This is a genomic window from Actinophytocola oryzae (genome assembly GCF_004364325.1).
GTDB classification, from domain to species: domain Bacteria; phylum Actinomycetota; class Actinomycetes; order Mycobacteriales; family Pseudonocardiaceae; genus Actinophytocola; species Actinophytocola oryzae.
Window position 1 is genome coordinate 1 of sequence record NZ_SOCP01000001.1, and the last position, 114136, is coordinate 114136.

Below are 114136 nucleotides of genomic sequence, written 5' to 3' on the forward strand. Positions count from 1 at the left end.
CCCTGGGCTCGTTCCTCGCGCAGGGACTTCCGTGCTCGTCAGTCCAGACGCCGGCGGCCCGCTCACGGTGTTGGTTTGGCTCGCTCCGCTCGCGGTGAGCGGGCCTTCATCCGGCGTCTTCCCTCCTGCGCGCGAAGGTCCCTGGGCTCGTTCCTCGCGCAGGGACCTTCGTGCTCGTCAGTCCAGACGCCGGCGGCCCGCTCACGTGTTGCGTGGTTGCACTGTCTCTTCGCTTTTGCAGTGGGGGCTTTACCGGAGCTGTTGCTTCTCCCGTTGGGTTGGGTTGGTCGTTCGGTCGGTGCCTTCGCTGTTTGGTCGGGTCTGGCGCTGGCCGTGCGGTGAGAGTGGGCTGCCGCTGTGTTGGTTTGGCTCGCTCCGCTCGCTGGTGAGCGGGCCTTTACCCGCTCACGCATGTCCCCCCATACTGACCTCGCCGATTGTGAGTGTCGGCGAGGCGCCGACGATCATGCCGATGCGGTTGACCTGCGCTTCGAGGTCTCGCAGGCGCGGCTTCGTGAGGCGTGTGAACGGCTCCACGGTGACTGCGACACGCCTGCCTGTGCGTTTCTGGTGCCACACACCACCCACCAGGCCGTCTGTGAGCAGGACCTGGAAGTTGCCTCTTGCGCGGGTGGCTGCCGTGCCCGGGTTGAGGCGGTGGCGGTCGTTGCCGACGGCGTAGGCGTAGGTGTCGAAGTACGGGAGTAGGCGCACGCCGCTCGGGGGTTCCGCCGGCAGCGCTGTGTCGCCGCGTTCGACCCACAGCTCCTCGCCGTCCACCGTGACCGGTTCCAGGTCGGTTGACTCGAACAGGTCGCGTGCCCACGTGTCGCTCGTGTTCAGCCAGTTCGCGAAGCGTGCCGGTGTGGAGGGGCCGAACGCGTGCAGGTAGCGGGACAGCAGCCACGGCAGTGGGTCCACCTGCTCGGCGGTGACGGTCGGCGGGCTCGTGTACGTGGCGTTCCTGCCTCGGTTCGGGCCGAAGCACAGGAGGCCACGGGTGCCTGCCGTGGGCAGTGCCTGCCGCCAGCGGGGCCACTTGCCGCCGAACGCCTCCATCACCCGGTCACCTGCCCACGGGCCGGTGGCCGCGACCACCGCGTCGGACAGTTCGTCGACCGTCAGTTCTGCGCCGCGGACCGCCGCTGCGATGGCGGCCAGTACCTGGTCGAACTGTGCGCAGGTCATCTGTACGGACCTGGGGTGGGACGGGCCAACCGTCGGCACCGCGGCCAGCGCGGCGAACCAGTTCGGCAGCTCCGCCGCCGGCAGCAGGTGCACGGTGCCACGTGGGCCGAACGCCTTCACCAGCTCGCCGGTGCGGACGGCCGTCCGAACCGTCTCGCGTGTCGCGTTCTCGAGCCGCAGCGCGATCGAGATCTCGGCGGCCGACATGACCTGCCCGTGCGTGCCGGCGACCGAGGACACCACGTCGGCGGGACCGCCGGTCAGCGGGGTCGCGAGGCCGTGGCGGTCGAGCCGTCGTGCGCACACCTGCGCCCAGGTCATCGTCGTCATGGCCACGACGGTAGCGACCAACTAGGTCAGTTCCTGTCCCACATGGCCCTATCCTCGTGGCATGAGTGCCGGTCGCCTCCTCGCCCTGTTGTCCCTGCTCCAGACGCCTCGGGAGTGGCCAGGCAGCGTGCTGGCTCGGCGGCTCGAGGTCAGTCCGCGGACCATCCGGCGCGATGTCGAGCGGCTGCGTGAACTCGGGTACCCCGTCGAGGCGGCCATGGGTGCCGAGGGCGGGTACCGCCTCGTCGCCGGGGCCGCGATGCCGCCGCTCCTGCTCGACGACGAGGAGGCCGTGGCCATCGCGGTCGGGTTGCGTGCCGCCGCCGGGCAGGCCGTCGAGGGTATCGAGGAGGCGGCTGTCCGGGCGCTCACCAAGATCGAGCGCGTGTTGCCGTCGCGGCTTCGGTATCGGGTCGGTGCCCTGGGCAACGCCACCGTCTCGCTCGTCCAGGGTCCGCAGGCCACCGTTGATCCGGGTCAGCTGACCGGCATCGCCGCCGCTGTCACCAACCGGGAGGGGCTGCGTTTCGCTTATCGGGACGCCGACGGCGGTGCGAGCAGGCGGCACGTCGAGCCCTACCGGCTCGTGTCGGCAGGGCGCCGCTGGTACCTCGTCGCCTTCGACCTGGAGCGGGACGACTGGCGGGTGTTCCGGGTCGACCGTATTGCCAACGGGCAGCCGACCGGTGCTCGTCAGCGGCCGCGTGAGCTGCCCGGCGGGGATCCCGTCGCGTTCGTGACCAGCAGGCTCTACTCCCTCGCTCCCACCTACGAGGCGGTGGTCGTCGTCGCGTTGCCCGCCGCCGAGGTGCCGGCGCACCTGGGGACCGTCGAGCCGGTCGACGAGCGTCGCAGTCGGGTGCGGGCCGCGGCGGACACACTCGAATGGCTGGCGTTCCGGTTCGTGACCGCGGGATGTGAGTTCACGGTCGAACAGCCCCCCGAACTCGTCGACTACCTGCGGGAACTCGGTGGCCGGGCGGACCGCGCGACACGAGTCTGAGCCGCACTGTCGATCCGGTGTGTGCTCGATCGACGCACCGGTAGCGGTTAGGTTGCAGCCGGGCAGCCACAGGCCGCGAGCCGCCGAGCGGAGCGAGGCCATCGAACACAGGAGACGGCACATGCGTTTCATGGTCATTCGGAAGGCGGACGAGGAGACGGAGGCCGGTGTCCTGCCGAGCACCGAGCTGCTCGACGCCATGGGCCGGTACAACGAGGAGCTGGTCAAGGCCGGGGTGATGCTCAGCGGCTCCGGCCTGATGGCGTCCGACCGCGGCGCTCGGCTGCACTTCGACGGCGCAGGCTCCACGACCGTGACCGACGGGCCGTTCGCCGAGGCGAAGGAGCTGGTGGCCGGCTACAGCATCGTGCGGGCCGACTCGCTGGCCGAGGTCATCGAGTGGGTGTTGAAGTGGCCCGTCGAGGACGGCCACGGCAACGCCGAGATCGAGATCCGGCAGGTGGTCGAGGCCGAGGACTTCGGCGACTCGGTCACCGACGAGAACCGCGCGTTCACCGTCGATCTCTTGGCTGACAAGTAGGGAGCACGCACATGCGTTTCATGGTCATGATCATGTCGGACGAGCGGACCGAGGACGGCGTGCTGCCGACCGAGGAGGAGCTCACCGCCATGGGCCGGTACAACGAGGAGCTCGTCAAGGCGGGGGTGCTCCTCGCGGCCGAGGGCCTGCACCCGTCCTCGCGCGGCGCCAGGATCAAGTTCACCGACGGCAGGCCCACCGTCCTGGACGGGCCGTTCGCCGAGGCCAAGGAGCTGATCGCGGGTTTCTGGCTCATCGACGTCAAGTCGAAGGCGGAGGCGGTCGAGTGGATGAAGCGGATCCCCTGCACCGACGGTGTCGAGGTCGACGTCCAGATCCGCCAGGTGTTCGAGGCCGACGACTTCGGCGAGGCGTACACCCCCGAGCTGCGCGAGCGCGACCAGGGGCTCCGGCTCGCCGCCAAGCAGGACTGAGCACCGAACGGCGACGTCAGCTGCTTTGATAGGCGCATGCCGACTGTCGAGACCCATCGCGCGATAGACGCCGTGTGGCGGATCGAGTCGGCCCGGCTCATCGCCGGGCTAACGCGGATGGTGCACGACGTCGGTCTCGCCGAGGAGCTCGCGCAGGACGCGTTGGTCGCGGCGCTGGAGCAGTGGCCTGAGTCGGGCGTCCCGGACAGCCCGGGTGCCTGGCTCATGGCCATCGCCAAGCGGCGGGCGATCGACATGTTCCGCAGGCGCGAGACCCTGGACCGCAAGGTCACCGAGATCGGCCGCGACATGGAGACCAGGGAGCTGCCGACCGCGGAGCCCGACTTCGACGCGATCCACTCCTCCATCTCCGACGACCTGCTGCGCCTGGTCTTCATCTCCTGCCACCCGGTCCTGTCCACCGAGGCCAGGGTGGCGCTCACGCTGCGCCTGCTCGGCGGGCTGACCACCGAGGAGATCGCCCGCGCGTTCCTCACGCCCGAGCCGACGATCGCGCAGCGGATCGTGCGGGCCAAGAAGACGCTGGCGCAGAAGAAGATCCCGTTCGAGGTGCCGGGGCAGGCCGAGCTGGGCGAGCGGCTCGACTCCGTGCTCGAGGTCCTCTACCTGGTGTTCAACGAGGGCTACTCGGCCACCGGCGGCGAGAACTGGATGCGGCCCGCGCTGTGCGAGGACGCCATGCGGCTCGGCAGGATGGTCGCCGAGCTGGTGCCCAAGGAGCCCGAGGCACACGGCCTGATCGCGCTCATGGAGATCCAGGCGTCCCGGTCACGGGCCAGGACCGCGCAGGACGGCACACCCGTGCTGCTGCTCGACCAGGACCGGGCGCGCTGGGACCAGCTGCTCGTCCGGCGCGGGCTCGCGGCACTCGAACGGGCCGCCGCACTCGACGTGCCGATGGGCCCGTACGTGCTGCAGGCGGAGATCGCGGCCTGCCACGCGCGGGCCCGCGTGGCCGAGGACACCGACTGGCCGAGGATCGCCGCCCTCTACGCGCGGCTGGTCCAGCTCGTGCCGTCGCCGGTCGTCGAGCTGAACCGGGCCGTCGCGCTGTCGATGGCGTTCGGGCCGGAGGCGGGGCTCGCGATCGTCGACGAGCTGACCGAGGTCCCGGCCATGAAGGGCTACCACCTGCTGCCGAGCGTCCGGGGTGACCTGCTCGCCAGGCTCGGCAGGCACGACGAGGCCCGCGCGGAGTTCGAACGGGCCGCGTCGCTGACCCGCAACGAGCGCGAGCGTGAGCTGCTCATGAAGCGGGCCGCGGAATGACCGACGGCACTCCCGGGATGAAGGACGTCGCCGCGGTCGCCGGCGTGTCCATCGGCACGGTGTCCAACGTGCTGAACCGGCCGCACCTGGTCAGCGAGGCGACACGGCTGCGGGTGCAGGCGGCGATCGTCGAGCTGGGGTTCGTGCGCAACGAGACCGCGCGGCAGCTGCGGGCGGGCAGCAGCAGGACCATCGCCTACGTCGTGCTCGACGCGGCCAACCCGTTCTTCAACGACGTGGCTCGGGGCGTCGAGGAGATCGCGCGTGGCGAGGGCATGGTCGTCTACCTGTGCAACTCGAACCAGGACGGCGTGCGGGAGCGGGAGTACCTGGAGCGGCTGCGTGAGCAGCGGGTGCAGGGTGTGCTGATCACGCCCATCGACCCGAACGGCGAGCGGCTCGCGGACCTGGGCATGCCGGTCGTGCTCGTCGACTGCCACGCCCGCGACGACAGGACCTGCTCGGTCGCCGTCGACGACGTGCTCGGCGGCCAGCTCGCGCTCGAGCACCTGCTGGAGACCGGGCACGAGCGGATCGCGTTCGTGGGCGGGCCGATGAACGTGCAGCAGGTGCGTGACCGCAACCAGGGGGCCAGGGACGCGCTGGCCAAGTGGGACGGCACCGCCGAGCTGGTGGTGCTGGACACGGAGGCGTTGGTCGTCGCGGAGGGGCGGCGGGCGGGGGAGCGGCTCGTGGCGCTGCCGCCCGAGCAGCGGCCGACTGCCGCGTTCTGCGCCAACGACTTGCTCGCGCTGGGGCTCCTGCAGGCCATGACGCGGTTCGGGCTCTCGGTGCCGGGTGACCTGGCGGTGGTCGGGTACGACGACATCGAGTTCGCCGAGGCCGCCGCCGTGCCGTTGACGTCCGTGCGTCAGCCGAGGGAGCTGCTCGGCCGGACAGCCGCGCGGCTGCTGCTGGAGGAGGCGTCCGACGAGGTCCACACCCACCAGCAGGTCCGGTTCCGCCCGGAGCTGGTGGTACGCGCCTCGACGAGGATCCAGCGATAGGTCGGCTTGACACCCCCTGCGGCGCCCACCATGCTGAGCGCGGGGAATTGAAACGTTCCAGCAGCAGGTAGAGGGCGGTCGATGGCTGAGCAGGTCGAAGCGTTGCTGCGACGGAGCAACCGGCTCGGGTCGGACCCGCGCAACACGAACTACGCAGGGGGCAACACCTCCGCCAAGGCGACCGCCACCGATCCGGTGACCGGGGCGGACACGGACCTCCTGTACGTCAAGGGATCCGGCGGCGACCTCGGCACGCTGACCGAGGCGGGCCTCGCCGTGCTGCGGCTCGACCGGCTCCGCGCGCTGACCGGGGTCTACCCCGGCGTCGAGCGCGAGGACGAGATGGTCGCCGCGTTCGACTACTGCCTGCACGGCAGGGGCGGCGCCGCGCCGTCCATCGACACCGCCATGCACGGGCTCGTCGAGGCGCCGCACGTCGACCACCTGCACCCCGACGCCGGCATCGCGTTCGCCACCGCCGCCGACGGGCCGGAGCTGACCCGCGGCTGCTTCGGCGACCGCGTCCTGTGGGTGCCGTGGCGGCGGCCGGGCTTCCAGCTGGGACTGGACATCGCGGCCGTCGCACGGGACAACCCGCAGGCGATCGGCCTGGTCCTCGGCGGCCACGGCATCACCGCGTGGGGTGCGACCAGCGACGAGTGCGAGGCCAACTCGCTCGAGATCATCACGACCGCACAGCGGTACCTCGACGAGCACGGCCGCGAGGACCCGTTCGGCGCGGTCGTCGTCGACACTCTCTCGCCTGCCGACCGGACACTGCTCGCCGCCCGCATCGCCCCCGCGATCCGCGGCCTGGTGTCCACCGACCACGCCCAGGTCGGCCACTTCACCGACTCCGCGGGCGTGCTCGACTTCCTTGCCCGCGAACGGCTTCACGAGCTGGCCGCCAAGGGAACGTCGTGTCCCGACCACTTCCTGCGCACCAAGGTCCGCCCGCTCGTCCTCGACGTGCCGCCGACCACGCCGCTCGACCAGCTGCTCGGCCGCCTCAAGGAGCTGCACGACGCCTACCGGGCCGACTACCGCGCCTACTACGAGCGCTACGCCGACGCCGACAGCCCGCCGATGCGTGGCGCCGACCCGGCGATCGTGCTCGTGCCCGGCGTCGGCATGTTCAGCTTCGGCGCCGACAAGCAGACCGCGCGCGTGGCGGGCGAGTTCTACGTCAACGCCATCAACGTGATGAAGGGCGCCGAGTCGGTGTCCACCTACGAGCCCATCGAGGAACGCGAGAAGTTCCGCATCGAGTACTGGGCGCTGGAGGAGGCGAAGCTCCGGCGGCGGCCACGGCCGAAGCCGCTCGCCACCCGGGTCGCGTTCGTGACCGGCGGCGGGTCGGGCATCGGCAGGGCGACCGCGTTGCGGCTGCACGCCGAGGGTGCGTGCGTGGTGGTCGCCGACCGCGACGCCGACGCCGCCAAGCAGGTCGCCGCCGAGCTGGGGGAGACCGGGCTCGCGGTGACCGTCGACGTCACCGACGAGAACGCGATCTCGGCGGCCTTCCGTGCGGCCGTGCTCGCGTTCGGTGGGGTGGACCTGGTGGTGAACAACGCGGGCCTCTCGGTGTCCAAGCCGTTGCTGGAGACGACCGAGCAGGACTGGGACCGCCAGCACGACGTGATGGCCAAGGGCTCGTTCCTGGTGTCTCGGGAGGCCGCGCGGATCATGGTCGAGCAGGGCATCGGCGGTGACCTCGTGTACATCGCGAGCAAGAACTCGGTGTTCGCCGGGCCCAACAACGTGGCGTACGGGGCGGCGAAGGCCGACCAGGCACACCAGGTCCGGCTGCTGGCCGCCGAGCTTGGCGAGTACGGCATCCGCGTCAACGGCGTCAACCCGGACGGTGTCGTGCGCGGGTCCGGGATCTTCGCCGGTGGCTGGGGTGCGCAGCGGGCGGCCGTGTACGGGGTGCCGGAGGAGGAGCTGGGTGCGTTCTACGCGCAGCGAACGCTGCTGAAGCGTGAGGTGCTGCCCGACCACGTCGCCGCCGCCGTGTTCGCCCTGTGCGCCGGTGACCTGTCGCTCACGACCGGGTCGCACGTGCCGGTGGACGCCGGGGTGGCGGCCGCCTTCCTGCGGTGACGGGGATGCGTGACGTCCGAGTGGCCGCGGTCGACCTCGGCGCGTCGAGTGGCCGGGTGATGGTCGGCGAGGTCGGCCCGTACACGGTGGCACTGCGGGAATGTCACCGCTTCGAGAACCGTCCCGCGCGGGTCCACGGGACGCTGCACTGGGACATTCTCCCGCTGTACCAGGAGATGCTGGCCGGGGTGAGGACCGCGGGGCCGGTCGACGGGATCGGCGTCGACTCGTGGGCCGTGGACTACGGGCTGCTCGACGCGGACGGCGCGTTGCTCGGCAACCCCGTGCACTACCGGGACGAACGGACGAACGGCGCCAGGGACAACCTCGAACGCCTTGGCGCGCAGGAGCTGTACGCCACGACCGGGCTGCAGTTCCTGCCGTTCAACACCATTCATCAGCTGTCGGCCGAGACCCGGCTGGACTCGGCGCAGCGGCTGCTGATGATCCCGGACCTGCTCGCGTACTGGCTGACGGGCGAGCAGGGCGCGGAGATCACGAACGCCTCGACGACCCAGCTGCTGGACGTCCGGTCCCGTACGTGGGCGACCGGCCTGATGGCGAGGATCGGCGTCGATCCGTCGCTGTTCCCCGAGTTGCGGGAGCCGGGGACGGTGATCGGTGACTTCGGCGCCACGCCGGTGATCGCGGTCGGGTCGCACGACACGGCGTCCGCGGTCGTCGGGGTGCCTGCCGCGAACGAGCGGTTCGCCTACATCTCGTGCGGCACGTGGTCGCTGGTCGGCGTCGAGCTGGACACCCCGGTGCTCACGGAGGCCAGCAGGGAAGCCAACTTCACGAACGAGCTGGGTGTCGACGGGACGGTTCGGTACCTGCGCAACGTGATGGGGCTGTGGCTGCTGCAGGAGTGCGTGCGGGAGTGGGGGGCCGACACGACGGAGTTGTTGCGTGCGGCGGCGAAGCTCTCGAAGGGCGCGGTCATCGACCCGGACGACCCGGTCTTCCTGCCGCCTGGTGGCATGCCTGCGCGGATCGTCGAGGCGTGTAGGCGTGCGGACCAGCCGGTGCCCGAGGACCGGGCCGCGATCGTGCGGTGCATTGTGGACAGTCTGGCCGACGCGCACCGCCGGGCCGTCGAGGAGGCGCAGGAGCTGTCCGGACGGGCGGTCGACGTGGTGCACGTGGTCGGCGGTGGGGCGCGGAACTCGTTGCTGTGCCAGCTGACCGCGGACGCGTGCCACCTGCCGGTGCTGGCGGGACCCGTCGAGGCCACGGCGTTGGGCAACGTGCTGGTGCAGGCCCGTGTGCTGGGTGCGGTGAGCGGCGACCTCGCCCAGCTGCGGTCGCTCATCAGGGGCAGCCAACAGGTGACCCGCTACGAGCCCGCCCGCTCCGCGTTATGAAGGACGCCTTCGGTGCGTCCAGCGTTACGAAGGCGTCCTTCAGTGCAGTGGGCCGGCGGCCGGGGCTACGCGGCGTCCAGCTCCGCGAGCTCCTCGGCCGACAGCGTCAGGTGCACGGCCGCGGCCGAGTCGCGGATCGTCTCCGGGCGGGACGAGCCGGGGATCGGGATCACGACCGGTGCCTTGGCGAGCAGCCAGGCCAGGCACACCTGCTGCGGGCTCACGCCGTGTGCCTCGCCGACCTTCGCGAACGGGGCGAAACGCGAACCCAGGTCACCGGCCTTGCTGATGCCGCCGAACGGGCTCCACGGCAGGAACGCGATGCCCAGGTCCGCGCACAGCGAAAGCTCCGGCTCACTGGACCGGAACGCGGGCGAGAACTGGTTCTGCACCGACACGAGCCGCCCGCCAAGGATCTCGTTCGACAGGCGGATCTGCTCCGGGTCGGCGTTCGAGATGCCCGCGTAACGGATCTTGCCCGCGTCCAGCAGGTCGCGGATCGCGCCGACCGAGTCCGCGTAGTCGACCCGCGGGTCGGGGCGGTGGAACTGGTACAGGCCGATCACGTCCACGCCGAGGCGCTTCAGGGACGCGTCGCACGCCTGCCTGAGGTACTCCGGCGAGCCGTTCAGGCCCCAGCCCTGGTTCGCGTCGCGGGTGTGGCCGCCCTTGGTGGCGACCAGGACCTCGGAGGTGTCGCCGCCGTAGGTCGCGAGCGCCTTAGCGACGAGCGACTCCCCGTGACCGAAGTCACCGCCGTCGCGGGCGTACGCGTCGGCGGTGTCGATGAACGTCACGCCCGCCTCGAGGGCCGCGTGGACGGTGTCGATCGACTGCTGCTCCGGCGGCCTGCTCGCGAGTGACATCGGCATCTCGCCGAGGCCGATCGCGCTGACCTGTGTGTCGCCGATGCGACGAGACTGCATGGTGGATTCCTCCATCTGGGTTGTGTACCTCCACCATCACCCGACACGATTAAGCTGTCAAACAGAAGTATTCGATCAGTTCAATCGTTCTGGGTGATGAGTCGTGGAGCTGCGCCAGCTTTCCTACTTCGTCGCGGTCGCTGAGGAGTGTCACTTCACGCGGGCCGCCAAACGTATGCACGTGGCCCAGTCCGGACTCTCGGCATCCGTGCGGTCGCTGGAGCGGGAGCTTGGCGCGGAGCTGTTCGTGCGCAACACCCGGCAGGTGCGGCTCACGCCGGCGGGCACGGCGTTGCTGGTCGAGGCGCGGCGGACCCTCGCCGCGTCGTCGGCCTGTGTGGACGCCGTCGCCGCGGTGCAGGGGCTCCTGCGTGGCAGCCTCACGATCGGGACGCTGCAGTGCCTCCACGTGGTGCACCTGCCGAGCGTCCTGTCGAGCTTCGTGTCCACCTACCCGGGGCTGGACATCGAGCTGCGCACGGGCGGGTCCGGCGAGCTGACCGGCCTGGTCGCGCAGGGCAAGCTCGACGTCGCGTTCGTGGCGCGGCCCGCCCTGCTGCCCGACGACGTGGCGATGACGCCACTGGCCGGTGAACCGATGGTGCTGGCGTGCGCGCCGAGCCACCCGCTGGCGTCGTCGGCGCGGGTGTCCGTGGCATCGCTGGCCGGGAAGCGGTTCGTCGACTTCGCGCCCGACTGGGGGCCGCGTGACCTGGTCGACTCGGTCGTCGGCGAGCGGCACGTGGCCCTGGAGGTCACCGACGTGCACTCGCTGCTGGACATGGTCGCGTGCGGGCTGGGGATCGCGCTGGTGCCGCAGTCGTTCTCGGTGAAGACCGACAGGGTGCAGTTCGTCGGGCTCGTCGACCGGGTGCCGACGTGGGAGACCGTGACGGTGACCGCGGCACCGGCCAGCGCGGCGGCGAGGGCACTGGTCGGCGCCGTACGCCACGCGGCCGGCCTGCACTGAAGGACGCCTTCGTTACGCCCAGCGTCAGGAAGGCGTCCTTCAGTGCAGGCGGGGCGGGCGCTAGTCGAGCGTGCTCATCGTCGCTACCCGGCGAGCCAGCTCCACCCGTGAACGCACGCCCAGTGCGGTGAAGATGTTGCGCAGGTGGTGGTCGACCGTGCGGTGGCTGATCACCAGGCGGCGCGCGATCTCCTTGTTGGTCTCGCCCACCGCGACCAGGCGGGAGATCTCCGCCTGCTGCGGGGTGAGCCCCGTCAGCGGGCGGCCCGGTGCGTCGACGGTCTCGCCGGTGGCACGCAGCCCCGCGCGGGCCTTGTCCGCGCAGCGGTCCGCGCCCGCGGTCTCGAACACCCGCAGCGCGTCACGGAACAACGCCCGTGCGTCCCGGGCCCTGCGGTGGCGCCGCAGACGGTTGGCGTAGGCCATCTGGGTCCTCGCCAGCTCCATCGCCGCCCCCGCCCGGTGGTGCAGGGTGATCGCCGCGTCGAAGTTGGCGACCGCGTCCGCGATGTCCTCGGCCAGCAGGCCGTGGCAGCGGTGCGACAGCGCGAGCCACGCGTCGCCGCCGCCCGCGTGCACCCAACGGTCGAACACGGCCAGCGCGCGGCGGGCCCGTTCCGGCTGCTCGACCAGCACCGCTGCCTCGACGAGCTGTGGCGTCGCGAGCACCCGGATGGCCGGCTGCGCGCCGCTCACCCCGGCGGCCATGGTCTCCAGCCGCCCGAGCGCGTCGACCGGGCGGTCGTCGGCCAGGTCGAGGCACGCCTGCGCCCACGACACGATCGCGCACGGCCGCCCGAGCGCTCGTTCGGCGATGCCGGGTGCGGCGGTGTCCATCATGGACAGCGCGGTGTCCCGGTCGCCCCGCAACGCCGCCGACAGCGCCAGCAGCGACAGGTGCTCGATCCAGGTGTTGCGTTGCGCGGTCGCCGCCGACGCGGCCAGGCCCTCGGACGCCGCGACCTCGGCGGACCGGTGCCGGTCCAGCACGATGCCCGCGAGCGCGAGCTGCACGAGTGCCCACGGCAGCAACGACTCCCGCCCGGACAGTCGTGCCCTGCTGACCGCGGCGGACGCGCACTCGTAGGCATGCTCGACCCTGCCGAGCGCGAACGCGGCCTCCGCGGCCCACACGGCCGACGCCACGTCGTCCGCCGCGAGCCCGTGGCGCACGGAGTGGAGCAGCGGCTCCACCGCGTCGTCGTGGCGGCCCGCGTAGGTCGCGGCGAGCCCGGCGAAGTGCGGGTGGTTCGTGGCGCGTGCCATGGCGAGGTAGCCGTGCAGGTCGCCGCACAGCCTGCGGGCCTCGCCGGACAGGAGCAGCGCCGTCCTGGCCGCCTCCGGGTCGGTGAGGTGGGCGGCGGCGGTGGCCAGTTCGTGGGTGGCCACGGACGGGTCGCCGTCACGCAGCTCCATCTCGCCGTGCAGCAGCGCACGCCTGCCCGCGTCCGCCTCACCCGCCCTCGACAGCAGGACCCGCGCCCAGCCCGGTCGCCCGGCACGCCACGCGTGCTCCGCGGCAACCAGCAGCCGGTCGGCACGTAACGCCACGTCGGTGGTCAGCGCCGCCGCACGCTCCAACAGTGTCGCCGCGGTGATCGCGGGGGCGGTCGAGGCCGCGGCGGCCAGCTCGTCACCCAGCATGGCGCTCGGCGTCGCGGTCGCCATGGCCTCGTGCCAGGTCCGCTGCGTGCCGGTCAGCTCCCTGGCCAGCGCCGCGTGCGCCGCACGCCGTTCGCTCGCGCCCGCCATCGCGTACAGGGTGGTGCGGACGACCTTGCTCGGCGGCCGCAGCAGGCCGGCGGCCAGCAGCTCGTCGACGTCGCCGAGCCTGCGCAGCACCCCGGCGTCCACTCCCGACTCGGCAGCGGCACACACCAGGGCGTGGCGGGCGGCAGGGGACAGGGCCGCGAGCCTGGCCCGGTAGTCGGCGCGCCGGGGGCCCTCCGGCAGCTCGTCCGGCAGGGGTGCCCGGCCCGACAGCTGGTCCAGTGTCAGGGACTCCGCGAGCGCCACCAGGTCGAGCGGGTTGCCGCCCGCCAGGTCGGCCAGCGCGGCACGCAGCCCTGGCGGCACGTCGCGGCCCATGCGGTCACGCAGCAGCTGCTCGCACGCGGTGTCCGGCAGCGGCGGCAGCCACAGGCGTTCCACCCCGGCCACGGCGTCCAGGTGCGACAGTTCCGGCCGGGCCGCGAGCACGAGCAGCACCCGCTGCCCGGTCAGCCGCCGCGCGGCGAAACCCAGCACCTCCAGCGACTGCTGGTCGAGCCACTGCGCGTCGTCGACCCAGCACAGCACCGGCGTGCGGGTCGCGAGGCGGCACAGCAGCTCGTACACGCCGCAGCGCAGCGGCAGCCCGTCCGCGGAGCCGCTGACCGCGTCCCGCAGGGCCTCCGGCAGCTCGTCGAAGCGCGCGGCGACCGGCGAGAGCAGCCGGTGCAGCCCGCCGAACGGCAGGTCCCGTTCGGCGGGTACACCACGCACGCCCAGCGTGGTCATGGCACCGGCACCCGCGACGAGCGAGGCCAGTACAGCCGACTTGCCCATCCCGGCTTCGCCGAGCACGACGACTCCCGCGCCCCTGCCGTCCCCTGCCGCGTCGAGCAGCTCCCGCAGCCTGCCCAGTTCGGCGTCCCTCCCGCGCAGCACGACGCCAAGCGGTCCGGCGGTCACGACAACCGGCCCCGCAGCTCGCGCTTGAGCACCTTGCCCGCCGCCGACACGGGGATCTGGTCGACCAGCAGCACGTCCCGCAGCCGCTTGTAGGCCACGACCTGCTCGTTCACCGCCGCCATCAGCTTCTCCGGGGACACCGCCCCGTTCGCGGGCACCACGAACGCGACCGGCAGCTCGCCGACCGACGCGTCCGGCTTGCCGACGACCGCCGCGGCCAGCACACCCTCCTGCGCGGCGAGCAGCTCCTCCAGCTCACGTGGGTAGACGTTGTACCCCTTGTACAGCAGCATGTCCTTCATGCGGTCCACGATGGACAGGTAACCGTCCTCGTCGAAGATGCCGACGTCGCCGGTGTGCAGCCAGCCGTCGATGAGCACCTCGGCCGTCGCGTCGGGACGGTTGTGGTAGCCGGTCATCACCTGTGGACCCCGGATGCACACCTCGCCGCGCTCGCCGGGAGCGGTGGCGCCGTCGATGCGGACCTCGGTGTCGAACGTCGGCACACCGACCGTGCCCACCTTGCGGACACCCGAGGCGAACGCCGGGCCCGCCGTCGCGCCCATGGTGACCTCGGTGAGCCCGTAGCCCTCGCTGATCAGCGCGTCCGGCGCGAGCGCGTGCAGGCGCCTGGTCATCTCCAGGGGCATCGGCGCGGCGCCGGAGCCGATCGAGCGCACCGACGACAGGTCGGCCGTGTGGATGGCGGGGGAGTTCAGCAGCGCCGCGAACAACGCGGGCGCCCCACCCATCATCGTGACCCGCAGGCGTTTCGCGTCGGCCAGGTAGGCGGCCGGGTCGAGGCGGTCGTGCAGCGTGCAGCTGTACCCGGCCATGAGCAGGGCGTTCATGCCTGCGATCGTGCCCATGGCGTGGAACCACGGGGTCAGGTTGATCGACACCGCGGTGCCGAGCCGGGTCGGCCACTCCTCGTCGCTGCCGACCTGGTCGAGCACGAGCCCGCCCTGGCCGTCCACGGCCGGGACCGAGCCGCTGCCCCAGCACACGTACTGCAGCGTGTTGACCACGACGTTGCGGTGCGGCAGCCGCACGCCCTTCGACTCACCGGTCGTGCCGCCGGTGTAGGCGAGGTGCGCGAGGTCGGCGTACACGTCGATGTCGACCTCGGGCGGGGTCGTCGACCGGCCGGAGCAGATGCCCGGCACGTCCGGTGGCGTCACGACCAGCTTCGCGTCGGCGTCGGCGATCTGCCTGGCCGCCGCCGCTTCCGGCAGCAGCGGGTTGACCGGCACGAACACCGCGCCCGCGAGCAGCGTCCCGTAGTAGGCGACGGGGTACTCGAGGCAGTTCGGCATCCGCAGCGCCACCCGGTCGCCGTGGCCGATGCCCCGGTCGAGCAGGCCGTTGGCGAACTGCGCGGCGCGGTGGCCCAACTCGGCGTAGGTCACCTGCTCGCCGCCCCGCACGAACGCGACCCGGTCGCCGTAGCGCCGGGCGGACCCGAGGAGGATCGCCCCTGCGGGCACCTCCGGGTACACCAGGGATTCGGGCAGGCCAGGGGGTCGGCTTCCGTCGTGCCACACGGGTATCGGGCCTCCTCAACGCCGGCGGTGAGTGCGTCCCGATGAAACACCAAGCCAAAGTGTTTCACAACCCCGCGGTGCGCTCCGATGCCGGAACGTGGCCCTCGACGAGTGCGGCGAGCAGTGTCGACGCCGCGTCGAGGTCCGGGGCGCGGGACGCGAGCACATCCGAGTACAAGAATGCCTCGCCGAGCCGGACGATGGCGTAGCAGAGGCTCTCCAGGCTCACCGCGGGCACGAACCCGCCCGCCTCGACGTCGCGGCCGAGCAGGTTGACGTGCGCGGCCATGACCCTCGGCTGCACCCGGCCGCGCGGGTCGGTCAGCACCCGGATCGCGACGGTCGGCTCCTCGGCGAGCAGGCGGCGGAACCCCTGGTTGCCCGCGATGTCGGACCGGTACTGGCGCATGACCGCGAGGCAGCGCAGCTCACCGGTCGCCGACCGCACCGCGTCACCGTTCTCCTTCTCGAACACCCGGATCGCGTGGTCCATCGTGCCGTTGCCCAGGTACCACAGCGCGTCGCCCATCAGGTCCTCGCGGTTGCCCGCCCGGCGGAACAGCGTGCTGCGCGAGATGCCCAGCTCCGCTGCGAACGTCCGGGTGTCCAGGCGGACTCCCCGATCGATCCAGTGCGCGGCGGCCCGCACGATCTCGTTGGCGTTGAGGCTCACGAGCCGCACTGTACGACCGTCCAGCCCCCCGTGACCCGGACATCGGCGGGGGACTGGCGATTACACCGATGCGGCGGCACCGGGGGGCTTGCGACGCTCAGGTACCCCGACTGGCTCGACGATGAGCCGATTGGAGCCCTGCTGATCATGCGAAAGTTCAGATACCTGGCCGGAATGGCGGTCGCCGCAGCGGCCGTCCTGGTCACCCCGACGGTCGCGCACGGCGATGTCAGCGCCTACGTGCACGGCCCCGACCCGACCGAGAGCTCGATCGAGGCCTCCCGCGGCACGTACGCGACGGCCCAGACGACCGTGTCGCGCACCGCCGCGGTCGGTTTCGGCGGCGGCACGATCTACTACCCGACCACCACCGCAGAGGGCACGTTCGGTGCGGTGGCCATCTCACCGGGCTTCACCGCGACCCAGTCCAGCATCTCCTGGTTCGGCCCGAGGCTGGCCTCGTTCGGGTTCGTGGTCTTCACCATCGACACCAACTCGACCCTCGACCAGCCCTCCAGCCGGGGCGACCAGCTGCTGGCCGCACTGGACTACCTGACGGACCGGTCGTCGGTGCGCACCCGCGTCGACGCCTCCCGCCTCGCGGTGGCCGGGCACTCGATGGGTGGCGGCGGCACGCTCGCGGCCGCGGCCGAGGACGGGACCCTGAAGGCAGGGGTGCCGCTCGCGCCGTACAACACCGACAAGACGTGGTCCGAGGTGCGCACGCCGATGCTGATCATGGGCGGCCAGTCCGACACGGTCGCGCCCGTCTCGTCGCACTCGATCCCGTTCTACAACTCGCTGGGCAGCACCGAGAAGGGCTACCTGGAGCTGCGCGGGGCGAGTCACTTCTTCCCCAACTCCGCGAACACGACGGTGGCCAAGTACATGATCTCGTGGCTCAAGCGATGGGTTGACGACGACACCCGCTACGACCAGTTCCTGTGTCCGGTGCCGAACGACTCGACCATCAGCCAGTACCGGGGAACCTGTCCACACTCATGACACAACTGCTCAGCATCGAGAACGTCACGGTGCGTTTCGACGGCCTGGTCGCGTTGCGAGACGTCGGCCTGGCCGTCGAGGCCGGTACCGTGCTCGGCGTCATCGGTCCCAACGGCGCCGGCAAGACCACGCTGTTCAACGTCGTCTCCGGGTTCATCCGCCCGGAGACGGGCGTGATCCGGTGGGACGGCGTGGAGCTGCGTGACCACCAACCACACTCGTTGGCCGGCCTCGGCATCGCCCGCACGCTGCAGGGGCTCGGCCTGTTCCCCGGCCTGACCGTGCTCGAGAACGTCCTCGTCGGCGCAGGCCGCCTGGCACGTTCCGGGCCGCTGTCGACGCTGCTCGGCCTGCGCAGGGCCGCACGCGACGAGGCGGCGTTACGCGAGCGCGCCATGGCCACCCTGACCGAGCTGGGCATCGCCGACGTACACGCGGCGGTGCCCAGCTCGTTGCCATACGGGATCAGGAAACGCGTCGCACTCGCCCGCGCGCTCGTCGGCGAGCCACGGCTCCTGCTGCTGGACGAACCCGCCAGCGGTCTCGCCGCGGAGGAGATCGAGGAGCTGGGCGACCGGATCCGCACGCTCGCCGCGCGGGCCGCGGTCGTCGTCGTGGAGCACAACATGGACCTGGTCATGCGGATCTGCGACCGCATCGTGGTGCTGGACTTCGGCGAGGTCATCGCCACCGGCGCACCGGAGGAGATCAGGTCCGATCCCAAGGTCGTCGAGGCCTACCTCGGCGTCCCGGCATAGGCGGCACCAGTGCTCGAACTGTCCACAGTGGTCACCGCGTACGGCGCGGTGAAGGCCATCGACGGCGTCGGCATCACGGTGTCGGCAGGCACGCTGACGGCCGTGCTCGGTGCGAACGGCGCGGGCAAGACCACGCTGCTGCGCACGATCAGCGGCCTCGTCGCCCCGAAGTCCGGCACGATCCGCTTCGACGGCACCGACATCGCCGGTGTGGCGCCCGACCGCATCGCGCGGATGGGCCTGTCGCACGTGCCGGAGCACGGCGGCGTGATCACCGAGCTGACCGTGCGGGAGAACCTGCGGCTCGGCGCATTGTGGCGGCGCGACAAGGCCGACCGGGCCACCGCGCTCGACGAGGTGCTCGCCCTGTTCCCGCCGCTGGAGTCCAGGATCTCGGCGCAGGCCAGCACCCTGTCCGGCGGGGAACGCCAGATGCTCGCGATCGGGCGGGCACTGATGAGCAGACCCAGGATGCTGCTGCTCGACGAGCCGTCGCTCGGTCTCGCGCCGATGGTGACCGCGCAGATCATGCGGGTGCTGCGGGGACTGCGTGAGGACACCGGGCTGACCGTGCTGCTCGTCGAACAGAACGCCCGCAGCGCGCTGTCGGTCGCCGAGCACGCGTACGTGCTGGCGCTCGGCCGCGTGGTCGTGGACGCCCCGGCCCAGTCCATCACCGCGGAAGCCCTGCACGACGTCTACCTGGGGGCGAAATGAGCGCAGCTTGCGAGGGGACGGCATGAACCAGTTCTTCACCCTGACCATCGGGGGACTCGCCAGTGGTGCCGTCTATGCGGCACTCGGGCTCTCGCTGGTCATCATCTTCCGTGCCACCCGGGTGGTGAACTTCGCCCAGCCCGCCCTCGCGTTGCTGTCGACCTACTTCGCGTTCACGATCAACCAGGCCACCGGGACCTACTGGCTCGGCTTCCTCGTCGCCATCGTCGGCGGCGCGGCTCTCGGCGCGGCGAGTGACCGGCTGCTGATCCGGCACGCCCGCGCCCACGGCGAACTGGGCTCGGTGATCGTGACGCTCGGCCTGCTTCTCGTGGCACAGGCCGTCTCCGGGATGATCTGGACGAGCGAGCCACGGTCGTTCGGCTACGCGTTCGACTTCCGGGGACTGTTCTCCGCCGCCAACATCTTCGCGGTCGTGGCCGTTCTCGTCACCGCGGCCGGGGTCCTCCTGCTGTTCAAGCTGACCTCCCTCGGCCTGCGGATGCGGGCCGCCGCGTTCGCGCCGGAGGCCGCGAGCCTGGTCGGGGTGCGCGTCGGCCTGATGGTCACGGCGGGTGCGATGCTCGCCGCCGCCGTGGGCGCACTGGCCGGGCTCCTCGCCGTGCCACCACTTCTGTACCCGACCGTGCTCGACGGGATCTTCGTCTACGCGCTCACCGCCGCGGTGGTCGGCGGGCTGGACAACCCGATCGGCACCGTGGTCGCCGGCTTCACCGTCGGCATCGGACTGTCCTACGTGTCCGGCTACCTCGGGCCCGAGCTGGTGACGCTGGCCTCACTCGCGATCCTCGTCGTCGTGCTCTCCCTGCGGCCCAACGGGTTGTTCGGCCGCGGCCTCGCGAGGAGGGTCTGACGTTGAGCCTGCTCACCAGACACGTACTACTGGCGCTGCTCGCGCTGGCCGCTGTCGTCACGCTGTCGATCATCGTCGACCCGTTCAGCAACGTCCGGATCGCGACCGTCGGCTACTACGTCGTCGCCGTCGCCGGCCTGACGCTGCTGACCGGCACCAATGGCCAGATCTCATTGGGGCACGGCGCGTTCATGTTCATCGGCGCGTACACCGTCGCGCTGCTCGTGATCCACGTGCCCACGTTCCCCTTCTGGCTCGACCTGCTGCTCGCCGCGGTCGCCGCCGGGCTCGCCGGGGCACTCACGGGCGCCGCCGCCGCCCGGCTGCACGGCCCCTACCTGGCCGGCGCCACCCTCGCGCTGGCGGTCGGGCTTCCCGCGGTCACGCAACGGTTCCCGGACGCGCTCGGCGGCAGCAACGGCATCGCGTTCACCGTGCACAGCCTGCCCGCGGGCCTCGTCGGCACGGTCCCGGAGACCCGCTGGCAGGCTTGGGTCGTCTGGGCGACCGCGCTGCTCGTGCTGGTGCTGCTGGCCAACGTGACACGCGGCCGGTTCGGCAGGAACCTGCGTGCGGTCCGCGACGACGAGGTCTCCGCCGCGCTCGCGGGCATCCACATCGGACGGACGAAGATCTTCGCGTTCCTGCTGAGCGCCACCTGTGGCGGGCTGGCGGGCGGGTTGCAGGCGTTCCTGCTCGGCACCGCCGCGCCCGGCTCGTTCACGCTCGCGCTGTCGCTGTCCCTGCTGGCGGCCATGGTGCTCGGCGGGGTCGGCAGCCTGTGGGGCGCCTTCTGGGGCGCGCTCGCGCTGGTCTACGTGCCGGCGTGGGCCAACGACCTCACCCACGGGCTTGACCTCGGCACCGACGTGGCGCAGCACCTGCCGCTCGCGGTGTTCGGCGCCGTGCTCATCACCGTGGTCCTCGTGTTCCCCCGCGGCATCCACGGGACGGTCGCGCGGCTTGTTTCCGCGGTGAGAAAGAAGGAATCGCATGAGTAGAACCCGTAAGTGCGTGGCGGCGGCGGTCGCCGCCACGTTGCTGCTCACCTCGTGCTCCGGCGCGGGGGAGTCGACCGGCGCCGAGACAGACGCCAAGGCCGACGCAGCACCCGGTGTCACCGACGACACGGTCGTCATCGGCACGCACCAACCGCTGACCGGGCCCGCCGCACCCGGCTACAGCCGCATCTCCGTCGCCGCCAAGGCGATGTACGACTACATCAACGACAAGGGCGGCATCAACGGCCGCAAGATCGACTACCGCGTCGAGGACGACGGCTACAACCCGACCCGCACGGTCGAGGTCGTCAAGCAGCTGGTGCTGCAGGACGAGGTCTTCGCCATCGTCGGCGGCCTGGGCACCCCGACGCACTCGAAGGTGGTCCAGTACCTCAACCAGGAGGGCGTGCCGGACCTGCTCGTCGCCTCGGGCGCTCTGCAGTGGGACGACACGAAGGCCAGCCCGATGACCTTCGGCTTCCAGGTCGACTACGAGCGCGAGGGCAAGATCCAGGGCAAGTACATCAAGGACAACTTCGGCGGCAAGAAGGTCGGCCTGCTGTTCCAGAACGACGACGTTGGTCGCGACGCCCAGGCCGGTCTCGACCAGTTCATCAAGGCCGACGTCGTGTCCCGCCAGGGCTACGACTCGGCGAACACCGACGTGCTGCCGCAGCTGTCCGCGCTCAAGGACGCGGGCTCCGAGGTCGTCGTCTGCTCGTGCGTGCCCGCGTTCACCGCGCTCATGATCCTCACCGCCGCGCGGCTCGGCTTCCGGCCGCAGTTCGTGGTCTCGTCCATCGGCGCCGACCCGGTCACGCTCACCGGGCTCCTGCAGGACTTCGCCAAGCGCGGCGGCGCCGAGGTCTCGGCCGCGGCACTGCTCAACGGCGTGATCGGCACCGGCTACCTGCCGGACGTGGCGAGCGACGACCCGTGGACGGTGTTCTTCAAGGAGGTGCACGACAAGTACATCCCGGACGAGCCGTTCACCAACACCGTCGAGTTCGGACTCGCGCAGGCCTACACCTTCGCCCAGGCGCTCAAGCTGGCCGGTCGTGATCTGACCCGCGGCAAGATCATCGACGCCATGGAGTCCGGCAAGATCAAGGGCCCCGGCGTGACGCCGTTCGCGTTCTCGACGAAGTCGCACGCGGGCTACACGGGTGCGTTCGTGTTCCAGATCAACCCGGACACGACCACCAGGGAGCTTCAGCCGCCCATGGTCACCGACCGGGGCGACGGGCCGATCAAGGCCGCGCCGACCGACCGCAGCACCCCGGAGGATGTGGCGCTGGTCGGCTGAGCCCTACTCGGGCACGCCGAGTCCGCCGACGATGTCCAGCTCCTGACTGGTGAACTCACCGGTCAGGAGCGGCATCGTCCGCGTGATCGAGGCCCGGACCTCCGGCAGCCGGAGCGAGGCGTCGTGTGCCTCCTTGCTGACCCAGACCTCGTTCACCCAGACGAGGTCCTCGTCGGTGTCGGAGGTGCCGACGACGTACAGGTCGCAGCCGACCACACGCAGCGCGTCCGCGCCGCCGACGAGCGTGGCCACCACCTCGTCGCGGTGGCCGGGCTTCACGCGCATGGTTCCCGAGTATCCGTATCGCACGGGACGTGATGGTGCCACGGTGTGGGCCCGGCCCCATTGGACGAACACGACAGGGAACCTTGTGATTAGGTCGGGGACATGGTGAAGGCAGCGGTGCTGACGAAGCAGGGTGGGCCACTCGAGGTGCGGGAGATCTCGCTCGGCGAGCCGGGGCCCGGTCAGGTGAAGGTCCGGGTCCACGCCGCCGGGGTGTGCCACTCGGACCTCTCCCTCGCCAACGGCACCCTGACCCAGGAGGTGCCCGCCGTGCTCGGGCACGAGGGCGCCGGAGTGGTCCTCGCCGTCGGCGAGGGTGTCTCGCGGGTGGCCGTCGGCGACCACGTGGTGCTCAACTGGGCGCCCGCGTGCCGGGAGTGCTGGTTCTGCGAGCACGGCGAGCCGTGGCTGTGCGTGCACGCCGAGGACGTCGCCCGCGCCCCGTACGCCACTCTCGAGGACGGCACGCCCGTGTACCCGGGCCTGGGCACCGGCGCGTTCGCCGAGGAGACGGTCGTGCCCGCGGCCGGGGTCGTGAAGGTGCCCGACTCGGTGCCGATGGAACAGGCCGCCGTGCTGGGTTGCGCCGTGCAGACCGGCGCGGGGGCGGTGCTCAACACGGCCAGGGTGCGGGCGGGCGAGTCCGTGGTCGTGTTCGGGCTCGGCGGGGTCGGGCTCTCGGCGCTGCAGGCCGCGCGGGCGGTCGGCGCGGGACCGGTCATCGGGGTGGACGTCAACGCCGCCAAGGAGGACCTCGCCCGCCGGCACGGGGCGACGGACTTCGTCGTGTCGGACGAGACCACCGCGAAGGCCGTCCGCAAGCTCACCGGCGGGCGCGGCGCCGACCACGCCTTCGACTGCGTCGGCCTGCCCGTGACGATCCGCGGCGCGTGGTCGGCGAGCCGCCGGGGCGGCTCGGTGACGGTCGTGGGTGTAGGCGGGCGGGCCGACAAGGTCGAGTTCTCGGCGCTGGAGCTGTACTGGTTCGGCCGCACCCTGCACGGCTGCGTGTTCGGGTCGGGTGACCCGGACGTCGAGATCCCGCGCCTGCTCGACCTGGTGGCCGACGGCAGGCTGGACCTCGCCGCCCTCACCTCGGCCACGACCGACCTGGCCGGCGTCAACGACGCGTTCGCGGACCTCGGCGCCGGCGCCAGGACGGTCGTGTTGCTCTAGCCCGGGTTGCCGGGTCGCTCCCGCAAGCTCCGCTCCTACCAGCTGACCGGGAGGCTGTGCAGGCCGTAGACGGTCGCGTCGTCCTTGAACGACAGCTCCGACATGGGCGCGTCCACCCGCAGCGTCGGCACGCGCCGGAACATCGTGTCGAACACGACCTGCAGCTCCACCCGGGCCAGGTTCTGGCCGAGGCACTGGTGGGCGCCGTAGCCGAAGGCGATGTGGTTGCGGGCGCCCCTGGTGACGTCGATCCGCTCCGGGTCGGAGAACACGGCCGGGTCGTGGTTCGCGGCGTTGCCCAGCGTCAGCACACCCTCGCCCGCCTTGACCTCGACGCCGCCGACGACCGTGTCCGCGACCGCGACGCGGGAGGTCACGAACTCCGCGATCGTGAACTCCCGCAGCAGCTCCTCGACCGCGCCGGGGGTCTTCGACGGGTCGGCCCGCAGCGCCTCGACCTGGTCGGGATGCTGGAGCAGCGCGACCGTGCCGAGCGAGATCATGTTGGCCGTGGTCTCGTGGCCCGCGATCAGCAGCAGCACCGACAGGCTCACGAGCGCGTCGTGGTCGTCGGCCCGGTCGGGGCCGTACCTGGCGATCTGCCGCCCGATCAGGTCGTCGGTGGGGTCGGCCTCCTTGGCGGTGACGAGCTTGTCGAGGTAGTCCCGCAGCGCGTCGGCCGCCGCCCTGACCTCGTCGGTCGTCGACTTCTGCGACAGCAGGGTCTTCGAGGCGGACTGGAAGAAGTCGTGGTCGGCGTAGGGCACGCCGAGCAGCTCGCAGATGACCAGTGACGGCACGGGGAGCGCGAACTCGGCCACCAGGTCGGCCGTGCGGGACTCCTTGGCCAGCATGGCGTCGAGGTGCTCGTCGACGATCTGCTGGATGCGCGGGCCGAGCGCGGCGAGCCGCTTGACGGTGAACTCGCCGAGCACCGCGCGGCGGGCCGGGCCGTGCTCCGGCGGGTCCAACATGATCAGCGTCGGCTTGAACCGCTCGTCACGCCGGATGCGGCGGCCGGTGGGGTTCGGGAAGTTCGGGGCGGCCCGGTTCGAGGAGAACGCGGGGTCGGTGAGCACCGCGCGCACGTCGGCGTGCCGGGACGCGGCCCACACCTCCTGGCCGCCACGCAACGTCACCTTTTTCAGCGGGCCGGGCTCGGTCGTCGAACCATCCCCGTGGAACGGGCACGCCCGCGGCGGGAAGGACTCGGTCTTCTGCATGATCACCCCTAGATCCGGAAGAAAGCCGTCCGTTTGTATCGACAGTAGTCAGTTCGGCGCTCTCCGTCCACCATCGGGTGAAATGGGATAATCCAGGGATGACCACTCCGGAGACGCCGCTGCGGGCCGACGCGCGCCGCAACCGCGACCAGATTCTGGTTGCGGCGCGGGAGATTTTCGCCGAGCGGGGCGCGGACGTGGCGATGGAGGAGATCGCGCGGCGGGCCTCTGTCGGCGTCGGCACCCTCTACCGACGGTTTGCCGACCGCGAGACGCTCATCCGAGCGGTGTTCCGCGAGACGTTCCAGGTCGTGGCGGACGAGGTGCACGCGGCACTCACCGAGGAGCCGACCGGCTGGGCGGCGCTGACGCGCGTCATGCGGCAGTCGGCGTGGCTGCACGTGAGCGTGCAGTCGAAGTCCCCGACGGTGACCGCGGTGGTGCGGGCGGACCCCGACACGTCCCGCCTACGCGACCACCTGCTGGACATGCTCGGCGAGGTGGTGCGTCGCGCACAGGACGAGGGCACGCTGCGGCGCGACGTGGCGGTCGGCGACCTCGCGCTGCTGTTCATGTCCGTGGTCAACCAGGCGCCCAGCCTGACCTCGGAGGCGGCGCGGCTCGCCCCCGGCCGCGTCCTGGCGATCATGATGGACGGCCTGCGGGCGCCCGCCGCAGGCGAGCTGCCCGGCCGCCCACTGACCCGCGTCGACCTGAACTTCGGGGACAGGTGCCCCGACTAGTCGTCTTCCAGGGAGAGCGCCTGGCTCGGGCAGAGGTCGACGGCCTCGTGCACGTTCTCCAGCACATCGCCCTCGGCGCGGTCGGTCAGCAGCACGACGGTGCCGTCCTCCTCGCTCTGGTCGAACACGCGCGGCTCGGTGAGCGCACACTGGCCGGCACCGACACAGCGTCCGACATCCGTGACGATCCGCATCGCTGGCAAACCTCCTGTTACTCGGGAACGGTGTCGACCGTACGCGGTGTGACTGGAGTCTCGCGCCACAGGTGTCACGAACTTCCCCGATGTCCAGTCCTGTTCGCGAGGAAGGGAGATCGAGTCATGACTACTCGCATCGTGGTGCTGGGGGCGGGCTACTCGGGGCAGCTCGCGGCACGGTTGGCGGCCAGGCAGCGGGACACCGAGGTCACCCTCGTGAACGAGCGGGACCGGTTCGTCGAGCGGGTCCGCCTGCACCAGCTGGTGTCCGGGCAGGACCTGCGTGACCGGCCGCTCGCCGACCTGGTGAAGGGCACCGGGATCAGGCTGGTGATCGACAGGGTCACCGCCGTCGACGCGGCCGAGGGGTCGGTCGCACTGGCAGGCGGGGAGACGCTGCCCTACGACACGCTCGTGTACGCGCTGGGCAGCCGGATGGACCTCGCCTCGGTGCCGGGGGCCGCGGAACACGCGTTCACCGTCGCCACCGTCGAGGAGGCCGCGCGGCTGCGTGCCCGGCTCGCCTCCGGCGAGGTGGTCACGGTCGTCGGCGGAGGACTGACCGGCATTGAGACCGTCACGGAGCTGGCCGAGCGGCAGCCGGACCTGAAGATGCGGCTGCTCACGGCGGACGGGCTCGGCGACCGGCTCTCCGCCAAGGGCCGCAGGCACCTGCGCCGCACGTTCGACCGGCTCGGCATCCACGTGCGCGAGCACGCGCGGGTCGCCGAGGTGCGGTCCGACGGGGTGGTGCTCTCCGACGGCGAGCACGTCGCCTCGGACGTCGTGGTGTGGACGACCGGGTTCGTCGTGCCGACGCTGGCGAAGGACGCCGGTCTCGCCGTCGACGACCACGGCAGGCTCGCCGTGGACGCCACGACGCGGTCGGTGTCGCACCGGAACGTGTACGGCATCGGCGACGCCGCGGCCATGCGCATGCCGGGTGGGCAGGAGCTGCGGATGGCTTGTGCGACAGGGCTTCCCGTCGCACAGCAGTCCGTCCGCGCGATCATGGCCCACCGCGACGGCCGTCCCGCGAAGGACTTCGGCTTCCGGTACGTGAACCAGTGCATCAGCCTGGGTCGCCGCGACGGCCTGATCCAGTTCGTGAACCGGTTCGACGAGCCGGTGGAGAGGGTGCTCACCGGGCGCCTGGCCGCCCTGTACAAGGAGGCGATCGTGCTCGGCGCGTTCCAGACCCAGCGCCACCCCTCGATCCCGACGTCGTTCTAGCGGTTGGGCCATGATGGGGGCGTGGAGTCGACCCGTGTGGACCGCTGGCTGTGGGCGGTCAGGCTGACGAAGACCCGTAACGACGCCGCCGCGGCCTGCCGGGGCGGGCATGTGCGGGTCAACGACCGCCCCGCCAAGCCGGCGACGACCGTGGTCGCGGGCGACGAGGTCCGCGTCCGCGTCGCCGGGAACACCCGCCTGGTCGAGGTGGTGCGGGTGATCCAGAAGCGGGTCGGCGCCCCCGACGCGGCCACGTGCTACCTCGACCGCACACCCAAGCCGCCGCCGGAGGCGCTGGTGCCGGTGGCCCGCCGGGACCGGGGCGCCGGTCGCCCGACCAAGCGCGACCGGCGGGTGCTGGACAGGTTCCGGCAGAGCTGAGGGCTCAGCCGAGCTGCTGGTCGACGTAGCACCAGCGCCACGTCTCGTTCGGCTCGAAGCTGCGCATGACCGGGTGGCGGGTCTCGCGGAAGTGCTTGGTCGCGTGGTTGCCGGGGGAGGAGTCGCAGCACGCCACCATGCCGCACTTGAGGCACATGCGCAGGTGCACCCACGACAGCCCCTCGGCGACGCACGCGTCGCACTTGTCCGGTGAGCTGGGCTCGATCTCCTTCCACGGGTGGCCGAGGTGCTTGCACGAGCCCGCCGTCGCCATCGGCGTGCGCAGCTCGCGGTCCAGGTCGGCGACCTCCTCGTCGTCGCGGTCGAGCATGGACTCCTCGATGTCCAGGCGTGCCAGCAGACGGCGAAGGACGATGTCGTCGGCGGTGCCGCCGTCGCGGGCACGCAGGAACTCCTCGCGCTCGGCCTGGAGCAGCTCCAGGCGCAGGCGCCGGTAGGTGTCGCTCGGGGTCTCCGGCAGCGCGCTGTTGCGCCCGAGCTGCTCCCATGCCGAGTCGGAGCGGTCGCGGAGCCGGTCACGCAGGCGCCGGATGACCTCCTCGGGGTCCTCGGGGGTGCGGACCTTCTCCAGCCGGTCGAGCGCGACGAGGGTCATGTCGTTGAGGACGGCCGCCTCCTGCAGCGCGTCCTCGGCCGGGTCGGGCGGCGGCAGCTTCAGCCGCCTGATGAGCCTGGGCAGCGTCATGCCCTGGAGGACCAGCGTGCCCGCCACGACGACGAACGCCGCCAGCAGCAGGACCGCCCGGTGCGGTGTGTCGGCGGGGAGGATGAACGCGGCGGCGAGGGTGACCACGCCACGCATGCCCGCCCAGGCGATCACCGCGGAGTAGCTCCACGGCCAGACGTGGGCCTTCTTTCCCGGCCGCAACCGCCGCACGATCCGTTTGCCGAGGCCGATCCCGGCGAGCCAGGCGATGCGGGTGGCCATCGTCGCGCCGAGCACGGCCGCGCAGATGCCGACGACCAGCGCCGGTGAGACACCGCTGTCGGCGACCTCCTCGAGGATCCAGCGCAGCTGTAGCCCGATCAGGAGGAAGACCATGTTCTCCAGCAGGAACTGGATGGTCTGCCAGTTGTGCTGGCTGGCGATGCGCGCCGAGCCCGACGAGATGGCGGGCGACTTGTGCCCGAGGATGATCCCGGAGATGACCACGGCCAGCACGCCCGAGCCGTGCGCGGCCTCGGCGAGCAGGTAGGCGACGAACGGCACGGCGAAGGAGAGCGCGGTGTCGGTGACGAGGTCGTCCAGCCGGGAGCGCAGCATGGCCGCCCCGAGGCCGACGATCGCCCCGGCCAGGGCGCCGCCGAGCAGCGCGACGACGAAGTCCAGCCCGACCTGCCAGAGCGTGACGGACCCGGCGATGGCCGCGATGGCGGTCCGCAGGGCGACGAGGGCCGCGGCGTCGTTGAAGAGGCTTTCCCCTTCGAGCAACCGCACGAGCTTGCGCGGCATCCCCACCCGCCGGGCCACGGCACTGGCCGCGACGGCGTCGGGCGGCGCGACGACGGCCCCGAGCGCGATGCCCGCGGCCAGCGGCAGCCCCGGCACGACGGCCCAGGTGACGAGCCCGACACCGAAGGTGGTGAACACGACGAGCGCGACCGACAGCGAGGCGATCGGTCCACGCAGCTTCCGGAAGTCGACGAGCGAGGTCTGGACGGCCGCCGAGTAGAGAAGCGGCGGCAGTAGACCGACGAGCACCACCTCGGGCTCGAGGTGGTAGTCCGGCACCCCGGGCACGAACGAGGCGACGACGCCCGCACTGATCAGACAGAGCGGCTCGGACCAGTCCAACCGCCGCGCCACAGCGGTGACGACCAGGACGGCCACCACCAACCCAACGAACTCAGCCGCGATATGCACCCGGTAATCATCACCCGGCCCCCACCAGCCGTGCGAGGTGCCCGACCGAGCACCCACGACCGCACCGAAGGACGCCTTCGTAACGTCCAGTGCACTGATGGGCGCCTTCGTTACGGCTGGTGCACTGATGGGCGCCTTCGTTACGGCTGGTGCACTGATGGGCGCCTTCGTTACGTCCGGTGCACTGAAGGGCGCCTTCGTAACGCCTCGTGCACCGAAGGCGTCCATCAGTACTTGCGCGCGCGGACTCGAACCAATCCACCCGGGGGCACGCGCCGAAGCAGTGGTGATTCGGCAACAAACAATCGGTTCCGATGGTCTGGGTTGAACTGGGGCCGGTACGCTCTCGCGCGGGTCGGGGAGAACTGGGGATTCGTCGTGTGGCAACGGATTGTCGCTGTGGTTCGCGGGCGTCGCCGGGTGCGGGACTCCGCCAGTTTCGGGGCCGCGTCCCTCGGGGTGCTGCTCCTCGTGGGTGCGGCCCTCGGAACGGGGGTGGCCAGGACCGCCGTCGACGTGTCCGACGGGCTGACCTGGTTACCGGACAGCCCGCGTGGCGAGGTCGTCCAGGTCAACCCCGCCAGCGGGCGGCCGGAGGTACGCCTGCGGGTCAGCGGCGGCGACGCCCTGCTCGACGTCACCCAGAAGGACGGCCTGCTGGTCATCCTCGACCGGCGCGACGGGCAGATCACCGTGCTCGACCTCGCCACGCTGCTGGCGAGCGGGCGACGGTCCGCGCCACCGGGTCCTGCCACCAAGGTGCTCGTCTCCGAAGGGCGCGTCTACGTCGTCGACCGCGTCGCGGGCACCATCGCCAACGCCGACCCGGTGACCCTCGTCGACGTCGGGAAGCCGTGGCGTGCCGGGAAACCGCTCGCCGACGTCGTGGCCGACGAGGCGGGCCTGGTCTGGGCCGCCGACTACGACGGACGCCTGCACACCCTGGAGTGGGTGGCCGACGGGTTCCGCGAGCGGTCCGGCGAGCAGGTCAGGGGGGCGGGCCCGGCCACGGTCCTCGTCCCGCACGCCAGGGGCGTCACGATCTTCGGGCTCGACGGCGGTGTCGTGCGGCAGGTCGGCACCGGCCAGGACGTCAGCGGGTCGACGCCGAGGCTGCCGGGTGAGGTCCTCGCCGCGCAGAGCAGCCCGGTCGGCCTGGCCCCCGCCGCCGTGCCCGGCCAGGGCACCGTCGTGTTCGTGTCCGGCGACCGGGTCGTGCGGGTGGACACGTCGAGGCTCGGCTGCCCCGTGCCGTCGCGGCCCGTCGTCTTCCGCGACAAGGTGTACGTGCCGTGCCGCGGCGACGGCAAGGTGATCGTGCTCGACCGGGCGGGCAAGCGCGGCGGCGCGGACCTCGACACCCCCGGCGACGGCGACCCCGAGATCGTCCTCGACGACGGCAAGCTCTTCATCAGCGACCCGGGCGCCGAACGCGGCGTGATCGTGGACTCCGACGGCTCGACCCGCTCGGTCACCATCCGCAGCCCGTCGCTGCCCGTGGTCGACCCCGACCGGCCGCCGAGCACCGAGGTGCCCTCGCCGCCCCGACCGAGCCCCCGGCCCGAGCTGCCGCAGGACCGGGACCAGGGCAGGCCGCCGGAGTCGCCGAGCGCGGGCGTGCCGACCGGCGGGTCGACCGCGCCGGGCGGCGGCCAGGTCCCCGGCGCGCCACCCGGGGTGACCGTCACCCTCGCGAACCGTTCCGCCACCGAGCTGGCCGTCACCGTCAGCTGGGGTGCCGCGCTGGACAACGGCGAGAAGGTCACCGGCTACACGGTCGACGCGAGCGGGGCCTTCACCGGCGGCACCCGGTCCGCCCAGACCACCGAGACCAGCGCGCAGCTGAGCTTCCCCTGCGGCGGCAGCACGTTCTGCTCGAACGGCCGCCTCGACGTGTCGGTCAAGGCGTGGAACCGGGTCGGCGAGAGCACACCGGGCACCCGCTCGTGGAGCGTGCCGTCGGCGTCCGACCCCTCGACGAACACCCCGCCGCCGCAGACGCAGACGCAGCCACCCACCAACGACCCGCCACCGACGAACGACCCGCCGCCGACGACCACGACGACGACGGACCCGCCCTACACCCCGCCGCCACCGCCGCCCGTGACGGTGCCGACCGCGGGCGCGGCCGTGATCACCACCATCACGGCACCCTACGGGCCGACCGACTACACGCGCCGGGTCGCCATGAGCCCGCCGAGCGACTGGGCCGGCCACGACGGCGCGTGCCAGCTCGTCAACACCACGCAGGGCTACACGGTGACCATCTCCTGCGGCGCGACAAGCGCGGACATCGCCGTCGAGACGGGTCCGAACCGGATCGTGGTGCGGGCGGTCGCCCGTGACGGGAGCCGGTCGGTCGACTCGGCCGTCAAGAACGCGCCGGGGCCGAGGGAACCGCAGTGCGGCAAGTACGCGTGCTTCGGCAGTGGCCACATCGTGGAGCTGTCGCCGACCGGGAAGTCGGTCGACTTCGGACAGGCGGGTGCCGGGATCGGGTTCCTCGTCATCGCCGTGGTGGTGCAGGTCGTCGGCAGGCGCCGGCCCGAAGAGGAGGAGAGCGAGCGATGACCACCGTCGCGGGGCCGGGGATCGGCGAGCGGGACATCGCCGCCTTCCGCCTGCTGCACACACAGGTCGGGGACGCGATCGAGGTCGCGGTGCGGGGCAAGCGGTCCGTCGTCGACCTCGTGCTGGTCGCGATGTTCGCGGGCGGGCACGTGCTGCTGGAGGACGTGCCGGGCACCGGGAAGACGACGCTCGCACGCGCGGTGGCCGGCGCGCTCGGCGGGCTGTCGCGGCGCGTGCAGTTCACGCCCGACCTGCTGCCCTCGGACGTCACCGGCACCTCGGTGTACGACCCGCGCAGCGGGCAGGTGAACTTCCGCCCCGGCCCAGTGTTCGCGAACGTCGTGCTGGCCGACGAGATCAACCGCGCGGCGGCGAAGACCCAGTCCGCACTGCTGGAGGTCATGGAGGAGCGGACGGTCACCGTCGACGGCGTCGCCCACGCGGTGCCCGACCCGTTCCTCGTCGTGGCCACGCAGAACCCGATCGACCTCGACGGCACCTACCGGCTGCCGGAGGCGCAGCTCGACCGGTTCATGGTGCGCACGTCCATCGGCTACCCGGAGGCGGACTTCGAGCTGGACGTGCTGCGGCCCGGCTCGACCGCGGGACGGGTCGGGCAGGTGCCGACGGTGACCAGCCCGCCGGTCGTCGCGCAGTACGGGCGGTTGCTGTCCACGCTGCACGTGGCGGAGCCGATCCTGCGTTACGTCAGCGAGCTGGGTACCGCGACGCGTGAGGAGCCGAGGCTGCGGCTGGGTGCCAGCACGCGCGGGCTGCGTGCGCTGGTGCGGTGTGTGCAGGTGTACGCGGCGGCGCAGGGGCGGCACTACGTCGTGCCCGGTGACGTGCAGAAGCTCGTGGAGCCGGTCCTCGCGCACCGGCTGGTGCTCACGAGGGAGGCGTTGCTGGCGGGGGTGACGACCGGCGAGGTGGTGGCCGAGGTCGCCGAGCGTGTGCCGGTGCCCCGGCCACAGGACCAGTGACCGGCAGGGTGCGCCTCACCGCGCGGGGGGTGAGTGCGCTCGTGCTGGGGGCGCTGCTGGCCGGGCTGGGCGGGTGGTGGCGGTATCCCGGCGTGGCCGCGTTCGGCGCGGCACTGGTGCTCCTCGTGGTGGCGGCGGTGGTCTCGGTGGTGGTGCCCGCGCCGGTGCGGGCGGAGCGGACCGTGCGGCCGAGGACCGTGCACCGGTTGGGCACGTGCACCGGCACCCTGTCGCTGACCAGCACGAGCAGACGGCTGCCGGTGCGGCTCGACGCGGTGGACCTCATCGGGGGCACACCGATCGGCATCGAGGTGCCCGCGCTGGCGCCGGGTGAGGAGTCGTCGGTCGACTACCCCGTCCCGACCACGCGTCGCGGTGTCCTGGCGATCGGCCCGCTGGAGCTGCGGCGACCGGGGCTGGCGGGTCTGGCCGGGGCGCGGATGTCACTGGGCGAGGTGACCGACGTGCGGGTGGTGCCACGCGTGCTGCCGGTGCGGGGGCTGCCGGCCGGGGTGCGGCGTGGGCACGTCGGTGCGGACGAACGGGTCGAACGCGGCGGCACGGACCTGGTGGGGCTGAGGGAGTACGTGGCGGGCGACGACCTGCGGCGGCTGCACTGGGCGACGAGCGCGCGGACCGGGGTGCTGATGGTGCGGGAGGACGCGGACCCGGCGCGGCCGCATCTGGCTGTGCTGCTGGACGACCGGGCTGCAGTCCATCCGGACGCGGACGGGTTCGAGGACGCGGTGGAGACGGCCGCGTCCCTGCTGACGGCGGCGGTCGCGGGTGGGCACCCGGTGCGGTTGATGTCGGCGTCCGGTGGGGTGGAACTGGAGGTGCCCGCCGGGGCGCTGTCGGACGACACCGCGCTGGCCGCACTGGCCGACATCCAGCCGGTGTCCGGGGTGGACGGTCTGCTGCCCGTGCCGGTCCGGGACCTCGACGTGGTGGCGGTGATCTCCGGTGTCGGCGCGGACCAGGCGTCGCTGCTGCTGGAGGCCGGTCGCGCGTCGGTCGGGGTGGTGCTGGTCGTCGACCCGGCGGCCGCCGCGCCGTCGGCACACGCGGTCGGTGGTGCGCTGGTGCTGACCGGTTCGCGGGTCGAGGACCTGGTCGCCCTGTGGGACACGGTGGTGGCCCGATGAACGGAACCGGCCGGACGTCGAGCACCGTGATGTCGTTGCGCGGGAGGGCGCTGTGGGCCGTCGCCGTGCTGGGGGTCGGGTGTTGGCAGCTTTCGCTCGGCTGGGCGTCGGCGGTGGCCGGCGCGGTGTTCGTGGGGGTCGTGGTTCTGGTGTTCGGGCTGGTTCTCGGGGCTCGGGTGGTGCGGGTGCCGGGTGGGTTCGTGGTGCTCGGGGTGCTGACCGCGGCTCTTGTCGGTGCCTACTACGCGGCGCCTGCGTCCGGGCCACTGCAGGCTGTCGTCGACTCCGTGCCTCGGCTCCTGACCGCGCCTCGGCCCGCACCCGTCACGGCCGCGTTTCTCGTGCCCGGGGTGCTGCTGGTCGCCGTGGTCGCGCTGGTCAGTGCGCTTTCCCTGCGTGCCAGGGCTTTGGTGGTGCCTGCGGTCGGCGGAGCCGTGCTGTACGTGGCGGGCGCGTTGCTGACGGCCGGGCGCGCCGATCCGCGTGGGTTGGGCGCACTCGGGCTGCTGGCGGTGACCGGTATCGGCTGGGTGCTCGTCGACCGGGGGCGGCGACGTGGATCCGTTGTGCCACAGTCGGTCCTGGTCGTGGGACTGGCCGGTGTCGCGTTGGCCGCCGTGCTCCTGCCCGCCGGCAGGCCTTTCGAGCCGAGGGATCTGGTCACGCCGCCGGTGAACGACCTGCCGGCGTCCAGTCCGCTCCCCGCGCTGTCGTCGTGGGCGGCGGCCGGCGACACCGAGCTGTTTCGCGTGCGTGGCGGGGAAATCCCGATGCGGCTCGTCGCCCTGGCCGACTACACCGGCGCGACGTGGCAGGCGACCACTGTCTACAGTCCTGTTGGTACGGTCGCGGCGCCGGATCTGCCCGCCGGTGCCCGGCACGTCGAGACACGCGTCGACGTGACCATCGGCGACCTGACCGGGCCCTGGCTGCCCGCTCCCGGCCGGCCGACCGCGACGTCCGCCGAGGACGCGGTCGTCGACGCCAGCTCCGGATCCGTCGTGCTGCCCTCGGGGGCACGGCAGGGGTTCGAGTACACGGTGGAGTCCAGTGTGGACGCTCCGGACGACGCTGACCTGATCGCGGCGAGCGTGCCGGGCGGTGGTGCCGCGCGGCGCTACCTCGGCCTGCCGGACCTGCCGTTCGCCCTGGCCGAGTACGCCCGCCGCACGGTGGCCGACGCGCGGACCCCGTTCGAGAAGGCGGTCGCCATCGAGGAGGTCGTGCGGGCGGACCGTCGCCCGAACGCGGAGGCGCCGGTCGGCTCGTCGTACGCGCGGCTCTCGACGTTCCTGTTCGGTGCGCCGGGGACGGCGGGTGCCGGCGAGGGCACCGCGGAGCAGTTCGCGTCGGCGTACGCAGTGCTCGCGCGGGCGGTCGGGTTGCCGACCCGGGTGGTCGTCGGCTTCCGGCCGGTGCCGCCCGGTCCGGACGGGGTCGCGGTCGTGCGGGCCGCGGACGCCACCGCGTGGCCGGAGGTGTACTTCTCCGGCTGGGGCTGGGTTCCGTTCGACCCGGTGTCCGGCACGGACGACGGGCCCGCTTCGGCGTCCCGTCGCGAGGTGATCAACCGCCTGGCCACCGCCACCCCCACGCCGTCGACCCCCGCGGTGAGCGGACCGGCGATGCCGTCGAAGGCACAGGTGCCGGACGCGGCGCCGACGACCGTGGTGGCGACGAGGAAGCCGTGGTACCTCGTGATCATCGCGGTGCCGGTGCTGGTGCTCGTAGTACTGGGCGGGCTGCGGGCCGGCAGGCGGTCGAGGCTGCGGCGGGCGGGTGCGACCGGCGCGTGGGCCTACGTGCTCGACTCGCTGCTGCTCGCCGGCCGCACGCCGCCACGGGCGAGCCCGGCCCCGGAGATCGCGAACGGCCTGGCGACCCCCGAGGCCCGCAGGCTGGCGGTGCTGGCCGACCGGGCGGCGTTCGCCCCGAACCCGGCGCCGGCCGAGGTGGGTCGTGCGGCCTGGCCGCTCGCGCTGCGCGTGCGTGCCACGCTCCGGCGAAGGGTGCCCTGGTACCGCAGGCTCTTCTGGGCGATCGACCCCCGCCCGCTCTGGCGTCGCTGACCGCCCGCACTGAAGGACGCCTTCGTAACGCTGCGCGCAAGGAAGGCGTCCTTCGTAACGTTGGGCGCGAGGTACGGGGGCGAGGGCTAGCGGTTTGTGCAGGCTGTGGCCGAGGCGCCGTGTTGGGTGCTCGGGTCGTCCGGACCCAGGCCGATGATCTGGAAGCAGTACCGGTCGGCGTCCGGGTCCAGGTTCTCGACCGTGTAGGTGGTCGTGCCTGCGGCCATGTTCACCAGCGCCTCGCGGTTCTCGGCGCTCGTCACGTCCACGACCACGAACTGGGCCGTGCCGTTCGTCGGGTCCGACCACGTCAGGACTATGTGGTCGCCCTGGTCGTCCAGGGGGTTGAGCGTCGGCGAGAACGCGGGGTCGCCGCCCGTCACCGGCGGCGGAGTCGTCGGCTCGGTGGTCGTGGTGGCCGGTGCCCTGGTCGTCGGTGACGCGGTCGGGTGGCCGGCCTCCCGGTCGCTGCCGTCGACGTACCACACCGCGGCCGCCGCGCCGCCGGCCAGGACCGCCGCCAGGCCCACGAGCAGCAGGCGGCCGCGTTTCCTCGCGGGCTTCGGCCGGGTGATGACCGTCGTCGGGTGCGGGTCGACGTACAGCTCCGGGTGCCACGGAGTCTGCGGCACCGCGACGGGCGGTTCGCCCGGGTACCGGTCCGGGTCGTAGTTCGTCGGTACGGGGCCGAAGTCCGGGAGGGCCGGGCGGTCCGACATCCGCACCGTCAGACCGGCGAGGTGGCTGTTCGGGCCGGCCACCGTGTTGTCGCGGTCCGGTGTGGACGGTTCGGGCTCCTCCGGTGGCGGCGGAGGGGTCGGCCGGGGCCCGAAGTCCGCGATCGGCATCGACGGTGACCAGGCCGCGTCGCCGACCCGCACCGACGCCAGCGCCGCACGCAGCGCACCAGCGTTCGGGAACCGGTCCTCGCGGCGCTTGCGCAGGCACCGCGCGATGATCGCGGCCAGCTCGGGCGGCACGTCGGAACGCCGCAGCTGTCTCGGTTCCGTCGCACGGACCCGCTCCAGGTACGACAGCACGGTGTCCTCGTCCGGGTTGTCCGACGAGAACGGCGGCGCCCCGTCCAGCAGCGTGAACAACGTCGAACCCAGGGACCACTGGTCGTCGGCCGGGGAGGGGTCGCTGCCGTCGATCGTCTGCGGTGCCGCGTGCCGGAAGCTCACCATCTGCAACGACGTCGTGTGCCCGGCGTCCGCCATCCGCGCGATGCCGAAGTCGGCCAGCACGTACGAGGTCGGCAGCACGAGGATGTTCTGCGGCTTCACGTCCCGGTGCAGGAACCCCTGCACGTGGGCGAAGGCGAGCGCGTCCGCCACCGCCGTGCCCGCCGCGACCACGTCCGCCACCGGCATCGGCCCGCGTTCACGCAGCCGGTCGTGCAGCGAGCCGTTGTCGTAGTACTCCATGACGATGCACGGCAGGCCGTCCGAGGTCGTGCCCGTGTCGATCACGGTCACGATGTGCGGGTGCTGGCGGCCGAGCCGCACGGTGATCTCCAGCTCGCGGCGGAACCTGGCCAGCCGTGCCGGATCGCTCACGTTGATGACCTTCACGGCCACGAACCGGTCGAGCCCGTCCTGCCGCGCCCGGTAGACGACGCCCTCGCCGCCCTCCGCGATCCGCTGGAAGTCGCTGTACCCCGCCAACCCCGTCACACCGGGTGGTTCGTGGCCGTGGGGTGGGACGGCTTGCTCGCCGGGTTTCGGCGCCCACGCACGAAACTCGGCGTCCGGGTCGGTCACCCGCCCAGTCTAGGGATGCCCGGCAGCGGAACAACCCACTGCCATCCCGACTGCTCGCATGCGTATACTCGCCGAAGAGTAATCGTCGACGAGGAGGCGCGGGGTGGCGGTGCGGAAGGTGGCCAACCTGCTGGCTCTCGCCGTGCTCGCCACGGTGGTCCAGCGGCCCATGCACCCCTACGAGATCGCGTCCATGCTGCGTGCCCGCGGCAAGGACGACGACATGGAGATCAAGTGGGGCTCGCTGTACACGGTCGTCCGCAACCTGGCGAAGCACGGCTTCGTCGAGGTGGTCGACCACGAGCGCGACGGCGCCCGGCCCGAGCGCACGATCTACCGCATCACCGCGGCCGGGCTCGACGAGCTGCGCGACTGGACGCGTGAGCTGGTGGCCACGCTCCAGCCAGAGCACCCGCGCTTCAAGGCAGGACTGTCGGTGCTGTCGATCCTGCGGCCCGACGAGGCGGTCGAGGCCCTGCGGTCCCGGCTCGCGGGACTCGAGGCGGCCGTGGCGCGACAGCGGACGGCCCTGGCCCGGTATGCCGACGTCCCGCGCCTGTTCCTCGTCGAGGACGAGTACGAGCTGGCCGTCCGCGAGGCCGAGGTGACCTGGGTTCGCGGCCTGCTCGCGGAGCTGACCGACGAGACGTTTCCCGACCTGGTGTCGTGGCGGAGATGGCACGAGACCGGGACGCCCCCGGCGGAGTTCGCCGAGCTCGCCGAACGGGGGAGCACCGAGTGAGAAGCACCCCGGCGGCGGTGTTGCAGCACCGCCACCGGGGCTACCAGTTCGCGAACCGGGCCGGGAGCCCGATCCCCGAGGTGTGGCAACCACGAGGGTAGCTCCCGGCTCCGGTCGCGGCCGACCAGAGGGAGAGACATGTCCAGAGTGAGGAACGCGCTGGTGATCGGCGGCGGTGTCGCCGGTCCCGTGACCGCGATGGCACTGCACAAGGCGGGCATCGAGGCGACGGTGTACGAGGCGTACCCGAGCACGGCCGACGGCGTCGGCGGCTCGCTCGCGCTGGCGCCGAACGGCCAGGCCGCACTCGAGGTGGTCGGCGCGCTGGACGCCGTCCGCGCGACCGGCCTGCCGATCCCGAAGCAGGTCATGTCGTTCGGCGGCCGCGAGGTCGAGCTGCCGCGGCTCTCCGGCCTGCCGCCGCTGCTCCTCGTGCAGCGGGCCGACCTGTACCGGGCGCTGTACGACGTGGCGGTGGAAACCGGGGTCCGGTTCGAGCACGGCAGGCGCCTGACCGCGATCGACGGCACCACGGTCCGCTTCGCCGACGGCACGACCGCGACGGCCGACGTGGTCATCGGCGCGGACGGCGTCCACTCGACGGTCCGAGGGCTCATCGACCCGGCGGCCCCAGGGCCCCGCTACACCGGCATGCTGGGCCTGGAGTCGATCGTCGACCACCCCGTGCCGACCGGGACCGGCACGATGTACTTCTCGTTCGGCAAACGCGCCTACTACCTGTTCTGGCGGCGGCCGGACGGCACGACACACTTCGGCGCCAACCTGCCGCAGGAGCGTCCGATGACGCTGAGGGAGGCGCGGACCGTGCGGGCGACCGACTGGCTCGCCCGACTGGCGGCGGCGTACGGCGACGACGAACCCGGTGGTCCGCTGGTGCGCCACATCGACCCCGCGAAGCTGACCGTGACCGGCGCGCTGCACATCATGCCGCCGGTGCCGCGCTGGCACCGCGGTCACGTGGTGCTGGTCGGCGACGCGGTGCACGCGCCGTCGAACACGTCGGGCCAGGGCGCGTCGCTCGCCATCGAGAGCGCGGTCGAGCTGGCCCGCTGCCTGCGGGACCTGCCGGACGCCGCATCGGCGTTCGCCGCGTACGAGCGCATGCGCAGGCCGAGGGTGGAAGGCATCGCCGCCCGCGCGGCGAAGGTGAACCACATGAAGGCACCCGGCCCGGTCATGAAGGCGGTCATGCCGGTGATGATGCGGCTGCTGCTGAAGACCGCCATGCGGCCGGAGAAGGCGTTCGGGCACGAGCAGCGCTACCGCGTCGACTGGTCGGCCCCGGTCGGTGGAGCGGTGTCCGCGACGCCGTGACAGCATGCCGTTCGTGGCTCCCGACCTCTCCGCCGACCTGTGCGCACGCCTGCGCGACGCGTTCCTGACCGCCGGCTACACCTCCGACGGCGTCATCGAGCTGCTCGGCGGGCGGGCTCACGCCGCGCTCGGCAGGGGCGAACCGGAGCCTGCCAGGCGTGCCACGCGGGACGCGGGCACCCTCGGCACGCTGGTCCGGCTGTTCCTGCTGGGGGATACCGAACCCCTGCCCGCCGTCGAGGCCGCGCTCGGCGACCTCGACGAGGCCGTGGCGGCGACGGTCGTCACCCCGGACGGCCGCGCCGGGCTCGACATCCGGCCCTACGGCGACGACTGGTGGGTGGTGGCCGACCTCGACTCCGACCTGCGGGGCGGTGCCGTGCCGGCCGACCACGTGCTGGGCGTCGGCCACGCGTCGATCAACCTCGCCCGCGCGACCTCCCGCCGTCCGGTCGGCACCCTGCTCGACCTGGGCACCGGCTGCGGTGTCCAGGCACTGCACGCGGGCGCCCACGCCGGGTCGATCACCGCGACGGACGTGTCCACCAGGGCACTCGCGCTGGCGCGGGCGACGTTCCTGATCAACGAGCTGGACGTGGAGCTGGTCGCGGGCGAGTGGTTCGAGCCGGTCGAGGGGCGGCGGTTCGACCAGGTCGTGTGCAACCCGCCGTTCGTGGTCGGCCCGGCACGCGTGGACTACACCTACCGCGACTCGGGCCTCGACGGCGACGGCGCGAGCGCGATGATCGTGCGGCGGCTGCCGTCCTACCTCACGGAGGGCGGTGTCGGGCAGCTGCTCGCGTCGTGGGTGCACCGCGGGGGCGAGGACTGGGCGGACCGCGTGGGTTCCTGGCTGCCGTCCGGTGTGGACGCGTGGTTCGTGCAGCGGGACATCGCCGACCCGCCCCTGTACGTGGGCACCTGGCTGCGTGACGCGGGCATCGACCCGCGCTCGCCGGAGGGCAGGGCCAAGTCGGCCGAGTGGCTGGACTGGTTCGCCGCGAACGACATCGAGGGCGTCGGCTTCGGGTACGTGACGCTGCGCCGCACCGACGCGGACGCGCGGGTCGTGTGCGAGGACCTGCGGCACGCCTTCGACGACCCGCTCGGCCCGGAGGCGGCGCGGTGGCTGGACAACGTGGCGTGGCTGCGGGCCAACGAGAAGTCGCTGCCGAGGACCACGTTCACGGTGCCGGAGTCGGTCGTGCTCGAGGAGGTGTCGGAGCCGGGCGAGGACGGCTGGGCCACGGTCGTGCGTCGCCTGCACCGCATGGACGGCCCCGGCTGGCAGCACGAGGTCGACGAGCCGACGGCGAGGCTCCTGGCCGGCTGCCGGGGCGGGCTGCCGATCGAGGACCTGCTCGCGCTGCTGGAGTACGCCTACGGCCCGGTCGACTGGGAGTCGGCGCTGCCGATCGTGCGTGACCTCGTGCTGCACGGGATGTTGGTGCCCGTTCCGTCCTGAACGTCGTGGCTCATGCCGCCGCCGTGAGTTGCTCCAGCAGCGCCACGTTGTCGGCGGTTCCCCAGACCTCGGCGATCCTGCCGTCACTGATGCGGTAGGTCGCGAACTCGTTGATGGTCACCGACCGACCGGTTCCCGCGACCCCGAGGAAGGGGCCCGTGTGCGTGCCGGTGTCGACGAAGCGCGCGGACAGCCAGCACCCGTCGACGAGCAGGTGCCGAAGGTCCCAGCGGTGGTCCGGGAACGCGTCGGTGACACTGGTCAGCCCGGCGATGTACCCCGCCAGACCGCGGGCTTCACCGTTCACCTCGACGTTCTCGTGCACGAACTCGGCGAGCGTGGTGAACCGATGCTCGTTGCAGCACCGGTTGTAACGCAGGTAGAGCGACGCCAGCTCCGCACGGTTGTGTTCCATGAGGACATCCTGCCTGTTGTCACCCGCGGCGTGCTCAGTCGGAACGCCTGGCCCGGCTCGGCGCGACCCTGGGCGGTTCGCCGGGCATCTTGGGGTAGACCGGCGGCCAGGGTGCGTCGAGCAGGCCGCCTGCGTGGTCGCGTTCGTGCAGCTCCAGGAGCGGGTCGAGGTCCTGGGCGGTCATCGGTGCCCAGGGGTCGCCCTGGTCGGCCAGCCTGGCCGGGACCGTGTCGATGGTCAGCTCGCGTGGCTCGATCGTGGGCAGTTCGTCCCAGGTGAACGGGGTGGAGACCTGTGCGTGCGGGTTGGCGCGCACCGACCACGCGCCGAACACGGTCTTGTGCGGGGCGTTCTGGTTGAAGTCGACGAAGACGCGCTCGCCGCGTTCCTCCTTCCACCAGGCGGCGGTCATGAGGTCGGGCCTGCGCCGTTCCAGCTCCCTGGCCAGCGCGACGGCCGCCGCCCGCACGGCGATGCCGTCCCAGCGGGGGAGCAGCCGGACGTAGATGTGGATGCCCCGGTTGCCGGTGGTCTTGGGGAAGCTGGCGATCCCCAGCTCGTCCAGGAGGGCCTTCGTCTCGGCGGCGGCCTCCCGGATCATCCCGAACGTGACGCCGGGGCCGGGGTCGAGGTCGACACGCAGCTCGTCGGCGTGTTCGGGGTCGGCCGCCGTGTTGGGCCAGACGTGGAAGCCGAGGCAGCCCATGTTGACCGCCCACAGGACGTGCGCGAGGTCGACGGCCACGAGCGCGTTGGAGGTGGTGCCGTTGGGGGTGGCGACGACGGTGGTGGTGAGCCACGGGTCGGCCTTGGTCGCCGCGACCCGCTTCTGGAAGAAGTTGGACCCGCCGACGCCGTTGGGGAAGCGCTGCAGCATCACGGGCCGCCCGCCCATGGCGGCCATCAGCGGCTCGGCCACGGCCAGGTAGTACCTGGCGAGGTCCAGCTTGGTGTTGCCCCGCTCGGGGAAGAACACCTTCGCCGGGCTGGTGATCCTGACCTCGTGACCAGCCACTTCGACCACTTCGACGTCGCTCACGGCCTGACCGTACCTCCGGGGTACGACAGTCGCCCGCCTCGCCGCCCCGCCCCCCGCACTGAAGGACGCCTTCAGTGCACCGGGCGTTACGAAGGCGTCCTTCAGTACACCGGGCGTTACGAAGGCGTCCTTCAGTGCACCGGGCGTGCCACGAGGGCGGCCCCCCAAAGGCAGGGGAGGGAGCCGCCCTCGTGGTGTTGGTACCGGTCAGGCGACCTTGCCCACACCGGCGCCGTTGATGACGTTCGTCCTGGCCGTCGCCGCCGACTCGAGGGTGTACGAGTACGGGATGGCGTTGACCGACCCGGTCGCCGCGCAGGCGCCCGAGCTGACGAGCGTGTTGTTGCGCTGCACGAGCCTGCCGGCCGGGGAGTCGCCCTGGCCGAGGTCGCACGCGCGGTTGGTGTTCTCGAAGTAGTTGCCCTCGACGAGAACGCCCGCCTCCATCGTGGACGCGACACCGTAGGAGGTCACGCCCTGGTAGTAGTTGTTGTACACGTGCACCGGGTTGCCGAAGCGCACGCGCGGGTGGCGCTGGGTGCTGCCCGCGAACCAGTTGTGGTGGTAGCTGACCCGCAGGTGACCGCGGTCCTGGCTGCCGTTGTCGTCACTGTGACCCAGCAGGAACGACTTGTCGTGGTTCTGCACCTTGTTCCACGACACCGTGATGTAGTCCGAGCCGCGCTTGATGTCGAGCGCGCCGTCGGCGCTGTCGTAGAAGTTGTTGTGGTCGATCCAGATCTTCGTGGAGCTGTCCTGGACGTTGATCAGGTCGTCGCTGCCGCCACGGAAGTTCAGGTTCTGGATGATCACGTTGGTGGCGCCGTCGACGTCGATGCCGCCGCCACCCTGGATGCCGGAGCCGGAGCCGACACCGATGATCGTCTTGTTCGACGTCACGTCCTGCATGCCGGTGAACGAGACCATGCCGCTGACCCGGATGACCGCGGCACCGCTCGCCTTCATGGCGCTGACCAGGGCGGAACCGCTGGTCACCGTGATCGGCGACGCGTTGCCGCCGCCGGTGGTGCCCGCTCCGAACCCGGTCGGCGAGCCCACCGCGTGGGCCACACCGCCTGAGGCCACCGTCAGTGCCGTGGCGGCGGCGACCGCCGCGAACCCGGCCAACCCTCGTCTCACAACTGTTTTACGCATGACGCGTACCACTCCTATCTTGCAGGGATCTTCGTTGATCAACCGATCGCGAAGCTCGGGTGCGGCGGCTGGTTGTAGGCCGTGTTCTGCCAGGCGACCGCCTCGCGGTACTGGCGGTCCTGCATCAGCGACGGGCGGCTGATGCTGGTCGAGTCGGTCGTCGAGTAGATCCGCAGCGCGCGGTTGTCCGACGTGCGCCAGACGACCTCCTCGCGCCAGTCGCCGAGGATGTCGGCGGACAGGGCGGGGGTGGACTTCGTGCCGTTGTTCGACGCGACACCGGAACCGGTCAGCAGCCGCGTGTCGCTGCTCGTGCCGTACTTGTCGATGTGCGTGGCATCGAGCAGCTCGCGCTGCGCGTCGCCGTCCCACCAGATCACGAAGTTGGCGGAACCCGGCTTGCGGCTGGACACCTGGGCGCCGTTGGTGGCGCTGCGGAGCCCGTTGACCGCAGACGACCACACCTCGGCGCCCGCGTTGCCGGACCAGATGTCCTCGGCGACGCCACGTCCGTTGTCGCAGCCGCACGACGGGGCGCTCCAGATGATCTGGCCCGTGCGTGCGTCACCCACCCAGTCGGCCGGGTCCGTGCCGGACTCCGACGGCTTGAACACCTCCAGGCCCGCGCGGGACGGGATGAGGTTGCCCACGTGGTAGGCGTCGCCGTGGTGGGTGTTGTTCTGCCACAGGCCCGCGCCGTTGTCGTCGATCGCCATCGAGCCGTACATGATCTCGTCACGGCCGTCGGAGTCCACGTCGGCGACCGACAGCTGGTGGTTTCCCTTGCCCGTCCACGCCGAGCCGTTGGTGGAGGAGTTCGAGTCGAACGTCCACCGCCTGGTCAGCGCGCCGCCCCGGTAGTCCCACGCCACGACCACGGACCGCGTGTAGTAGCCGCGTGCCATGATGATGCTCGGCCGCGAACCGTCCACATAGGCCGTGCCGGCGAGGAACCGGTCCACCCGGTTGCCGTAGCTGTCACCCCACGACGACACGGTCCCCCTGGCAGGCACGTAGTCCGCGGTCGCGAGCACCGCGCCGTCCGTGCCGCGGAACACCGACAGGAACTCGGGTCCGGTGAGGACGTAGCCCGACGAGTTGCGGTAGTCGGCGGTCGAGCTGCCGATCACCTGGCCCGTGCCGGACCTCGTGCCGTCCGCGGTCTTCATCGCGACCTCGGCGCGGCCGTCGCCGTCGTAGTCGAACACCTGGAACTGCGTGTAGTGCGCGCCCGCCCGGATGTTGCGGCCGAGGTCGATGCGCCACAGGCGGGTGCCGTTCAGCTTGTAGGCGTCGAGGTAGACGTTGCCGGTGTAGCCGGACTGCGAGTTGTCCTTGGCGTTGCTGGGATCCCACTTCACCACGAACTCGTACTGGCCGTCGCCGTCGAGGTCGCCGACACTCGCGTCGTTGGCGCTGTAGGTGTAGGCCTCGCCGGAGGGTGTCGTGCCGCCCGGCGGGATCTGCAGTGGCACGTCCTGGGACGTGGCGAACGGTGTCACCTCGTCGGCCATCGCGGACCGCTGTTCGACGCCGTTCACGACCGGGGCGACCGTGTAGGACGCCTTCTCGGGCGCGCCCTCGTCGAGCCAGCTCGTCACGCCCGTCACCTGCTTGACCCGCACACCGTCGCGGTAGACGGTGAACCCAACGCCGGTCGGGTCGTCGTTGCGCAGCCGCCACGACACGAAGTTGCCCTTGTCGGAGCGGACGCTGATCAGGCCGCGGTCGAGCTTCTCGGTGGTGCCGTTGGCCGCCGCGGTCGTCGCCAGGGTGCCGGTGCGGTCGCCGTAGACGATGCCCCTGCCGTTGGTGCCGAGGTAGACGCGGCCGTAGACACGCGGGTCACCGGTGATCGAGTCGCCCGCGTTGCCGTACTGGTGCTTGTCGTCGTTGATCCGCACCCAGGTCGCGCCCGTGTCGTCGGACCGGTACACGCCGGTCACGCCGCCGATGGTCGCCATCGAGTACAGCGCCGGGTAGGTCTTTCCCGGTGCGGCGGCGCCGAAGCCGATGCTGACGGCCTTGGTCGCGCCGGACACCTTGGTGAACGACGTGCCCGAGTTCGTCGAGTGGAAGATGCCGGTGTCGCCTGCCAGCCAGATGTCGCCCTCACGGCCCGCGACGGCCTTGAACTTGCCGGTCGACGGGAGTCCGGTCGAGACGGTCTGCGTGAACGACGCGCCGCCGTTGGTGCTGACGTAGAAACGGCCGCCGTTGAAACCGTAGAACTTGTTAGCGTTAACTCGATCGGATTCGACGACGGATTCGGTCTGCAGCCCCTGTACCTGCGTCCACGAATTGCCGAAACCGACCGAGTAGAACACCGGCTGGCCCTTGGGCGCCCACACGAACCTGCTGCCGTCGGCCGAGGCCGCGACGTTGCCGCCCTCGTTGATGCCGCCCGGCTCGGTGCCCTGGAACCAGTTCGAGCCGCCGTCGGTGGAGAACGCGACATGGCTGTCGTTCGGGCGGTCGGAGTCGGTGAAGTTGCCTGCGCGCACCATCACGCCGGGCGAGCGCTCCGCGAAGTCCAGGCTCGTCGTGCTCGTGAACACGGGCTGGGTGAACATCTTCGACGGGACCGAGGTGAGGCTGTCGTGGCGGAAGCCGCCGATGTCGCCGAGGCCCGACACCAGTGGTGGTCCGGACGGCGGGCTGATCAGGTCCAGCACCGCGGTCTCCTCGAGACCGGCGGCCATCGGCCGGATGGTGATCTTCTGCCCGGCGTCCCACGCCGTGAGGTTGGTCGTGCCGTAGATCGTCGCGCCCGTGCCGTACATGAGGCGGTTGGAGTTGAACGGGTCGATCTCGACTGACTCGTTCATCCAGCCGAGTTTCGGCGTCGTCTCGGGAGGCTGGGGGTTCGCGCCGAAGTTCAGCCACGGCGAGGAGGAGATGTCCTGGGTGTAGCGGGTGGTGCGGTTCGGGTAGCTCGCCCAGTCCCAGATGCGGGTCCAGGTCGCGCCGCCGTCGGTGCTGCGGAAGAAGATCGCGTCCGGCCACCACGACACCTGCGTGGCCACCATGAGCGTGTTCGGGTGCTGGCGGTCGATGGTCAGGCCGCTGTAGCCGAAGTAGTCGTCGCTGCTCGACGACGGGATCGGCGAGATCTGCGTCCACGCGCCGGTGGCCGTGTTGTACTTCCACACGTCACCCTTGCCGCCGTCGTACGGGCCGCCGGTGTCGCTCGTCGCGATGTACAGGAAGTGGTTGGTCTCGTCCAGCACACCCTTGTGCGCCATGTACCCGGTCGGCTGGCCCGCGACCCGCGTCCACGTCGCGCCGGCGTCGGTGCTGCGGTAGACGGTGTTCTGGAGGTCGGCGACACCGGCGTAGATCGCACGGGTCGGGCTGCCGGAGGTGCCGCTCGACTTGTCGAACGTCACCCACACCACACCCGGCCGGTGCGAGAGGTACCCGTTGGCGTCGCCCGGATCCTGTGCCCAGTTGCCCGGGTTCGGGAAGCTCGTCACCTTCGACCAGCTGACCCCGGAGTTCGTGCTGCGCCACAGCCCGTTGCCCTCGGGTGCGCCGAAGTACAGGACCCGGTTGTCGTTGGGGTCGACCGCGAGCCGCTCACCCATGCCCCGGCCGGGCATGTTGCCGCCCAGCTTGAACGGCAGCGTGCTGACCTGCCAGTTCGCGCCCCGGTCCGTCGAGCGCAGGATGGCGCCGTTGTTGGGGTCCCAGCTGTTGGTGTACATGCCCGCCGCGGCGTACACCCTGTTCGGGTCCACCGGGTCGCTGGCCAGGCTGACGACGCCGTTGTAGCCCCAGTTGTCCCAGCCCACGAAGTCGAGCAGCGGCACCCATCTGCCGGTGCTCTGGTTCCACCGGTACGCGCCGCCGATGTCGGTCCGCGCGTAGATCAGGTTGGCTTCCTTGCGGTTGAACACGATGCCGGGGACGAACCCGCCGCCGGCGATCTCTACGTTGCGCCACGAGTACGTCTCGGCGGCGGGGGCCGCCGTCGTTCTGGGAGACGCCGGTGCCGCGGTGGGCACCACCAGCGTCGCCGCGGCGAGTGCCACGGCCGTCAGTGCGTGGGCGAGAGTGATCCGCATGATCGACCACTTCCTTGTGGGATCGTTCGCCGGAGGGCGTGCTGCCGGTCGGCGGGGGTCGTCGAGCCGCTCGATGTCCACTGTGGAGCATCCGGTGGCGCGCTCCGGCGCAGGACTGGGAGCGCTCCCAGCCGAGATGAACAAATTGTTACCACCCGGCCGCAAGGCGTGTCAACGGGGGAAGCGCTTTCCTGGCGTTGGCGAGTCCCCCCCCCTGCTGTGAACGTTAACAAGAAATCGCAGCTGGGAGGCGCCGCCAGAATATTCGATAACGATCATCCGAAGATCGCGAAATGGCCGACCAGTTGACGCGCGCCGTATCGCGGCTCTACCTTGGCAAGGCAAGCGCTTTCCTGGGCGGTTCCGCTTCACATCGAGCAAGGGGTGGCGACGATGCCTGTACCCGGCCGGTTCGACCGTCGAAAACTGCTGGTGGCGGGTGCCGCCGGGGTCGCGGGGAGCATGCTCGGGGCGGGGACCGCCTCGGCGGCCACCTGGGAGACGGTGCTGAGCGACTCCTTCACGAACCGGCAGACGCTCGAGGCGTCGTGGAACTACCGCTACCCCTGGGGGTCCGACCACAACGGCTCGGCACGCATGTACGCCAGCTCGACCGACATCAACCACGTGTACCTGGAGAGCGCCGGGGTGCTGGCGATCAAGGCCAGCCGCATCACGTGGGACGAGGGCACGAGCACCTCGGACCCGCACCTGCCGATCCGGTACCACTCCGGCGCCATCCACGCGCGCCAGCAGGTGCTGGTGACCGACCAGTTCCCGAACTGGGAGGTCAAGGGCGAGTTCCAGGCGCCGTCGGCGCGGGGCACCTGGCCCGCCTTCTGGCTGACCGGGGTGAACAGCTGGCCGCCGGAGAGCGACATCCTCGAGTTCAAAGGCGACGGCAGGAACTGGTTCAACACCTACAAGAACGCGAGCGGTGCCTGGTCGAACACCATCGTCTCGGTGTCGGGCCCCGGCAGCTGGCACGGCTACCGCGCGTGGATCACGAAGGTGAACGCCACGGACGTCGACATCCACTACTACCTCGACGGCAGCTGGGTCGGCCAGCACCGGGGCGCGAACTTCGTGAACAAGCCGATGTGGTTGATCATCAACCTGCAGATGGAGGGCTCGTCGGGTTCGCCGGGCCCGACCGCCGACACGATCTACCGCGCCCGCAACGTGTACCTGGGGCGAACACGAGCCTGATTCATGTCACAATGCCGCGGTGATCGACCACGAGATGGCGGTTTACGCCGATTCCCTGGTGGCACTGGCGGAGGGTCGCACCGACCCGGCCGACTGGCTGGCGTGGTGGACGGCCAACGAGGCCGCGGTCGGGGCGGCCTGCCCACGCGGCTGGCTGCTGCGCCTGCGTCCGCGAGCGGGCGGCGAACCGGGTGATCCACTGTGGACGGCAGGCGCGGTCGCGGCGAGCCAGGCCGGTGCGTGCTACGTCCTCGGCCGGCTCGGCGTGCCGGTCGAGCCATCGGACCGGTACACGGCCGCGTACGACGCCGAGTTCGAGAGGTGGTCACGCGCGGAGCGTGCCGAGTCCAGGCGCCGTACCGGCGAGCTGACGCCGATCATCGACGCGCTCGCGGCGGACTTCCCCAAGCTGGCGCGGTTCCTGCGGCGCAACACCGACGAGATCGAGTCGATGCTCCCCGGGATGAGCCCGGCGACGCTGACCAGCACGATCGGCATGCCGCTGCCAGCCGCCTACCTGCTGTTCCTGTCGCACACGCGCGAGCTGGTCGTCGGCGACACGCTCCGGCTGACCCGCGGCCACCCCTTCGTGCACACGTCGGCGGCGGTCGAGCTGCCGACCGAGGGCATGCTGTGCTTCGGCGAGTACTGGCTCGAGGCCGACGGCGACCAGGTCCTGTTCGATCTCCGTGCCGGCATGGCCGACGACCCGCCGGTGCTGTACTACGCCTACGCGCGCCGCGTGGTCGAGCCGATCGGCCGGTTCACCGAGTGGGTGGAGTCACTGCCCGGATCACTGAGCCGAGGGCTCGGGTAGCCGCAGCGTCCACGACGACGGCCGCCCGGACAACACGGTCCTGGACAGCGACGGCACGTCGATGCGCCAGAACGAGCGGGGCGTGGCGAGGATCGCGTGCACGATCGCGGCCCTGATCACCGCCGGGTGGGTGACCGCGACGATCCTGGTGTGGTCGTACCGCACCTCGTCCAGCCACTCCCCGACCCTGGCGATGAGATCCACAATGGACTCTCCCTCGTGCGGTGCCGCCGAGGGATCGGTGAGCCACTGCGTCACGGCCGTCGGCGCCGATGTGACCAGGTCGTCGAGGGTCTGGCCGCGCCACGTGCCGTGGTCGCAGTCGCGGAGGTCCTCGTCGACCGTGGCGGAAAGGCCCAGCGCCTTCGCCGTCTGCCTGCAGCGGGTCTCCGGCCCGGTCAGGTACACGTCCGCCCTCGCGGGTGCCGGTGCGGGAGTCTTCTCGACGGGCTCGTCGAGCGGGAAGGCGCCCGTGCGGGTCGCGGCGGTCGCCGCGTGGCAGATCAGGACGAGACGGCTGGTCATAGGGCTCCCACAGGTCGTACGTGTACGAGACCCCTGATGGTACGAGGAAGCCCGTGGCGCCCGGCCGGGGTGCTCGTGGCTCAGGTGGTGTGGTGGGCCATCACCGCGTCGGCGCAGCGGGCCACGAACCGCGCGACCGCGTCGGGTGCCGCCGCGGGGTGCACGTGCACGTACGAGGCGTGCACCAGGTCCGTGACGAACCCGTCCGAGCCCCGGCCGTCGCTCGCGTGCCACCGCCAGGCGGGCGGCTCGCCGTGTGCGGGCACGGCGGCGGTGCGGTGGAACTCGTGCCCAGTCAGCCGTGTGCCTGCCCGGTACACCACGGAGTCGTGGGTCGCGACGACGTCCCGGTAGCCGAGGGTGAGCCGGTCGGTCATGGTGGCGTCGGCGTCGAGCACCCCGCACATGGGCCGGCCGTCGAGACTCCTTGCCAGGTAGAGGAGTCCGGCGCACTCGGCGTGGATCGGCACCCCGGCGCGGGCCACCGCGTGGCGCAGCGGGGCGTTGGCGGACAGCTCGTGCGCGTACTGCTCGGGGAACCCGCCGGGCAGCACGATCCCGGCCGTGCCCTCGGGCAACGCGGTGTCCCGCAGGGGATCCACGGTCACCACCTCGGCGCCGGCGGCGTACAGCAGCTCGGCGTGCTCCGCGTACCCGAAGGTGAACGCGGGGCCGCCCGCCATCGCGATCACCGGTCTGCCAACGGTTTCCCGTGCCGGCGACCACGGCGTGAACGCGGGTCCGCCCCGGGCGAGGGCCAGCACGGCCGCGAGGTCCACGCCGTCGGCGACCAGCGTGGCCATGGCGTCGACGGCTTTCCGTGCCGCGCCACCGTGTTCGGCGGCGGTCACGAGCCCGAGGTGGCGGGAGGGGACCTCGACGGCCGCGTTCCTGCGCAGTACCCCGACCACGTCGAGGCCGACGTCGTCGCAGGCGGCCCGCAGGACGGTCTCGTGCCGGTCGGAGCCGACCTGGTTCAGCACGACCCCGGCGATGCGCGTCGTCGGCCGCCACGACCGGAACCCGTGCAGCAGAGCCGCGAGGCTGGTGCTGTGTCCCCGGGTGTCGACCACCAGGACCACCGGTGCGCCGAGGATCTCCGCAACGTGCGCGGTCGAACCCTCGCCGGAGGAGACGCGTCCGTCGAACAGGCCCATGACGCCCTCGACCACGGCGACGTCCGCGCCTGCCGAGCCGTGTGCGAACAGCGGCCCGACGAGGGACTCGCCCACCAGCACGGGATCGAGGTTGCGGCCGGGCCGTCCGGCCGCGAGCGTGTGGTAGCCGGGGTCGATGTAGTCGGGGCCGACCTTGAACGGCGCCACCACGTGCCCGGCCCGCCGCAGCGCGGCCATCAGCCCGGTGGCGACCACGGTCTTGCCGCTGCCGGAGGCGGGTGCCGCGACGACAACCCTCGCGACCCGCGCTACCACTCGATGCCCTTCTGCCCCTTGGCGCCGGTGTCCATCGGGTGCTTGACCTTCGTCATCTCGACCACGAGGTCCGCGGCCTCGACCAGTTCCGGTGCCGCACGCCGGCCGGTGATCACCACGTGCTGGTGGCCGGGCCGGTTGACGAGCGTCTCGACCACCTCGGCGACGTCGAGCCAGCCCCACCCGATGGGGTAGGTGAACTCGTCGAGCACGTACAGCGTGTGCCGCTCGGCGGCGAGCCTGCGCCGGATCTCCTGCCAGCCCTCGCGTGCGGCCTCGGCGTGGTCGGTCTCGGTGCCGTGCTTGCGGGTCCACGACCAGCCGGCACCCATCTTGTGCCACTCGACCGGGGCGCCCTGACCCGTCCGCTCGTGCACCTCGCCGAGCGCCAGCAACGCGTTCTCCTCGCCGACCTTCCACCTGGCGGACTTCACGAACTGGAACACCGCGATCGGCCAGCCCTGGTTCCACCCGCGCAGCGCCAACCCGAACGCGGCGGTGGACTTGCCCTTCATCTCTCCCGTGTGGACGATCAGCAGCGGCCGGTTGCGGCGTTGTCTCGTGGTGAGGCCGTCGTCCGGCACGGCTTCCGGTCTGCCCCGGGGCATCAGGCCGCGCCCCTCGCCGCACGCACGACCCCGGTCACGACGTCACTCGACAGCTCGTCCAGCCGCACACACGCACCGCCCAGCGCGACGGCCAACCTCGCCGCCAGCCCGAGCCGCATCGGCCCGCGCTCGCAGTCCACGACCACGCTCGCCACACCGTCCTCGGCGAGGAAACCCGCCACCCGCATGGCGTCCTCGACGGGGTCGTGGCGCAGGGGGACGGTCGCACGGCCGTCGGTGACCACCACGAGCAGCGGGCGGCGGCGTGGGTCGCGCAGGCGCTCGACCGTCAACGTCCTGTGCGCACGCAGAAGTCCGCTCGCCAGCGGGGTCCGCCCGCCGGTGCCGAGCCTGCGCAGCCGGGTGACCGCGGCCTCCACAGAGGACGTGGGCGGGAGCACGAGATCGGCCGACGTGCCGCGGAAGGTGACCAGTCCCACCTTGTCGCGGCGCTGGTAGGCGTCCAGCAGCAGTGAGACCACGGCGCCGGAGACGGCCGACATCCGCCTGCGTGCGGCCATCGAGCCGGACGCGTCGACCGCGAACAGCACCAGGTTGCTCTCCCGGCCTTCCCGTACGGCGTGCCGGATGTCGTCGCGGCGCAACACGATCCCCGCCCCGGCGCGTCCGCGTGCCGGCTGGTGCGGTGCCGCGGCGGTCAGTGTGCCCACGAGGTGGACGCCGTGCCCGCGTGACTGCGTGGCCCGCAGCGTCCTGCCGAACCCGGCCCGCGCGCGGGAACGCCTGCCGGGGGCGCCCTCGCCGACGCCGTCGACGGCGAGCAGCCGTGCCCGGAACGCGGGATCCGGTGCGGTGGCGGGTTGTTGTGGCGGCGTGTCCGAACCACCCCGCGGCGCGTCGGTGCCGTCGGGCGCACCGTCCGGAGTGGACGCACCGTCGCCGGGGCCGTCCGGGTCGTCGTCGGGCGGCTCGGCGCTTTCCGCGGCGTCCCGCAACGCCTGCCGCAGCTGCTCCTCGTCGAGGCCCGGCTCGTCGAACGGGTCGCGCCTTCGCCGGTGGGGCAACGCGAGCCGGGCCGCCACCTCGACGTCCTTCTCCTCGACGGCTTCGCGGCCCCGCCACGCGGCGTGCGCGACGGCGGCCCGCGCGACCACGAGGTCCGCGCGCATCCCGTCGACACCGAACGAGGCGCACAGCGCCGCGATCCGCCGCAGTTCGTGGTCCGGCAACCGAACCGACGGCAGTGCGGCCCGCGCGGTCACGATCCGCACGGCCAGCTCGGCGTCGGTCTCTGCCCACCGCGCCGCGAACCCCTCCGCGTCCGCCTCGTACGCGAGCCTGCGGCGGATGACCTCGGTGCGGCTGTCCACGTCACGCGACGCCGCCACCTCGACCGTGAGCCCGAACCGGTCGAGCAGCTGCGGCCGGAGCTCGCCCTCCTCCGGGTTCATGGTGCCGACCAGCAGGAACGACGCGGCGTGCGACACCGAGACGCCCTCGCGCTCGACGTGCGCGCGGCCCATCGCGGCCGCGTCCAGCAGCAGGTCCACGAGGTGGTCGTGCAGCAGGTTGACCTCGTCCACGTACAGCACCCCGCGGTGCGCCGCGGCGAGTAGGCCCGGCTGGTAGGCGCGAACACCCTCGGTCAACGCGCGTTCCAGGTCGAGCGAGCCGACGAGCCGGTCCTCCGTGGCGCCGACGGGCAGCTCGACCAGCCGTGCGGGCCGGACCGTGCCGACGGGTTCGTGGGGCAGGTCGGGGCAGGCCGGGTCTGGTGCGGCCGGGTCACAGCTGAACCGGCAGCCCGCCACGACCTCGACCGGCGGCAGGAGTGCGGCGAGTCCCCGGACCACTGTGGACTTCGCGGTGCCCTTCTCGCCCCGCACGAGCACGCCGCCGATCACGGGGTGCACGGCGTTGAGCAACAGCGCGAGGCGAAGGTCGTCGTGTCCGACGACGGCCGAGAACGGGTAGCCTGCGGTCATCCGCGAGTCCTTCCCCGGGTCCGCGCCCGAGTCGGTATGGCAAGCAGCGGGGCCGAGTGTCTGGCTTGCCGGATCGCTCCGGGTCACAGTGGCGGGACCGCACCAGATTCGCGCTGGTTTCCTCGGACACCCTGCTGTCAGGTCTCACTGCATCGTGGCAGACGGCGGGCCGCCTGTCGATTACGGTGCTGGACCCGTGGCAACTATCACCGTGGTCGGGATCGGGGCGGACGGGTGGGACGGGCTCTCGCCGGCCGCCCGCCTCGAGGTCGACGAAGCAGAGGTGGTCATCGGCAGCAGCCGCCAGCTCGCGCTGCTCCCCGCGTCGCGGGCGCTGCGGGTGGCGTGGCCGTCGCCGTTGCTCCCCGCTGTCGAGCCGCTGCTCGCGGAGCACGCCGGCAGGCGGGTGTGTGTGCTGGCGAGTGGGGACCCGATGCTGTTCGGCATCGGCGGCACGCTCGTGCGGCTGCTCGGCGAGGCGGCGGTGCGGGTCGTGCCGCACCCGTCGTCGGTGTCGCTGGCGTGCGCGCGCCTTGGCTGGCCCGTCGAGGACGTCGAGGTCGTGAGCCTGGTGGGGCGGCCGGTCGAGTCGCTGCTGGTGCTGCCGAACCGGCGCGTGCTGGTGCTCAGCGCGGGCGCGGGGACGCCCGAGCGGGTGGCGGAGCTGCTGCGCACCCGCGGGTACGGACCGACGCCGATGACCGTGCTCGAGGACCTCGGCGGACCGGGGGAGCGGCGCCACGACGGCACGGCCGCGACCTGGCAGGCGTCCGTCGGCGCGCTCAACGTGATCGCGCTGGACTGCCGGGCGGCACCCGGGGTGTCGCCGCTGGGCCGCACACCCGGCCTGCCGGACGACGCGTTCGACCACGACGGCGCGCTCACCAAGCGCGAGGTCCGGGCGGTCACGCTCGCCGCGCTGGCGCCGCTGCCGGGTCAGCTGCTGTGGGACGTCGGCGCCGGGGCGGGCAGTGTCGCGATCGAGTGGCTGCGGACGCACCCGGCGTGCCGCGCGGTGGCCGTCGAGCCCAGGGCGGAGCGGGCGTCGCGGATCTCGGCCAACGCGGCGGCGCTCGGCGTGCCCGGCCTGACCGTCGTGCACGGCCGCGCCCCCGAGGCGCTGGCGGACCTGCCGCACCCGGACGCGGTCTTCGTCGGCGGCGGGGTGTCCGCGGACGGGGTGCTCGCCGCGTGCTGGGGCGCGCTGCCTGCGGGCGGCAGGCTGGTCGCGAACGCCGTGACGCTCGAGTCGGAGGCGGTGTTGACGCGCTGGCACGCCGGTGTCGGCGGCACGCTCACCCGGATCGAGGTGAGCAGGGCGGCGCCGATCGGCGGCTTCACGGGGTGGAAGCCGATGATGCCGGTGACACAGTGGGAGGTGGTGCGCACCTGACCGTGCGTCCTCCCCGGCGTTCGGCGCTACCTGCGGACGGCGACCAGCTCACCCTTGCCGACCGGGATGGTCGTCACGGCGCTGAGGTTCCGGCGGAGCAGCTCCTCCAGCGGCGCGATCTCGTCCGGGTGGGACAGCGCGTTGTCGGCCACGAGGACCCCGCCGGTACGCAACACCCGGATGGGGTGCGGCCACCACGACGGGTACTCGGTCCGTTCCGCGTCCAGGAACAGCAGGTCGACCTCCCCGTCGTCGAGTTCGGCGAGGCCCTTGCCACCGTCGCGCAGCCGGAGGTCCACGTACTCGGCGAGCCCGGCCTCCTCGAGCACGCGGGCCGCGTCCCGCTGGGCGTCGGGGTCGGTGTCGTAGCTGGTCACCCGGCCGCCGACCGACCGGGCGGCGTCGGCGAGCCACAGCGTGGAGACCCCGCGCGAGGTGCCGATCTCCACGATCCGCCGCGCCGCGACGGTCTGCGTGAGGAACCACACGAACCGCCCCGCGTCGGGCTCCAGCACCCGCCACCGCTCGAGCCGGTCCTCCTTGGTGGCGTCGTGCCGCGCCGCCGCCTCGGTGACCCGGTCGATCACCGCTTGAACCACGTCGTCCATGCGGTGATCCTCCCACCGCCCCGACCGGCGTGCGGTGTGAGCCGGCGCATGTCAGGTGCCGGCCACGACCCGGTTCTCCTCGTGCAGGAAGCCACCGGACTGGTGGCGCCACAGGCGGGCGTAGGTGCCGTCGCGGTCCAGCAGCTCCTCGTGGGTGCCCTGCTCCAGGATCTCGCCCTTGTCCAGGACCACCAACTGGTCCATGCGTGCCACCGTGCTGAGGCGGTGTGCCACCACCAACGCCGTGCGGCCGGCCATGATCCGCCACAGTGCCTGCTGGATCAGCAGCTCGCTCTCCGAGTCCAGCGCACTCGTCGCCTCGTCCAGCAGCAGGACCGGGGCGTCGCGCAGGATCGCCCGTGCCAGGGCGACCCGCTGGCGCTGGCCGCCCGACAGTTTCACGCCGCGTTCGCCCACCAGTGTCCCGAAGCCCTCGGGCAGGGTCTCCGCGAACTCGGTCACGTGTGCGGCCCGCGCCGCGGCGAGCACCTCCTCCTCCGTCGCGGACGGGCGCGCGAACGCGATGTTGTCGTGCAGCGTCCGGTGGAACATCGCCGGTTCCTGTGGCACGTAGGCGATCAGGCTCCGCAGGTCCGCCTGCCGCAGCCGCGCGATGTCCTGACCACCGACGCGGATCGTGCCGCCGTCGATGTCCATCATCCGCAGCAGCAGCTGGGTGATCGTGGTCTTGCCGCCGCCGGAGCGGCCGACCAGGCCGACCTTCGTGCCGCTCGGTACGACCAGGTCGAGCGAGCGGAACAGCACCTCCGCACCCGCGTGCGCGAACCGGACACCCTCGAACCGGACGGCGGCACCCGAGGGCGCCAGCGGTTCCGGCGTCGGCGGGTCGACCACCGTCGGCCGGTCGAGCAGCATCGAGGTGAACTGTGCCGCCTCGGTCAGCGAGCTCTCCAGGCGCCGGTAGATCTGGTTGAACTCGAACATGATCTTCGTGGCGCTGGAGAAGTACGTGAACGCCACGATGATCGCCTCGACGCCCATGCGCCCGCCGGTGACGCCGATCGCCACCAGGAGACCGAGTGCGTTGGTGAGCACGGAGATCGGCGCGACCAGCGTGTCGATGCGCAGGTTCGCGTAGTCCCACGACCGCAGCGCGAGCCTGCGCACGTCCCGTACCCGGTCGCGGTGCTCGGCTGCCTCCCGGTCCTCCGCGGCGAAGGCACGCACCGTCGCCATGTTGCCGATGACGTCGGCGACGTGGCCGGACACGCGTGCGATCGCCGCCTCCCGCTTGTCGACCAGCGCCTGCCTGCGGCGCACGAGCGGTGCGACGAGCAGTCCGGTGACCGTGATCAGGCTCAGCAGCACCAGCACGAGCAGCGGGTCGTACTGCCACAGCACCACCGACGCGAACGTCAGCGGCACGAGGTTCGCGAACACCGAGAACGTCATGGCGTCAACGAAGTCCTCGAACCGGGACGCGAAGCTCAGCACCCGCTTGGTCAGCGAGCCCGCGAAGTTGTCGTGGAAGAAAGCGGCGTCCTTGGCCAGCAGCTCGTCCATGCCGACCGCGTACAGGTGCTCGATCCCGAGGCCGTCTGTCCTGTTCAGACAGTGTAGTCCTATGCGCCAGAACACCTCCGCCACCAGCAGCACCCCGGCGAGCGCGATCACCCACGGTGCGACGGTGTCCAGTGCGACCGGCATGCCGCCCGCGATGCGTCCGACCAGTCCCGCGACGATCAGCGGTGCGACGTAGTTGATCCCGATGTTTCCGATGGCGGGTGACAGGAGCGCGGGAAACGCGAACCTCTTGCGACTCGTCAGCTCTCGCCAGTAGTAGCGAACTGCCAGCAGTACCGCCGTTCTTCTTTCCGGCACGGCGGGGCGCCCCCTCACGGTTGTTGGCTTCGCTCACAGAGCACGACAGCACACCATGCTGCCCGAAGCACCCCGTTGCGGGCGAACGATTATCCGAGCACCGCGGTCCGGCGGGCGAGCACCCGGTCGACCAGCTCGTCGGCCGCACCCAGGTAGCCGGCCGGGTCGAGCAGCGCGTCGAGGTCGTCGACGTCACGCAGCTCCCGCCGCAGCAGGTCCGCGAAGCCGCCCTCGCCAGAGGCGGCCCGCGCGGCGACCTCACCGAGCAGCTTCTTCGCCGCCGCCTTGCCGAGTACCGGCGCCAGCACGACGTTGAGCCGCTCGGACACGATCGTGCCGCCGCCCGCCGCGAGATTTTCCCGGAGCCGCCCGGGAAAGACGCGCAGCCCCTCGACCAGCTCGGCGGCCGTGTGCGCGGCGCCGCCCGCGAGCCGGAGCGTTTCGCGCAGCGGCTGCCACTCCGACTGCCAGCCCCCCGCCGAGCGTTCGTCCTCGGCGAGCATGCTCTGCGCCAGCATCGCCGCGTACGCCGGTGCCTGCCGGGCCGCCGACACGAGCAGCGCCGCCAGCACCGGGTTCCGCTTCTGCGGCATGGCCGAGGACACCCCGCTGCCCGCACCCGAGGGCTCGGCCACCTCGCCGACCTCGGTGCGGGTCGCGCCGAGCACGTCGACCGCGAGCTTGCCGAGCGCGCCGGTGACGGTCACGGCCACCCAGCCGAGGTCGGTGACCGGTGTGCGCCGCGTGTGCCACGGCGCGGCGGGCACGTGCAGGCCCAGCTCGGCGGCCACACCCTCGGTCAGCGCGGCAGCGTGGCCCTCGGGCGCCACCCCGGCCGTGCGCGCGTACTCGAGGTAGGCCGCGAGCGTGCCGCCCGCGCCGCCCAGCTGGACGGGAAGCCGCGTGTCACGCACGCGCTCGACCGCGTCGAGCACGAGCGCGAGCCACCCGGCCGCCTTCAGGCCGAACGTCGTGGGGACCGCGTGCTGGGTGAGGGTGCGGGCGGCCATCGGCGTGTGCCGGTGCTCGTCGGCAAGGCGCGCGAGGGCGTCGGCGACCCGGGCCAGGTCCGCGTCGGTCCGCGCCAGGGCACGGGTGGCGAGCAGCATCGTGGCCGAGTCGAGGATGTCCTGGCTGGTGCCGCCCCGGTGCACGTACTCGGCGGCCTGCTCGTCGCGCTCGGCGACGGCCGCGGTCAGCTCGCGGACCAGCTCGACCACGGGGTTGCCCGACCCGCGTGCCCGGACCGCGAGGTCGGCGACGTCGACGCGCACCGCCTCGGCGGCAGCGGCGATCGGCCCGACGGCGGACGCCGGGACGACGCCGAGGCGGGCCTGCGTGCGCGCGAGCGCCACCTCGACCGACAGCATGGCCTCGACCCAGGCCTCGTCGGCGAGCAGTGTGTCCATGCCGGTGCCCGGCCAGACCAGGCTGAGCAGTCCCGTGTCGGCGTTCATGCCCTCATCCTGGCCGGTCCTGGCCGTGTTCGCACCGCCCGCCCGCGGTGACCGTGCCGATGCCCCGGCCGGTGAGGGTGATCTCGCCCCAGTGCGCGGGCAGCCGGGGGTCGGTGGTCACGGTCCCGTGCGGCACATGGGGTTCCAGGCCCAGCAGCGCACGCACGACCAGCAGCGGCGCGGCGCTGGCCCACGCCTGCGGCGAGCACGAGGTGGGGAACGGCACGGGCGGGGCGAACTCGGTGCGCGGCAGCCCGCAGTACAGCTCGGGCAGCCTGCCGCCGAACGCGGTCGCGGCGTCGAGCAGGCCGACCGCGAGCCGGTGCGCGAGGTCGACCGCGCCGGGCAGGTGGGCGTAACGCATGAGTCCCGCGACCGCGATGGCCGTGTCGTGCGGCCAGACCGACCCGTTGTGGTAGCTCATCGGGTTGTGGGCACCCATGGTCGACGCGAGGGTGCGCAGGCCGTAGCCGGTGTCCATGTCCGGTTCGGACAGTCGCGCGACGAGCGTGGCGGCGTGTTCGTCGGTGGCGATGCCGGTCCACAGGCAGTGGGCGGTGTTGCTGGTCAGTGCGTCGACCGGGGCGCCGTCGCCGTCCAGCGCGACGGCGTACCAGCCGTGTCGCGGGAGCCAGAAGCGCTCGGCGAAGCGCGTTCGGAGCGCCTCGGCCCTGGCGCGGTGGCGGGTCGGGTCTTCGCCGAACGCCTCGGCCAGCTCGGCGCGGGCGAGCCACGCGGCGTAGGCGTAACCCTGCACCTCGCACAGCGCGATGGGTCCGGTGGCGAGGCGGCCGTCGGCGTGGTTGACGGCGTCGGGGCTGTCCTTCCACCCCTGGTTCGCGAGGCCGCGGTCGGTGGCGCGCCGGTAGGTGACGAAGTCGCCGTGACCGTCCACCCAGGACAGCGCGGCGTCGGCGGCGGGCAGGAGTGCCCTGACGGCGTCCTCGGCCACGCCCCACCGCCACGCCTGCGCGAGCAGCATGACGAACAGCGGGGTGGCGTCGGCGGTGCCGTAGTAGCGCTCGCCGCCGAGGAGCGCGGCGCTGTCGGGTCCTCGGCGCAGCTCGTGCATGATCCGGCCGGGCTCCTCCTCGGTGGCCGGGTCGACGCGGGTGCCCTGCGACTCCGCGAGGGTCCGGAGGGTGCCGAGCGCGAGACCGGGGTCGAGTGGGAGCGCCATCCAGGCGGTGAGCAGGCTGTCCCGGCCGAAGAGCGTCATGAACCAGGGCGCCCCGGCGGCGACGTACGGTCGCGGCCCGTCGATCCGCAGCGCGCCGAGGTCGCTTTCGGTGCGGCGCAACACCTCCGCGAGCGCCGGGTCCTCGGCGGTGATCCGGGTGTTGCCCGCGAGCCACGCCTCGAGCCGTCGTGCCGGGCGGGTCCTGTCGAACGGCCTGCCGGTCCCGACGGTCACCTCGGCCTCCCAGCGGCTGCGCGCGGGGAGGTGGACGCGCCAGGTGAGACCTTCGGTCGTCAGCTCGGGTTCGCCGGTCGCGCTCACCGACACGTGCCGCCCCCGCCCACGGAGCACGAGCGCGTCGCCCTCGACGCTCGCGTGCGCCGCCCCGGCGGCCCGGCCCTCCTTGACGGCGAAGAGGTCCGCGAAGTCGGCGGCCACCGCCAGGTCGAGCCGGACGTCGGCGGCGTCGCCGACGTTGTCGACGCTGATGGTCTCGGACATGCCGTCGCCGACGAGCCGGTCCCTGCACACGAGCAGGTCCGGCGCGCGTCGCGACACGAACCGCGCCTGGAAGGCCGCCGGCTGCCGCACCGACAGCGGGGTGAGCCCGTCGACCGCCAGCTCCCACCGGGACAGCACTCGCGCGTCGTCGAGGAAGAGCCCGTGCGCGGCGCCGGGGGTGATGTTCCCCTCGGCGCCGGACAGGCAGAAGGCACTGCCCTCGACGGTGGTGATCCCGCCGGCGTGCACGGCCTCGCCCGCGTTGAACGGTCCGCTGATGTCCACTCCTCCGATCCGGGTGGACACCGAGTGTCGCATCAGGGTGGTCTCCGGGAGGGGAGCCCTCCCGGAGACCGTGCAATAGGGTCGGACCGACGGTGAAGAATTGCTACCGAAACTGCCGACCGGGACCATTACCGGAGTGCGTTGCGTACGATTTCGGCGTCCTGGAACGGTGGTTCGCGACGAGGTGATCGGTGACCGATCTGGTTGGGCCGTACGAACTCGCTCAGTTGATCGGGCGTGGTGGGATGGGCGAGGTGTGGCTCGCGATCGACACCCGCAACGACCGGGAAGTGGCGATCAAACTGCTGGCCAGGCAGGCCCTGACCGATCCTGAGCTGCAGGAACGGTTCCGCAGGGAGTGCAAGATCGCCGCCAGGATCTGGCATCCGCACATCCTGCCCGTGTGGGACTACTCGGTGCAGGGACGGCCCTACATCGTCATGCCTTTCGTCGAGGACGGGACCGATCTCGCGTCAATTCTCAATTCGGGGCCAATTGCACCTGAACGTGCGGTGAACATTGTGCGCCAGGTGGCGTCCGCTCTTGACGCGGCGCACCGCGCGGATCTCCGCCACCGTGACGTGAAGCCGTCGAACATCATGATCCGGCCGGACGGCGGCGACGAGAAGGCGCTGCTGTTCGACTGGGGCATCGCCCAGCCGGTCGACGCCAGCCGCGCGGCACCCGTGACCCGGCTCGACCAGCTCGTCGGCACCCCCGCCTACATCGCGCCGGAGCGGCTGTCCGACAAGGTCACCCCCGACCACCGCGCGGACGTCTACTCGCTGGCCGTGGTGCTCTTCGAGTGCCTCGCCGGTCACAAGCCCTTCGACGGCGAGGACATGGCGGTCCTCACGGCCCAGGTGGTCCGCGACCCGCCGCCGCTGCCCGGCCACCTGCCTGCCGCACTCCGCGACGTCGTGGCGAAGGGCCTGGTCAAGGACCCGGACGCACGCTGGCAGAGCGCGGGCGAGATGGGTGCCGCGGCACAGGCGGCCCTCGCCCCCGCCCAGGTACCCGTGGCGGCCGTGCCACCGCGCCTGCCCACCCGACCCAGCGCGGCACTGCCCGCACCACCGGTGCCCGCCACGGTTTCGAACGCCCCGCGCATCACCGCCGTGGCGGCGCTCGGCGCGGTCGCCGCCGTCCTCCTCCTGCTGCTCGACGCGGTCGACTCCACCACCTTCTGGCTGCTCCTCGCGTTGCTGGCACCCGGCGGCGGCCTGGTCGGCCTCGGCCTCTGGGGACCGAGGCGCGCCAGGCCGGACACCGTGCTGCCCGGCGACCCGACGTTGCACCCGGGAGGGTTCCCGGGCGTCGGACCGTAGCGTCGGAGGCGCAGGAACACGGTGACACACAAGAAGGTCAGCATGACTCAGGGCATGTATCCGCTCGGTCGCCTCACCCCGAGCCTCGTCCGCCAGGAACCGCTCTTCGCCGGGGCAACCGCACCCGCGGGCACGCTCTTCGTGCTCGGCGACGCGGGCGGGTACGCCGCCGCGGCGGTCAGCGGGCGTGAGCTTCTCGTCGGCCGCAACACCCCGGACGTGCACGTGGCCATCGGCAGCGGCGACGCCTACGTCAGCCGCGAGCACGCCACGCTGCGGTGCGTGCCCTACGGCGGCACGACACAGTGGGTCATCCGCAACGGCGGCAAGCTCCCCATCCGGATGCCCGACAACGCGCCGCTGCTCAGCGCGCACGAGGCACCCCTGCCCGGCGGCTACACCCCGCTCTACATCCAGGGCGAGCAGCTGCACGTGGTCGAGGTGCTCGTCAGCGACGGCCGGCGCAGGCGGGGCGCGGTCAGCCCGCAGACCAGCACCGGCAATCTGCGGCTGCCGCTGACCAGGCGCGAGTGGCTGGTGCTCGTCGCGATGTTCGCCGACGTGCTGGCCCGCGAGGACCAGGCGATGCCGAACAGCTGGAACGGCACCGCGAAGCTGCTCAACACCGTGCCCGGCCAGTCCGGCTGGACCGACCGCAAGGCGGAGAACGTCGTCGACGGCGTCCGCCAGCGCCTCACCTCGGCCGGGATCGAGCGGCTGACCAGGGAGACCGCGCCGTCGGAGGCACTCAAGGCCAACCTGGCGCGCGTACTCCTCGACACCGGCACGCTCGTGCCGGACGACCTGCGGGTCCTCACCACCGGGATCGGGAACACGGAGAGCTGATGGCGAGATCGAGAGCCGGACTGGCGGGCGTGCGGATCGTCGCGCTCGTCGCCGGCGTCGTGCTGATCATCGTGGCGGTCGTACTCGTCACGCGGCACGAGAAGGGGCAGGCGGGTGGCTGCGACGAGCCCGCCACCACCGTCCGGGGCGTGATCGGCTCGGAGAAGCAGGCCTTCTTCGACGACACGCGGGTGACCGACCGCCTGGCGTGCCTGGGTTTCCGCGTCGAGGTCGACGCGAGCGGCTCCCGTGACATGGTCCAGGCGCTGCACCGCGACGACGGCTACGCGTTCGCGTTCCCGTCGAGCACGCCCACCGCGGAGACCATCCTCACGGAGTTCCGGCTGACGGAGAAGATCCCCCTGTTCTCCACGCCGATGATCGTGGCGACGTTCAGGCCGATCGTGGACCTGCTGGCGGACAACGGCGTGGTGGCGCAGGCGGCCGACGGCTCGCGGGTCCTCGACGTCGCGGCCCTGCTCCGGCTCGCCGAGCAGGGCACCACCTGGGACCAGCTGGCGAACAACGACAACCGCTTCACGGCACACAAGACGGTGCTGCTGTCCACAACGGACCCACTCGACTCGAACTCCGCGATCATGTACCTGTCGATCGCGTCGCAGGTCGCGAACGGCGGCGCGATCGTGACCACCCCGCAGCAGGTCGACGCCGTGCTGCCCCGGCTGTGCAGGCTCGTGGCCGACCAGGGTGATAAGCCGGAGACCAGCCAGGTCCTGTTCGACAACTACCTGGTCTACGGGATGGGACGCACGCCGATGGCGCTGGTGTACGAGTCCCAGTACGTGACGAGGGCGCCGAAGCCGGAGCTGCCGCCGGACGCGGTGAAGCTCTTCCCACGCCCGACCGTCTACTCGCGACACACGCTGATCCCGCTGACACCGGACGGCGGGGCGGTCGGCAAGGCGTTGCGCGACGATCCGGAGCTGGTGCGGCTGGCGGTCGAGCACGGGTTCCGCCCGGAGAGGCCGGTGTCCGGCGAACAGCTCGGCGAGCGGCCGGTGGACGTGGTGGAGTCACCGGACTTCGACGTCCTGGAAACGATGCTGTCCGATCTCTCCCCGACTTCCGGAAGGTGTGCGCGATGAGACGGCTCGTCTTCATGGCGCTGGCCGTCTTCGCCCTGGCCGGCTGTACGTCCGAACCAGACTCCCGACCATCCGCGCCGACCGACTTCGACGGTCCGCCCGTGACGCTGCGGGTGCTGGCCGGCTCCGAGCTGGCCGACATGAAGCCGATCCTCGACGAGGCGGCCAAGGCTACCGGCGTGACGGTCACCATGGACTTCACCGGCACCCTCGAAGGCGCAGACACCGTCGCCCGCGGCGGCGCGGACGGCAGGTACGACGCCGTCTGGTTCTCCTCGACCCGTTACCTGCAGACGATTCCCGAGGCCAAGCAGCGGCTCACCACCTCGACGCGGATCATGGGCTCACCCGTCGTCCTCGGCGTGCGCACGTCGACCGCACGCGAGCTGGGCTGGGACCGCGCGGCACCGTCGTGGTCGGACATCGCCGACGCCTCGGCGGGCGGCAAGCTCACCTACGCCATGACCGACCCGGCCGCGTCCAACACCGGCTTCTCCGCGCTCGTCGCGGTCGCCGCCGCGATCGACGGCTCCGGCGCGGCACTCGACGCCGCCGCCATCGACCGCATCGCGCCGCAGCTGATCGACTTCTTCGCCGGCCAGCAGCTCACCGCGGGCTCGACGGACTGGCTCACCAGCGCCTTCGTCCGCCGCGACACCGGTGCGGAGCCGGGGAAGCCGATCGACGGGCTCGTCAGCTACGAGGCGTCGCTGCGGTCGCTGAACCGCGCGGGCACGCTGCCGGAACCGCTCACGGTCGTGTACCCGAAGGACGGCGTGATCAGCGCCGACTACCCGTTCACGTTGCTCGCCGGCGCGTCCGGCGAGCTCCGCGACGGCTACCGCAGGCTGGCCGCCTACCTGCGCACGAAGGACGTCCAGAAGTCCATCGTGGACCGGACGCAGCGGCGGGCCGCGGTGCCGGGGGTCGCGTTGCCGGACAAGGCACCCGCGAGCCTGGTCGAGCTGCCCTTCCCCGGCACCCGCGCGGCCGTCGACGCGTTGCTGACCGCGTACTTCGACCGCCTGCGCAAGCCCGCGCGGACGGTCTACGTGCTGGACCTGTCCGGGTCGATGGCGGGGGAGCGGCTCGCCTCGCTGAAGACCGCGCTGTCGGACCTCACCGGCGTCGACACCTCGCTGTCCGGGCAGTACTGCCGGTTCCGCAGCCGGGAGGAGGTGATCCTGCTGCCGTTCAGCACGAAACCCGGGGACCCGGCGACGTTCACGGTGTCCACGGATTCCCCGCAGGCCTCCCGCGACGCGATCCGCGGGGCGATCGAGGGCCTCGCCGTCGACGGCGACACCGCGGTGTACGACAGCCTCGTCGCGGCGTACGGGTTGTTCGGCGGTGCGGAGGACCGCTTCCTCTCGATCGTCCTGATGACCGACGGCGAGAGCAACACCGGCCGTGGGCTCGGCGACTTCACCGCGTTCCTTCCCGGTGCGCCACAACAGGTCCGCGTGTTCCCGATCCTGTTCGGCGAGGCGGCGGAGCAGGAGATGCGCCAGGTGGCCACGGCGACCGGCGGCGAGGTCTTCGACGCGCGGCAGGGCGACCTCGGCAAGGCGTTCTGCCAGATCCGCGGCTACCAGTAGGAACCGGTACCACCGCGAGACCGGGTGCCTCCCCCATTGGCTACGGTGTGGGCCGACGAGGGGGTGCATCCATGACTCCGCGGCGAAGACACACGGGAGCCGGGCCGGACGGCGGCCACCACGACTCCGGGTCCGGCAGTACTGGTCGGACCGGTGACGGCGCGGACGTCGACCCCGACCACGTCGACACGATGGCCGGGCGGCTCGCGAACACCGGGGGCCGCGTCGACTCGGTCGGCACCACGCTCGACGGGATCACCGTCGGCAGCCAGAGCATGGGCATCGTGGGCGGGAGCTTCACCGGCGCCGCGCAGACCCACGTGCAGGCCGCCCGCCACCACGTGACCCGCACGCGCCAGGCCGTGCGCGACGCCGAGGACGGCACCCGCGCGACCGCCCGGGACTACCGCGTCACCGAGGAAACCAACGCGGCGAACCTCGCCGACATCGACACCGGCACCGACGTCCCCCGCACCGGCCGGGGCACGGCAGGCGGTGGCACGGCAGGCGGTGGCACGGTTCCGCCACGCGGGCCGGACCGGCCGGGCGGTGACGGCGACGACCCGGGCGGCGGCCAGCGCAGCGACGGGAACGGCGGCTGCGACGGCAAGGGCGGCGACCCCGTCGACGTCGTGTCCGGCCAGATGATCACCGACGCGGTCGACGTCGAGCTGCCCGGGCTCCTGCCGCTGGTCCTGCGCCGCGCCTACGCCTCCGGGTACGAGCACGGCGCGTCCTTCGGCCCCGGCTGGTCCGCGACCGTCGACCAGCGCCTCGAGCTCACCGCCGACGCGGTCCGCTACGTCGGCGACGACGCGCAGGTCCTCGTCTACCCGCACCCCGGCAGCGAGCCGGTGCTGCCCGCCGCGGGCGCCCGCTGGCCGCTCACCAGGGACGGCGCGACCTACCGCGTCGAGGACCCGGAGTCCGGCTGGGTACGCCACTTCGCGCCCGACTCGACCGACCGCTACCGCCTCACCACGCTGACCGACCGCAACGGCAACGCGATCACCTTCACCCGCGACCGCGTCACCCACGCGGGCTACGTCGTGGCCATCGACCACACCGAGACACAGGCAGGCGAGCGCGTCGGCGCGCTGCGGCTGCTCGACGGCAGTCCCGACGGCATCCGGCTCGTCCAGTTCGGCTACGACGTGGCCGGCAGGCTCACCGCGATCATGGACTCGACCGGTGTCCCCTACCGGTACGCCTACGACGACGCGAACCGGATCACGGCGTGGGTCGACCGCAACGGCTACCGCTACGACTACGGCTACGACGCGGCGGGCCGGGTGGTGCGCGCCGAGGGCCAGGACGGCACGCTGACCTCGACGTTCGCCTACGACACCGAGAACCGGGTCACCACGGTCACCGGCGCGTACGCACAGGTCACCGCCTACCACTACGACCGGCACAACCACCTGACCCGCGTGGTCGACCCGCTCGGCAACGCGGTCGCCATGGAGTACGACCGCCACCACCGCCTGCTCTCCCACACCGACGGCCTGGGCAACACGATCCGCTACACCCTCGACGAGAACGGCGACCCGGTCGCGGTCGACCAGGCCGACGGCACCCGCCTCACCGTCGAGTACGAGCGGCGCCGCCCGGTCCGCGCGGTCGCCGCGGACGGCGGGGTCTGGCGCCACGCCTACGACGAGCGCGGCAACCTCCTGTCGGTCACCGACCCGGCGGGCGGCGTCATCGCCTACGCCTACGACGGTCGCGGCCACCGCGTCGCCCGCACCGACCCGCTCGGCCGCGTCGAGCGCTACGACACCGACGCGGCGGGGCTCGTCGTCCGGGTCACGTCGGCGAGCGGGTTCACCGGCACCCTCACGCGTGACCCGTTCGGCCGGGTCACCTCGGTCACCGACGCCGTCCACGGCGTCACCGGCCAGGGCTGGACCGTGGAGGGCAGGCAGCTGTGGCGGGTGCTCCCCGACGGCGCGCGTGAGGAGTGGCGCTACGACGCCATGGGCAACCTCACCGAGTACCGCAACCCGGCCGGGCACGCCACCGCCTTCACCTACGGCCCGTTCGGCCTGCCCGCGTCGCGCGTGGAGGCCGACGGCGCCCGGTACGTGTTCACCCACGACCACGAGCTGCGCCTCACGGCCGTGACCAACCCGGCGGGCCTGCGCTGGCGGTACGTGTTCGACGCGGCGGGCAGGCTGGTCGAGGAGACCGACTTCAACGACCGGACCATGCGCTACGCCAACGACGCCGCGAACCGCCTCACCGAGCGGACCAACGGCGCGGGCCAGACCGTCAGGCTCGACCGGGACGTCGTCGGCCGGGTCGTGCGCTCGGTGTCCGACGACGGCCGCACCACCACCTTCGCCTACGACGCCGCGGGCCGGGCCGTCCGCGCGGCGGCGGAGGACAGCGTGGTGGAGTACGCCCACGACCCGGTCGGCCGGATCGTCGCGGAGACCGTCGACGGCCGGACCGTCTCGCACACCTACGACCTCGCGGGCCGGCGGGTGCGCCGCGTGACCCCCTCCGGGGTGGTGTCGGAGTGGACCTACGACGCCGACGGGCTGCCCGAGGTGCTCGCGACGGCGGGCGGCACCCTGTCGTTCCGCCACGACGGCGCGGGCCGCGAGGTCGGCAGGACGTTCGGCAGCGGGTCGCTCACCCAGACGTGGGGCCCGGCGAACCAACTCGTCGGCCAGACGATCCTCGGCGCGGGCGGGCACCGGCTCCAGGCACGCGGCTACCGCTACCACACGGACGGGCGGCCCTCGGAGATCACCGACCAGCTCGCGGGCACCCGCCGCTTCGACCTCGACCCGGCAGGCCGCGTCACCGCCGTGCACGCGGCGAGCTGGCGGGAGACCTACGCCTACGACCCGCTCGGCAACGTCGCGACCGCCACCTACCCCGCGCAGGACGACAGCGCGCAGGGGCCACGCGACACGCAGGGCACGCTGGTGCGCCGGGCCGGACGCGTGTCCTACGAGTACGACGCCCAGGGCCGCGTGGCCCGCACCGTGCGGCGCACGCTGTCCGGGTTGCGCCAGGAGTGGCGGTACACGTGGGACGCCGAGGACCGGCTGACCGGTGTGGTCACCCCGGACGGCGTGGTGTGGCGGTACCGCTACGACCCGCTCGGCCGCCGCGTCGCCAAGGTGCGCATCGGCGAGGACGGCCTGGTCGCGGAGGAGACGGTGTTCAGCTGGGACGGTGGCACGCTCGCCGAGCAGTGGACCGTCACCGGCGGCGTCGGCGAGGCCGTGACCTGGGACTACGATCCCGGCACCTACCGGGCGGCGACCCAGCTGCGCCGCACGTGGGAGAACCAGGACGAGATCGACAACCAGTTCTACGCGATCGTCACCGACCTGGTCGGCACACCGAGCGAGCTGGTCACGCTCGACGGTCGGATCGCGTGGCGGCGCACGGCCGGCCTGTGGGGGAGCGGCTTCACGACCGGGGCGCCGGGGGTCGACTGTCCGCTGGGCTTCCCCGGCCAGTACCACGACACCGAGACCGGCCTGTACTACAACCTGACGCGTTACTACGACGCGGACCTCGCCGCGTACCTGTCGCCGGACCCGCTCGGGCTGCGGCCCGCGATGAACCCGTACCGGTACGTCGACAACCCGCTGATGTGGATCGACCCGCTCGGGCTGTCCGCGTTCACGCCGCTCCAGTTGGCGTTCACGAGGTTCTGGTCCCCTGTGGACTACGGCGGCCAGCGCGTGTACCAGCGCGATGACCTCGTCGAACCGGACCACGTGTCGCCACTGGACAAGTACGGCAGGACCAACCTGAAACGGATGACCCAGGGCCTCGCGCCGATGGGGCCGGACGACAAACCGGTCGACATCCACCATGTGCTCCAGACCCAGGACGGCCCGCTCGCGGAGCTGACACAGTCGATGCACCTGGCGCAGGGTGCGTACCTCGGCGGTGGTTCCCACAACACGCTGCACTGGAAGGCGCGCACGGACCTGCCCAGCGGGATGGACCGGGATGCGTTCGAGGACTGGAAGAAGGAATACCGGCGGGAACGGGCCAAGGGATTCGGATCGTGTCCTGAGAGACGATGAGCGGTGTCGAATCGGTAGCGGAACTCGTCGAACTGATCAGGAACAACCCCGACGAGGCGAACTTCACGGGCGGCCTGTCCGAACAGGACGTCGTGCGCGCGGAACGGGAGCTGTCGATGGCGTTTCCCCCGTCTCGCCGACGACTTCGGCACGTATGCCCTGCGCAGGTACACCCACGCGCTGGGCCGAACGCACTGAAGGACGCCTTCGTAACGCTCGGCGCACTGAAGGGAGCCTTCGTGACGGTGGCTGCACTGAAGGGAGCCTTCGTAACGCCGCACGTACTGAAGGGAGCTTTCGTAACGCCGCACGTACTGAAGGCGTCCTTCAGTGCGTGCGGCGCCGGGCGGCGGGTGCTGCCGTCGAGTCGCGCTCCACCAGGTGCACGTCGAGTGTCACCGGCGTTGCCGGGCGTCGCTCGTCCTTCATCGCCCCCAGCAGCAGTGACACCGCGTTCGCGGCCTTCGCGGTCAGATCCTGTGCCACCGTGGTCAGTTTCGGCGTGACATACGCACTCAGGTCGAGATTGTCGAAGCCCACCACGGACATCCGGCCCGGAACCGGCACACCGGCCTCCGCAAGCCCCGCCATGATGCCGATCGCCAGGATGTCGGCCGTCGCGAAAACCGCTGTGGTGTCCGGGAAATCCGTCGCCAGACGTCGACCGAGCGCGACACCGTCCTCGTGTGTCGTGTTGACCGTCGCCACGTCCTCATGCGACAGTCCCGCGTCGGCGAACGCCGCCCGGAACCCCCGAAGGCGCTCCGCCACCACGCCCACGTCCACGAAGGCCGGACCCGCGAACAGGATCTCCCGGTGCCCCGACGAGATCAGGTGCGCCGCCGCGAGCCGCGCACCCGTGAAGTCGTCCGAGCGCACCCCGGTCGTCAGCGGGTTGTCCGCGTAGCTGTCGATCGCCAGCACCGGCACGCGCCCCAGCTCCGTCCCGCCGAGACGGTCGATCTCCGCGTCGAGGAAACCCAGCAGGATCGCCCCGTCCAGGCTCCACGACCGCAACGCCTCGGGGATCTCGGCCGGGTCGGCGATGCCGCGCAACAGCAGGTGGTAGCCGCTCTTGCGCAGCGATCTCTCGACCTGGCCGAGGATCGCGGTGTTGTGCGGGCTCAACGTCAGGCTGTCCTCGTCCGCGGCAGGCACCAGCAGCCCCACCAGGTGCGAGGTCCGCGCGGCGAGACTGCGGGCCGACGCGCTCGGCACGTACCCCAGCTCCGCCACGATCCGCTGCACCTTCGCGACCGTCGCGGGGGACACCCTGGCGTGGTTGCCGTTGACCACGTTCGACACGGTCATCATGCTCACCCCCGCCGCCGTGGCGATGTCCTTGAGCGTCACCCGCATACGTGTTCCTTCCCCACCACTCCAGCCTAGGGCCGTTGACAGCCACGCCGGTGCCCGTCTACCGTCACCCATCACAAGTATAGCGCTAAACCTCATCTGATCTGCGACGACGAGGGGTACAAACATGTCTCGGGCCGACCATGGGCAGTGAATGGTGGCGTAACGCGGTGATCTACCAGGTCTACCCGCGCAGCTTCGCCGACGGGAACGGCGACGGCACCGGCGACCTCGCCGGGGTCCGGTCCCGCCTGCCCTACCTGCGTGGCCTGGGCGTGAACGCGATCTGGTTCACCCCCTGGTACGCCTCGCCGCAGGCCGACGGCGGCTACGACGTGGCCGACTACCGCGCGATCGACCCGGCCCTCGGCACCCTCGCCGAAGCCGAGGAGCTGATCACCGCCGCGAACGAGCACGGCATCCGCACGATCATCGACGTCGTGCCCAACCACATCTCCAGCGAGCACCCGTGGTTCCGCGCCGCACTCGCCGCCGGACCGGGATCACCCGAACGCGAACGCTTCTGGTTCCGCGACGGCGACGACCCGCCGACCGGCTGGACCTCCGCGTTCTCCGGCGGCACCTGGACGAGGGTCCAGGACGGACAGTGGTACCTGCACCTGTTCGACTCCGCGCAACCCGACCTGAACTGGAACCACCCCGACGTGCGGCGCGAACACGAGGACGTCCTGCGGTTCTGGTTCGACCGCGGCGTCGCAGGCATCCGCGTCGACTCCGCCACCATGCCGGTCAAAGACCCCGAACTGCCCGAGGTCCCGGAGTCCTACCGGGCCGGGGAGCACCCGTTCCTCGACCGCGACGAACTGCACGACATCTACCGCGGCTGGCGCGCGGTCGCCGACTCCTACCCCCAGCAACGCGTCCTCGTCGGCGAGATCTGGCTCGACGACCAGCACCGCTTCGCCCGCTACCTGCGGCCCGACGAGATGCACTCGGCGTTCAACTTCGACTTCATGATGCGCCCGTGGGACGTCAAACAGCTCCGCGAGGCCATCCAGTCCACACTGGACTCCCACGCCCCGGTCAAGGCGCCCCCGACCTGGGTGCTGTCCAACCACGACGTCACCCGCCCGGTCACCCGCTACGGCCGCGTCGACAGCTCGTTCGGCTTCCTGGCCAAGCGTTTCGGCACCCCGACCGACCCGGCCCGAGGGGAGCGCCGCGCCCGCGCCGCCGCACTGCTCACCGCCGCGCTCCCCGGCACGCTCTACGTCTACCAGGGCGACGAGCTGGGACTGCCGGAGGTCGAGGACCTGCCGCTGGACGCCCTGCGCGACCCCATGCACCACCGCTCCGGCGGCATCGACCCCGGCCGCGACGGCTGCCGCGTACCCATCCCGTGGACCCGCGACGGCGCCTCGTACGGCTTCGGCGCGGCCGCCGACACCTGGCTCCCGCAACCCGACGGCTGGGGCGAGCACTCCGTCGAGGCGCAGGACACCGACCCAGACTCGATGCTCTCCCTGTACCGCAACGCGTTGACGCTGCGACGAACCCTGCTGGGCAACGAGGACTTCGCCTGGCTCGACGCGGGCGAGGACGTCATCGCCTTCGCCAGAGGCGACGTACTCTGCGTGGTCAACTTCGGCCCCGACCCCGTGCCACTGCCCGACCACCGCGAGGTCCTGCTCACCAGTGCAGGCCTCGACACCAACCGCTTACCCACCGACGCCGCCGCCTGGCTGCGTGCCTGATCCACCTGGAGCGACAATGAAGTCTTCCGTGATCACCACCGGGATAGCGCTGGTCCTGGTGCTGTCCGCGTGCGGCTCCGGCGGCGGCCGGAGCGAGGACGACGTCAGCGCCGACGGCAAGATCGTCGTCGAGGTCGCCATGGACGCCGGCCTCGAGCAGAACGCGATCGACGCGTTCAACCAGCGGGTCACGCAGTTCGAGGCGGCACACTCCGACGTCGACATCCGGCCGCAGGAGTACACGTGGACGGCCGCGACGTTCACCTCGCAGCTGGCGGGCGGCACCATCCCGGACGTGTTCACCGTCCCGTTCACCGACGGCCGGGGCCTGATCGAACGCAAGCAGATCGCGGACGTCAGCGGCGAGGTCGCGAAGCTGCCCTACGCGAAGTCGTTCAACCCCAACGTGGCCAAGGCGGGCCAGTCGACCGACAGGACACAGTGGGCGGTGCCGATCGCCGCGTACGGCCAGGCACTGCACTACAACCGCACGCTGTTCACGCAGGCGGGCCTCGACCCCGACGACCCACCGTCCACCTGGGACGAAGTGCGCGTCGCGGCGAAACAGATCACCGCACGCACCGGACAGGCCGGTTACGCCCAGATGACCACCGACAACACCGGCGGCTGGATCCTGACCACGTTGGACTACGCGTACGGCGGCCGCGCCGAGGAACTCAAGGGCGACAAGGCGACCGCGACCATCGACACCCCCGAGATGGCGAAGGCCGTCGACCTGATGCGGTCCATGCGGTGGGACGACAACAGCATGGGCGCCAACTTCCTGTACGACTGGGCAGGCATCAACCAGGACTTCGCGGCAGGCCGCATCGGCATGTACGTGTCCGGCGGCGGCAACTACGGCAACCTGGTGACCCAGAACGCGTTGAAACCACAGGACTACGGCGTCACCGTCCTCCCGCTCGCGAAGGGCGGGGACGCAGGAGTGCTCGGCGGCGGCACCCTCGCGGTGGTGAGCCCGAAGACGGGCGAGAAGACCCGCGCGGCGGCCGTCCAGTGGATCGACTTCTTCTACGTGGGCAAGCTCACCGACAAGGACGCGGCCGTCCTGAACGCGAAGACACAGTCCGACTCCGGCCAACCGGTCGGCACGCCCGACCTGCCGGTGCTCGACCGCGCCACCTACGACGCACAGCAGAAGTGGATCGCCGACTACGTCAACGTGCCGGTCGACCAGCTGGAGCCGTACACGTCCGGCATGTTCGACCAGCCACTCGTGCCGGAACCCGCGAAGTCCACACAGGACGTCTACAAGATCCTCGACACCGTGGTGCAGACCGTGCTCACCGACAAGGACGCGGACGTCAAGGCATTGCTGGCCGACGCGCAGTCGCAGGCACAGGCACTGCTCGACCGGGGCTGAGACCATGGCCGTCACGCTGGAGACCCGCCCGGTGCACGCACCCGTTCCGCGTGCGCCGCGGCGGCGGCGCGGCCCACGCAGCTGGGTGCGGGGCGGCGGGCTCTCGACGCTGCTGTTCCTGCTGCCGCTGCTCGTGGTGTTCGGGTTCTTCTCGTGGGGCCCGATCATCCAGTCCGTGGTGATGAGCGTCCAGGAGACGAACCTGGTCGCCGCGGCGGAGTTCGTCGGCCTCGACAACTTCGCCGCGGTGCTCGCCGACCCTCTACTGTGGACTGCGGTGCGGAACACGCTCTGGTTCGCCGCGCTGGCACTGCTGTTCGGCTACCCGATCCCGCTGGTGGCGGCCGTGCTGATCAGCGAGGTCCGCAAACGACGCGGCCTGTTCGCCGCCCTGGCGTACCTGCCGGTCGTGGTGCCGCCGGTGGTCGCGGTGCTGCTGTGGAAGTTCTTCTTCGACGCGGGCACGACCGGCGTGTTCAACACGATCCTCGGCGCGGTCGGACTGGGACCGCTGCAGTGGCTGCAGAACGCCGACTCCGCGATGCCGTCGCTCGTACTGGAGGCCACGTGGGCCGCCGCGGGCGGCACGATGATCATCTACCTGGCGGCGCTGGCGGCTGTGCCACCCGAGCTGTACGAGGCGGCCGAGATCGACGGCGCGTCGGTGTGGCGCAGGGTCTGGCACGTGACGCTGCCGAACCTGCGCAACGTCCTGCTGGTCACGTTCATCCTGCAGATCATCGGCACCGCACAGGTGTTCCTGGAGCCGTTCCTGTTCACCGGCGGCGGCCCGGCGAAGGCCACGACGACCGTGCTGCTGCTGATCTACGACTACGCGTTCGCGGACAGCCTCGGCGGCGACTACGGCAAGGCGACCGCGCTGAGCCTGATGCTGGCAGCGGTGCTGGCCGTGCTCTCGGTGGTGTACTTCCGCATCACCCGATCGTGGAGCACGTCGTGAGCGGAGCAAACCAGGACTATCCTGGACGGCAGCTGACCTGGGACCGGCCGCACGAATGGGACTCTCACCCGGGCCCGACGTACGAGTGGGACTCTCGTACGGATCCAGGGAGCAGAACGGACGGCTCGCACGTTGCCATGGAGGTAGCGTCGGGCAGGGCGGGGCCAGGCAAGGGGGCGCCGTCGTGAGAGGAGTCGTCTCACCGTCCGAATGGAGGTCCACGAGAGTACGTCGCCCACTACGGGTGCTGCACGGCCTGCTGCTGGCGGCGCTGCTGGTGGTAGGCCTCGGGCCGGTGCTGTGGCTGGCCAAGGCCGCGGTCACGCCCACACAGGACACACTGCGGGAGCCGCTCGCGATCTTCCCGCACGGGATCGACCTCGCGAACCTGGCCACGGCCTGGACACGGGTCGACATCGACAAGCACTTCGCGAACACCGTGATCATGGCGGCAGGCTCTTGGCTGGTGCAGCTGGTCGTCGCGACGACCGCCGGCTACGCACTCGCCGTGCTCCGACCCCGCTACGGCAAGCTGGTCATGGGCGTCGTGCTCGCGACCCTGTTCGTCCCGTCGATCGTGCTGCTCGTGCCGCTGTACCTGACAGTCGTCAACGCCTCGATGATCAACACGTTCTGGGCGGTGTGGCTGCCCGCCGGCGCCAACGCGTTCAACGTCGTGCTGGTGCAGCGGTTCTTCGCGAACCTGCCCCGCGAGGTGTTCGAGGCCGCCAAGGTCGACGGCGCCGGGACGTTCCGCCTGTTCTGGTCGGTGGTCCTGCCGATGTCCCGGCCGATCATCGGCGTCGTGTCCGTGTTCGCGGTCGTGGCCAGTTGGAAGGACTTCCTCTGGCCGCTGCTGGTGCTGCCCGACCCGGCGATGCAGCCGCTGTCGGTGCGGCTGCCCGCGCTCCAGCGGTACGTCGAACTGGACGTCTTCCTCGCCGCACTCGCCATCTCTTCGGTGATCCCCATCGCGCTTTTCCTTGTCTTCCAACGCCTCTTCCTGCGCGGCGGCGCGCTGGAGGGTGCGGTCAAAGGCTGAAGTCCCCTGCACACGAGGAGCCGACAACGATGTTGAAGCTAACTCTCACGGCGGTCCTTGCCGCCCTCATCGCGGCGGCCGGTGTGGTCGCCGGTGACGTGGTGGCCTCGGCCGCCACCTCCCAGGAGGCCGAGGCGCCACAGCTCGCCGGCGGCGCCCGCGTCGAGTCGGAACATCCCGGCTACACGGGCTCCGGCTACGTCGGCGGTTTCGTCGACGCCAACCGCGGCAACGCGACCGCCGTTTTCACACTCACCGGCGTCACCTCCGGCGGTAACGACCTGACCATCCGCTACGCCAACGGCACGGGCGCCGCCCGCACGATGTCGCTGGTGGTCAACGGAACCAGCCGCCAGATCTCCTTACCCGCGACGTCGAACTGGGACACCTGGGGCACCACGCACCAGACCGTGACCCTGACGGCGGGCACGAACACGGTCGTCCTGCGCTACGGCATGGCCGACAACGGCAACGTGAACCTCGACAACCTCGCCGTCGCCGCACTTCCGGCCGCGCCTGGGCTCGAGGCGGAGTCCTCGACGCTGTCCGGCGGCGCCGTCGTGGAGTCCGAACACCCCGGCTACTCCGGCACCGGCTACGTCGGCGGGTTCGTGGACGCCAACCGCGGCAACGCGACCGCCACGTTCACGGTCGCCGGCGCGACGTCCGGCAACCACAACCTGACCGTCCGCTACGCCAACGGCACGGGCGCCACCCGCACGATGTCGTTGCTGGTCAACGGTTCCACTCGGCAGATCGCGTTGCCGGCCACCGCCAACTGGGACACCTGGACCAGCACGACCGAACAGGTGACGCTGAACGCGGGCACCAACACGATCGCGCTCCGGTACGGGACCGCCGACAACGGCAACGTGAACGTGGACAACCTCGTGCTCACCACGGCGCTCCCGGCCACGGGCGGCGAGCTGGAGACCGCGTTCCTGTCCGGTGGCGCGACCGTCGGCACGGACGTCTCGGGCTACACCGGCTCCGGCTTCGTCACGGGCCTGGCGGTCGGCGCCCGCGTCATCCGCACCGTGAACGCGTCCACCGCCGGCACGCAGGCCGCGACGCTGCGGTTCCGCAACGCGACCGGCGGCAGTCGCACGCTTTCCCTGTACGTCAACGGGTTGCGGCAGACGCAGGTCACACTTCCCGCCGGTGACTGGCAGACCGCGAGCAGCAACGTGCCGCTGCGGGCCGGCGTGAACCTGGTCGGCTACCAGGTCGACCAGGGCGACACCGGCGGCGTGCAGCTCGACAACGTGGCCGTCGCGGGCACCACCGCGCTCGCCACCCGGGGCGCGACCCTCCCGTACACCACCTACGAGGCCGAGGCGGGCAGCACCAACGGCCGTGTCCTCGCCGCCGACCGCACCTACACGACCAGGCAGGCCGAGGCGTCCGGCCGTCGCGCGGTCGAGCTGACCGGCAGCCAGTACGTGCAGGTCACCCTCACCAAGCCGGCCAACGCGATCACCGTGCGCGCCAGCATCCCCGACAACGCGGCGGGCACCGGCATCACCGCCCCACTGGCCGTGTACGCGGGTGCCACCAAGGTCACCGACCTGACGCTGACGTCGAAGTACACCTGGATGTACGGGCCCTACCCGTTCGCGGGCGCTCCGGGTGGGGAACGCCAGCACCGCTACTTCGACGACTCCCGCGTGCTGCTGCCCACCACCTATCCGGCGGGCACGGTCCTGAAGCTCGCCAAGGAGACCACCGCTGCGGACTCGATCACCGTCGACCTGCTGGACGCCGAGGTGGCCGACCCCGCACTGACCGCCCCGACCGGCTACGTGAACGTCAACAGCTACGGCGCGGTCCCGAACGACAGCGGCGACGACACGAACGCGATCCGCTCCGCCATCTCGGCGGCACAGTCGAACAGCACCAGGGGAGTGTGGCTCCCGGCAGGCCGGTACGTCGTGAGCGGCCTGCTGGATGTGGCGACTGTGAGCGTGCGCGGAGCGGGCATCTGGCACACTGTCCTGCAGGGCATCAACCGGCGCGGCGGCTTCATGGCGGGCGGCGGCAACGTGCAGCTGGCCGACTTCACCTTCGACGGCGACGTCACCACCCGCGACCCGGACGGCGCCCCGAACTCCGACGCGGCCTTCGAGGGCGACTTCGGCACGGGTTCGCTGATCCACCACGTGGCCACCAACCACGCGAAGGTCGGCCTGTGGGTGAAGGGCAACACGAACGGCCTGTACGTGTCGGCGGTCCGCCTGCGCAACACCATGGCGGACGGCGTGAACGTCAACGGCAACGCGACGAACGTGCGCGTGGAGCAGAGCACGCTGCGGAACACGGGTGACGACGCGCTGGCGATGTGGTCCTACGCCGGGGCGGGTGGCACGGTCCGCGACAGCGTGTTCGCGTTCAACACCGTGGCGACCCCGATCCTGGCCAACGGCGCGGCGGTCTACGGCGGTGCGAACAACCGCGTCGAGGACAACACGATCACCGACACGGTGTTCCAGGGCTCGGGCGTCACGGTGTCCAACTGGCACGACGCGACCCCGTTCAGCGGCACGACCACCGTGGCGCGGAACACGCTGACCCGCACGGGCACGCACAGCCTCGACTGGGGCAGTGACCTGGGCGCGGTGTGGCTGTACGCGCCGACGACGGCCATGACCGGCGCGGTCGTGCTGCGCGACCTGACGGTCAACGACAGCACCTACCAGGGCCTGCTGACGAGCTGGCAGCAGCCGATCAACAACCTGACCGTCGAGCGCGTGGCGTTCAACGGCACCGGCACGATCGGCATGGAGTTCAACACCCCGGGCAGCGGGACGTTCGGCAACGTCACGGTCTCCGGCAACGGGGGCCCGGCACTGGCCAACAACGCGGGCTTCGCCATCACGAGAGGACCCGGCAACACCGGCTGGTGACAAAGCCGGGACGGCCCCGGACGGCATCGCCCGTCCGGGGCCCTCAGGTGCTCGTCGACTGCAGGCCTGCCAGGTAGATCGCCAGGAAGCGGCGCCATTCGGTGGGGTCGGTGTCCAGCGAGTCGCGGATCACCTGGGCCATCGCGCGGGTCAGGGTGGCCACGTCGCCGGTCGTGTAGTCCGCCCGCAGTCGGCCGCTCTCCCGCGCGCGGCGGACCAGCTCGGCGGCGTGTCCTGCGCCCGTGTGACACGACTCCACGACGCCCCTGGCGTTCGGCAGGTCCCTGACCAGCACCTCGTTGAGGCCGCGGTCCCTGGCGTGCAGCGCGAACACGCCCTCGAGATACCCGACGAAGCCGTGCCACGGATCCGGGTCGGCCAGTGCCCGCTCGCCGAGCGTCGCCAGCTCCGTCAACCGCTCCGGGAAGATCGCCTCGAAGAACGTGTCCCGGGTGGGGAAGTGCGCGTACAGGGTGCCGATGCTGACCTCGGCCCGCCGCGCGATGTGCTCCAGCGGCACGTCGAGGCCGCGTTCCCCGAACAGCTGCGTGGCCGCGGCCAGCAGCTTCTCCCTGTTGCGGGCCGCGTCGGCCCGCAACGGCCTGGGGTTCGCCATGGCCACAGTCTAATGAAATCGAGGATACCCTCGACTTGTGGTAGCGTCGCCGCCGTAAGTCGAGGGTGTCCTCGGATTAGCGCAGCGAAAGGCTCGTCCATGTCACGCACCGCCGTCGTCATCGGGGTCGGCCCCGGTCTCGGCCTCTCCGTCGCCCACCGCTTCGGCCGCGAGGGGTACGCCGTCGCCCTCGTCTCGCGTTCGGCGAACCGGCACGCCGACTACGTGGCCTCCCTGGCCGACAAGGGGATCAGAGCCGAACCCTTCACCGCCGACGTCCACGACCGCGCCCAACTCGAGGCCACGCTGGACGCGATCGAGACCCGGCTCGGCGCACCGGACCTGCTCTACTACGGCCCCGGCGCACGCGACCTCGACGCACCCAGGCCGGGCGGCATCACCCAGACCACCTCCGAGGAGGTGCGCGAGGCGATGGCAGGCGTCCACCCCGCCATCGACGCCGTCAACCGGGTGCTGCCCGGCATGGTCTCCCGGGGCACGGGCAGCCTGCTGTTCGCCGGCGGCCTCAGCTCCGTGGTGCCCATGCCGTTCCTCGGTGCGCTGGCGCTGTCGTCCGCCGCACTGCGCACCTACGCCGTCACGCTCAACGCCGGGCTGACCGGCACGGGGGTCTACGCGGGCACCCTGACGATCGGTGCTCTCATCGCACGCGGCGACATCCACCGGTACGTGGCCTCGAACCCGGAGCAGTACGGCGACGTGTCGCCGCGGACCCTGGACCCGGACGACATCGCGGACACCGCGTGGCTCCTGACCGTCGAGCGTGACCGGGCCGAAGAAGTGGTCACCCTGTAGTGAGGTTAGCCTCACTTAATCTACCTGACAGGCCTGCTGACAAGACCCTTCTATGTCACAGTGCAATGTGACATAGTACTGAGGTGGACGTGCTAGTCATCGGCGCCGGAATGGTCGGCGCGGCGTGTGCGTACTACTGCGCGACCGTCGGGCTCGGGGTCGGGGTGGTCGACCGGGGCGCGGTCGCGAGCGGCACGACGAGCGCGGGCGAGGGCAACATCCTGGTGTCCGACAAGGATCCCGGCCCGGAGCTGGACCTCGCGCTGCTGTCGGTGCGGCTGTGGGCGGAGCTGGACGGCGACTTCGAGCTGGAGGCCAAGGGCGGCGTCGTGGTCGCCCGCACGCCGGAGGCGTTGGCGGGGCTGACCGAGCTGGCGGCGAAGCAACGGGCGTGCGGGGTCGTCACGGAGACCGTGGACCCGCGCGAACTGGAGCCGTGTCTGACCCCGGACGTCGCGGGTGGCGTGTTCTACCCGCAGGACACGCAGGTCCAGCCCATGCTCGCCGCCGCGTCACTGCTGCGTGCGGCGCGTGCCAGGGGTGCGGTCGTGCGGACCGGGGCCGAGGTGCTGGAGTTGCGCCGGGACAAGGACATCACCCGCGTGCGGACCAGCGCGGGGGAGCTGTCCGCACGCTGGGTCGTCAACGCGGCGGGCACGTGGGGCGGTGCGGTCGCGATGCTGGCCGGTGCCCCCGTGCCCGTGCTGCCCCGCCGGGGGTTCATCCTCGTCACCGAGCCGCTGCCGCCGCTCGTCCGGCACAAGGTCTACTCCGCCGACTACGTGGCCAACGTGGCGAGCGACGACGCCGGGCTCGAGACGTCCGTGGTCGTCGAGGGCACACGGGCGGGCACCGTGCTGATCGGCGCCAGCCGCGAACGCGTCGGGTTCGACCGCACGTTCTCCCTGCCGGTGGTGCGAAAGCTCGCCGCGCAGGCGGTGGACCTGTTCCCGTTCCTCGCGGAGGTGAACCTGCTGCGCGGCTACCTCGGGTTCCGGCCGTACTGCCCCGACCACCTGCCGGTGATCGGCCCGGACCCACGCGTGCCCTGGCTCGTGCACGCGTGCGGTCACGAGGGCGCGGGCATCGGCCTCGCCGCCGCCACCGGCCACCTCGTCGCGCAGACCCTCACCGGCGCGACACCCGACCTCGACCTGACCCCCTTCCGACCGGACCGGTTCGCATGAGCGGAGCCTGCGGAGCGTTCCGGTGCCACGGAGTCGGCGAGGGGGCGGCATGAGCACTTTCAGCTTCGACGGCGAGGACGTCACCGCGGTGCCGGGCCAGAGTGTCGGCGCGGCGCTGATCGCGGCGGGCCACCGGTCCTGGCGGACCACGAGGCACGCCGGTGCGCCACGTGGCGTGTTCTGCGGCATCGGGATCTGTTACGACTGCCTCGTGGTGGTGAACGGCACGCCCAACCTGCGGGCCTGCCTGACCGAGGTCCGCGACGGCGACGAGGTCGCATCGCAGGAGGGCACCGGCCGTGGTCGCTGACATCGCCGTACTCGGCGCCGGTCCGGCCGGGCTCGCCGCCGCGGTCGCCGCGCACCGGGCAGGCGCACGGGTCACGCTGGTCGACTCGGCGTCCCGGGTCGGCGGGCAGTACTGGCGCCACCGCGACGGCGCGGAACCCGCCGGGCTGCGGCCTTTCACCGACGTCCCGCTCGACTTCCGGGCAGGGCACGCGATCTGGCACGTCGAACGCACCGACGACGGCTTCACCACGCACACGTCCGCCGGCGAGGTCCTGTCCCGCAAGGTGATCGTGGCGACCGGCGCGTACGACCGGCAGGTGCCCTTCCCGGGCTGGACCCTGCCGGGGGTGTTCACGGCCGGTGGCGCGCAGGCCCTGCTGAAGGGCCACGGGGTCGTCGCGGGGGACCGGGTGGTCGTCGCGGGAACCGGACCGTTCCTGCTGCCCGTCGCCGCCGGGCTCGCCCGCGCGGGTGCCCGCGTGCTGGGGGTGTTCGAGGCAGGTTCGCCGCTCGGGTTCACGCGTCGCCCGGCCGCCGTGCTGCGCAACCCCGGCAAGCTCGCCGAGGGCGCAGGCTACCTGCGGGTCCTGCGTAAGCGCCGGATCCCGTTCCACACCAGGCAGACCGTGGTCGCCGCGCACGGCGACGACCAGGTCCGGGCGGTGACCGTCGCGACGCTCGACCGGGACTGGCACGTCGTGTCGCACCGCGAGCTCGAGTGCGACACCGTGGCCGTCGGCTACGGGTTCACGCCACAGCTGGAGATCCCGCTCCAGCTCGGCTGCGCCACCCACCTCGACCTCGACGGCAGCCTGGTCGCCACCGCGGACGACCGGCAGCGGGCCTCGGTGCCCGACGTCTTCCTGGCCGGCGAGGTCTGCGGGATCGGCGGCGTCCAACTGTCCCTTGTGGAGGGTGAGCTGGCGGGCCGCCACGCGGCGGGCGCCGAGCCGGACGCCAGGGTACTGCGGCGGCGCGCGGCCCTGCGGGCGTTCGCGGCCGCCATGCACCGCACGTACCCCGTCCCGCCCGGCTGGCAGACCTGGCTGGCCGACGACACGCTCGTCTGCCGGTGCGAGGAGGTGTCGGCCGCGACGATCCGCCGGTCCATCGTGGATCTCGGGGCGACGGACCCGCGTGCCGTCAAGCTCGTCGCCCGGCCGGGCATGGGGCTGTGCCAGGGCAGGGTGTGCGGGTACGCCACCGCCTGCCTGGTGTCGCGGCCCGTCACCGCCGACGGCCTGCGGGGCATGGCCACCCGGCCCATCGCACAACCGGTCACTCTCGGAGAGCTCGCGCGACAACATGTGGAGGAACGATGACCAAGCCGTGGCACGGAGTCCTGGTGGCGACCGCGTTGCCGTTCGACGAATCGCTCGCCGTCGACCTCGACCGGTACGCCGAGCACGTCGCGTGGCTGGCCGCGCACGGCTGCCACGGCGTCACCCCCAACGGCTCGCTCGGTGAGTACCAGACCCTCCCGCCCAAGGAGCGGGCCAGGGTGGTGCGCACGGCCATCGACGCCGCCCCGGAGGGCTTCACCGTGATGCCCGGCGTCGCCGCGTACGGCGCCGCGGAGGCAAGGGGCTGGGCCGAGAACGCGGGCGAGGCGGGTGCCAAGGCCGTGATGCTGTTGCCGCCCAACACCTACCGTGCCGACGAGCGCGCGGTGATCGCGCACTACCGCGAGGTCGCCAAGGTCGGCCTGCCGATCGTGGCCTACAACAACCCCACCGACACCAAGGTCGACCTGGTCCCCGAGCTGCTCGCCCAGCTGTACGACGAGGGGCTGATCGTCGGGGTCAAGGAGTTCACCGGCGACGTGCGGCGCCCGTACCGGATCCACGAGCTGGCCCCCGGCCTCGACGTGCTGTGCGGTGCCGACGACGTGGCGTTGGAGCTGGCCGTCGCGGGCGCGGTCGGGTGGATCGCGGGCTTCACCAACGCGCTGCCGGACTCCACCGTGGCGCTGTGGGAGGCCGCGTCGGCGGGTGACCTCGACAAGGCGCTGCCGCTCTACCGGCTGCTGCACCCGTTGCTGCGCTGGGACTCCCGCACCGAGTTCGTGCAGGCCATCAAGCTCAGCATGGACATCGTGGGCCGCTACGGCGGGCCGTGCCGCCAGCCCCGCGTGGCGCTCACGCCGGAACACGAGGCGGCCGTGCGCCTGGCCACCGAGCACGCGCTCGCGGAAGGGCTTTCCTGACATGCGGGCGAAACGGGTCTTCCACGCCGTCGACTCCCACACCGAGGGCATGCCCACGCGGGTGATCACCGGCGGCGTCGGCGTCATCCCCGGCGACACGATGTTCGACCGGCGCCTGTACTTCATCTCCCACCTCGACCACCTGCGCCGACTGCTGATGAACGAGCCACGCGGCCACTCCGCCATGAGCGGCGCGATCCTGCAGCCGCCCGCCCGGCCCGACGCCGACTGGGGTGTGGTGTTCATCGAGGTGTCCGGCTGCCTGCCGATGTGCGGGCACGGCACCATCGGCGTCGCCACGGTCCTGGTGGAGACGGGCATGGTCGAGGTGACCGAGCCCGTCACGACCATCCGACTCGACACCCCGGCCGGTCTCGTCGTCGCGGAGGTCGCGGTCGCGGACGGGGTCGCGAAGGCGGTCACCATCCAGAACGTGCCGTCGTTCACCGTCGCACTCGACCAGACCGTCGACGTGCCCGGTTTCGGCGACGTGCGCTACGACATGGCCTTCGGCGGCAACTTCTACGCGATCCTCGACCTCGACCAGCTCGGGCTGCCGTTCGACCGCGCGGCGGGACAACGGCTGCTCGACGCCGGACTGTCCATCATGGACGCGATCGACAAGCAGAACCGCCCGGTGCACCCGGAACAGCCGGAGATCGCGGGCTGTCACCACGTCTACCTCGCCGCACCCGGCTCCACCGCACGGCACTCCCGGCACGCGATGGCCATCCACCCCGGCTGGTTCGACCGTTCGCCGTGCGGCACCGGCACCAGCGCGCGGATGGCGCAGCTGCACACGCGGGGCGAACTGCCGCTGCATACCGACTTCCGCAACGAGTCGTTCATCGGCACGCACTTCACCGGCAGGCTGGTCTCCGCGACCACGGTCGGGGACCTGGCCGCCGTGGTGCCGACGATCACCGGCCGCGCCTGGCTCACCGGCACCGCACAGTACTTCCTCGACCCCGACGACCCGTTCCCGGAGGGGTTCCAGCTGTGATCCCGTTCCTGGACACCCTCCCGGACGAGCGGTCGGCCATCGCGGCCATCCGCGCCGCGCTCCGCGACGGCCTCGACCCGGAGGCGGGGTGGGCGCGGTCGCTCGTGCCGGTCGAGCACGGTCAGATGATGCTGATGCCCGCGGAGTGGGGCCGGTACGCGGGCATCAAGGTCGGCACCGTCGCGCCGGACAACCCGTCGCTTGGCCTGCCCCGCATCCAGGGCATGTACATGCTGCTGGACGGCGAGACCCTGGCCCCGCTGGCGATCGTGGACGGCGCGACGCTGACCATCTCACGCACGGCGGCCGTGTCCGCGCTCGCGGTCGACCTGCTGGCCTCGCCGGACGCGTCGTGCCTCGTGGTGTTCGGCACCGGTCCCCAGGCGCGGGGCCATGTCGCGGCGATCCGCACCGTCCGGCCGATCGACGAGGTGATCGTGGTCGGGCGCTCCCACGCGGCCGAGTTCGCGTCCTCGGTGGACGGCAGGGCCGGCTCGACGGTCGACGTGGCCAGGGCACACGTGGTGGTGTGCGCGACGACGGCACGCACCCCGCTGTTCAACGGCGGCATGCTGCAGCGCGGGGCCACGGTCGTCGCGGTCGGCTCGCACGAGCCGAACGTCCGCGAGGTCGACGACCGCACCGTGTGCGCGTCGACCGTCGTGGTGGAGGCCCGCAGCGCCGCACTGCGTGAGGCGGGCGACGTGGTCCAGCCGCTGGCGGCAGGCGTGTTCGACCCGAACACGCTGGTGTGCCTCGCAGGCCTCGTGCGGGGCGAGGCGAAGGTCGACATGTCGCGCCCGAGGCTGTTCAAGAGCGTCGGCATGGCCTGGGAGGACCTGGTGATCGCCGCGACCGGCTGGGAGAACCGGCCGTGAGCGGGGAGAACGCGTTGACACTTCCCGCGCTGGCCGGACGCCGCAGCCTGCGTGAGGAGATCACCCGGACACTGCGGGCGGCGGTGATCTCGGGCGAGCTGCGGCCCGGCGTGGTCTACTCGGCGCCGAGCCTCGCCGCCCAGTTCGGCGTCTCGGCCACCCCGGTCCGGGAGGCGATGCTGGACCTTGCCAACGAGGGTCTGGTGGACACCGTCCGCAACAAGGGCTTCCGGGTGACGCAGGTGTCCGAAAAGGACCTCGACGAGCTGAGCGAGCTCCGCGCGCTGATCGAGGTGCCCACCGTCCGCCGGATAGCCGAGACGGGTGTCCCCGACGCGGTGCTCGGCGAACTGCGGGCGCTGGCAACGGAGATCGAGGACGCCGCGGGCCGGCGGGACCTGATCGCCCACGTCAACGCCGACATGGAGTTCCACCTGAGGCTCCTGTCCCTGTCCGGCAACCACCGCCTGGTGGAGACGGTCCGCTCCCTGCGTGCGCGCTCGCGGATCTACGGCCTGCGGACCCTCGCCTCCCGCGACGCACTGGTCCCGTCGGCCCACGAGCACGCGGAGCTGCTGGACCTGCTGTCCTCGGGCGACACCGACGGCGTGGAAGACCTGATGCGCCGCCACATCGGCCATGTCCGCACCATCTGGGCCGAGTAGGGGCGGGGTGCTAGGTTCGGTGCCATGAGCCTGTCGATTGTGAACGCCGCGGTCTTCGACGGCGAGTCCGCCGACCTCGTGGACGGCCCCGTGCACCTCGAGGACGGCCGGATCGTCGCTATCGGCGGGAGTTTCCGCGCGGACCGGGTCGTCGACGCGAGGGGTGGGACCGTCCTACCCGGACTGATCGACGCGCACTTCCACGCCTACGGCATCTCCCTCGACATGCTCGGGATCGAGGGACGGCCGCTCAGCTACGTGGCGCTCGCCGGTGCACGCAGGCTCGCTCGGACGCTGCGCCGCGGCTTCACCACGGTCCGCGACGTGGCGGGCGGTGACGCGGGCCTCGCGAAGGCGATCGACGAGCACCTCGTCCCGTCGCCGCGCTACCTCTACACCGGCGCGGCACTGAGCCAGACGGGCGGGCACGGCGACCCGCGCGGTGTCGACCTCGACGTCTGCGGGTGCCACGCCCACGCCACCGAGGTCGTCGACGGCGTCGACGCGGTACGCACCGCCGTGCGCGACCGGTTCCGCCGAGGCGCGCACGCGATCAAGATGATGACCTCCGGCGGCGTCATGTCCCTGTCCGACCCGATCCGCGTGCCGCAGTACTCGGCGGAGGAGATCCGCGCGGCCACCGAGGAGGCGGGCAGACGCGGCAGCTACGTCGCCGCCCACTCGTACTCGCCGGAGGCCATTCGGCACTCGGTGGCCAACGGCGTGCGCTCCATCGAGCACGGCAACCTCATGGACGAGCCGACCGCGGCGCTCATGGCGAGCCACAACGCCTTCCTGGTGCCGACCCTGGCGACCTACGACGCGATCTCCCGGCGTGGCAAGGAGGTCGGCCTCTCCCCGGTGTCGGCCCAGAAGAACCTCGAGGTGCTCGACGCGGGCGCGAAGGCGGTGCGGCTGGCCCGCGAGGCAGGCGTCCGGGTCGGCTTCGGCACCGACCTGATGGGGGAGCTGGAGGACGAGCAGCTCCACGGCATCCGCCTCCAGGTCGAGGTCGACGGCCCGCTCGACGCGCTGCGCTCGGCCACCTCGGTCAACGCGACCCTCGTCGGCCGCCCCGACCTCGGCCGCGTCCAGGTGGGCTGCGTGGCCGACCTGGTCGTCCTGCCGGGAAACCCGTTCGACACCCCGTCCCTGCTGTGGGGCGAGGACCGTACCGTGATCCAGGCAGGTCGCCCGGTTTCCTGAAGGGCCCCGGGAAGGGCCCTCCAGGAAGGGCCGTCAGGCCGCCAACGGCACGCCCAGCGTGCGGTCCGCGGGCGGGCTGTCACAGAACGCCGTGAGCAGCACGTTGTTCAGCGCCTCGATGACCCTGGCCGCCACGGCGGGGTCGTCGAGGTCCGCGTTGCCCGAGGTGAGCGACATCTCGATCCGTGTCGAGCGGTCCGGGGTCGTGAACATGAACGACTGGAACCCGTGGAGCCCACCCGTGTGTCCGAAGTGGACACCACCGCAGGTCGGGCCCGCGTCCAGCAGCTCCAACCCGAGGCCGTAGGGCGCGAACTGTGACGACGCGGTCATCTGCGCCAGCAGGTCCGGTGGCAGCAGCCGCCCGCCTGCGAGCGCCGAGACGAACGTGTCCAGGTCCCGGGTCGTGGAGATGATCTGCCCGGCCGAGTTGGCCCAGCTCGGGTTGACCCTGGTCGCGTCGACCACCGTGAGCGGTCCCCCGTCGCGGTAGGTGTAGTAGCCGTGCGCGTGCGGGTCCGGCAGTCCCGCCCAGTTGCCGGGGATCACCGTCCCACGCAGGCCGAGCGGCTCGATGACCCGCCGGCGCACCTGGAACTCCCACGGTGTGCCGGTCACCTTCCTGATCAGTTGCCCCGCGACGATGTAGTTCGTGTTGGAGTACGACCACGACGTTCCCGGCGCGAACCGTGCCGGCTTCGACAGCGAGACCGCGATCAGCTCGTCCGGGGTGTAGGACCTGAAGCGGTTGGCCACGAAGTCCGGCCCGAACAGGGGAATGCCCGGCTCGACGGTGCCGTCCGGGTGCCCCTCGCCCGTGTAGTTGAACAGGCCGCTCTCGTGGCGCAGCAGCATGCGCACGGTGATCCGCGGGTCGAAGCCGTACTGGGGCAGGTAGTCCGCGACCGGCCTGTCCAGCACCACCTTCCCCTCCCGGACCAGCTGCAGGACCACCGTCGACACGAACGACTTGGTGATGCTGCCGACCCGGAACCGACCGTTGGTCGCCACCCTGCCGCCGGACAGCTCACGCACGCCCGCCGAGCCCGTCCAGTCGCCCTGCTCGTCGTGGATGCGTAACTGCACGCCCGCGATGCCGGCTTCGGTCAGCGACGACATCGCCTGCCGCAGGTCGTTCCTGCCGTCTCCGGTCGCGTTCGCCGTGCCGCCGGTCAGACCCACGGCCAGCGTCGCGGCCAGCAGGACGCCGCCGATCTTCCTTCTGCTTACCCCCATCAGCGATCCCTTCGTGTCACGCGGGGGCCTGTCCCCCGACGCCAAGGGATACTGGCCCGCCACGGACACCGGCCACATCCCCGAAGCGGACGATGCCGGGTAGTCCGCGCGGATGACCCGCAGGCGCCGGTCAGCGCCGAACGTGCTGACGGGAGCCTTCGTCACCCAGCCGCAGCGCCAGGAGCGGGCACAGCGTGGTGGCCTTCTCCGCGTGCGAGGTGAGGTGGTCCGGCACCTCGACCGGTCCTTGCCGGTGGGGGATCGGGTATCCCCACGGGTCGCGGTCGAGGACCTCGGGCAGCAGCTCGACGCACAGTCCCCGCCCGTCGCAGGCGGTCCAGTCGATGTGCAGGCGGGTCATGGGTGCTCCTCGGTCGGGCAGTGGCCGTGTTCGTGGGCGGCGACCTCGGCGGCGAACGTGGCGAGCGTGCTGCGGACGAACCGCGCGGTGCCGTCGGGGTGGTGGCACGCGCCGCGGCCCGTCACCAGGCGGGCCAACCACTCCAGCCCTCGGGAGGAAGCCCGTCCCTCGGCGAGGGCCGCCATCGTCGCGGCGACCGCGGGCAGCCCGTTGAGGCACGGCCCGCACTGCTTCGCGTTCTGGTCGGCCAGGAAACGGGTCACCTCGGCGGCGAACCGGAGCGGGCAGCTGTCCGGCGGCAGCGCGTGGACGACGCCGGCGCCGGGAGTGCCGCCGAAGGGCGCCAGACCGGCGCGGGACAGGGGAGTCGGCCCGGCAGGCACCCACACCCCGTGGAAACCGCCGACCAGCACCACGCCGGAGGGCGCCAGCTCGTCGAGCGGGAGGCCGACCGGCACCTCGTGCACCCCTGGCGCGGCAACGTGTCCGCTGACCGTGACGAGCATCGTGCCCGGCTCCTCCCGCGTCCCGGTGCGGCGGAACCACGCGGGCCCGCGGCGCGCGATCATCGCGATGTGCGCGAGCGTCTCGACGTTGTGCACGACCGTCGGCCGACCGTCCACTCCGGACACCGGGACGGGTGTGGTGCGGAACCGGGGCAGCGCGGGACGTCCCTCGATCGCGGCGACCACCGAGGACTCCTCGCCCGCGACGAACCATTCCGGCGCGTGCACGACCCGGACCGGCACGCGGTCCCGGCGGTCCTCGACCACGACCTCCTCGGGCGCGTACAGGTAGGCCTCGGTCGCGCCGACCGCCTCCGCCACGAGCTGCAACCCGTCGAGCACCAGGTGCGGGTTGGTCCGCAGCAACGCCATGTCCTTGCGGCTCAGGGGCTCGCCCTCCGCGCCGTTGGCGACCACGACCGGCGCCTGACCACCGACCGCGGCGGCCGCCTTGCGCCACGCGGGAAAGCCCGCACCGCCCCGGCCGGTGAGCCCGGCCGTCTCGAGTTCGGCGACGAGCCGCCCCGGGCCGCCACGCCAGGGGATCGGGCCGCTGCGTGCGCGGTGGGCGGCGAGTGTGGGAGTGTCGGCGCCGAGCAGCATGCCGGTGTCGGTCGAGGCGGTCATCGGGACATCTCCAGGGGGATCGGGTGCTCGGTGAAGCTCGTCGACAGCCGCCACGACAGCGCGCACGCGACCACGACCGAGCACACGCCCGCGAGGACGAGGAACCACACCGTGCCCGCGTCGCTGCCCGCGCCGAGCGCGTGCACGAGCGCGACCGGCCACGAGACGTAGGCGCTCCAGTGGATCGCCCGCCACGTGCGGTGTCCGATCCGGTGGCGCAGCAGGCTCGTGACCACGACTGCCGCCAGCAGGTCCAGCGTGAGCGTGCCCAGCCCGACCCAGAACGGCGCGTACCCGGCGAGGAACGGGAACACGGTGTCGACGACGGCCAGCTGCGCGTACGGGTCGAACAGCAGCAGGACCACGTGCAGCACCAGGAAGACCGCGGCCAGCAGGCTCGTGTTGCGGTGCAGTGCCGCGACCGCGAACCTCGGCAGCCACGGCGCGGGCCGCCCGGACCGCGTGCCGATGCCGAGCGTGACGGAGACCGTCAGCAGCACCAGCGCCACGACACCGGACCCGCGCCCGAGGTACCAGAGAGCGTCGGTGCTCATGACGGCCACCCGCCGAGCACATGCACCCGGCCCGCCCTGTCGACGAGGCGCGCGGCCACGCCAGCACGGCTCAGCGCACCGACCGCGTCCGCGCCGCGGACCAGGCTCGCCGTGCTGTGCGTGTTGGCGACGACACAGGTGTCGGCGGCGACGGTGACACTGCGCCAGACCCGGTTCGACGGCATGCCGGTGCGTGGGTCGAGGACGTGGTGGAGCAGCAGCCCGCCACGCCGCCAGCTCCTGCTGGTCGTGCTCGACGTGGCCATCGCGGTGCCCGGCGTGACCCGGACCGTGGTCTCCGGGTCGGTCGGGCGGTCCCGCACGTGGATCCGCCAGTGCGGTGCCGGGCCCGCGGTCGCGATGTCACCGCCCAGCTCCACGAGGACGCCGGTGCCGAGGCGGTCGGCGACCAGCCGGGCGCAGCGGTCCGCGGTCAGCGCCTTCGCCGTCGCACCGAGGTCGAGCCGCGTGCCCGGCGGGACGGTGAGCGTGCGCCCGGCCAGCCCCACGTCCCGCCACGACGTCGTGCGCCCCACCCGGGTCCGGACCGCGGGCCCGTCCCGGACCTCGGCGATGTCCCGGTCGTAGCCGAGGCGTGCCAGGTCCGCACCCAGTGTCGGGTCCACGTCGCCGCCGGACCGCGTCGCCGCGGCCAGCGCCGCGCCGACCAGCTCCGCGAGCAGCGGGCTCACCGTCACCGGCCCACCCTCCCGCTCGGCACGCGCCAGCTCGGAGTCCTCGCGGAACCGGCTGCACGCCGCGTCGACCGCGGCCAGCTCCGCCTCGACCAGCTCCCGCGCCGGGGCGAGGGCGTCCGCCTCGGTGACCACGACGCTCGCGCTGGTGCTCCACACCCGCCACCGTGCCGTCGCCATCACGATCCTCCCGAGCCCGCGTCGGCGCCGCCGCCCGACGTGTCGCCGGAGACGCCGCCGCTGTAGTCGCCGCCGTTCCGCGACGTGCCCGAGTCGTCCGAGGACGAACTGTCCGAAGAGGACGACGAGCCGCCGGAGGTACCCGAGGTGCCCGAGCTGTCCGACTGGTCGCCGACCGTGCACGCCACCGCGACCGTGCCCACGATGCCCGCGACGGCGACGGCCGCGGTCACGCCCGCGATCCTGCGCAGTCCCTGCTGCCGTGTACTCGTCATGGCCTAGCTGCCCTGCTGGGCGGGCGGATGACCCAGCTGGCCGGTGCCCGCCTCGGCGAGCGACTCGGCGGTCGCGGTGTCGCCGGACACGGTCGCGACGATCATCACGTCGTCCCCGGTCGCGATGCTCGACAGGTCCGTGGCGCCGTCGCCGACCACCGTGTCCGAGTCGATCACGTACGTCCTGGTGTAGCCGTCGTCGCTCTTCGCCGTGATGGACGTGTCGCTGACCGCGATCACCTCGCCGTTCTGCGTCAACTCCGTGCCGTAGCCGCCGTTCCCGTCCGACACCACGTACTCGCCGTGCAGTGCCTGGGAAATCCCGCCGCCTCCCGGGCCGCCGCCCATGCCTCCCGGCCCGCCCGTGCCGCCACCCGGCCCCTGCTGTGAGGCCGAGGAGGACGTCGAGTCACTGGCCGCGTAGACGGCGACCGTGCCCGCACCGGCGATCCCGACCGCGACGGCGACCGCGATCACCAGCTTCCTTACCGGCCACCGGCGTTCCGGCTCGGCGCTCCGCGCGCCCCATTCGGTCGACATGCTGCCGCACTCCTCGTCTCGGTTGGCGGCCGTGGCGCCGCCCGTGACCTCAACACAAGGCGGCCCGGCTGTGTGCCCGCTGTGCGTGCGGCCGGGTCTCGCTGTGTTGCGCTTCCCGTGGTCACCCGGCCACGGGGAGTCGATGCTGTGAGCGCTCACAGTCCACCACGTTGCCGCTGGCCACGAGGTATGGGCCTTGACACGCTCACGGGAAGCACCAAAACTGGGAGCGCTCACAACTCCTCAACCACTCCGCAACGACGCGAAACGAGGCCGTGTGATGCGTTCCCTGCTCCCTGGGTTGGTGCTGCTCGCGACCGTCTTGTCCGGTTGCTCCTCGGGTGGGTCGGACGACGGCGGCAAGGTCGAGCTGACCTTCTGGACCTGGGCGACCGACATCGAGAAGGTCGTCGACAGGTGGAACGCCACCCACCCGGACATCCACGTCACCGTGAGCCGCCAGTCGCAGGGCGACGAGCTGGTCACCAAGGTGCTGACCGCCGCCAAGGCAGGCAACGCGCCGGACCTGTTCCAGGCCGAGTACCAGGCGCTCCCGACCTTCGTCAGCAACGACGCGGTCGCCGACCTCGCCCAGTACGCCGGTGACGCGAAGGACGCGTTCGCGGGCGGTGTCTGGCAGCAGGTCACCCTCGGCACCGAGGGGGTGTACGCGATCCCGCAGGACAGCGGCCCGATGATGCTCTACTACCGCGCGGACCTCTTCACGCAGTACGGCCTGACCGTGCCCAGGACCTGGGACGAGTTCGCCCAGACCGCCCGCACACTGCGCGCGAAGACCACCACGAGCCACCTGACCACGTTCTCCGCCAACGATCCCGGCTGGTTCGCCGGGCTCGCGCAGCAGGCGGGTGCGCAGTGGTGGAAGGTCGGCGGCGACACCTGGACCGTCGGCATCGACGACGAGCCGACGAGGAAGGTCGCCGACTACTGGGGCGGCCTCGTCGCCGAAGGTGTGATCGACGACAGGCCCATGTACACCCCGGAGTGGAACAAGGCGCTGGGCGACGGCACGCTCCTCGCCTGGCCCAGCGCGATCTGGGCGCCGGGCGTGCTGGGCGACGTCGCGGCCGGCACCCGGGGCAAGTGGGCGATGGCGCCGTTGCCGCAGTGGTCGGCAGGCGAGAACCGCACCGGCAACTGGGGCGGCTCGTCGACCGCGGTGTCCGCGAAGTCGGCGCACGTCGAGGCGGCGGCCGAGTTCGCGGTCTGGCTCGACACCGATCCGGAGGCGACGGCGGGGCTCGTGACCGAGGGCGCGCTCTACCCGGCCGCCCGTGACGGCCAGTCCGGTCCCGCGCTGGCCGAACCGCCCGCGTTCATGCCCAACCAGCCGGACTTCTACGTCACGGCCAAGGACATCGCCGACACCGCGGCCGGCTGGACCTGGGGCCCCGACGTGAACGTCACCTACCAGACCTACAAGGACGCCTTCGGCAGGGCGATCACCGACCGGACGCCCTTCGCCGACGCCGTCGCCTCGATGCAGAAGTCCACGGTGGACGACATGCGCAGGACCGGCTTCAAGGTCGAGGAGTAGTGCCCGGGCGGCCCGGCAGGCGCGCGGTGCCGTACGTGTTCCTCGCGCCCGCGATCCTGTTGTTCACCCTCACCGTGCTGGTGCCGGTCGGGTACACGGTGTACCTGTCGCTGCACCGGGCGAAGGTGAGCGGGCTCGGCCTCGGGCGCGGTGCCCGCACGGAGGTCTTCGCCGGCCTGAGCACCTACCGGGAAGCCCTGGCACAGCCCGAGTTCTGGCGCGGCGCGCTGCGGGTGCTCGCCTACGGCGCGGTGCTCGTGCCCACCATGATCGGACTGGCGCTGCTGTTCGCGCTGCTGCTCGACCGGCCGAAGGTGCGGTTCGCGCGGTTCAGCCGGCTGTCGATCTTCCTGCCGTACGCGGTACCCGGCGTGGTGGCGAGCGTGCTCTGGGGCTTCCTCTACCTGCCCTCGCTCACCCCGCTGCCGGTACCGGACGGCCTGCTGGGACCCGGGTTGCTGTTCGCGGTGGCCAACATCGGGCTGTGGGGCGGGGTCGGGTTCAACACGGTCGTGATCCTCACGTCGCTGCGGGCGATTCCCGCCGAGGTGTACGAGTCGGCACGGCTGGACGGCGCGAGCGAGCGGCAGATCGCGTTGCGGGTCAAGACACCGCTCGTGCTGCCCGCGCTGATCATGACGAGCATCTTCACGGTGATCGCCACGCTGCAGGTGTACACCGAGCCGACCACCCTGCAGCCGCTGACCAACGCGCTGCCGTCGACGTGGACGCCGCTGATGAAGATCTACAGCGACGCGTTCGTGCGGGGCGACATCCACTCCGCCGCGGCGGGCTCGGTCGTCGTCGCCGCGGTGACGTTGACGCTCTCACTGGCGTTCCTGCGCGTGATCGCGAGGCGCGCGTTCGCGGGGGAGGAGCGGTGACCCGGCCCGGTCGGCTCGCCTCGGTGATCCTGCTGTTCGGCGCGGCGTACTGCCTGCTGCCGGTGGCGTGGGTGGTGATCGCCGCGACCAAGGGCACCTCGGAGCTGTTCAGCTCCTCGACGTTCGTGCCGGGCAGCGCGTTGTTCGACAACATCTCGCGGCTCGCCACCTACCGGGACGGGCTGTTCTGGCGGTGGGCGGCCAACACCGCGCTGTACGCGGGGGTCGGCGCGGCGCTGTCGGCCGGCCTGTCCGGCCTGAGCGGCTACACGCTCGCGAAGTACACGTTCCCCGGCCGTGGCGTGGTCTTCAACGTGCTGCTGGCCGGGATCCTCGTGCCGGGCGTGGTGCTGGCGGTGCCGCAGTACCTGCTGCTGGCCAAGCTCGGGCTCGCCGACACGTACCTCTCCGTGCTGCTGCCCGGCATCGTCAGCCCGTTCGGCATCTACCTCGCCAGGGTGTACTCGGCGGCGGCCGTGCCGGACTCGGTCATCGAGGTCGCGCGGACCGACGGCGCCGGGGAGCTGCGGATCTTCCTGACCGTGGCGCTGCCGATGATGGTGCCGGGACTCGTGACCGTGTTCCTGTTCCAGTTCGTCGCGATCTGGAACAACTTCCTGCTGCCCTACATCATGCTCGGCGACGACCGGAAGTTCCCGCTCACGGTCGGCCTGGTCACGATGCTCAAGCAGGGCAACGCCCAGCCCGCGCTGTACAACCTGGTGATCACCGGCGCGTTGCTGTCGGTCCTGCCGCTGGTGGCGTTGTTCCTGACACTGCAACGGTACTGGCGGATCGACCTGATGACCGGGGCGGTGAAGGGGTGAGCAGGCTGCGGCGCAGACGCCCGACGATGGACGACGTGGCCCACGCCGCCGGCGTCTCGCGGGGCACGGTGTCGCGTGCGCTCAACGGCGGCCGCAACGTCAGCGGGGCCGCGCAGGCGGCGATCGACAAGGCCGTCCGCCAGACCGGCTACGTGGTCAACCCCCACGCGAGAAGCCTTGCCACACAACGGGCGATGTCGGTGGCGTTCGTGCTCTCCGAGCCGCAGGACCGGCTGTTCGAGGACCCCAACTTCCACCTGCTGCTCCACGGCTGCACACAGGCCCTGGCGGACAACGACGTCACGGTCCTGCTGACCCTCGCGGGCACCTCGGAGGAACGCAAGCGGGTGAGCCGGTTCGTGACCGCCGGTCACGCTGACGGCGTGCTGCTCGTGTCCACGCACCGGGGTGACCCGATCGTCGACGAGCTGCTGGCACAGGACGTGCCGGTCGTGGTGTGCGGCCGCCCGCTCGGCCACGAGCGCGACGTGTCCTATGTGGCCGCCGACGACCGCGACGGCGCCCGCCAGATGGTCACCTACCTCAGGTCCCAGGGCTACCGGCGCATCGGCGTGGTCACCGGACCGCCGGACACGCCGGGCGGCGTCGACCGCCTCGCCGGGTACCGGGACGTGCTCGGCGACGTGCCCGAGTCGCTCGTGGTCTCCGGGGACTACACGCAGGCGAGCGGCGAGGCCGCCCTGCACCGGCTGCTGGCACAGGCGTCCGACGTGGACGCCGTGTTCGTCGCCTCCGACCTGATGGCCGCCGGCGCGCTGGCGGCACTGCGCAGGACCGGCCGCCGCGTCCCCGAGGACGTGGCGGTGGCCGGCTTCGACGACTCGAGAATCGCGGCGGCCTGCCACCCGCCGCTGACCACGATCCGCCAGCCGTGGGCACGGATCAGCACTGAGATGGCACGACTGCTGCTGCGCCTCGTCGAAGGTGACGAGAACGCCGCGGTGATCCTGCCCACGGAGCTGGTGATCAGGGAGTCAGCGTGAATCCACAAAGGAGTGAGCGATGCGCAGGCGAACCCTTCTGGCCGCCCCCCTGGCGGCCGCGTTCGGCACACTGGTGGTGCCACCCGCTTTCGCGGCGACCGGCCCACGCATCCGGGGCGCCGACATCTCCTTCACCCTGCAGGAGGAGTCTGCCGGGAAGTCCTATCGGGACAGCGGAACGGTCAGGCCGATCGAGCAGATCCTGGCCGGCCGCGGCTCGAACTACGTGCGGCTGCGTGTGTGGAACTCGCCGCCGTCGGGCTACAGCACGCTGTCCTCGGCCCTGACCCTGGGCCGCCGGGCGCAGCAGGCAGGCCTGCGGATCCTGCTGGACCTGCACTACTCGGACTTCTGGGCCGACCCGAGCAAGCAGGCGACCCCGTCGGCGTGGTCCGGCCAGAACCTGTCCACCCTGGCGACGACCGTCCGCAACTACACCCGCGACGCGGTCTCCGCCTTCTCGCGCCAGGGCAGCCCGGTGTCGATGGTCCAGGTGGGCAACGAGATCACCAGCGGCATGCTGTTCCCGCTCGGCCAGATCTACCGCTCCGACGGCGAACACTGGTCGGAGTTCGCGACGCTGCTCAAGGCCGGTATCGCGGGCGCGCGTGACGCAGGCGCCCCGTCGATCATGGTCCACATCGACCGGGGCGGCGACAACGGCGGCTCGCGGTACTTCTACGACCGCATCGTGGCCCAGGGCGTGTCGTTCGACGTCATCGGGCTGTCGTACTACCCGTTCTGGCACGGTTCGCTGTCGGCGCTGCGGTCCAACCTGAACGACCTGTCCTCCCGCTACGGCAAGGACCTCGTCCTCGCGGAGACGTCCTACCCGTGGACGCTGGGCAACGGCGACAGCCTCGGCAACTTCATCACGTCGACGAGCCAGCTCCCGGACGGTTCCCGGTTCCCGGCGACGCAGTCCGGTCAGGCGGCCTACTTCGAGGAGCTGCGCAACGTCCTGGCCGCCGTCCCCGGCTCGCGCGGCGCCGGTTTCTTCGACTGGGAACCGGGTTGGCTCCCCGGCGTCGGCTGGTCGCCCGGCGAGGGCAACCCGAACGACAACCTCACGATGTTCGACTGGTCGGGCAACGCACTGCCGTCCCTGCAGGGCTTCCGCGCGGGCTCGTAGCTCACGCGGGGTCGCGGGGGCATCACGGTCGCCGCCCGCTGGCCCGCGACGATGCACCGGAGGTCCACGTCCTGCTCGAGCACCGGCGGCTCGTCGAGCAGGAAGGTGCCCGCGGTCACGAGGAACGTCCTGATGACCGCGTCACTGCCCTTCTTGGTCAGCGGCGCCTGGTAGAGCAGGTAACGCGCGGTCTGCCAGGCGCCGACGTCGTGCGGGGCGGCGTCCCCGAGCACGGTCATGGCGACCTCGAACAACCGCGCCCGGTTGGCGTCCGGCGCGGTGACGGCGTAGACCGGGTCCCCGCCGGTCTCGATCCGGCTCGCGTCGACACCGCGCCGCGCGATCCGCCTGACGAGGTCGGCGGCGACCCGCCGCGCGGCGGCCCCGCGCACCAGGCTGTTCCCGACGATCGTCGTGCCGTCGGGCAGCGTGACGAGGTTGCGCAGCGTGTCCCCGTCATGGCGCTCGGCGGCGAACCGGTCGAGCGCCACCTGCCCGTACCGCACCGTGATCCGGAGCGCCGGGGTGGCCAGCCCACCCCGGTAGGTCCGGCTTTCCCCGTGCCAGAACGGTTTCTCCCGGAGCCGACCCACGTACCCGAGCCGGTCGTAGTTCGGGCCGCCCTCGTCGATGCTCAGCAGGTACCGGTCGGGCTCGTCGGCCAGCCCGACCCCGACGCGTCGCCGCGTGCGGTGCGCGAGGTCCGCGCGCCACCGCGTGATCGCCTCGTAGGCCGCGCGGAACGCCGCGGCCCTGCCCTGCCGCGACCACGCGGTCCGCAGCGCGTCGGCCAGCGGCGGGAGCGTCGCCATCGCGGCCCGCACGTGCTCGTGCGCGAACTCCCGGATCCGCGCGACCTCCGTCTCGTCGTTGGTGTGCAGGGCGAAGTGCGGCGTCGGGAAGCTCGCCGGGGTGATGGCCGTCATGCGCTCGGTCATGGGTGCACCACCGGGCTCGCCCACGCCAGGTCCGGTTGGCCGCTGTCGGGGCGGTGCGCGGCGAGGGTGAGCGTCAGCACGTCGGTCACGTCGACCGTCAGGGGCAGCGGGTCGCCGGGGGTGACGGAGGACTGCGCGAGGGTGCGGCCGTCGCCGGTGACCGTGAACAGGACGTCGCGTGCCGAGGTGGCGGGCAGGGCGGCGACGATCGTGTCGAGCCGACGGTAGCGCATGGCGAGGCGGAAGCTGATCGATCCGGCGTAGGGACCGAACACGATGCTGTCGCCGTGGAGGGTGCCGTCGATCTCGGTCGTGCCGAGGCGGATGCCGGGGGAGCGGGCCGAGGGCGGGAGGGTGGTCAGGAACAGCGAGCCGGACGGTTGCGCGACGTACCGGCGAACCTCCCGGACCAGGCGGTCCAGGCCTGCGTCACCGGGGTGGAAGTCCAGGTGCGGCCGGTCGGCGAGGGCCGCGATCGGCGCCGGGAGGTCGGCGGCGGCGAGCGGGCCGCGGCCGGTGGTGAGGACCTGGATGACCGGGCGGTCCTCCCGCAGCGCGTGCGCGATCTCCGCGCGGACCCAGTCGTCGGGGTCGTCGATGCGGTGGCCGGTCAGCCAGTGGTGTCCGACGACGACGAGCATCACCGCGCAGCCTGCCGCCTCCGCCGCCAGCGTCGGCGGGAACGGGGTGCCGCCGTGCATCGCGCGGCTCGACCGGAACACCCGGTCCACACCGAGCACCCGGCACAGTTTCTGGTCGATCAGCTCCGCCGTGTTCTCGGCGTCGCCGAGGCGGAAGTTGACGAATGCCCTACCGGACACCATGCCTCCCGTTCCCCGGCGGCCGGACCGACCTCAAGGATGCGTCACGGGCATGGACGAGGAACGGACTGATCGTGGACGATACAAGGACAAAGTGGTCCCGAGTCAGCTCACCGCGTGGAGGAACCGGTAGAACGCGCCGGCCGCCGGGAGGAACCACGGCGTGCCGAAGTGCCCCGGCACCGCGCGGAACGGAAGGTCCCGCCAGATGTTGGCGCTCACGTCGCCGGTGAGCACCTGGGCCATCACCTTGCCCATGTGGGTGGCCATCTGCACGCCGTGGCCGCTGTAGCCGACGGAGTAGTGGATCCCGTCGCGCTCGCCCGCGTGGACCATGCGGTCGAGCGTCATGTCGACGAGCCCGCCCCAGCAGTAGTCGACACGCACGCCGGACAGCTGGGGGAACACCGTCGTCAGGTCACGCAGCAGGATCCGCCCGCTGCGCAGGTCGGAGTCCCGGTCCGACAGGGCGAACCGCGCCCGGCCGCCGAACAGCAGCCGGTTGTCGGGCGTGATCCGGAAGTAGTGCAGGAGCCGCCTGCTGTCCGACGCGACACGACGGTTCGGCAACAGGCCGGCCACCGTCGTCCCGTCGAGCGGCTCGGTGACCACCACGAAGCTGCCGACCGGCACGATCCGCCGCCGCAGCCACGGCGTCAGCGCGCCGGTGTAACCACTCGTGGCCACCACGACGCGCCCGGCGCGGACGGTGCCGAGGTCGGTGCGCACGTCGCGTCCGGCCAGCTCGACCACCCGGCACCGCTCGTGGATCGACACCCCGCGCCTCACCGCGGCGCGGGCGAGCCCGGCGGTCAGCCGTCCGACGTGGACGGCCGCACCCAGCGGGTCGACCATCGCGCCGTGGTAGTGGTCGCTGCCGATCTCCTCGTGCAGGGCGGACCTCGGCACGAGCGTGACGTCCTGGCCCGCGAGGGAGCGCATCAGCTCGGCCGCACGTTCGAACGCCGCGTAGTGACCGGGTTTGGCGGCGAGGGACAGTCGGCCGGGCCGCTCGAACGAGCAGTCGATCTCCTCGGCCGCGACGAGGTCCTCGACGGTGTCGATGGCGTCGTTGTAGGCCCGGAACATCGCCACGGCACGGGTCGCCCCGTAGCGGTGCACGGCCGAGGGGAACCCGACGGCGAGACCGGGCGTGGCCATGCCACCGTTGCGTCCGGACGCACCCCAGCCGACCGTGTTCGCCTCGAGCAGAGCCACGTCGACACCAGCGCGGGCCAGGTGCAGGGCGGTCGAGAGCCCGGTCAGGCCGGCGCCGACGACCACGACGTCCGCCCGCGCGGGCAGCTCCCGCCGACGGAAGTCACCGGCCGGGGTCGCGGTGTCCAGCCAGTACGACAGGAGCTTCACACCTGCCGACGATCACCGGTCCCGGCGGGGTTGTCAACGCGGGTGTTCGTCGGGCGTGCGCAGCCCGGCCGCTAGGCGCGCCACACCTCGTGCGCGGCAGTCAGCACGGCGGCCTGGTACCGGGGTAGCGGCCCGCCCTCGACCACCACCTCGACCGGCCACCTCGACCGCAGGTCCACCCACAGCCGCGAGCTGAGACCCGAGTACGCCAGCAGCTCGTCCGTCCCCGACTCCACCTGCGCCACGTAAACCCAGCCGGACCCGTTCGCCTCCGGCGCACCGGGCAGCGGCTCCCGCCAGGCACGGCGCAACCGCCGGCCGCCGTGCCTGGGCACCTCCGCCGACAGCACCCGATCGGCCGCCGCCGGATCCGGTCCGCCCACCGGCCCGGACGGGCCGAAGCGGTAGGCCGGCGCGGGCTCCGACTCGACGACCCGGACCGCCGCCAGGTCCGAGCTGTCCGGGTCCTCCAGAACCGACCGGATCAGCTCGTGCTCCTCACGCGTCACGCCGACGCCCTCGTACGCCAGCCCCAGCAGCAGTGCGGACTCGGCCAGCTCCGGCTCGCCGCCGGCGAAGTGCCCCCGCACCGCGCCCAGCGTCTCGTCGGACAGCCGCCCGGCCAGCCGGGCGCACACGGCCGTGACCGTGGCGTAGGTCTGGACATCCATTCCGGTCACTACTTCTTCGGCTTGGGTGGCGTGATGTCAGTGGTGGTGACGTTGCCCGACGCGTCCTGCACGACCCTGATGACCTTGTCCCCCTTCGGCCCTTCCCACGTCCAGCTGCCGTCGCCGCCGGCGTCCGGGTTGCTGTAGTGCGGCGGGTTGCTCATCGGGATGCCCTTCGGGGCCGGGTTCGGGGCGGGCGGGTTGGTGATCACGCCCGGGTCCGCGCCGTTGGGCGGGTACGCGGTGCGGATCTCGCCGTTGGCGAGGACCGTCGTCTTGACCGTGACGCCGTCGACGACGCCGGTGTAGTCGTAGGCCCACGCCGGGTCGCCGTTGGCGTCCTTGGTCGGGTACGGGCCCTTCGACGGCGGACCGGACTGGGTGACCTGGTGCGCGGCGTCGAGGATCTTGGCCTTGTCCCAGCTCTTCGGGAACTCGGTCTTCTTCGAGAACCCGGTGCCCGCGAGGTGACCGCCCTGCCGACCACCGTCGCCCGTGATGATGTGTGTCTCGGACTCCGGGGTGTGCGCGATGTCGGTGTTCTTCGGCGGGGTGGTCGGCGCGGGCGGGTAGCCCTTCGGCGGCGGCTTGGCGGCCGGGGTGGTGGTGCTCGACCCACCGGCGGTCGGGCTCGGCGGACGCCCGGCCTCCGCCGCCTTGCCGGTGGCGTCCATCGCGCTGGTCATGCCCTTGCTCGCGTCGATGCCACCGTGCACCGTCGACGGTTTGCCGGACGTCGACCCGTCGCCGCCGGAGCCGGTCCCGTCGTGCGGTTTGCCGGTGCTGCCGTCACCCCCTTCGGAGTGGCCGCCGCCGTGCGGTCCCTTGGGTTTGGGCGTCAATGTCCTGCCTAGTCGTTGAGAAGCTTGGTGAGGTTGGTCAGGCTGGTGATCAACGCGCCCGTGTAGGTCAGGATGCGGCCCACCCACTTGACGATCGCGGCCACGATCTGCGAGGCGATCACCGGGATCGTGACCACGAAGATGGCCTCCGCCGCCCAGACGATCACACGGGCCACGAGGTCGGCGATGAGGTCGCGCACGATGTCCCTGGTGAACGACACCAGGCCACCTGCGCCCTCCGTGGCCACCGCCATCGCCGCCGCCGTGGCGGACAGACCCCCGATGGCGTCGGTGTTGTTGGCCATCAGCTTCTGGTAGGAGTCCGAGGCGGCTCCGGTCCAGCCCGGCAGGTCGTCCTGCAGGTGGGTCTGGAGGTCGGTGGCGATGCTGTTCAGCTCGGTCGCGATGTTGTTCCAGGTCGCGGCGTGCGAGGTGACCACGTCCGGCTTGCCGGTGAGCTCGTCGAGCATCTCCCGCAGCGGCTGGAAGTACTCCATGGCCCAGCCGAGGCCGTTGGCCAGCAGCGCGCTGATGGGGTCCATGACCGTCGCCGCGACCTCGACGCCGAGGCCCGCGCCCGCCAGCACGCCGTCGACCCAGTTCTCGCTCTTGATGGACTGGACCAGGCCCTCGATGCTGTCGCCGAGACTGGACCCGGTCCACGCCTGCCGCGACGACTGGACCGGCGCGACGAGGGAGCCGTCGGTCATCGCTGCGCTCCCGGCAGTTCCTGCTGGATCTGGGTCATCGTGTCGGCCGCCGTGGTGTCCGTGGCGTTGTACTCGTCGGCGCTGTCGCGCAGGTTCTGCGCGACCATGCCCAGGTTCTCCTCGACGTAGGCGACCAGCTCGTCCTGCCTGCTGTGGCGTCCCTCCAGGACGCCGGAGATCCACCCGCAGAGCAGGCCGTACGCCTGGTCGTCCTGCGCGATGTGCGCGCTCGCGGCCTTGACCGCGGCGAAGCGCTGTTTGAGGGTCTCGAGGTTGTCCGCGTGCGTACGGAGCTGCTGCGGGTCAACCGTGTAGCTGTCGGCCACTGTTCACCGCCACAGGTTCAGCTCGTTGTCGTCGTCATCGTCGTCACCTCGGACACGATGGGTCGGACGGTCGTCGGAGCGAAGTGGTTCCACGCTCTCGTCCTCGGGTTGCTCGACCTCCACCGACTCGTCGTCGCGGGTGCCACGCAGCTGGTCGCCGACCCGCTCCGCGATCGCACGGCCCGCGGGCGAGTCGGTGCCGATGGTCTCCTCGACGATCTCCTGCGTCCGCTCGGCGAGCTCGGCCTTGGCCTCGCGGATCGTGCTCATGATCGTCGCCGCGATGACGTCCGGCGCGGACCGGTCGATCTCGCGGGTGAGCTTCAGCCCGACGAGCGACCCGGAGGAGTCGACGGTGACCTCGGTCATGCCGTCGCGGTCCCGCCTGGTCACCTGTAGCTGCTGGAACCGGTCGCTCATGGCCTGCGTGTCGGCGGCCAGCTTGTCGATCCGGCCCTTCCACGCCTCCAGCCGCTGCCTGGCGTCGTCCGGGTTCAAGACGCGGTCGTCCATGTTCTCCCTGCGTTTCGTCACTCCGACCGGAAGAGTATCCAGCGGTGCGCTGGGAGCGTGGCCGGATACCCGAAGAACCCGCATACGTTTACGTGCGCAACCGCTCACCCCGGCGCGGCGTACCGTGTCGGGGAGAACGCCCCTGACATCCGAGGAACGTCCATGCCAGAACGTCCGGCACGCCGGAGCCCCAGCCTCACGCTCGCGCAGGTACACCGCGTCGAGCGGCTCACCCCGCACATGACGCGGATCGTGTTCGGGGGCGACGGCCTCGCGGAGTTCACCGCGGGCGACTACACCGACCACTACGTGAAGCTGCAGTTCCCCGTCGAGGGCGTCACCTACCCCGAGCCGTTCGACCTCCAGCGCATCCGCGAGGAGCTGCCGCGCGAGCAGTGGCCACGCACCCGCACGTACACGGTCCGCCGGTGGGACGCCCACCTCCGCGAGCTGACCGTCGACGTGGTCCTCCACGGCGACGAGGGCGTCGCCGGGCCGTGGGCCATGCGTGTGCGGCCGGGTGACGAGCTGCGGTTCGCCGGCCCGGGCGGCGGCTACGCCCCGTCCGCCGACGCGGACTGGCACCTGCTCGCGGGCGACGAGAGCGCCATCCCGGCCATCGCCGCGTCGGTCGAGCGGCTGCCGGCGGGTGCCCGCGCGTTCGTGTTCGTCGAGGTCGACGGCCCCGACGAGGAGCAGAAGCTGGAGAGCCCCGGCGAGGCCACCGTCACGTGGCTGCACCGGGGCGGCGCCCGCGTCGGCGAGGCACTCGTGCGAGCCGTCACCGACCTGGAGTTCCCGCCGGGCGAGGCGCAGGCGTTCGTCCACGGCGAGGCCGGCTTCGTCAAGGAGCTGCGCAGGCTCCTGCTCAGGGAGCGCGGCCTACCCCGGGAGCGGGTGTCCATCTCCGGCTACTGGCGCCTCGGGCACGACGAGGACCGCTGGCAGGCGACCAAGCGCGACTGGAATCGCCAGGTCGAGGAGGAGCAGGACGGTCAGCCCGCAGGCGAGTCGAGGTAGAAGACCTCCTCGCGGGTGATCGCGCCGTTCGTCACCGTGTAGAGCGACATCTTGGTGACGCTCGACCGGCTGCCGGTCGGCACGTGCGTGTGGTCGAAGGTGAACCGCACGGCGAACCGGTCGCCGTGCGGGTAGGGCCCGTCGACCGTCACGTCGCGGATCTCCAGGTCGTGGTCGATCCGCTCGGCGTTGGCCAGGATCGCCCCGACACCACGCAGCTCGACGTGCTCGCCACCGTGCTCGAGTGGCGCGACCCGCACGGCGTCCGGTGCGAACAGCTCGAGCGCCTGGTCGAGCGTGCCGGTGCGGAACGCGGTGACGTACCGGTCGGCGACCTCCGCCGGGGACAGCCGCCCGAGGTCGCCCGCGTGGTCGTGGGCCCACCGCGTGAACGTGCGGGACGGGCGGCCGGTCAGCTTCTCGTAGGTGCCGATCACCGGTTCCGGGTGGTCGACGAGGGTCTGCCAGTAGGCGAGCGCGGAGTCGGCGAACTCCTCGCTCGCCCAGGCCAGCAGGTCCGCGCGGGCCTCGTCGGGTGTCAGCTCCTCGACGGTCGCCCGCCTGCCTGCCGCCTCGCCGAGAATCCGCACCTGCTCGGCCTGGGTGAGCACCTCGGGGCCGGTCAGCGCGTAGGTCTCACCGACGTGGCCGTCCTCGGTGAGCGCCAGCACGGCGATGTCGGCGATGTCGCGTTCGTGGACGAGCGAGCGCCCGGCCTCCGGGTAGGGCAGGCGCGCGGGCCGGCCCGCGCGGATCGCGGGAACCCACTCGAGGGTGTTCGTGGCGAAGCCGCCGGGGCGCAGGAACGTCCACTCCAGGCCCGAGCGGCGGATCGCGGCCTCGACGTCGCTCCACACGCCGCCGTGTTCCGCGCTGAGGGCCGACACGTACACCACCCGGCGGGCGTGCCGGGCGATGACGCGGAGGACCTCGTCGATGCCCTCGGCGGACAGGAAGGGCCAGAGCAGGAAGACCGAGTCCACATCGGACAGCGCGTCGTGGAGGGTGTCGGGCCTGGTCAGGTCGCCCGCGGTGGTGCCGTGGCCGGAGGAGCGGGACATGGCCCGCACGGTCGCGCCACGCTCGCGGAGCCCGGTCACGACGTGTCTGCCGATGTTGCCGGTCGCGCCGGTTACGAGGATCGTCATGGGTCCAGCGTCGAACTTCAACAAAGGTTCAAGTCAAGCTAGCCTCGGGTGATGACCGACATATCGGCGGAACTGACCATCGGTGAGCTGTCCGCACGCAGTGGCGTGCCGACCTCCGCGCTGCGGTTCTACGAGCGGGAGGGGCTCATCCACAGTCGCCGGACCACCGGCAACCAGCGGCGTTACCACCGCACGACACTGCGGCGGGTCGCGTTCGTCCGTGCGTCGCAGAATGTCGGGATCCCGCTCGCGCTGATCGGCGAGGTGCTCGGGTTCCTTCCCGAGGACACGCCGCCGACCAAGGAGTTCTGGGAGCGTGCGTCCCACTGCTGGCAGGAGGCCATCGACGAGCGCATCGCCAAGCTGTCACGCATGCGGGACCGCTTCACGGCGTGCATCGGGTGCGGGTGCCTGTCCTTCACCGAGTGCGCACTGGTCAACCCGGCCGACAGGTTGGCAGAACGAGGTCCCGGCGCGCACCTGCTGAACCCAACCCACCGCTGACCCGCCCGTCACGCCCCCGGCCCAGCGCACTGAAGGGCGCCTTCCCAACGCCCGGTGTAACGAAGGGCGCCTTCCCAACGCCCGGTGTAACGAAGGGCGCCTTCCCAACGCCCGGTGTAACGAAGGACGCCTTCGTAACGCCCGGTGTAACGAAGGACGCCTTCGTAACGCCCGGTGTAACGAAGGCGTCCTTCAGTGCGCTCGGTCGGTGTTATGAAGGACGCCTTCAGTGCGTTTCCGCCGTGCGAGGACGGACCTCAGTCCGGGTTCGCCAGCCTCGTCAGGAAGTCGCGGGTGGCCGAGGTGATCGTCGGCGCGACGCCGAGTTCGGTGAGCATGTCCGTGGCCGCGGCCATCTCGTCGGCGCGACGCACCGCGTGCTGGTGCGTGCCGGTCACCAGACGGTCCACAGTAGACTCTCCCGCCCGGGTCAGCTCCTCGGTGATGTTGGCACGCAACCACTCCTCGCACCCCGCCGCGCGCCCGGCCGCCAGCGCCTCCACGACAGCGGCCGCCAGCCCCTTGAAGAACACGCTCCGCAGAAGCTTCCGCTCGGCTGCCAACCCCGGCGGCCCGGCCATGGTGTCCACCCTCGCCCCCAACGGGTTGAGCAGCCCGGCCACCCGCGTCGCCGCCGGGCCGGTCGCGAGCATCGGCGTGCGCAGCCCACGACCGGGCACCGGCGCCATGATCGCGACGTCCGCGAACGCCACCCCCCGCTCCCCGGCGAGCTCCGACAGCCGGCGCTTCAGTCCTGGCGATCCCGTGTTCAGGTCGGCCCACACCCTCGCCGTCGCCGCACCCGTCCGCAGTGCCTCGGCGGCCGCCGTCGCGCTGTTCACGCTCAACACCAGGTCGGCGTCGGTCGCGGCGTCCGCCTCGTCCGCACACGGCACCATCCCGGCCGCCGCGGGTACCGCCGGGTCGTACGCCCGGACCACCGCGCCCGCCTCGACGAGATCACGCGCGATGGCGCCACCCGCCTCGCCCAGCCCGAGCACCGCCACCGTCAGAGTCACCGTTCGGACGCTACACTGCGACAGCACCAAAATTGGTGACAATAATGGTTGAAACCAGGGGTAGTGCGTGACAGTGAACGAGAACACGGCCAGGGCGGTCGTGGCCGAGATCCGTGACGCCATCGTGCGTGGTGACTTCGTGCCCAACCAGCGGCTCGTCGAGGCCGACCTCTCCGAGCAGTTCGGCGCGAGCCGGGCCGCCGTGCGGTCCGCGCTGGTCGAGCTGGCCAACGAGGGTCTCGTCGAGCGGGTGCAGAACCGGGGCGCACGCGTGCGCGCGGTGTCGCTCGCGGAGGCCGTCGAGATCTCGGAGGTCCGGATGGCCGTCGAGGGCCTCTGCGCGGCCAAGGCCGCCGAGCACGTCACCCGCGAGCAGGCCAAGCAGCTCAAGGCGATCGGCAGGGCCATGCGCACGGCCGTGTCCCACGGCGACGTCCTCGGCTACTCGCGCCTCAACCAGGAGCTGCACCGGCTGGTCCGGGAGGTCAGCGGCCAGCGGACCGCGCAGGACGTCCTCGAACGCCTGCGGGCACAGAGCGTGCGGCACCAGTTCAGGCTCGCCATGCACCCCGGCCGGCCGAGCAGGTCGCTGCCGGAGCACCTGGCCATCATCGACGCGATCTGTGCCCACGACGCGGCGGGCGCCGAGGAGGCGGCCCGCGCACACCTGCGCAGCGTGATAGCGGCGCTGCGTGAGGTCGACCAGTCGTCGGTGCGCACGCTGCCGTGACCGGCACTTGACGGCCACGACAAGATTGTCAACAATCCAGGCGCACATCCTGTACGCAAGGGGGCGTCACGCATGATCTACGGCGAGTTCGCGGAGGCCGGGGTCGCCACGGTCTACGAGGCCTGCGGCAGGCGCGGGCTGCTCGACGTCGACCTCGTGCCTCTCCGGCCAGGCAGCAGGGTGGCCGGGCCCGCGCGGATCGCCCTGTGCGGTCAGGGCGACAACCGGGCAGTGCACGAGATCATGACGCACCTGCGGCCGGGGGAGATCCTCGTGCTGACCATGCCCGTCGCCGCGCCCGTCGCGTTGTTCGGCGACCTGCTCGCCACCCAGGCGCTGACCGCGGGCGCCGCCGGGGTGCTCGTCAACGCGGCCGTGCGGGACAGCGCGGACCTCGCGAAGCTGTCCATGCCGGTCTGGAGCAGGTGGCGGCGTTCGACCGGCGCCACCAAGGACATCCGGGGCCAGGTCGACGTCGCGGTGACCATCGGCGACACCGAGATCACGCCCGGCGACGTCCTCGTCCTCGACGACGACGGCGCCACGTGCGTCCGACAGTCCGAAGTGGACAGTGTGGCGCTCGCCGTGCGGGAGCGGCTCGCCAAGGAGGACGGCCTGCGCAGGCGTTGGGCCACGGGGGAGTTCAGCTACGACGCCTACGGCATGCGTGCCGAGGACGGCTCGTGACCGCCGTGGCCCGGGCGTACTGAAGGGAGCCTTCGTAACGCTGGGCGTACTGAAGGCGTCCTTCAGTGCACGGGGTCGGTCCGTGCGTCGGTGCCCGACGCGGGCTTGCGGGACGACGCCGCCAACTGCTGGCCGCGACCTCCCCGTGGGCGGGTGCGTCGTCGCGTGGCCTGGCCGCCATCGACGCGGGCGACGCCCACCGGGCCGCGGCGGCGCGCGACCGCATGGACGCGTCGCAGGCCCAGGCGCTCCAGCTCCACTCCGTTCCCGGCGAGAACCGCGTCGAGGGTGTGGTCAGGATCGGCGACGGGGTCGTCGACGTGTTCCTGGACCGCGTCCGCGCCGCCTACGACGCGTCCCTGCCCGGCTGACGTCGGTGTCCGCGTTCGCCGGGTAATGTCGTCCCAACGCGAACCGGGAGGATTCGAGCGGCATGGATGTGCAGACCTACGCGACGGCGTCGACCGTGTGTGCCCTGCTGGCCGGGCGCCTGTCGGACGACACGCTGGGTGCCGCCCGCGACCACTACTCCGGCGGCGAGTCGGAGCTGGCGGAGTCCGCGCTACTGCTCGGGCTGGCCTTCGAGGGCGTGGGGATCACCCGCGAGGAGCAGGAGCTGATCCGCGCGTCGCTGGAGGAACCCGACAACCCGGACCTCGATGACGTGGCGGTCATCGACTCGGTGCCGCCGCTCACCTACCGCTTCAGCCCGACGGCCCCGCCATCGGCTCCCGACCCGTCCCGCGCGGACGTGGTCCTGTCGACCGACGCCCCGCGTCACGGCGGCCGCCGCCTGCGCAGGGTGTGGCGGGAGCCGCTGCCGGGCGCCAGGGACGGCGCGACGTGGCTCTACGTGCTGCAGGTGGCGCCGGGGACCGACGAACTGGGCGCGTACTCGGCGCTGACCTCACGGCTGTGGGTCGTGCTGCAGGAGAAGTGGGCCCTCGAGGTGGTGGTCGAGGGGAGCCTGCTGCCGCCCTACCAGGCCGCCGCGCTGACCGCCGCCCGCCAGATCTGGCCCGGCTGACTCCCAGGGCGATGGCGCGAGGGCGGACACCGTACGCGGCCGGCGTGGTGCTGGCGGGCGGCTCGGGCACCCGGATGGGTGCCGGGATGAACAAGGCGTACCTGCCGCTGGCCGGTCGCTGCCTGGTGTCGTGGTCACTGGAGGCGTTCGGCCAGGCCCCGGGGATCGGCGTGGTGGTCCTGGTGGCCCGCCCCGAGGACCGCGAGCTGGTCGACCGGGTGCTGGACCACGAGCTGCCGGACACCGAGGTGGAGGTCGTCCACGGCGGCGACAGCCGCCAGGACTCGGAGCTGCAAGCGCTGCGCCACCTGGCGGGCAGGGTCGACGACGGCGCGGTGGACGCGATCCTCCTCCACGACGCGGCCAGACCCCTGGTGAGCCCGACCCTGATCGCGAAGGTCCTCCACGCGACGCGGGTCCACGGCGGAGCCGTCCCCGGCATCCCGGCCGACGACATCGTCACCGTGGCGGCGGACACGATCACCGGACCGGCCCTCGACGGGGCGGTGAGAGCCCAGACCCCACAGGGTTTCCTGGCACGGCCGCTGGTCGACGTCTACGAACGGGCGGCCCGGGAGGACTTCACCGGCACCGACACGGCGTCGTGCATGGAACGCTTCTCGGCGGTGCCCGTCCGCTGCGTGCGCGGCGACCAGCACAATATCAAGATCACGTACCCGCACGACCTGACGATCGCGGAGCAGTACCTGGCGGCACGCTGACCGCGTCCGATGTGGACGTGCCGGGTGCGGCGGGCAGCGCGAGCGCGAGCCAGACCAGGGACGTGCCCGCCACCAGGTGGACCACGCTCGTGAGCGGGGTGTCGGGCAGTCGCGCGGCGAGGGCCAGGACCGGGAAGGCGACCAGGTACGCCGTCGCCGCAACCCTGGGGTGGAGCCGCGTTCTCAGCATCGACGTGCCGAACAGGATCGCGCCGACCGCGAACACCAGCGCACTGCCCAGCAGGGCGTACTTCGTCGGGCCTGCCAGCAGGTCCGTCACCACCTCGTCGTCGAGGTAGAACAGGGTCGTGTTCAGGGTGAAGGCGGCGCCGCCGAACAGGCCGAGGCCGATCGCGTTGACCGTGTAGGCGAGTTCGCCGAAGGGGCCGGACAGCGCCTTCTGACGGAGGTGCAGCAACACCAGCAGCGGGACGGCCAGCGCGGGGGACAGGGCGATCACGAGGCTCGTCGCCGCCGTCTCGCCGGTGAACGCCTCCACCACCGCTGGGGCGGCGACGCACACGCCTGCCGCCACGCCGCTCCACCTGCTCAGCTCGGCTGTCATTCCGGATCTCCCTGGGGGACAACGTGGTTGGTGTCCGGAACGGTAGAGAGGGGTACGGCCGCGGCGACAGTGCCGCGAGGCCGGGGTCGCGTGGCCGGACGGCACGTGCCCTCCGGCCGGACTTCGGTGCGGGCGGCGGCGGACGACGTACGCTCCTGGCGTGACGCGGATCGTGCCCTGGGTGTTCGGCGCCGTGTACGGGATCGTGCTGCTGGCCGGGCTCTACTTCGTGGTCGGCGGGCTCGGTGGGGGCGATCCCCTGCGGTTGACCGGGTTCCTCGCGGGGATGGCGATGCTGTTCGTGGTCGAGGTCGTGGCGTGGCGGGCACCTCGGTGGGAGGTCTGGCTGCTGGGGGTGCGGCTCGCGTTGTTCGTCGTCGTGGTGGCGTTCGACGAGTCCGGGCTGTCGCGGGTGCTGTTCGTGCTCGTGCCCTTCGCCGCCTACCTGGCCTTCGGGCGCCGCGTCGGCGTGGTGCTCGGCGGGGTGGCGCTCGCGCTGCTCGTCGGCGGGTTCGCCGTGCGGGTGCCTGGCTGGTACCGGGACGCCGACCACGTCTCCGACGTGCTCATGTTCAGCATGGGCCTGGTGCTCGCCCTCGCGATGGCGGACGTCGCGCTGCGGGAGCGGCGGGCCGCCTCGCGGGTCGCCGAGCTGTCCGCCGCCGCCGAACGCAGCCGCATGGCGAGGGATCTCCACGACAGCCTCGGGCACCACCTCACCGCCGTGTCCATCCAGCTGGAGAAGGCCGCCGCCTTCGCCGAGCGCGACGCGGGGGTCGCCCGGCAGGCGTTGGCGGACGCCAGGACCTCGGTCGGCCGCGCACTCGAGGACGTGCGGGCCTCCGTCGGAGCCCTGCGGGCCGAGCCGGCACGGCTCGTCGACGCACTCGCCGGGCTCGCCGCCGACGGGGTGGACCTGCACGTCGACGGCGAGGAACGCGGCACCGACCAGGCCACCGCCACCGCGCTCTACCGCGCCGCCCAGGAGGCCGTCACCAACGCCCGGCGGCACGGACGGGCCGCGACGGTAGGCATCACCGTCACGTTCGGTGCCCACGGCACCCGGTTGGTGGTCACCGACGACGGGATCGGCTTCGACGTCACGACACCGCGTGACGGCTTCGGGTTGCTCGGCCTGCGGGAACGTGCCGCGTTGCTGGGCGGCACCGCGACCGTCGACAGCACACCGGGCGCGGGCACGAGGGTCGTCGTGACCGTGCCCGCGATACTTCCCCCATGAGCGAAGGCAGCGTGCGTGTGCTCGTCGTCGACGACCAGCGGCTGGTGCGCGAGGGCATCGCGTCGCTGCTCGACCTCCAGCCGGGCATCGACGTCGTCGGGACGGCCGCGAACGGCAGGGAGGCCGTCGAACAGGCCATCGCGCTCACCCCGGACGTCGTGCTCATGGACGTGCGCATGCCCGAGATGGACGGGGTCGACGCCGTCGCCGTGCTGCGCGGACGGGCACCGGACTGCCGGGTCGTGATGCTCACGACCTTCGACGACGAGGAGTACGTCCTCCAGGCACTGCGTGCCGGCGCGGCGGGCTACCTCCTCAAGGACCTGCCCGCGGCCGAGCTGGCCGAGGCCGTGCGGCT

At 71.9% G+C, this 114136-nt stretch carries 102 protein-coding genes and 1 riboswitch (1 of these 103 cut by a window edge); of the genes, 61 read left to right on the forward strand and 41 right to left on the reverse strand.

Annotated elements, in window-relative coordinates:
* Positions 1–405: 405 nt before the first annotated feature.
* Positions 406–1518, reverse strand: coding sequence for a winged helix DNA-binding domain-containing protein (locus tag CLV71_RS00005; RefSeq protein WP_133900467.1), 1113 nt, complete (start codon positions 1516–1518; stop codon positions 406–408).
* Between the two features lie 61 nt (positions 1519–1579).
* Between CLV71_RS00005 and CLV71_RS00010 the strand changes: the two genes are divergently transcribed.
* The 7 genes from CLV71_RS00010 to CLV71_RS00040 all read left to right on the forward strand — a co-directional run bounded on the left by CLV71_RS00010 (position 1580) and on the right by CLV71_RS00040 (position 9260).
* Positions 1580–2521, forward strand: coding sequence for a helix-turn-helix transcriptional regulator (locus CLV71_RS00010; protein ID WP_133900468.1), 942 nt, complete (start codon positions 1580–1582; stop codon positions 2519–2521).
* A 121-nt stretch (positions 2522–2642) separates the two neighbouring features.
* Complete coding sequence (locus CLV71_RS00015) at positions 2643–3062, forward strand: YciI family protein (protein WP_133900469.1); 420 nt, start codon at positions 2643–2645, stop codon at positions 3060–3062.
* 11 nt (positions 3063–3073) lie between these two features.
* Entirely contained in the window at positions 3074–3496 is a 423-nt protein-coding gene (locus CLV71_RS00020) for a YciI family protein (RefSeq protein ID WP_133900470.1), read from the forward strand.
* Positions 3497–3532: 36 nt separating this feature from the next.
* On the forward strand, positions 3533–4786 hold the full coding sequence (locus CLV71_RS00025) for an RNA polymerase sigma factor (RefSeq protein ID WP_133900471.1): 1254 nt from the start codon (positions 3533–3535) through the stop codon (positions 4784–4786).
* Positions 4783–5793, forward strand: a complete 1011-nt coding sequence (locus tag CLV71_RS00030; protein ID WP_243866099.1) for a LacI family DNA-binding transcriptional regulator — start codon at positions 4783–4785, stop codon at positions 5791–5793. Before CLV71_RS00025 ends, CLV71_RS00030 begins: the two co-directional genes overlap by 4 nt.
* A gap of 81 nt (positions 5794–5874) precedes the next feature.
* Positions 5875–7896, forward strand: coding sequence for a bifunctional aldolase/short-chain dehydrogenase (locus CLV71_RS00035; protein ID WP_133900472.1), 2022 nt, complete (start codon positions 5875–5877; stop codon positions 7894–7896).
* A 5-nt stretch (positions 7897–7901) separates the two neighbouring features.
* The gene (locus CLV71_RS00040) at positions 7902–9260 is read left to right on the forward strand and encodes a rhamnulokinase (RefSeq protein WP_133900473.1); all 1359 of its coding nucleotides are present in this window, start codon (positions 7902–7904) and stop codon (positions 9258–9260) included.
* 65 nt (positions 9261–9325) lie between these two features.
* Here the strand turns inward: CLV71_RS00040 and CLV71_RS00045 are convergent, their stop codons facing one another.
* Positions 9326–10186, reverse strand: a complete 861-nt coding sequence (locus tag CLV71_RS00045) for an aldo/keto reductase (protein ID WP_133900474.1) — start codon at positions 10184–10186, stop codon at positions 9326–9328.
* A gap of 103 nt (positions 10187–10289) precedes the next feature.
* On the opposite strand from CLV71_RS00045, the gene CLV71_RS00050 reads away from it, so the two are divergent.
* Complete coding sequence (locus CLV71_RS00050) at positions 10290–11156, forward strand: LysR family transcriptional regulator (RefSeq protein WP_133900475.1); 867 nt, start codon at positions 10290–10292, stop codon at positions 11154–11156.
* A gap of 60 nt (positions 11157–11216) precedes the next feature.
* On the opposite strand, the gene CLV71_RS00055 is transcribed toward CLV71_RS00050, so the two are convergent.
* From CLV71_RS00055 to CLV71_RS00065, 3 genes are read right to left on the reverse strand one after another with little or no spacing between them, the layout of a single operon-like run.
* On the reverse strand, positions 11217–13829 hold the full coding sequence (locus CLV71_RS00055; protein WP_243866100.1) for an AAA family ATPase: 2613 nt from the start codon (positions 13827–13829) through the stop codon (positions 11217–11219).
* Positions 13826–15379, reverse strand: a complete 1554-nt coding sequence (locus tag CLV71_RS00060) for a class I adenylate-forming enzyme family protein (RefSeq protein WP_133900476.1) — start codon at positions 15377–15379, stop codon at positions 13826–13828. The genes CLV71_RS00055 and CLV71_RS00060 overlap by 4 nt, the downstream gene beginning before the upstream one ends.
* 58 nt (positions 15380–15437) lie before the next feature.
* A complete protein-coding gene (locus tag CLV71_RS00065; RefSeq protein ID WP_133900477.1) occupies positions 15438–16046 on the reverse strand; it encodes a QsdR family transcriptional regulator in 609 nt (202 codons plus the stop codon).
* A gap of 147 nt (positions 16047–16193) precedes the next feature.
* Here CLV71_RS00065 and CLV71_RS00070 point away from each other — a divergent pair, with 147 nt between their 5' ends.
* From CLV71_RS00070 to CLV71_RS00095, 6 genes are read left to right on the forward strand one after another with little or no spacing between them, the layout of a single operon-like run.
* Positions 16194–17051, forward strand: coding sequence for an alpha/beta hydrolase family protein (locus CLV71_RS00070; protein WP_133900478.1), 858 nt, complete (start codon positions 16194–16196; stop codon positions 17049–17051).
* Positions 17048–17809 carry an ABC transporter ATP-binding protein gene (locus CLV71_RS00075; protein ID WP_133900479.1) on the forward strand — a complete coding sequence of 254 codons (762 nt, stop codon included), beginning with the start codon at positions 17048–17050 and terminating at the stop codon, positions 17807–17809. The genes CLV71_RS00070 and CLV71_RS00075 overlap by 4 nt, the downstream gene beginning before the upstream one ends.
* Before the next feature lie 9 nt (positions 17810–17818).
* Complete coding sequence (locus CLV71_RS00080) at positions 17819–18526, forward strand: ABC transporter ATP-binding protein (RefSeq protein ID WP_133900480.1); 708 nt, start codon at positions 17819–17821, stop codon at positions 18524–18526.
* A gap of 22 nt (positions 18527–18548) precedes the next feature.
* Positions 18549–19400, forward strand: coding sequence for a branched-chain amino acid ABC transporter permease (locus tag CLV71_RS00085; protein WP_133900481.1), 852 nt, complete (start codon positions 18549–18551; stop codon positions 19398–19400).
* A 2-nt stretch (positions 19401–19402) separates the two neighbouring features.
* Entirely contained in the window at positions 19403–20401 is a 999-nt protein-coding gene (locus tag CLV71_RS00090) for a branched-chain amino acid ABC transporter permease (RefSeq protein ID WP_243866102.1), read from the forward strand.
* On the forward strand, positions 20394–21707 hold the full coding sequence (locus CLV71_RS00095) for an ABC transporter substrate-binding protein (RefSeq protein ID WP_133900483.1): 1314 nt from the start codon (positions 20394–20396) through the stop codon (positions 21705–21707). Before CLV71_RS00090 ends, CLV71_RS00095 begins: the two co-directional genes overlap by 8 nt.
* Positions 21708–21710: 3 nt before the next feature.
* Here CLV71_RS00095 and CLV71_RS00100 read toward each other — a convergent pair whose 3' ends face one another.
* Entirely contained in the window at positions 21711–21992 is a 282-nt protein-coding gene (locus CLV71_RS00100; RefSeq protein WP_133900484.1) for a putative quinol monooxygenase, read from the reverse strand.
* A 102-nt stretch (positions 21993–22094) separates the two neighbouring features.
* Between CLV71_RS00100 and CLV71_RS00105 the strand changes: the two genes are divergently transcribed.
* Entirely contained in the window at positions 22095–23168 is a 1074-nt protein-coding gene (locus tag CLV71_RS00105) for an alcohol dehydrogenase catalytic domain-containing protein (protein WP_133900485.1), read from the forward strand.
* Positions 23169–23203: 35 nt separating this feature from the next.
* On the opposite strand, the gene CLV71_RS00110 is transcribed toward CLV71_RS00105, so the two are convergent.
* Positions 23204–24391, reverse strand: a complete 1188-nt coding sequence (locus tag CLV71_RS00110) for a cytochrome P450 (protein WP_133900486.1) — start codon at positions 24389–24391, stop codon at positions 23204–23206.
* A gap of 98 nt (positions 24392–24489) precedes the next feature.
* On the opposite strand from CLV71_RS00110, the gene CLV71_RS00115 reads away from it, so the two are divergent.
* Complete coding sequence (locus CLV71_RS00115) at positions 24490–25134, forward strand: TetR/AcrR family transcriptional regulator (protein ID WP_133900487.1); 645 nt, start codon at positions 24490–24492, stop codon at positions 25132–25134.
* On the opposite strand, the gene CLV71_RS00120 is transcribed toward CLV71_RS00115, so the two are convergent.
* Positions 25131–25328 carry a ferredoxin gene (locus CLV71_RS00120; protein WP_133900488.1) on the reverse strand — a complete coding sequence of 66 codons (198 nt, stop codon included), beginning with the start codon at positions 25326–25328 and terminating at the stop codon, positions 25131–25133. The two genes, CLV71_RS00115 and CLV71_RS00120, sit on opposite strands and share 4 nt — an antisense overlap.
* A gap of 126 nt (positions 25329–25454) precedes the next feature.
* Here CLV71_RS00120 and CLV71_RS00125 point away from each other — a divergent pair, with 126 nt between their 5' ends.
* Together CLV71_RS00125 and CLV71_RS00130 are read left to right on the forward strand one after the other, a co-directional pair.
* Positions 25455–26564, forward strand: coding sequence for an NAD(P)/FAD-dependent oxidoreductase (locus CLV71_RS00125; RefSeq protein WP_208297311.1), 1110 nt, complete (start codon positions 25455–25457; stop codon positions 26562–26564).
* 21 nt (positions 26565–26585) lie between these two features.
* On the forward strand, positions 26586–26945 hold the full coding sequence (locus CLV71_RS00130; protein ID WP_208297312.1) for an RNA-binding S4 domain-containing protein: 360 nt from the start codon (positions 26586–26588) through the stop codon (positions 26943–26945).
* 4 nt (positions 26946–26949) lie between these two features.
* Here the strand turns inward: CLV71_RS00130 and CLV71_RS00135 are convergent, their stop codons facing one another.
* A complete protein-coding gene (locus CLV71_RS00135; protein ID WP_243866104.1) occupies positions 26950–28830 on the reverse strand; it encodes a Na+/H+ antiporter in 1881 nt (626 codons plus the stop codon).
* 399 nt (positions 28831–29229) lie between these two features.
* On the opposite strand from CLV71_RS00135, the gene CLV71_RS00140 reads away from it, so the two are divergent.
* Genes CLV71_RS00140 through CLV71_RS00155 form a run of 4 tightly spaced genes read left to right on the forward strand, consistent with a single transcriptional unit; the run spans position 29230 to position 35598 of the window.
* Entirely contained in the window at positions 29230–31401 is a 2172-nt protein-coding gene (locus CLV71_RS00140) for a fibronectin type III domain-containing protein (RefSeq protein ID WP_133900490.1), read from the forward strand.
* The gene (locus tag CLV71_RS00145; RefSeq protein ID WP_133900491.1) at positions 31398–32384 is read left to right on the forward strand and encodes an AAA family ATPase; all 987 of its coding nucleotides are present in this window, start codon (positions 31398–31400) and stop codon (positions 32382–32384) included. The genes CLV71_RS00140 and CLV71_RS00145 overlap by 4 nt, the downstream gene beginning before the upstream one ends.
* A complete protein-coding gene (locus CLV71_RS00150) occupies positions 32381–33529 on the forward strand; it encodes a DUF58 domain-containing protein (RefSeq protein ID WP_243866105.1) in 1149 nt (382 codons plus the stop codon). The genes CLV71_RS00145 and CLV71_RS00150 overlap by 4 nt, the downstream gene beginning before the upstream one ends.
* Positions 33526–35598 carry a transglutaminase domain-containing protein gene (locus tag CLV71_RS00155; RefSeq protein WP_133900492.1) on the forward strand — a complete coding sequence of 691 codons (2073 nt, stop codon included), beginning with the start codon at positions 33526–33528 and terminating at the stop codon, positions 35596–35598. The genes CLV71_RS00150 and CLV71_RS00155 overlap by 4 nt, the downstream gene beginning before the upstream one ends.
* A gap of 86 nt (positions 35599–35684) precedes the next feature.
* Here CLV71_RS00155 and CLV71_RS00160 read toward each other — a convergent pair whose 3' ends face one another.
* Complete coding sequence (locus CLV71_RS00160) at positions 35685–37361, reverse strand: serine/threonine-protein kinase (RefSeq protein WP_133900493.1); 1677 nt, start codon at positions 37359–37361, stop codon at positions 35685–35687.
* 103 nt (positions 37362–37464) lie between these two features.
* On the opposite strand from CLV71_RS00160, the gene CLV71_RS00165 reads away from it, so the two are divergent.
* The 3 genes from CLV71_RS00165 (at position 37465) to CLV71_RS00175 (ending at position 40903) form a co-directional block, all read left to right on the forward strand.
* A complete protein-coding gene (locus CLV71_RS00165) occupies positions 37465–38103 on the forward strand; it encodes a PadR family transcriptional regulator (RefSeq protein ID WP_133900494.1) in 639 nt (212 codons plus the stop codon).
* Positions 38104–38241: 138 nt separating this feature from the next.
* Entirely contained in the window at positions 38242–39438 is a 1197-nt protein-coding gene (locus CLV71_RS00170; protein WP_133900495.1) for an FAD-dependent oxidoreductase, read from the forward strand.
* A gap of 4 nt (positions 39439–39442) precedes the next feature.
* Positions 39443–40903, forward strand: a complete 1461-nt coding sequence (locus CLV71_RS00175) for a DUF7782 domain-containing protein (RefSeq protein ID WP_133900496.1) — start codon at positions 39443–39445, stop codon at positions 40901–40903.
* Between the two features lie 10 nt (positions 40904–40913).
* Here the strand turns inward: CLV71_RS00175 and CLV71_RS00180 are convergent, their stop codons facing one another.
* The 4 genes from CLV71_RS00180 to CLV71_RS49085 all read right to left on the reverse strand — a co-directional run bounded on the left by CLV71_RS00180 (position 40914) and on the right by CLV71_RS49085 (position 47579).
* On the reverse strand, positions 40914–41318 hold the full coding sequence (locus CLV71_RS00180) for an ester cyclase (protein ID WP_133900497.1): 405 nt from the start codon (positions 41316–41318) through the stop codon (positions 40914–40916).
* 34 nt (positions 41319–41352) lie between these two features.
* On the reverse strand, positions 41353–42357 hold the full coding sequence (gene ligD / locus CLV71_RS00185; RefSeq protein WP_133900498.1) for a non-homologous end-joining DNA ligase: 1005 nt from the start codon (positions 42355–42357) through the stop codon (positions 41353–41355).
* Between the two features lie 207 nt (positions 42358–42564).
* Positions 42565–43512 (reverse strand): pectate lyase family protein, encoded by a 948-nt coding sequence (locus CLV71_RS00190; RefSeq protein WP_133900499.1) that lies wholly within the window; start codon positions 43510–43512, stop codon positions 42565–42567.
* A 38-nt stretch (positions 43513–43550) separates the two neighbouring features.
* Positions 43551–47579 carry a rhamnogalacturonan lyase family protein gene (locus CLV71_RS49085; protein WP_166663853.1) on the reverse strand — a complete coding sequence of 1343 codons (4029 nt, stop codon included), beginning with the start codon at positions 47577–47579 and terminating at the stop codon, positions 43551–43553.
* 393 nt (positions 47580–47972) lie between these two features.
* On the opposite strand from CLV71_RS49085, the gene CLV71_RS00200 reads away from it, so the two are divergent.
* Entirely contained in the window at positions 47973–48788 is an 816-nt protein-coding gene (locus CLV71_RS00200) for a glycoside hydrolase family 16 protein (RefSeq protein WP_133900500.1), read from the forward strand.
* A gap of 19 nt (positions 48789–48807) precedes the next feature.
* Positions 48808–49605 carry a hypothetical protein gene (locus CLV71_RS00205; RefSeq protein WP_133900501.1) on the forward strand — a complete coding sequence of 266 codons (798 nt, stop codon included), beginning with the start codon at positions 48808–48810 and terminating at the stop codon, positions 49603–49605.
* Here the strand turns inward: CLV71_RS00205 and CLV71_RS00210 are convergent.
* The 4 genes from CLV71_RS00210 to CLV71_RS00220 all read right to left on the reverse strand — a co-directional run bounded on the left by CLV71_RS00210 (position 49582) and on the right by CLV71_RS00220 (position 54117).
* Positions 49582–50130, reverse strand: coding sequence for a histidine phosphatase family protein (locus tag CLV71_RS00210; protein WP_133900502.1), 549 nt, complete (start codon positions 50128–50130; stop codon positions 49582–49584). The two genes, CLV71_RS00205 and CLV71_RS00210, sit on opposite strands and share 24 nt — an antisense overlap.
* A gap of 80 nt (positions 50131–50210) precedes the next feature.
* A complete protein-coding gene (locus tag CLV71_RS00215) occupies positions 50211–51563 on the reverse strand; it encodes a cobyrinic acid a,c-diamide synthase CobB (protein ID WP_208297313.1) in 1353 nt (450 codons plus the stop codon).
* A complete protein-coding gene (gene cobO / locus CLV71_RS48320; protein WP_208297314.1) occupies positions 51557–52171 on the reverse strand; it encodes a cob(I)yrinic acid a,c-diamide adenosyltransferase in 615 nt (204 codons plus the stop codon). The genes CLV71_RS00215 and cobO overlap by 7 nt, the downstream gene beginning before the upstream one ends.
* On the reverse strand, positions 52171–54117 hold the full coding sequence (locus tag CLV71_RS00220; RefSeq protein WP_133900503.1) for a putative cobaltochelatase: 1947 nt from the start codon (positions 54115–54117) through the stop codon (positions 52171–52173). The genes cobO and CLV71_RS00220 overlap by 1 nt, the downstream gene beginning before the upstream one ends.
* Positions 54118–54150: 33 nt before the next feature.
* Positions 54151–54266: riboswitch (cobalamin riboswitch) on the reverse strand.
* Between the two features lie 47 nt (positions 54267–54313).
* On the opposite strand from CLV71_RS00220, the gene cbiE reads away from it, so the two are divergent.
* Entirely contained in the window at positions 54314–55510 is a 1197-nt protein-coding gene (gene cbiE / locus CLV71_RS00225; protein ID WP_208297315.1) for a precorrin-6y C5,15-methyltransferase (decarboxylating) subunit CbiE, read from the forward strand.
* A 26-nt stretch (positions 55511–55536) separates the two neighbouring features.
* Here the strand turns inward: cbiE and CLV71_RS00230 are convergent, their stop codons facing one another.
* The 4 genes from CLV71_RS00230 to CLV71_RS00245 form a co-directional block, all read right to left on the reverse strand.
* A complete protein-coding gene (locus tag CLV71_RS00230; protein WP_133900504.1) occupies positions 55537–56118 on the reverse strand; it encodes an O-methyltransferase in 582 nt (193 codons plus the stop codon).
* Positions 56119–56169: 51 nt separating this feature from the next.
* Positions 56170–57960 carry an ABC transporter ATP-binding protein gene (locus CLV71_RS00235; protein WP_243866107.1) on the reverse strand — a complete coding sequence of 597 codons (1791 nt, stop codon included), beginning with the start codon at positions 57958–57960 and terminating at the stop codon, positions 56170–56172.
* An 89-nt stretch (positions 57961–58049) separates the two neighbouring features.
* Positions 58050–59417, reverse strand: a complete 1368-nt coding sequence (locus CLV71_RS00240; RefSeq protein ID WP_133900505.1) for a class-II fumarase/aspartase family protein — start codon at positions 59415–59417, stop codon at positions 58050–58052.
* A 4-nt stretch (positions 59418–59421) separates the two neighbouring features.
* A complete protein-coding gene (locus CLV71_RS00245) occupies positions 59422–61404 on the reverse strand; it encodes an amylo-alpha-1,6-glucosidase (RefSeq protein WP_243866109.1) in 1983 nt (660 codons plus the stop codon).
* A gap of 170 nt (positions 61405–61574) precedes the next feature.
* On the opposite strand from CLV71_RS00245, the gene CLV71_RS00250 reads away from it, so the two are divergent.
* The 5 genes from CLV71_RS00250 to CLV71_RS00270 all read left to right on the forward strand — a co-directional run bounded on the left by CLV71_RS00250 (position 61575) and on the right by CLV71_RS00270 (position 70319).
* Entirely contained in the window at positions 61575–62711 is a 1137-nt protein-coding gene (locus tag CLV71_RS00250; RefSeq protein WP_133900507.1) for a serine/threonine-protein kinase, read from the forward strand.
* 42 nt (positions 62712–62753) lie between these two features.
* Entirely contained in the window at positions 62754–63557 is an 804-nt protein-coding gene (locus CLV71_RS00255) for an FHA domain-containing protein (protein WP_133900508.1), read from the forward strand.
* On the forward strand, positions 63557–64663 hold the full coding sequence (locus CLV71_RS00260; protein WP_133900509.1) for a hypothetical protein: 1107 nt from the start codon (positions 63557–63559) through the stop codon (positions 64661–64663). The genes CLV71_RS00255 and CLV71_RS00260 overlap by 1 nt, the downstream gene beginning before the upstream one ends.
* Positions 64660–66261, forward strand: coding sequence for a VWA domain-containing protein (locus tag CLV71_RS00265; protein WP_133900510.1), 1602 nt, complete (start codon positions 64660–64662; stop codon positions 66259–66261). The genes CLV71_RS00260 and CLV71_RS00265 overlap by 4 nt, the downstream gene beginning before the upstream one ends.
* A 71-nt stretch (positions 66262–66332) precedes the next feature.
* Positions 66333–70319, forward strand: coding sequence for an RHS repeat-associated core domain-containing protein (locus CLV71_RS00270; RefSeq protein WP_133900511.1), 3987 nt, complete (start codon positions 66333–66335; stop codon positions 70317–70319).
* Between the two features lie 327 nt (positions 70320–70646).
* Here CLV71_RS00270 and CLV71_RS00275 read toward each other — a convergent pair whose 3' ends face one another.
* Positions 70647–71678, reverse strand: a complete 1032-nt coding sequence (locus CLV71_RS00275) for a LacI family DNA-binding transcriptional regulator (RefSeq protein WP_133900512.1) — start codon at positions 71676–71678, stop codon at positions 70647–70649.
* A 140-nt stretch (positions 71679–71818) separates the two neighbouring features.
* Between CLV71_RS00275 and CLV71_RS00280 the strand changes: the two genes are divergently transcribed.
* The 5 genes from CLV71_RS00280 (at position 71819) to CLV71_RS00300 (ending at position 79680) form a co-directional block, all read left to right on the forward strand.
* Entirely contained in the window at positions 71819–73390 is a 1572-nt protein-coding gene (locus CLV71_RS00280; protein WP_133900513.1) for a glycoside hydrolase family 13 protein, read from the forward strand.
* Positions 73391–73406: 16 nt separating this feature from the next.
* The gene (locus CLV71_RS00285; protein WP_133900514.1) at positions 73407–74774 is read left to right on the forward strand and encodes an ABC transporter substrate-binding protein; all 1368 of its coding nucleotides are present in this window, start codon (positions 73407–73409) and stop codon (positions 74772–74774) included.
* 4 nt (positions 74775–74778) lie between these two features.
* On the forward strand, positions 74779–75735 hold the full coding sequence (locus tag CLV71_RS00290; protein WP_133900515.1) for a carbohydrate ABC transporter permease: 957 nt from the start codon (positions 74779–74781) through the stop codon (positions 75733–75735).
* 244 nt (positions 75736–75979) lie between these two features.
* Entirely contained in the window at positions 75980–76777 is a 798-nt protein-coding gene (locus CLV71_RS00295) for a carbohydrate ABC transporter permease (protein ID WP_208297316.1), read from the forward strand.
* A 29-nt stretch (positions 76778–76806) separates the two neighbouring features.
* Entirely contained in the window at positions 76807–79680 is a 2874-nt protein-coding gene (locus CLV71_RS00300) for a CBM35 domain-containing protein (protein WP_133900517.1), read from the forward strand.
* A 43-nt stretch (positions 79681–79723) separates the two neighbouring features.
* Here CLV71_RS00300 and CLV71_RS00305 read toward each other — a convergent pair whose 3' ends face one another.
* Positions 79724–80296, reverse strand: a complete 573-nt coding sequence (locus tag CLV71_RS00305) for a TetR/AcrR family transcriptional regulator (protein WP_133900518.1) — start codon at positions 80294–80296, stop codon at positions 79724–79726.
* A 99-nt stretch (positions 80297–80395) separates the two neighbouring features.
* On the opposite strand from CLV71_RS00305, the gene CLV71_RS00310 reads away from it, so the two are divergent.
* The 9 genes from CLV71_RS00310 (at position 80396) to CLV71_RS00350 (ending at position 88548) form a co-directional block, all read left to right on the forward strand.
* A complete protein-coding gene (locus CLV71_RS00310) occupies positions 80396–81112 on the forward strand; it encodes an SDR family NAD(P)-dependent oxidoreductase (protein ID WP_133900519.1) in 717 nt (238 codons plus the stop codon).
* A gap of 83 nt (positions 81113–81195) precedes the next feature.
* Positions 81196–82299 carry an NAD(P)/FAD-dependent oxidoreductase gene (locus CLV71_RS00315; protein WP_279588700.1) on the forward strand — a complete coding sequence of 368 codons (1104 nt, stop codon included), beginning with the start codon at positions 81196–81198 and terminating at the stop codon, positions 82297–82299.
* Between the two features lie 49 nt (positions 82300–82348).
* Positions 82349–82609 carry a (2Fe-2S)-binding protein gene (locus CLV71_RS00320; RefSeq protein ID WP_133900520.1) on the forward strand — a complete coding sequence of 87 codons (261 nt, stop codon included), beginning with the start codon at positions 82349–82351 and terminating at the stop codon, positions 82607–82609.
* Positions 82599–83912, forward strand: a complete 1314-nt coding sequence (locus CLV71_RS00325; RefSeq protein ID WP_133900521.1) for an FAD/NAD(P)-dependent oxidoreductase — start codon at positions 82599–82601, stop codon at positions 83910–83912. Before CLV71_RS00320 ends, CLV71_RS00325 begins: the two co-directional genes overlap by 11 nt.
* Positions 83909–84796 carry a dihydrodipicolinate synthase family protein gene (locus CLV71_RS00330; protein WP_133900522.1) on the forward strand — a complete coding sequence of 296 codons (888 nt, stop codon included), beginning with the start codon at positions 83909–83911 and terminating at the stop codon, positions 84794–84796. Before CLV71_RS00325 ends, CLV71_RS00330 begins: the two co-directional genes overlap by 4 nt.
* A gap of 1 nt (position 84797) precedes the next feature.
* On the forward strand, positions 84798–85799 hold the full coding sequence (locus CLV71_RS00335) for a proline racemase family protein (protein ID WP_133900523.1): 1002 nt from the start codon (positions 84798–84800) through the stop codon (positions 85797–85799).
* Complete coding sequence (locus tag CLV71_RS00340) at positions 85796–86677, forward strand: ornithine cyclodeaminase family protein (protein WP_133900524.1); 882 nt, start codon at positions 85796–85798, stop codon at positions 86675–86677. The genes CLV71_RS00335 and CLV71_RS00340 overlap by 4 nt, the downstream gene beginning before the upstream one ends.
* A complete protein-coding gene (locus tag CLV71_RS00345; RefSeq protein ID WP_133900525.1) occupies positions 86674–87342 on the forward strand; it encodes a GntR family transcriptional regulator in 669 nt (222 codons plus the stop codon). Before CLV71_RS00340 ends, CLV71_RS00345 begins: the two co-directional genes overlap by 4 nt.
* A 24-nt stretch (positions 87343–87366) precedes the next feature.
* Positions 87367–88548, forward strand: coding sequence for a metal-dependent hydrolase family protein (locus tag CLV71_RS00350; protein WP_133900526.1), 1182 nt, complete (start codon positions 87367–87369; stop codon positions 88546–88548).
* A 33-nt stretch (positions 88549–88581) separates the two neighbouring features.
* Here the strand turns inward: CLV71_RS00350 and CLV71_RS00355 are convergent, their stop codons facing one another.
* The 7 genes from CLV71_RS00355 to CLV71_RS00385 form a co-directional block, all read right to left on the reverse strand.
* Positions 88582–89784 carry a serine hydrolase domain-containing protein gene (locus tag CLV71_RS00355; protein ID WP_133900527.1) on the reverse strand — a complete coding sequence of 401 codons (1203 nt, stop codon included), beginning with the start codon at positions 89782–89784 and terminating at the stop codon, positions 88582–88584.
* Between the two features lie 130 nt (positions 89785–89914).
* A complete protein-coding gene (locus CLV71_RS00360; RefSeq protein ID WP_133900528.1) occupies positions 89915–90145 on the reverse strand; it encodes a ferredoxin in 231 nt (76 codons plus the stop codon).
* On the reverse strand, positions 90142–91278 hold the full coding sequence (locus CLV71_RS00365; RefSeq protein ID WP_133900529.1) for an NADH-ubiquinone oxidoreductase-F iron-sulfur binding region domain-containing protein: 1137 nt from the start codon (positions 91276–91278) through the stop codon (positions 90142–90144). The genes CLV71_RS00360 and CLV71_RS00365 overlap by 4 nt, the downstream gene beginning before the upstream one ends.
* Positions 91275–91832: a ferric reductase-like transmembrane domain-containing protein gene (locus tag CLV71_RS00370; protein WP_133900530.1), complete on the reverse strand. Its 558-nt coding sequence runs from the start codon at positions 91830–91832 to the stop codon at positions 91275–91277. Before CLV71_RS00370 ends, CLV71_RS00365 begins: the two co-directional genes overlap by 4 nt.
* A complete protein-coding gene (locus tag CLV71_RS00375; RefSeq protein ID WP_133900531.1) occupies positions 91829–92707 on the reverse strand; it encodes an FAD:protein FMN transferase in 879 nt (292 codons plus the stop codon). Before CLV71_RS00375 ends, CLV71_RS00370 begins: the two co-directional genes overlap by 4 nt.
* On the reverse strand, positions 92707–92982 hold the full coding sequence (locus tag CLV71_RS00380; RefSeq protein ID WP_133900532.1) for a hypothetical protein: 276 nt from the start codon (positions 92980–92982) through the stop codon (positions 92707–92709). The genes CLV71_RS00375 and CLV71_RS00380 overlap by 1 nt, the downstream gene beginning before the upstream one ends.
* 3 nt (positions 92983–92985) lie before the next feature.
* The gene (locus CLV71_RS00385; RefSeq protein WP_243866111.1) at positions 92986–93522 is read right to left on the reverse strand and encodes a hypothetical protein; all 537 of its coding nucleotides are present in this window, start codon (positions 93520–93522) and stop codon (positions 92986–92988) included.
* Positions 93523–93802: 280 nt separating this feature from the next.
* Here CLV71_RS00385 and CLV71_RS00390 point away from each other — a divergent pair, with 280 nt between their 5' ends.
* The 5 genes from CLV71_RS00390 to CLV71_RS00410 are packed head-to-tail and all read left to right on the forward strand — an operon-like array spanning position 93803 to position 98927.
* A complete protein-coding gene (locus tag CLV71_RS00390; protein ID WP_133900533.1) occupies positions 93803–95080 on the forward strand; it encodes an ABC transporter substrate-binding protein in 1278 nt (425 codons plus the stop codon).
* A complete protein-coding gene (locus CLV71_RS00395; RefSeq protein WP_133900534.1) occupies positions 95080–95964 on the forward strand; it encodes a carbohydrate ABC transporter permease in 885 nt (294 codons plus the stop codon). Before CLV71_RS00390 ends, CLV71_RS00395 begins: the two co-directional genes overlap by 1 nt.
* On the forward strand, positions 95961–96791 hold the full coding sequence (locus CLV71_RS00400) for a carbohydrate ABC transporter permease (protein ID WP_133900535.1): 831 nt from the start codon (positions 95961–95963) through the stop codon (positions 96789–96791). The genes CLV71_RS00395 and CLV71_RS00400 overlap by 4 nt, the downstream gene beginning before the upstream one ends.
* On the forward strand, positions 96788–97795 hold the full coding sequence (locus CLV71_RS00405; RefSeq protein WP_243866113.1) for a LacI family DNA-binding transcriptional regulator: 1008 nt from the start codon (positions 96788–96790) through the stop codon (positions 97793–97795). The genes CLV71_RS00400 and CLV71_RS00405 overlap by 4 nt, the downstream gene beginning before the upstream one ends.
* 19 nt (positions 97796–97814) lie before the next feature.
* On the forward strand, positions 97815–98927 hold the full coding sequence (locus CLV71_RS00410; protein WP_133900536.1) for a glycoside hydrolase family 53 protein: 1113 nt from the start codon (positions 97815–97817) through the stop codon (positions 98925–98927).
* A 934-nt stretch (positions 98928–99861) separates the two neighbouring features.
* On the opposite strand, the gene CLV71_RS00415 is transcribed toward CLV71_RS00410, so the two are convergent.
* From CLV71_RS00415 to CLV71_RS00445, 7 genes are all read right to left on the reverse strand, one after another.
* Positions 99862–100689: an NPCBM/NEW2 domain-containing protein gene (locus CLV71_RS00415; protein WP_133900537.1), complete on the reverse strand. Its 828-nt coding sequence runs from the start codon at positions 100687–100689 to the stop codon at positions 99862–99864.
* A gap of 102 nt (positions 100690–100791) precedes the next feature.
* On the reverse strand, positions 100792–102054 hold the full coding sequence (locus CLV71_RS00420; protein ID WP_133900538.1) for an NAD(P)/FAD-dependent oxidoreductase: 1263 nt from the start codon (positions 102052–102054) through the stop codon (positions 100792–100794).
* A gap of 71 nt (positions 102055–102125) precedes the next feature.
* On the reverse strand, positions 102126–102725 hold the full coding sequence (locus CLV71_RS00425) for a hypothetical protein (protein ID WP_133900539.1): 600 nt from the start codon (positions 102723–102725) through the stop codon (positions 102126–102128).
* Between the two features lie 8 nt (positions 102726–102733).
* On the reverse strand, positions 102734–103567 hold the full coding sequence (locus CLV71_RS00430) for an EndoU domain-containing protein (protein WP_133900540.1): 834 nt from the start codon (positions 103565–103567) through the stop codon (positions 102734–102736).
* A gap of 8 nt (positions 103568–103575) precedes the next feature.
* Positions 103576–104277: a WXG100 family type VII secretion target gene (locus tag CLV71_RS00435; RefSeq protein WP_133900541.1), complete on the reverse strand. Its 702-nt coding sequence runs from the start codon at positions 104275–104277 to the stop codon at positions 103576–103578.
* The gene (locus CLV71_RS00440; RefSeq protein ID WP_133900542.1) at positions 104274–104603 is read right to left on the reverse strand and encodes a type VII secretion target; all 330 of its coding nucleotides are present in this window, start codon (positions 104601–104603) and stop codon (positions 104274–104276) included. Before CLV71_RS00440 ends, CLV71_RS00435 begins: the two co-directional genes overlap by 4 nt.
* 3 nt (positions 104604–104606) lie before the next feature.
* A complete protein-coding gene (locus tag CLV71_RS00445) occupies positions 104607–105116 on the reverse strand; it encodes a YbaB/EbfC family nucleoid-associated protein (RefSeq protein WP_133900543.1) in 510 nt (169 codons plus the stop codon).
* A gap of 162 nt (positions 105117–105278) precedes the next feature.
* On the opposite strand from CLV71_RS00445, the gene CLV71_RS00450 reads away from it, so the two are divergent.
* Positions 105279–106136 carry a siderophore-interacting protein gene (locus CLV71_RS00450; RefSeq protein ID WP_133900544.1) on the forward strand — a complete coding sequence of 286 codons (858 nt, stop codon included), beginning with the start codon at positions 105279–105281 and terminating at the stop codon, positions 106134–106136.
* On the opposite strand, the gene CLV71_RS00455 is transcribed toward CLV71_RS00450, so the two are convergent.
* Complete coding sequence (locus CLV71_RS00455) at positions 106112–107284, reverse strand: nuclear transport factor 2 family protein (RefSeq protein ID WP_133900545.1); 1173 nt, start codon at positions 107282–107284, stop codon at positions 106112–106114. The two genes, CLV71_RS00450 and CLV71_RS00455, sit on opposite strands and share 25 nt — an antisense overlap.
* 51 nt (positions 107285–107335) lie before the next feature.
* Between CLV71_RS00455 and soxR the strand changes: the two genes are divergently transcribed.
* Positions 107336–107788, forward strand: coding sequence for a redox-sensitive transcriptional activator SoxR (gene soxR, locus CLV71_RS00460; protein WP_133900546.1), 453 nt, complete (start codon positions 107336–107338; stop codon positions 107786–107788).
* A gap of 257 nt (positions 107789–108045) precedes the next feature.
* Here soxR and CLV71_RS00465 read toward each other — a convergent pair whose 3' ends face one another.
* Complete coding sequence (locus tag CLV71_RS00465; protein WP_243866115.1) at positions 108046–108807, reverse strand: NAD(P)-dependent oxidoreductase; 762 nt, start codon at positions 108805–108807, stop codon at positions 108046–108048.
* A gap of 67 nt (positions 108808–108874) precedes the next feature.
* On the opposite strand from CLV71_RS00465, the gene CLV71_RS00470 reads away from it, so the two are divergent.
* The 5 genes from CLV71_RS00470 to CLV71_RS00490 all read left to right on the forward strand — a co-directional run bounded on the left by CLV71_RS00470 (position 108875) and on the right by CLV71_RS00490 (position 111973).
* Entirely contained in the window at positions 108875–109537 is a 663-nt protein-coding gene (locus CLV71_RS00470; RefSeq protein ID WP_243866116.1) for a GntR family transcriptional regulator, read from the forward strand.
* Between the two features lie 72 nt (positions 109538–109609).
* Complete coding sequence (locus CLV71_RS00475; RefSeq protein WP_133900548.1) at positions 109610–110224, forward strand: RraA family protein; 615 nt, start codon at positions 109610–109612, stop codon at positions 110222–110224.
* A 65-nt stretch (positions 110225–110289) separates the two neighbouring features.
* Positions 110290–110595, forward strand: coding sequence for a hypothetical protein (locus CLV71_RS00480; RefSeq protein WP_166663855.1), 306 nt, complete (start codon positions 110290–110292; stop codon positions 110593–110595).
* A gap of 62 nt (positions 110596–110657) precedes the next feature.
* On the forward strand, positions 110658–111251 hold the full coding sequence (locus CLV71_RS00485; RefSeq protein WP_133900550.1) for a hypothetical protein: 594 nt from the start codon (positions 110658–110660) through the stop codon (positions 111249–111251).
* Between the two features lie 11 nt (positions 111252–111262).
* Entirely contained in the window at positions 111263–111973 is a 711-nt protein-coding gene (locus CLV71_RS00490) for an IspD/TarI family cytidylyltransferase (RefSeq protein ID WP_133900551.1), read from the forward strand.
* On the opposite strand, the gene CLV71_RS00495 is transcribed toward CLV71_RS00490, so the two are convergent.
* The gene (locus CLV71_RS00495; protein WP_208297317.1) at positions 111921–112538 is read right to left on the reverse strand and encodes a hypothetical protein; all 618 of its coding nucleotides are present in this window, start codon (positions 112536–112538) and stop codon (positions 111921–111923) included. The two genes, CLV71_RS00490 and CLV71_RS00495, sit on opposite strands and share 53 nt — an antisense overlap.
* A 160-nt stretch (positions 112539–112698) precedes the next feature.
* Between CLV71_RS00495 and CLV71_RS00500 the strand changes: the two genes are divergently transcribed.
* Together CLV71_RS00500 and CLV71_RS00505 are read left to right on the forward strand one after the other, a co-directional pair.
* The gene (locus tag CLV71_RS00500) at positions 112699–113778 is read left to right on the forward strand and encodes a sensor histidine kinase (protein WP_133900552.1); all 1080 of its coding nucleotides are present in this window, start codon (positions 112699–112701) and stop codon (positions 113776–113778) included.
* Positions 113775–114136, forward strand: partial view of a response regulator gene (locus tag CLV71_RS00505; protein ID WP_133900553.1) — the 5' portion only. The gene runs 268 nt beyond the window's last position; only the first 362 of its 630 coding nucleotides appear in the window; its start codon is at positions 113775–113777; its stop codon lies off the right edge, out of view. Before CLV71_RS00500 ends, CLV71_RS00505 begins: the two co-directional genes overlap by 4 nt.

Coding starts and splice junctions, on each gene's coding strand:
- CLV71_RS00005 (WP_133900467.1), bottom strand. CDS start 1,518: ATGACGACGATGACCTGGGCGCAGGTGTGCGCACGACGGCTCGACCGC.
- CLV71_RS00010 (WP_133900468.1), top strand. CDS start 1,580: ATGAGTGCCGGTCGCCTCCTCGCCCTGTTGTCCCTGCTCCAGACGCCT.
- CLV71_RS00015 (WP_133900469.1), top strand. CDS start 2,643: ATGCGTTTCATGGTCATTCGGAAGGCGGACGAGGAGACGGAGGCCGGT.
- CLV71_RS00020 (WP_133900470.1), top strand. CDS start 3,074: ATGCGTTTCATGGTCATGATCATGTCGGACGAGCGGACCGAGGACGGC.
- CLV71_RS00025 (WP_133900471.1), top strand. CDS start 3,533: ATGCCGACTGTCGAGACCCATCGCGCGATAGACGCCGTGTGGCGGATC.
- CLV71_RS00030 (WP_243866099.1), top strand. CDS start 4,783: ATGACCGACGGCACTCCCGGGATGAAGGACGTCGCCGCGGTCGCCGGC.
- CLV71_RS00035 (WP_133900472.1), top strand. CDS start 5,875: ATGGCTGAGCAGGTCGAAGCGTTGCTGCGACGGAGCAACCGGCTCGGG.
- CLV71_RS00040 (WP_133900473.1), top strand. CDS start 7,902: ATGCGTGACGTCCGAGTGGCCGCGGTCGACCTCGGCGCGTCGAGTGGC.
- CLV71_RS00045 (WP_133900474.1), bottom strand. CDS start 10,186: ATGCAGTCTCGTCGCATCGGCGACACACAGGTCAGCGCGATCGGCCTC.
- CLV71_RS00070 (WP_133900478.1), top strand. CDS start 16,194: ATGCGAAAGTTCAGATACCTGGCCGGAATGGCGGTCGCCGCAGCGGCC.
- CLV71_RS00075 (WP_133900479.1), top strand. CDS start 17,048: ATGACACAACTGCTCAGCATCGAGAACGTCACGGTGCGTTTCGACGGC.
- CLV71_RS00085 (WP_133900481.1), top strand. CDS start 18,549: ATGAACCAGTTCTTCACCCTGACCATCGGGGGACTCGCCAGTGGTGCC.
- CLV71_RS00095 (WP_133900483.1), top strand. CDS start 20,394: ATGAGTAGAACCCGTAAGTGCGTGGCGGCGGCGGTCGCCGCCACGTTG.
- CLV71_RS00100 (WP_133900484.1), bottom strand. CDS start 21,992: ATGCGCGTGAAGCCCGGCCACCGCGACGAGGTGGTGGCCACGCTCGTC.
- CLV71_RS00105 (WP_133900485.1), top strand. CDS start 22,095: ATGGTGAAGGCAGCGGTGCTGACGAAGCAGGGTGGGCCACTCGAGGTG.
- CLV71_RS00110 (WP_133900486.1), bottom strand. CDS start 24,391: ATGCAGAAGACCGAGTCCTTCCCGCCGCGGGCGTGCCCGTTCCACGGG.
- CLV71_RS00115 (WP_133900487.1), top strand. CDS start 24,490: ATGACCACTCCGGAGACGCCGCTGCGGGCCGACGCGCGCCGCAACCGC.
- CLV71_RS00120 (WP_133900488.1), bottom strand. CDS start 25,328: ATGCGGATCGTCACGGATGTCGGACGCTGTGTCGGTGCCGGCCAGTGT.
- CLV71_RS00125 (WP_208297311.1), top strand. CDS start 25,455: ATGACTACTCGCATCGTGGTGCTGGGGGCGGGCTACTCGGGGCAGCTC.
- CLV71_RS00145 (WP_133900491.1), top strand. CDS start 31,398: ATGACCACCGTCGCGGGGCCGGGGATCGGCGAGCGGGACATCGCCGCC.
- CLV71_RS00155 (WP_133900492.1), top strand. CDS start 33,526: ATGAACGGAACCGGCCGGACGTCGAGCACCGTGATGTCGTTGCGCGGG.
- CLV71_RS00170 (WP_133900495.1), top strand. CDS start 38,242: ATGTCCAGAGTGAGGAACGCGCTGGTGATCGGCGGCGGTGTCGCCGGT.
- CLV71_RS00175 (WP_133900496.1), top strand. CDS start 39,443: ATGCCGTTCGTGGCTCCCGACCTCTCCGCCGACCTGTGCGCACGCCTG.
- CLV71_RS00180 (WP_133900497.1), bottom strand. CDS start 41,318: ATGGAACACAACCGTGCGGAGCTGGCGTCGCTCTACCTGCGTTACAAC.
- CLV71_RS00190 (WP_133900499.1), bottom strand. CDS start 43,512: ATGCGTAAAACAGTTGTGAGACGAGGGTTGGCCGGGTTCGCGGCGGTC.
- CLV71_RS49085 (WP_166663853.1), bottom strand. CDS start 47,579: ATGCGGATCACTCTCGCCCACGCACTGACGGCCGTGGCACTCGCCGCG.
- CLV71_RS00200 (WP_133900500.1), top strand. CDS start 47,973: ATGCCTGTACCCGGCCGGTTCGACCGTCGAAAACTGCTGGTGGCGGGT.
- CLV71_RS00210 (WP_133900502.1), bottom strand. CDS start 50,130: ATGACCAGCCGTCTCGTCCTGATCTGCCACGCGGCGACCGCCGCGACC.
- cobO (WP_208297314.1), bottom strand. CDS start 52,171: ATGCCCCGGGGCAGACCGGAAGCCGTGCCGGACGACGGCCTCACCACG.
- CLV71_RS00220 (WP_133900503.1), bottom strand. CDS start 54,117: ATGACCGCAGGCTACCCGTTCTCGGCCGTCGTCGGACACGACGACCTT.
- CLV71_RS00230 (WP_133900504.1), bottom strand. CDS start 56,118: ATGGACGACGTGGTTCAAGCGGTGATCGACCGGGTCACCGAGGCGGCG.
- CLV71_RS00240 (WP_133900505.1), bottom strand. CDS start 59,417: ATGAACGCCGACACGGGACTGCTCAGCCTGGTCTGGCCGGGCACCGGC.
- CLV71_RS00255 (WP_133900508.1), top strand. CDS start 62,754: ATGACTCAGGGCATGTATCCGCTCGGTCGCCTCACCCCGAGCCTCGTC.
- CLV71_RS00260 (WP_133900509.1), top strand. CDS start 63,557: ATGGCGAGATCGAGAGCCGGACTGGCGGGCGTGCGGATCGTCGCGCTC.
- CLV71_RS00265 (WP_133900510.1), top strand. CDS start 64,660: ATGAGACGGCTCGTCTTCATGGCGCTGGCCGTCTTCGCCCTGGCCGGC.
- CLV71_RS00270 (WP_133900511.1), top strand. CDS start 66,333: ATGACTCCGCGGCGAAGACACACGGGAGCCGGGCCGGACGGCGGCCAC.
- CLV71_RS00275 (WP_133900512.1), bottom strand. CDS start 71,678: ATGCGGGTGACGCTCAAGGACATCGCCACGGCGGCGGGGGTGAGCATG.
- CLV71_RS00280 (WP_133900513.1), top strand. CDS start 71,819: ATGGGCAGTGAATGGTGGCGTAACGCGGTGATCTACCAGGTCTACCCG.
- CLV71_RS00285 (WP_133900514.1), top strand. CDS start 73,407: ATGAAGTCTTCCGTGATCACCACCGGGATAGCGCTGGTCCTGGTGCTG.
- CLV71_RS00290 (WP_133900515.1), top strand. CDS start 74,779: ATGGCCGTCACGCTGGAGACCCGCCCGGTGCACGCACCCGTTCCGCGT.
- CLV71_RS00300 (WP_133900517.1), top strand. CDS start 76,807: ATGTTGAAGCTAACTCTCACGGCGGTCCTTGCCGCCCTCATCGCGGCG.
- CLV71_RS00305 (WP_133900518.1), bottom strand. CDS start 80,296: ATGGCGAACCCCAGGCCGTTGCGGGCCGACGCGGCCCGCAACAGGGAG.
- CLV71_RS00310 (WP_133900519.1), top strand. CDS start 80,396: ATGTCACGCACCGCCGTCGTCATCGGGGTCGGCCCCGGTCTCGGCCTC.
- CLV71_RS00320 (WP_133900520.1), top strand. CDS start 82,349: ATGAGCACTTTCAGCTTCGACGGCGAGGACGTCACCGCGGTGCCGGGC.
- CLV71_RS00330 (WP_133900522.1), top strand. CDS start 83,909: ATGACCAAGCCGTGGCACGGAGTCCTGGTGGCGACCGCGTTGCCGTTC.
- CLV71_RS00335 (WP_133900523.1), top strand. CDS start 84,798: ATGCGGGCGAAACGGGTCTTCCACGCCGTCGACTCCCACACCGAGGGC.
- CLV71_RS00350 (WP_133900526.1), top strand. CDS start 87,367: ATGAGCCTGTCGATTGTGAACGCCGCGGTCTTCGACGGCGAGTCCGCC.
- CLV71_RS00355 (WP_133900527.1), bottom strand. CDS start 89,784: ATGGGGGTAAGCAGAAGGAAGATCGGCGGCGTCCTGCTGGCCGCGACG.
- CLV71_RS00360 (WP_133900528.1), bottom strand. CDS start 90,145: ATGACCCGCCTGCACATCGACTGGACCGCCTGCGACGGGCGGGGACTG.
- CLV71_RS00365 (WP_133900529.1), bottom strand. CDS start 91,278: ATGACCGCCTCGACCGACACCGGCATGCTGCTCGGCGCCGACACTCCC.
- CLV71_RS00370 (WP_133900530.1), bottom strand. CDS start 91,832: ATGAGCACCGACGCTCTCTGGTACCTCGGGCGCGGGTCCGGTGTCGTG.
- CLV71_RS00375 (WP_133900531.1), bottom strand. CDS start 92,707: ATGGCGACGGCACGGTGGCGGGTGTGGAGCACCAGCGCGAGCGTCGTG.
- CLV71_RS00380 (WP_133900532.1), bottom strand. CDS start 92,982: ATGACGAGTACACGGCAGCAGGGACTGCGCAGGATCGCGGGCGTGACC.
- CLV71_RS00385 (WP_243866111.1), bottom strand. CDS start 93,522: ATGTCGACCGAATGGGGCGCGCGGAGCGCCGAGCCGGAACGCCGGTGG.
- CLV71_RS00390 (WP_133900533.1), top strand. CDS start 93,803: ATGCGTTCCCTGCTCCCTGGGTTGGTGCTGCTCGCGACCGTCTTGTCC.
- CLV71_RS00410 (WP_133900536.1), top strand. CDS start 97,815: ATGCGCAGGCGAACCCTTCTGGCCGCCCCCCTGGCGGCCGCGTTCGGC.
- CLV71_RS00415 (WP_133900537.1), bottom strand. CDS start 100,689: ATGGTGTCCGGTAGGGCATTCGTCAACTTCCGCCTCGGCGACGCCGAG.
- CLV71_RS00425 (WP_133900539.1), bottom strand. CDS start 102,725: ATGGATGTCCAGACCTACGCCACGGTCACGGCCGTGTGCGCCCGGCTG.
- CLV71_RS00435 (WP_133900541.1), bottom strand. CDS start 104,277: ATGACCGACGGCTCCCTCGTCGCGCCGGTCCAGTCGTCGCGGCAGGCG.
- CLV71_RS00445 (WP_133900543.1), bottom strand. CDS start 105,116: ATGGACGACCGCGTCTTGAACCCGGACGACGCCAGGCAGCGGCTGGAG.
- CLV71_RS00450 (WP_133900544.1), top strand. CDS start 105,279: ATGCCAGAACGTCCGGCACGCCGGAGCCCCAGCCTCACGCTCGCGCAG.
- CLV71_RS00455 (WP_133900545.1), bottom strand. CDS start 107,284: ATGACGATCCTCGTAACCGGCGCGACCGGCAACATCGGCAGACACGTC.
- soxR (WP_133900546.1), top strand. CDS start 107,336: ATGACCGACATATCGGCGGAACTGACCATCGGTGAGCTGTCCGCACGC.
- CLV71_RS00475 (WP_133900548.1), top strand. CDS start 109,610: ATGATCTACGGCGAGTTCGCGGAGGCCGGGGTCGCCACGGTCTACGAG.
- CLV71_RS00485 (WP_133900550.1), top strand. CDS start 110,658: ATGGATGTGCAGACCTACGCGACGGCGTCGACCGTGTGTGCCCTGCTG.
- CLV71_RS00490 (WP_133900551.1), top strand. CDS start 111,263: ATGGCGCGAGGGCGGACACCGTACGCGGCCGGCGTGGTGCTGGCGGGC.
- CLV71_RS00495 (WP_208297317.1), bottom strand. CDS start 112,538: ATGACAGCCGAGCTGAGCAGGTGGAGCGGCGTGGCGGCAGGCGTGTGC.